Source organism: Shewanella sp. SM73, assembly GCF_025653795.1.
Classification (GTDB): Bacteria; Pseudomonadota; Gammaproteobacteria; order Enterobacterales; family Shewanellaceae; genus Shewanella; species Shewanella oncorhynchi.
On record NZ_JAKKRY010000007.1, the window covers coordinates 1 to 115,343 of the forward strand.

At 46.4% G+C, this 115,343-nt stretch carries 88 protein-coding genes (1 of these 88 running past the window's edge); 36 read left to right on the plus strand and 52 right to left on the minus strand.

All coding sequences use genetic code 11. The annotated features are described in order from the left end of the window. Window positions 1-451: 451 nt before the first annotated feature. The 4 genes from L5M51_RS11445 to L5M51_RS11460 all read right to left on the minus strand — a co-directional run bounded on the left by L5M51_RS11445 (window position 452) and on the right by L5M51_RS11460 (window position 5,406). Window positions 452-1,282 carry a hypothetical protein gene (locus L5M51_RS11445; protein ID WP_263172790.1) on the minus strand — a complete coding sequence of 277 codons (831 nt, stop codon included), beginning with the start codon at window positions 1,280-1,282 and terminating at the stop codon, window positions 452-454. 97 nt (window positions 1,283-1,379) lie between these two features. Next, window positions 1,380-2,093 carry a LysE family translocator gene (locus L5M51_RS11450; protein WP_263172793.1) on the minus strand — a complete coding sequence of 238 codons (714 nt, stop codon included), beginning with the start codon at window positions 2,091-2,093 and terminating at the stop codon, window positions 1,380-1,382. Between the two features lie 136 nt (window positions 2,094-2,229). After that, window positions 2,230-3,072 (minus strand): AraC family transcriptional regulator, encoded by an 843-nt coding sequence (locus L5M51_RS11455; RefSeq protein ID WP_263172794.1) that lies wholly within the window; start codon window positions 3,070-3,072, stop codon window positions 2,230-2,232. A 276-nt stretch (window positions 3,073-3,348) separates the two neighbouring features. Continuing rightward, window positions 3,349-5,406, minus strand: a complete 2,058-nt coding sequence (locus L5M51_RS11460; RefSeq protein ID WP_411569250.1) for a TonB-dependent receptor — start codon at window positions 5,404-5,406, stop codon at window positions 3,349-3,351. Window positions 5,407-5,733: 327 nt separating this feature from the next. Here L5M51_RS11460 and L5M51_RS11465 point away from each other — a divergent pair, with 327 nt between their 5' ends. Beyond that, the gene (locus L5M51_RS11465; protein WP_263172798.1) at window positions 5,734-6,549 is read left to right on the plus strand and encodes a substrate-binding periplasmic protein; all 816 of its coding nucleotides are present in this window, start codon (window positions 5,734-5,736) and stop codon (window positions 6,547-6,549) included. 147 nt (window positions 6,550-6,696) lie between these two features. Here the strand turns inward: L5M51_RS11465 and L5M51_RS11470 are convergent, their stop codons facing one another. Next, window positions 6,697-7,659 (minus strand): hypothetical protein, encoded by a 963-nt coding sequence (locus tag L5M51_RS11470; RefSeq protein ID WP_168825534.1) that lies wholly within the window; start codon window positions 7,657-7,659, stop codon window positions 6,697-6,699. Between the two features lies 1 nt (window position 7,660). Further along, complete coding sequence (locus L5M51_RS11475; protein WP_263164640.1) at window positions 7,661-8,047, minus strand: PadR family transcriptional regulator; 387 nt, start codon at window positions 8,045-8,047, stop codon at window positions 7,661-7,663. Window positions 8,048-8,458: 411 nt separating this feature from the next. Here L5M51_RS11475 and L5M51_RS11480 point away from each other — a divergent pair, with 411 nt between their 5' ends. Then, entirely contained in the window at window positions 8,459-9,091 is a 633-nt protein-coding gene (locus L5M51_RS11480) for an excalibur calcium-binding domain-containing protein (protein WP_263172804.1), read from the plus strand. Window positions 9,092-9,393: 302 nt separating this feature from the next. Beyond that, window positions 9,394-9,741 (plus strand): thioredoxin family protein, encoded by a 348-nt coding sequence (locus L5M51_RS11485; RefSeq protein ID WP_263146657.1) that lies wholly within the window; start codon window positions 9,394-9,396, stop codon window positions 9,739-9,741. Window positions 9,742-9,760: 19 nt separating this feature from the next. Here the strand turns inward: L5M51_RS11485 and L5M51_RS11490 are convergent, their stop codons facing one another. The 3 genes from L5M51_RS11490 to L5M51_RS11500 all read right to left on the minus strand — a co-directional run bounded on the left by L5M51_RS11490 (window position 9,761) and on the right by L5M51_RS11500 (window position 12,538). After that, a complete protein-coding gene (locus L5M51_RS11490) occupies window positions 9,761-10,276 on the minus strand; it encodes a NifB/NifX family molybdenum-iron cluster-binding protein (RefSeq protein ID WP_263172806.1) in 516 nt (171 codons plus the stop codon). Continuing rightward, on the minus strand, window positions 10,273-10,569 hold the full coding sequence (locus L5M51_RS11495) for a DUF134 domain-containing protein (RefSeq protein ID WP_263146652.1): 297 nt from the start codon (window positions 10,567-10,569) through the stop codon (window positions 10,273-10,275). The genes L5M51_RS11490 and L5M51_RS11495 overlap by 4 nt, the downstream gene beginning before the upstream one ends. A 472-nt stretch (window positions 10,570-11,041) precedes the next feature. Next, the gene (locus tag L5M51_RS11500; RefSeq protein WP_263146807.1) at window positions 11,042-12,538 is read right to left on the minus strand and encodes an ATP-binding cassette domain-containing protein; all 1,497 of its coding nucleotides are present in this window, start codon (window positions 12,536-12,538) and stop codon (window positions 11,042-11,044) included. A 356-nt stretch (window positions 12,539-12,894) separates the two neighbouring features. Here L5M51_RS11500 and L5M51_RS11505 point away from each other — a divergent pair, with 356 nt between their 5' ends. Beyond that, window positions 12,895-13,146: a DUF2999 domain-containing protein gene (locus L5M51_RS11505; protein ID WP_263146649.1), complete on the plus strand. Its 252-nt coding sequence runs from the start codon at window positions 12,895-12,897 to the stop codon at window positions 13,144-13,146. 159 nt (window positions 13,147-13,305) lie between these two features. Here L5M51_RS11505 and L5M51_RS11510 read toward each other — a convergent pair whose 3' ends face one another. From L5M51_RS11510 to L5M51_RS11540, 7 genes are all read right to left on the minus strand, one after another. Then, window positions 13,306-13,692 carry a carboxymuconolactone decarboxylase family protein gene (locus tag L5M51_RS11510; protein ID WP_263172810.1) on the minus strand — a complete coding sequence of 129 codons (387 nt, stop codon included), beginning with the start codon at window positions 13,690-13,692 and terminating at the stop codon, window positions 13,306-13,308. 117 nt (window positions 13,693-13,809) lie between these two features. After that, window positions 13,810-14,385 (minus strand): hypothetical protein, encoded by a 576-nt coding sequence (locus L5M51_RS11515; RefSeq protein WP_263172813.1) that lies wholly within the window; start codon window positions 14,383-14,385, stop codon window positions 13,810-13,812. Window positions 14,386-15,055: 670 nt separating this feature from the next. Then, on the minus strand, window positions 15,056-15,529 hold the full coding sequence (locus tag L5M51_RS11520) for a hypothetical protein (RefSeq protein ID WP_263172816.1): 474 nt from the start codon (window positions 15,527-15,529) through the stop codon (window positions 15,056-15,058). A gap of 488 nt (window positions 15,530-16,017) precedes the next feature. After that, on the minus strand, window positions 16,018-17,319 hold the full coding sequence (locus L5M51_RS11525) for a HipA domain-containing protein (protein ID WP_263146637.1): 1,302 nt from the start codon (window positions 17,317-17,319) through the stop codon (window positions 16,018-16,020). A 3-nt stretch (window positions 17,320-17,322) separates the two neighbouring features. Further along, complete coding sequence (gene hipB, locus L5M51_RS11530) at window positions 17,323-17,559, minus strand: type II toxin-antitoxin system antitoxin HipB (protein ID WP_105253052.1); 237 nt, start codon at window positions 17,557-17,559, stop codon at window positions 17,323-17,325. Window positions 17,560-18,164: 605 nt separating this feature from the next. Beyond that, window positions 18,165-19,802 (minus strand): chaperonin GroEL, encoded by a 1,638-nt coding sequence (groL, locus tag L5M51_RS11535; protein ID WP_263146635.1) that lies wholly within the window; start codon window positions 19,800-19,802, stop codon window positions 18,165-18,167. Window positions 19,803-19,859: 57 nt separating this feature from the next. Then, entirely contained in the window at window positions 19,860-20,150 is a 291-nt protein-coding gene (locus L5M51_RS11540) for a co-chaperone GroES (RefSeq protein WP_006086113.1), read from the minus strand. Between the two features lie 224 nt (window positions 20,151-20,374). Between L5M51_RS11540 and L5M51_RS11545 the strand changes: the two genes are divergently transcribed. Continuing rightward, window positions 20,375-21,742, plus strand: a complete 1,368-nt coding sequence (locus tag L5M51_RS11545) for an MATE family efflux transporter (protein ID WP_263146631.1) — start codon at window positions 20,375-20,377, stop codon at window positions 21,740-21,742. Between the two features lies 1 nt (window position 21,743). Here the strand turns inward: L5M51_RS11545 and L5M51_RS11550 are convergent, their stop codons facing one another. Then, a complete protein-coding gene (locus tag L5M51_RS11550; RefSeq protein ID WP_113940006.1) occupies window positions 21,744-22,733 on the minus strand; it encodes a LysR family transcriptional regulator in 990 nt (329 codons plus the stop codon). A 128-nt stretch (window positions 22,734-22,861) separates the two neighbouring features. Here L5M51_RS11550 and L5M51_RS11555 point away from each other — a divergent pair, with 128 nt between their 5' ends. From L5M51_RS11555 to L5M51_RS11565, 3 genes are all read left to right on the plus strand, one after another. Further along, window positions 22,862-23,944 (plus strand): efflux RND transporter periplasmic adaptor subunit, encoded by a 1,083-nt coding sequence (locus tag L5M51_RS11555; RefSeq protein ID WP_263146628.1) that lies wholly within the window; start codon window positions 22,862-22,864, stop codon window positions 23,942-23,944. Between the two features lie 3 nt (window positions 23,945-23,947). Beyond that, window positions 23,948-27,034 (plus strand): efflux RND transporter permease subunit, encoded by a 3,087-nt coding sequence (locus L5M51_RS11560; RefSeq protein ID WP_263172817.1) that lies wholly within the window; start codon window positions 23,948-23,950, stop codon window positions 27,032-27,034. 695 nt (window positions 27,035-27,729) lie between these two features. After that, the gene (locus L5M51_RS11565; protein WP_263146623.1) at window positions 27,730-28,716 is read left to right on the plus strand and encodes a DUF3187 family protein; all 987 of its coding nucleotides are present in this window, start codon (window positions 27,730-27,732) and stop codon (window positions 28,714-28,716) included. Window positions 28,717-28,998: 282 nt separating this feature from the next. Here L5M51_RS11565 and L5M51_RS11570 read toward each other — a convergent pair whose 3' ends face one another. Then, window positions 28,999-29,583: an FxsA family protein gene (locus L5M51_RS11570; protein ID WP_113940009.1), complete on the minus strand. Its 585-nt coding sequence runs from the start codon at window positions 29,581-29,583 to the stop codon at window positions 28,999-29,001. 225 nt (window positions 29,584-29,808) lie between these two features. On the opposite strand from L5M51_RS11570, the gene cutA reads away from it, so the two are divergent. The 5 genes from cutA (at window position 29,809) to L5M51_RS11595 (ending at window position 36,467) form a co-directional block, all read left to right on the plus strand. Continuing rightward, window positions 29,809-30,132 carry a divalent-cation tolerance protein CutA gene (gene cutA, locus L5M51_RS11575; RefSeq protein WP_113940010.1) on the plus strand — a complete coding sequence of 108 codons (324 nt, stop codon included), beginning with the start codon at window positions 29,809-29,811 and terminating at the stop codon, window positions 30,130-30,132. After that, on the plus strand, window positions 30,129-31,964 hold the full coding sequence (locus L5M51_RS11580) for a protein-disulfide reductase DsbD (protein ID WP_263172819.1): 1,836 nt from the start codon (window positions 30,129-30,131) through the stop codon (window positions 31,962-31,964). The genes cutA and L5M51_RS11580 overlap by 4 nt, the downstream gene beginning before the upstream one ends. A gap of 181 nt (window positions 31,965-32,145) precedes the next feature. Next, a complete protein-coding gene (locus tag L5M51_RS11585; RefSeq protein ID WP_263172820.1) occupies window positions 32,146-33,801 on the plus strand; it encodes a cation:proton antiporter family protein in 1,656 nt (551 codons plus the stop codon). Window positions 33,802-34,096: 295 nt separating this feature from the next. Beyond that, window positions 34,097-35,242: a galactokinase gene (gene galK / locus L5M51_RS11590; RefSeq protein WP_028761840.1), complete on the plus strand. Its 1,146-nt coding sequence runs from the start codon at window positions 34,097-34,099 to the stop codon at window positions 35,240-35,242. A 190-nt stretch (window positions 35,243-35,432) separates the two neighbouring features. After that, window positions 35,433-36,467: an aldose epimerase family protein gene (locus L5M51_RS11595; protein WP_131524396.1), complete on the plus strand. Its 1,035-nt coding sequence runs from the start codon at window positions 35,433-35,435 to the stop codon at window positions 36,465-36,467. Window positions 36,468-36,601: 134 nt separating this feature from the next. Here L5M51_RS11595 and L5M51_RS11600 read toward each other — a convergent pair whose 3' ends face one another. After that, complete coding sequence (locus tag L5M51_RS11600; protein ID WP_105251357.1) at window positions 36,602-37,006, minus strand: hypothetical protein; 405 nt, start codon at window positions 37,004-37,006, stop codon at window positions 36,602-36,604. A 490-nt stretch (window positions 37,007-37,496) separates the two neighbouring features. Continuing rightward, window positions 37,497-38,498 carry an NAD(P)H-quinone oxidoreductase gene (locus L5M51_RS11605; RefSeq protein WP_263146616.1) on the minus strand — a complete coding sequence of 334 codons (1,002 nt, stop codon included), beginning with the start codon at window positions 38,496-38,498 and terminating at the stop codon, window positions 37,497-37,499. Window positions 38,499-38,907: 409 nt separating this feature from the next. Here L5M51_RS11605 and L5M51_RS11610 point away from each other — a divergent pair, with 409 nt between their 5' ends. Beyond that, the gene (locus tag L5M51_RS11610; RefSeq protein ID WP_263172823.1) at window positions 38,908-42,024 is read left to right on the plus strand and encodes a M9 family metallopeptidase; all 3,117 of its coding nucleotides are present in this window, start codon (window positions 38,908-38,910) and stop codon (window positions 42,022-42,024) included. Window positions 42,025-42,182: 158 nt separating this feature from the next. Here the strand turns inward: L5M51_RS11610 and L5M51_RS11615 are convergent, their stop codons facing one another. The 4 genes from L5M51_RS11615 to L5M51_RS11630 form a co-directional block, all read right to left on the minus strand. After that, the gene (locus L5M51_RS11615) at window positions 42,183-44,000 is read right to left on the minus strand and encodes a sel1 repeat family protein (RefSeq protein ID WP_263172826.1); all 1,818 of its coding nucleotides are present in this window, start codon (window positions 43,998-44,000) and stop codon (window positions 42,183-42,185) included. A 199-nt stretch (window positions 44,001-44,199) separates the two neighbouring features. After that, on the minus strand, window positions 44,200-47,271 hold the full coding sequence (locus L5M51_RS11620) for an efflux RND transporter permease subunit (RefSeq protein WP_263172828.1): 3,072 nt from the start codon (window positions 47,269-47,271) through the stop codon (window positions 44,200-44,202). Then, window positions 47,271-48,485 (minus strand): efflux RND transporter periplasmic adaptor subunit, encoded by a 1,215-nt coding sequence (locus tag L5M51_RS11625; protein ID WP_263172830.1) that lies wholly within the window; start codon window positions 48,483-48,485, stop codon window positions 47,271-47,273. Before L5M51_RS11625 ends, L5M51_RS11620 begins: the two co-directional genes overlap by 1 nt. Before the next feature lie 295 nt (window positions 48,486-48,780). Continuing rightward, window positions 48,781-50,145 (minus strand): leucine-rich repeat-containing protein kinase family protein, encoded by a 1,365-nt coding sequence (locus L5M51_RS11630; RefSeq protein ID WP_263172834.1) that lies wholly within the window; start codon window positions 50,143-50,145, stop codon window positions 48,781-48,783. A gap of 210 nt (window positions 50,146-50,355) precedes the next feature. Between L5M51_RS11630 and L5M51_RS11635 the strand changes: the two genes are divergently transcribed. Continuing rightward, on the plus strand, window positions 50,356-51,789 hold the full coding sequence (locus tag L5M51_RS11635; protein ID WP_263172836.1) for a LysM peptidoglycan-binding domain-containing protein: 1,434 nt from the start codon (window positions 50,356-50,358) through the stop codon (window positions 51,787-51,789). Between the two features lie 175 nt (window positions 51,790-51,964). On the opposite strand, the gene L5M51_RS11640 is transcribed toward L5M51_RS11635, so the two are convergent. Both L5M51_RS11640 and L5M51_RS11645 read right to left on the minus strand, forming a co-directional pair. Next, window positions 51,965-53,086 carry a sterol desaturase family protein gene (locus tag L5M51_RS11640; protein WP_006083140.1) on the minus strand — a complete coding sequence of 374 codons (1,122 nt, stop codon included), beginning with the start codon at window positions 53,084-53,086 and terminating at the stop codon, window positions 51,965-51,967. 231 nt (window positions 53,087-53,317) lie between these two features. Then, window positions 53,318-54,688, minus strand: coding sequence for a DUF4397 domain-containing protein (locus L5M51_RS11645; RefSeq protein ID WP_173497148.1), 1,371 nt, complete (start codon window positions 54,686-54,688; stop codon window positions 53,318-53,320). 375 nt (window positions 54,689-55,063) lie between these two features. Here L5M51_RS11645 and L5M51_RS11650 point away from each other — a divergent pair, with 375 nt between their 5' ends. After that, a complete protein-coding gene (locus L5M51_RS11650; RefSeq protein WP_263172839.1) occupies window positions 55,064-57,781 on the plus strand; it encodes a DEAD/DEAH box helicase in 2,718 nt (905 codons plus the stop codon). Here L5M51_RS11650 and yidZ read toward each other — a convergent pair. The 4 genes from yidZ to ansB form a co-directional block, all read right to left on the minus strand. After that, complete coding sequence (yidZ, locus tag L5M51_RS11655; RefSeq protein WP_219234529.1) at window positions 57,778-58,758, minus strand: HTH-type transcriptional regulator YidZ; 981 nt, start codon at window positions 58,756-58,758, stop codon at window positions 57,778-57,780. The two genes, L5M51_RS11650 and yidZ, sit on opposite strands and share 4 nt — an antisense overlap. Further along, window positions 58,733-59,923, minus strand: a complete 1,191-nt coding sequence (locus L5M51_RS11660) for an MFS transporter (protein ID WP_263172843.1) — start codon at window positions 59,921-59,923, stop codon at window positions 58,733-58,735. Before L5M51_RS11660 ends, yidZ begins: the two co-directional genes overlap by 26 nt. A gap of 254 nt (window positions 59,924-60,177) precedes the next feature. After that, a complete protein-coding gene (locus tag L5M51_RS11665) occupies window positions 60,178-63,012 on the minus strand; it encodes a M16 family metallopeptidase (protein ID WP_263172846.1) in 2,835 nt (944 codons plus the stop codon). A gap of 483 nt (window positions 63,013-63,495) precedes the next feature. Beyond that, window positions 63,496-64,554, minus strand: coding sequence for an L-asparaginase 2 (ansB, locus tag L5M51_RS11670; RefSeq protein WP_263172847.1), 1,059 nt, complete (start codon window positions 64,552-64,554; stop codon window positions 63,496-63,498). Window positions 64,555-65,110: 556 nt separating this feature from the next. Here ansB and aspA point away from each other — a divergent pair. From aspA to L5M51_RS11700, 6 genes are all read left to right on the plus strand, one after another. Beyond that, window positions 65,111-66,553: an aspartate ammonia-lyase gene (aspA, locus tag L5M51_RS11675; RefSeq protein ID WP_131524382.1), complete on the plus strand. Its 1,443-nt coding sequence runs from the start codon at window positions 65,111-65,113 to the stop codon at window positions 66,551-66,553. 114 nt (window positions 66,554-66,667) lie between these two features. Continuing rightward, the gene (locus tag L5M51_RS11680) at window positions 66,668-67,969 is read left to right on the plus strand and encodes an anaerobic C4-dicarboxylate transporter (protein WP_113940028.1); all 1,302 of its coding nucleotides are present in this window, start codon (window positions 66,668-66,670) and stop codon (window positions 67,967-67,969) included. 139 nt (window positions 67,970-68,108) lie between these two features. After that, complete coding sequence (locus tag L5M51_RS11685) at window positions 68,109-68,834, plus strand: fumarate reductase cytochrome b subunit (RefSeq protein WP_113940029.1); 726 nt, start codon at window positions 68,109-68,111, stop codon at window positions 68,832-68,834. Window positions 68,835-68,985: 151 nt separating this feature from the next. Beyond that, window positions 68,986-70,995, plus strand: a complete 2,010-nt coding sequence (locus tag L5M51_RS11690) for a fumarate reductase flavoprotein subunit (protein WP_219250630.1) — start codon at window positions 68,986-68,988, stop codon at window positions 70,993-70,995. Beyond that, complete coding sequence (locus tag L5M51_RS11695) at window positions 70,992-71,717, plus strand: fumarate reductase iron-sulfur subunit (RefSeq protein ID WP_105251338.1); 726 nt, start codon at window positions 70,992-70,994, stop codon at window positions 71,715-71,717. Before L5M51_RS11690 ends, L5M51_RS11695 begins: the two co-directional genes overlap by 4 nt. 227 nt (window positions 71,718-71,944) lie before the next feature. Further along, complete coding sequence (locus L5M51_RS11700) at window positions 71,945-73,012, plus strand: porin (RefSeq protein ID WP_105251337.1); 1,068 nt, start codon at window positions 71,945-71,947, stop codon at window positions 73,010-73,012. A gap of 168 nt (window positions 73,013-73,180) precedes the next feature. Here L5M51_RS11700 and ssb read toward each other — a convergent pair whose 3' ends face one another. Further along, window positions 73,181-73,891 (minus strand): single-stranded DNA-binding protein, encoded by a 711-nt coding sequence (ssb, locus tag L5M51_RS11705; RefSeq protein WP_011790777.1) that lies wholly within the window; start codon window positions 73,889-73,891, stop codon window positions 73,181-73,183. 109 nt (window positions 73,892-74,000) lie between these two features. Further along, window positions 74,001-75,368 (minus strand): MFS transporter, encoded by a 1,368-nt coding sequence (locus tag L5M51_RS11710; protein WP_113940034.1) that lies wholly within the window; start codon window positions 75,366-75,368, stop codon window positions 74,001-74,003. 403 nt (window positions 75,369-75,771) lie between these two features. On the opposite strand from L5M51_RS11710, the gene uvrA reads away from it, so the two are divergent. The 6 genes from uvrA (at window position 75,772) to L5M51_RS11740 (ending at window position 83,377) form a co-directional block, all read left to right on the plus strand. Continuing rightward, window positions 75,772-78,654, plus strand: a complete 2,883-nt coding sequence (uvrA, locus tag L5M51_RS11715) for an excinuclease ABC subunit UvrA (protein ID WP_263172853.1) — start codon at window positions 75,772-75,774, stop codon at window positions 78,652-78,654. A gap of 188 nt (window positions 78,655-78,842) precedes the next feature. Then, window positions 78,843-79,997, plus strand: coding sequence for a M28 family peptidase (locus L5M51_RS11720; RefSeq protein WP_263172855.1), 1,155 nt, complete (start codon window positions 78,843-78,845; stop codon window positions 79,995-79,997). 194 nt (window positions 79,998-80,191) lie between these two features. Next, a complete protein-coding gene (locus L5M51_RS11725; RefSeq protein ID WP_011847889.1) occupies window positions 80,192-82,114 on the plus strand; it encodes a DEAD/DEAH box helicase in 1,923 nt (640 codons plus the stop codon). Window positions 82,115-82,255: 141 nt separating this feature from the next. Next, on the plus strand, window positions 82,256-82,411 hold the full coding sequence (locus tag L5M51_RS11730; RefSeq protein ID WP_168825603.1) for a hypothetical protein: 156 nt from the start codon (window positions 82,256-82,258) through the stop codon (window positions 82,409-82,411). Between the two features lie 67 nt (window positions 82,412-82,478). After that, a complete protein-coding gene (locus L5M51_RS11735; protein WP_198573411.1) occupies window positions 82,479-82,838 on the plus strand; it encodes a hypothetical protein in 360 nt (119 codons plus the stop codon). Between the two features lie 242 nt (window positions 82,839-83,080). After that, the gene (locus L5M51_RS11740; RefSeq protein WP_263172857.1) at window positions 83,081-83,377 is read left to right on the plus strand and encodes a hypothetical protein; all 297 of its coding nucleotides are present in this window, start codon (window positions 83,081-83,083) and stop codon (window positions 83,375-83,377) included. Window positions 83,378-83,550: 173 nt separating this feature from the next. On the opposite strand, the gene L5M51_RS11745 is transcribed toward L5M51_RS11740, so the two are convergent. Together L5M51_RS11745 and L5M51_RS11750 are read right to left on the minus strand one after the other, a co-directional pair. Next, window positions 83,551-84,159, minus strand: coding sequence for an HAD family hydrolase (locus L5M51_RS11745; RefSeq protein ID WP_263172858.1), 609 nt, complete (start codon window positions 84,157-84,159; stop codon window positions 83,551-83,553). Between the two features lie 29 nt (window positions 84,160-84,188). Further along, the gene (locus tag L5M51_RS11750; RefSeq protein WP_113940039.1) at window positions 84,189-85,163 is read right to left on the minus strand and encodes a DMT family transporter; all 975 of its coding nucleotides are present in this window, start codon (window positions 85,161-85,163) and stop codon (window positions 84,189-84,191) included. Window positions 85,164-85,481: 318 nt separating this feature from the next. On the opposite strand from L5M51_RS11750, the gene L5M51_RS11755 reads away from it, so the two are divergent. Both L5M51_RS11755 and L5M51_RS11760 read left to right on the plus strand, forming a co-directional pair. Continuing rightward, the gene (locus L5M51_RS11755; RefSeq protein ID WP_263172859.1) at window positions 85,482-86,303 is read left to right on the plus strand and encodes a hydratase; all 822 of its coding nucleotides are present in this window, start codon (window positions 85,482-85,484) and stop codon (window positions 86,301-86,303) included. A 236-nt stretch (window positions 86,304-86,539) separates the two neighbouring features. After that, window positions 86,540-87,652: an energy transducer TonB gene (locus tag L5M51_RS11760; RefSeq protein ID WP_263172860.1), complete on the plus strand. Its 1,113-nt coding sequence runs from the start codon at window positions 86,540-86,542 to the stop codon at window positions 87,650-87,652. A gap of 17 nt (window positions 87,653-87,669) precedes the next feature. On the opposite strand, the gene L5M51_RS11765 is transcribed toward L5M51_RS11760, so the two are convergent. From L5M51_RS11765 to slyA, 7 genes are all read right to left on the minus strand, one after another. Beyond that, complete coding sequence (locus L5M51_RS11765; protein WP_012586705.1) at window positions 87,670-87,999, minus strand: cysteine-rich CWC family protein; 330 nt, start codon at window positions 87,997-87,999, stop codon at window positions 87,670-87,672. A gap of 596 nt (window positions 88,000-88,595) precedes the next feature. Beyond that, on the minus strand, window positions 88,596-89,459 hold the full coding sequence (locus tag L5M51_RS11770; protein WP_263172863.1) for a hypothetical protein: 864 nt from the start codon (window positions 89,457-89,459) through the stop codon (window positions 88,596-88,598). A gap of 781 nt (window positions 89,460-90,240) precedes the next feature. Further along, the gene (locus L5M51_RS11775) at window positions 90,241-91,308 is read right to left on the minus strand and encodes a c-type cytochrome (RefSeq protein WP_263172867.1); all 1,068 of its coding nucleotides are present in this window, start codon (window positions 91,306-91,308) and stop codon (window positions 90,241-90,243) included. 10 nt (window positions 91,309-91,318) lie between these two features. Next, window positions 91,319-91,942: a c-type cytochrome gene (locus L5M51_RS11780; RefSeq protein WP_263172869.1), complete on the minus strand. Its 624-nt coding sequence runs from the start codon at window positions 91,940-91,942 to the stop codon at window positions 91,319-91,321. A gap of 225 nt (window positions 91,943-92,167) precedes the next feature. Further along, complete coding sequence (locus tag L5M51_RS11785) at window positions 92,168-93,196, minus strand: DUF2955 domain-containing protein (RefSeq protein ID WP_113940046.1); 1,029 nt, start codon at window positions 93,194-93,196, stop codon at window positions 92,168-92,170. Between the two features lie 225 nt (window positions 93,197-93,421). Then, the gene (locus L5M51_RS11790; protein ID WP_263172872.1) at window positions 93,422-94,480 is read right to left on the minus strand and encodes an HlyD family secretion protein; all 1,059 of its coding nucleotides are present in this window, start codon (window positions 94,478-94,480) and stop codon (window positions 93,422-93,424) included. Between the two features lie 8 nt (window positions 94,481-94,488). After that, a complete protein-coding gene (slyA, locus tag L5M51_RS11795; RefSeq protein WP_105251323.1) occupies window positions 94,489-94,962 on the minus strand; it encodes a transcriptional regulator SlyA in 474 nt (157 codons plus the stop codon). A gap of 223 nt (window positions 94,963-95,185) precedes the next feature. Between slyA and L5M51_RS11800 the strand changes: the two genes are divergently transcribed. After that, window positions 95,186-97,087, plus strand: coding sequence for a methyl-accepting chemotaxis protein (locus L5M51_RS11800; protein WP_263173026.1), 1,902 nt, complete (start codon window positions 95,186-95,188; stop codon window positions 97,085-97,087). A 56-nt stretch (window positions 97,088-97,143) separates the two neighbouring features. Here L5M51_RS11800 and metF read toward each other — a convergent pair whose 3' ends face one another. The 3 genes from metF to metB form a co-directional block, all read right to left on the minus strand. Further along, a complete protein-coding gene (gene metF, locus L5M51_RS11805) occupies window positions 97,144-98,031 on the minus strand; it encodes a methylenetetrahydrofolate reductase (protein WP_263172873.1) in 888 nt (295 codons plus the stop codon). Window positions 98,032-98,248: 217 nt separating this feature from the next. After that, entirely contained in the window at window positions 98,249-100,642 is a 2,394-nt protein-coding gene (locus L5M51_RS11810; protein WP_105251321.1) for a bifunctional aspartate kinase/homoserine dehydrogenase II, read from the minus strand. Between the two features lie 11 nt (window positions 100,643-100,653). Beyond that, window positions 100,654-101,817: a cystathionine gamma-synthase gene (metB, locus tag L5M51_RS11815; RefSeq protein WP_263172876.1), complete on the minus strand. Its 1,164-nt coding sequence runs from the start codon at window positions 101,815-101,817 to the stop codon at window positions 100,654-100,656. Window positions 101,818-102,029: 212 nt separating this feature from the next. Here metB and metJ point away from each other — a divergent pair, with 212 nt between their 5' ends. Together metJ and L5M51_RS11825 are read left to right on the plus strand one after the other, a co-directional pair. Continuing rightward, window positions 102,030-102,344, plus strand: a complete 315-nt coding sequence (gene metJ, locus L5M51_RS11820; RefSeq protein ID WP_259582805.1) for a met regulon transcriptional regulator MetJ — start codon at window positions 102,030-102,032, stop codon at window positions 102,342-102,344. 134 nt (window positions 102,345-102,478) lie between these two features. Further along, window positions 102,479-103,222, plus strand: a complete 744-nt coding sequence (locus L5M51_RS11825) for a sulfite exporter TauE/SafE family protein (protein ID WP_113940051.1) — start codon at window positions 102,479-102,481, stop codon at window positions 103,220-103,222. Window positions 103,223-103,328: 106 nt separating this feature from the next. Here the strand turns inward: L5M51_RS11825 and nrfD are convergent, their stop codons facing one another. The 5 genes from nrfD to L5M51_RS11850 form a co-directional block, all read right to left on the minus strand. Then, window positions 103,329-104,276: an NrfD/PsrC family molybdoenzyme membrane anchor subunit gene (nrfD, locus tag L5M51_RS11830; protein WP_263172878.1), complete on the minus strand. Its 948-nt coding sequence runs from the start codon at window positions 104,274-104,276 to the stop codon at window positions 103,329-103,331. Between the two features lie 2 nt (window positions 104,277-104,278). Further along, complete coding sequence (locus L5M51_RS11835; protein WP_219234513.1) at window positions 104,279-104,845, minus strand: 4Fe-4S dicluster domain-containing protein; 567 nt, start codon at window positions 104,843-104,845, stop codon at window positions 104,279-104,281. Window positions 104,846-104,857: 12 nt separating this feature from the next. Further along, window positions 104,858-107,140 carry a thiosulfate reductase PhsA gene (phsA, locus tag L5M51_RS11840; protein ID WP_263172881.1) on the minus strand — a complete coding sequence of 761 codons (2,283 nt, stop codon included), beginning with the start codon at window positions 107,138-107,140 and terminating at the stop codon, window positions 104,858-104,860. Window positions 107,141-107,570: 430 nt separating this feature from the next. Then, the gene (locus L5M51_RS11845; protein ID WP_107402699.1) at window positions 107,571-108,233 is read right to left on the minus strand and encodes a pentapeptide repeat-containing protein; all 663 of its coding nucleotides are present in this window, start codon (window positions 108,231-108,233) and stop codon (window positions 107,571-107,573) included. 104 nt (window positions 108,234-108,337) lie between these two features. Further along, on the minus strand, window positions 108,338-108,820 hold the full coding sequence (locus L5M51_RS11850; RefSeq protein ID WP_168825637.1) for an SRPBCC family protein: 483 nt from the start codon (window positions 108,818-108,820) through the stop codon (window positions 108,338-108,340). A 247-nt stretch (window positions 108,821-109,067) separates the two neighbouring features. Between L5M51_RS11850 and L5M51_RS11855 the strand changes: the two genes are divergently transcribed. The 3 genes from L5M51_RS11855 to L5M51_RS11865 all read left to right on the plus strand — a co-directional run bounded on the left by L5M51_RS11855 (window position 109,068) and on the right by L5M51_RS11865 (window position 112,340). Continuing rightward, window positions 109,068-109,496: a hypothetical protein gene (locus tag L5M51_RS11855; RefSeq protein WP_317629939.1), complete on the plus strand. Its 429-nt coding sequence runs from the start codon at window positions 109,068-109,070 to the stop codon at window positions 109,494-109,496. Further along, complete coding sequence (locus L5M51_RS11860; RefSeq protein WP_263172884.1) at window positions 109,483-110,586, plus strand: phosphoribosylaminoimidazolesuccinocarboxamide synthase; 1,104 nt, start codon at window positions 109,483-109,485, stop codon at window positions 110,584-110,586. The genes L5M51_RS11855 and L5M51_RS11860 overlap by 14 nt, the downstream gene beginning before the upstream one ends. Before the next feature lie 611 nt (window positions 110,587-111,197). Beyond that, window positions 111,198-112,340, plus strand: a complete 1,143-nt coding sequence (locus tag L5M51_RS11865) for a RelA/SpoT domain-containing protein (protein WP_263172886.1) — start codon at window positions 111,198-111,200, stop codon at window positions 112,338-112,340. 468 nt (window positions 112,341-112,808) lie between these two features. Here the strand turns inward: L5M51_RS11865 and L5M51_RS11870 are convergent, their stop codons facing one another. The 3 genes from L5M51_RS11870 to L5M51_RS11880 all read right to left on the minus strand — a co-directional run. Beyond that, window positions 112,809-113,387, minus strand: a complete 579-nt coding sequence (locus tag L5M51_RS11870) for a porin family protein (protein ID WP_105251308.1) — start codon at window positions 113,385-113,387, stop codon at window positions 112,809-112,811. 616 nt (window positions 113,388-114,003) lie between these two features. After that, the gene (locus L5M51_RS11875) at window positions 114,004-114,855 is read right to left on the minus strand and encodes a class I SAM-dependent DNA methyltransferase (RefSeq protein WP_263172888.1); all 852 of its coding nucleotides are present in this window, start codon (window positions 114,853-114,855) and stop codon (window positions 114,004-114,006) included. A 140-nt stretch (window positions 114,856-114,995) separates the two neighbouring features. Then, window positions 114,996-115,343, minus strand: the final stretch of a protein-coding gene (locus tag L5M51_RS11880; RefSeq protein WP_113940061.1) for an EAL domain-containing protein. The gene runs 429 nt beyond the window's last position; only the last 348 of its 777 coding nucleotides appear in the window; its start codon lies off the right edge, out of view — the gene reads right to left on this strand; it ends in the stop codon at window positions 114,996-114,998.

Genomic DNA, 115,343 nt, shown 5'->3' on the forward strand with positions numbered 1-115,343 from the left:
TATGTTAACGATTAACCAACCAGCAAGTTGCTAAGACACTTGATTTGATGATGAGACAGTCAGACTGATCTACTAAAAACCTTACGAAAACATAGGCTCTGATGAAGCCGCAGGGATGATAAGGACAGTAGAAGCAAATATCCATCAGGGCCAGAGGAATCCCTCAATAACAGGCCGAATATATGGGTGCAATGAACTCTTCTCAAAATTGATATCGAATGTCTTGCAAACCGGATGGGTCCATATATGTTTTTGATAGGACGAGCAGTCCTCCTTGGTCGGGTGTGGGGTGAAGCCCCACGACTTTGATTTTGATTAAAGCATTCAAACTACGAAACACACTTTGGGGCAATAGCTTCTAGCTAAAGGAAATCGTTAGGATTATTAAAGCAGCGACCATCACCATAGGGTCGCGGCTTTAAATCTCACTCATAGGGATATGGAAACGAGACTAGTCTGCTTTAATAACGGCTTGTGTCAGTATTTCTTGGTCATTCTTAAACACCACTAGCTCGCCTAGAGGACTATCGCTGCCGCCTAAGACGGTGACATAACAATAATACTGGTATGGGCCGCTGCGAAATTGGTATGAATGATTCCCTCCACTGCCATCAAAAACGAGTTTGCCTTTATTCAGCACTAAATCTGGCTTTTCACTCAATGCCTTACCCTTTGCCCATGCGGCATAGCGGTATTGGCTGTTCCCCATATCATCGACACGAATGGTAAACTTGGCGGTCTCCCAAGATAACGCTGGGCTGACAAACTCACTCACACTCGGATGTAATGCCGTTTGTTGCTTAGCAATAAGCTCTGCTTTCAGTTTTGCCTCTACCGGTGTTTGATAGTTAATGGCGATGATCTTGCCATCAAAATCCAGCCACACAACACCGCTACCGAGCATAATGCCGCGCCAGCCCATCGTCTGCCAATCGGCTTCAATCTTAGAATGGGCGATCTGCTCAAGCAGCTTAGGATCAAAAACCTGATCGAAACGTGCGATCATTTCCTGCGTATTTTGAATCGCTGGGATCGGATATTCACGTTTAAGCGGGTAAGCCACACGCTTAGCAATCGCTTCAGGATCATTGGCCTTGGCGGCGTCGATAAGCCCCTGCACCAGAGGAATATATTCCTGTGGCATGGCTTCATCAGCGGCGTTTGCATTGATGCTTAAACCCATAACGCTGAATATTAACGCCGCTGAAAACGCGATATTCATCAGTTTAACTTGGCTGAAAACAGCTAATTTGCTTCCCTTAAGTCGTGAGGCGAATGGCATCTTTATCCCTTACTCCAAATGTCTCTGCTGAGACTAAAGGCCAAGAATACCATAAGTGCCTCAGACTAAAACCTAAGGTGATTTACACTGCGCCTGACTAAGCGGTTAATAATAGGTTTGAGTAAATCGCCAAGGCTACTGACATAAAGATGACACCAATAACCGCATCGATAACCGGTGTTAGTCGCTGCAATTTAAGTTGCACCTGCGCCTTTGACAACATTACCGCTAAAAAGCCAAACCATGCCAATGACAAAGACAACAACAAAATAGCGGAAGCGATTTTAGTGCTTGTGGTAACACTTGGGGTAATCAAGGCTGAAAACAGGGTTAAGAAAAACACTAATGCTTTCGGATTCAATAGATTGGTATAAAGCCCAGTCAAAAAACCTTGCCTGCGCGACATAGCGCCACCTAAGCCACCAGCAACAGACGCCACGCCTTCAACGTCACCAGCACTAATAACAGCATCATCATTTGTCCCTGCATGGACTCTGGCACTCATTTTACGTTTAGCGAGTATCGTAAGACCGGCTCGCAGGGCACCAAACCCCATCCAAGCGAGGTAAGAAGCGCCCACAATTTGCACTAAGAGATACAGAGTGTGCGAACTCTTAATGAGTAGACTCACACCGGTCAGACTCAAAATCGTATGAGCTAAAATGGCTATTGAAATCCCCACAGCGGCGGTAACCGCAGTGCTTCTGGACTGCTGAGTCGCAATCTTCACCATAATGGCAAAATCGGGTCCGGGACTGATTAAAGCAACGACATGGATTACAGCCAAGGTGAGTAATAAAGATAAATCCATAGATATGCGGCTCCGCAAAAAAGGTTAATAACGATAACTGAGGCAGCCAGTATGGCAATTTGTCGCAGCGCTGAATTGTAATAAATTGCACTATTCAGTGTTTTTTAAAAACCAGCGGCGTCGAAAGACGGGGAAATTAGAGCATACGCCGCTGAAATTGCACTGGCGATAATAGGAATGCCTGCTTAAAAGCTTTGTTTAAATGACTTTGATCGAAAAATCCGAACTGCTGCGCCACATCCGCCACTAAAGCGCCATGACTTAAGGACTTTTTCGCCAACTCTAAACGCACCCGCTTGAGATAAGCATGGGGAGTCATCCCTGTTGCCTGTTTAAATTGCCGTAAAAACTGAAACTTACTTAAATTCACTTCATTGGCTAAGGTTTCAAGTTGAGTATTATGCCAAGGCTCATCGTGAATTCGCTGTTTCACTAAGCTCACCTGCAACTTAGATAACCCGGGTTGTTGGCTCGGCTTAGATAGGCAAGATGAAATACCGCTTGGGTAACGCTCCAGCAGCAGATGAATAAAATTCAGTAAGTGGGACTCACCCGCAAGCGCACTGCATTGGCCTTGAATTAATAGCTCGTGTAGCTGAATAAAATATTGATAAAGCGTCGGGTCATCCACCATAGGTGCGCTGAAAAAGTGCTCCTTCAAGCCCAGTTCTTGGCTCACTTCATTCATGTATTCCACGGGGATCGACATGACTTTCACCCGATAACCGTCGGCATCGCGGCTCTGGCCATCGTGGGTTTCGTCTGGATTTAAGGTCGATAGACTGTGCTGACCGAGTTGATAACTGCTGCCCTTATTCACAAACTGCTGCGCACCTTGGGTGACTACACCTAAGTGGTAATCCAGATGCACATGTTTATCAAAGCTGAAATGAGTGAATTCCGCCTGACTCAGTTCTATGCCTGATAAGCTGGGATGGCGCCAATAGTTAATGTTTTCAATGGGTGTTGCAGTACTCATAACTCGCGGCGATTACCTATAGCATCAGCTGTAAAACAGGGGGAAACTCAGATCGACTCGTCATCATTCTAGCCTCCATTGTCAACGCGGGAATAGTAAATTATTGCAGCCACATAGTTTGAAGCGATTTGGGCTTAGATTAGTGCTTAAATTAGCGCTTAAATGAGTGCCGCTGAAAAACAAAAGCGCCCAACTATCTGGACGCTTAATTGAGATACATTTTTGCTCGGCGACATACGTAATAACCTTAGATATCGCCTTAACAGATGAATATCACTAAAAATGATAACTCACGCTGACTCTCACCATTCGTGGCTCAACAGGATGATAATGCTGATCTTCAACGCCTTCGGCTGCTTCGCCGGGCAAACGAGAGGCATAAAAGTAATCTATGTCGTGATCTTTACTATCAAACACATTGAGCAGCTCAAGCTTAGTATCGAAGCGGCGGAACTCGTATCCTAATGCGAGGTTAACTAATGTGGTCGCATCAGCCTTGTGGTCATTAAAGCTGTCGAGCACCCGCTCGCCAAGGTGCCGCACGCGTACACTCGAATACAGGCCATCGCCATCGGGTCGATAGGTGATGCCCGCACTGGCAACAAAGGGAACCGCGCCATCGATATACTTGCCCTCTTCAAATTCATTTTCAGTAAATCTGGCGTTAGTCCACGCTAATTCCATATCGATACTGATTGCCTCATTCAGCCAATAATAAGCCGTTAATTCAGCACCATAACGTTCAGATGCACGACTCGGCTCAGTGTTACCCGCATCGCCCACAAATACTAATTCTGAATCTAGTTGCAGATACCAGATCGCAGCAGAGAAATTAATAAAGTCCCTGTCATAGTATTTCACCCCAAATTCGCCGCCATTTGAGCGCACGAGGAGATCGACTTTTTCGACCTCATCGCCACTCACTGGGTCAACCTTAATCGTCGCACCGCGGGCATCGTTCGAATGTAGCCCTTGGCCTGCATTAACATATAACTCAAGATTATCGCTCCACAAATAAGAAGCACCGGCTTTGAGGCTGAACATACCATCGGACGCATCGCCACTGTTAAGCGGATTATCACTGTCGACCTGCACATCAAAATAATCGTAACGCAGCCCAAGATTAAAACGCCATTGATCAGCTGGCAGCCACTCAACTTTGCCAAAGATGCCACTCGACAACTCTTGCACTTCATCAAGCCTTACCGTATTCAGCCATTGTCGCGCCTGAGTGTTATACAAACCCACTGCGCCAATATCGTCATAACGCACATCGCCGCCCACACTGTAATTCAGTTGAGTGCCACCAAGTGAAGTCTGCCAATCACGCTTGAGATCGCCGCCCCAAATCGTGCGTTCATCAACTTGTTCAAACTCATCACCATTGATGGGATCGTTTAAAAAATAGGTAAAATTAGAGAATAAATTCATAGTCGAGCGAATAGCGTAGACATTTCCCTGCCAATCACCCGCATCGTAATTAGCTGAAACGCTATAACGGTTAGATTCACCGCCGACGTCTTTATCTAAAGATCCATAAAAATCAATTAATCCAGAATCCACCGCACGGGCGGGGATCTGATCCGCCGAATTCCAGCTGTTGTCGTAGGCCATCATAGTGACGCTCAAGTCACCCTCGCCGAGCCGAGTTAAATAACGCCCGACGACACTGATCTTACTCACATCCTCATCAATATCCGTCCACGGGCCATCATAGGTTTGTGCCTCACCACCCCAAATAAAACGACCCATGTCAGTATTTAGCTCCTGAGTCGCCACGAGTCGCTGGTAGCCATATTCACCCAACGTCACCCCAACTTGGTTATGGGGGAGTTGATCAGCCAGCAGTAATTGCGCAGCACCCGCGCCAGAAAAATCGGCCACCTCAGGATAATAAGCGCCTTTGGCATAACGGATCTCGCCTATAAGTTCAGGGATCAAAAAGTTAAGATCCGTATAACCCTGACCATGCCCATGGGTTCGCATATTCACAGGCATACCATCGACTCGAGTATTAAAGTCTGTGCCATGATCCAAATTAAAGCCGCGTAAGAAATACTGATTCGCCTTACCCGAACCACTGTGCTGAGTGACTATCATCCCAGGAACAAATTCGAGGATTTCGCCGGTTCGTAATAGGGGGCGACTCTCGATTTCTGCCGCGCCGACTATTCCCTCAGATGCCGAAGTGCTATGGCCTAAGGTGTTAATTTGCCTGCCGCGCACCTCTAGGCGTTCAATATTGTCCGTTGCCGCCTCTGCCACTACGGCACTCGATAAACAACAAAGAGGTAATAACCACGTCATTGATAACCAAAGCTTTGATAACCGCATTCCTGATAATCCCAGTCCCGATTTCATCCTTTCTTTCCTACTACAGGTGATAGACGGCAGGGATTTAACGCCTTATTTACAAGCAAAAAACCGATCAAGCTCAAACTCTGATGAATAAAAAACCAGCAAAATACAGGCAAATATCATTTCTATGTGCCGTATCGCACATTTTTAAACCCAAAAGGACAAAATGTCCGCCAGCAGATCACATTTCAACCATGTGTTAGTGCGAAATCATGGAAATAAAATAATCTTGCTTGAATAAAAATGAACCCATTTATCAGGCTAGCTATACTCTAAATAACTCAACACTTTGAGAGACACGCTATGCAACGATGGAGCAATATGCACATTTGGAGTGTGTGGGTAGGCCTTTTCTTTTGTGTCTCGGTTCATGCAACCAGCAAATCAACAGCAGAAACCACAGCGATGATTGCTGATAAACCTATCATTACGATGGCGTTTTATGAGGACCCCAAACATAACTTCTACTTTAAATGGGCTGAACTGATTTACGCCCAAGCCTTTGAACGCTTAGGATATGACTTCTCGTATCAAGTGGTTCCTGCAGCCCGCGCCAGTATGATGGCGGACTCAGGTAAAGTGGATGGCGAGCCGGGGCGTGTATCTCATTATGGCGAAAAGTTTACCAACCTCATTCGAATTGAAGAACCGGTTATCGATACCCATTTAATTGCCTTTGCGCACAATCCCGAAATCAAAATACCTGACTGGCAAGCGCTGCAAAAGAGTCGATACAAGATCGAATACTATCGAGGCGTGTTCCTCGCAGAACAAAAGCTAAAGGGACTCATTCCTAAGGAGCGTCTGACTGAATCTTCATCCCCCGCGAGCTCCTTTCGTAAAATGCTCCGCGACCGAATCGATATCTATATTGATACGGAGGCAAGCTCATTGGATTTATTACAAACGCCTGAGTTTCAAGGCAGCAAAATAATCGCGATTGCCACCCTAGAAGAACTCACCAGCTATGGTTACTTAAATAAACGTCACGCGGCACTCGCCGTTAATCTTGCTCGTGAGCTCAAACAGATGAAGCAAGAAGGCATATTTGACACCTACAAACAACAGGCTCAAGAATCGCTTAATAATGAAATGAATCATGGCGATACCCCAGAATAAATCAGCATCGACTGTAAAAGTCGTGGCTTACTTTTCTCCACAGAAGATGGCACTAATGTAAAAAGCCTGTTCAATCATGCTGATCAGGCCATGTCTTTAATGAAAAAGTGAATAAAGCTCACCTATAAAATCTAGGTTAAACCTTACTTATTTGCTTGCGAGTTTACGCCAACGCAACCCATCGCGAATCACCTCATAGCCAGGGAACATAGCGGCAATCACTAGAGTATAACTTAGCCAATGTTCTAACTGTAATAACGTAAATTCCCCATTTAATTCAGCTCCTTGGTTTTGTACTTGGCTTTGTAATAGTGGCGAACTAAAGGCCAGAAAGACTAAGAACGAGGCATAAGCAAGATTGATCCCCATATTCGCCAGTAACAATTCAGTAGTCCACACTCGGCGGCGTAGTTGCCAGAGACTATTGCCCATAGACAGCAAAATAATAGGGCTAAACCATTGCAGTAATTGCTGAGCATTGACGCTGAAAATCACAGTCCGCGCGGCTAATTGCTCGCTACTCATCCACACAGAACACCAGATCACAAGTAAGAGAAAAAGATATGTCGCCAGATCGGTAAACACATCGCTTAAACTAATATGCTGCCAACCGGGCCCAACCTTAGGCAAATTCTGCGGCTGCCATTTTTGGCAATTGCTGCCAGATAGGGGTTTCCCCTGAGCCGAGAAACTCCAAAAGGCCAACAGGATAGCGGTAAAGGCAAGACAGGCATCGCCGATAAAACCTTTGGCAATATGGTGGATAAATCCTAATAGATCCCCCTCTGCAGAGCCCAACCATTGAGTCGTGCCGCCCACTACCTGCAGCACAAACAAGACCCCAAGCACAGTGAAAAGTGTATGTTTAAAAAGCGGAATATCCTCAGAGGCAATAATAGGTACTGCCGGAACAAATTGCTGGGCGACCTTACAGGGATGACCCATTTGCTTTAATACCGCGACAATTTGCGCTTCAGTCAATTCGCCTTGTTCAGATAGGGCATCCAATTGGTCGCAGATATTAGCTTTTAATTCACGGCCTATTTCCTGACGTTTGTTCTCGGGCAATTCTCGCTGCACCGCGGCGATATAGCGATCGACTAATTCCATATCAAATCTCCTCTGCACTCTCGTCTGAGCTTTTCATATCTGAGCCATTAGTGTCAGCGCTTTGCTCCAGTAAAAAAGCCAAGGCGCCATTAAGTTGCAGCCATTCATCGGTCAGTTGACTGAGCAACTCAGCCCCCAATGACGACAATTGGTAATAACGACGCTCACGCCCTTCGGCCTGTCGCCACTCACTATCCAACAATCCTTGATCGGCTAGGCGGCGCACTAAGGGATACAGAGTCCCTTCGTCAATATCAATACCACCTTCCTGCAACTGTTTGCGGAGCGAATAACCGTAGTGGGCTTGTTTTAATAATCCCAGTACCGCCAACACTAATACCCCACGGCGCAACTCGAGTCGCATTTTGACTAGCTGTGAACTTGTCATTGTCGAATTCCTGTCCTTAACACTGTGTCACACACACTGTGTACCACACAGTAAATACTATGTAGCACACAGTAAAATCGCAAGTTTTCATGCACATTTTTTGATCAATTTGTTTATTATTAATGCAATCTATTGTTTGTATTGAATTTACCAAAATGCCAACCGTTTCTGCTAAGTGCTCACATTTCCCCACCGCCATACACTCAATGCGAATGAGTCACACATAAGCAAATTCAAGATAAAAAATTGCAAAACTTCCTTTGCTTGAGTAACTTAGCATCCAACATTGAATAGCCGATTCGTCAACCTAAGTACGGTTTGCTCCTTAAAAAAGATAAATCTGAACGACTCAAGTAAGTATTGATATTCAATAACTAAAAATATTAAGCGGTTAAATTAAGGACATAGAAAATGCTCATGGATAGAGGCGTACTGGTACGCTGGAACGATGAAAAGGGATTTGGCTTTATTCAGCCTGAAAAAAATGCAGCCCAAGATGTGTTTATTCACATTTCAGTGCTGAAAAAGATGGCGAGAAAACCCATAGTGGGCGACAGCATTCTGTATCAAACGGAAGTGCAAAATGACGGCAAGAGAAAAGCGGTTATCGCCTCAATTGAAGGCGTCGCTGTCGTTGCAGCGAGTGCAACACCGCGCTCCCACTCTCATGTCCAATCACGCAATGAAACCTTCAACTTCAATAACAAAGACAAAGCGCATCACCATAACTCACGAAAATCCTCTTTTAATACGATAATCCCGCTGCTGATAATCGTGGCCATAGTTATCTTTGGCTTTAAACAATACCAAGAATTCAACGAAGCTCCTGCAATCGATGAAGTACCAGTCCTCACGAATGAAGACATTAAGAGAATGCCCATATATGAAACTGCAACACCAAGATTCCAATGTGAAGCGGGTAAAACCCATTGCAGCCACATGAGTTCCTGTGCTGAGGCGACTTTCTACATCCAACATTGCCCCAATACTCAAATGGATGGTGACGATGATGGCATTCCCTGCGAGCGCCAGTGGTGCAGTTAGCGATGCGACATATGTAAAGTCACGCGTATAACCTTAAGCCTGAGCAGGTAGCAGGTAGCAGGTAGCAGGTAGCAGGTCACTAGTAGTGAAATGATAAATAATCTAAAACAATGGCGAGATAGCCTGACAGGCATACAGCAAATCGGAGTGATTGCTGCCAGTATCGGGCTTCTCATGCTTGGCTTATTCTACCTTGGTCAATTTATCGGTAGTAGCGTGGTAACAATGGGCTGGCTTTAACCCTAGAAATACGCAAACTAGCCCATGAATTCATACCCATAACAACTTCCAAATGGCAACGCATGTACACTGATATCATCACGCAAATTGACTCACCTGAGATGCTTGAGTCCATGTTAACTGAGCATGCTGCGGTGCTGTTGTTATTTGGCGCGCCGGACTGCGGTGTGTGTCAAACGCTCAAACCGAGAATTGCAGAGATGTTGGCGCAAGAGTTCCCGCAAATGCGGATGGCCTATATTGATTGCCAAGCCCAAGGTGAGATAGCGGCGAGCCGCAATGTATTTGCCTTGCCTGTGGTGGAATGTGTGTTTTATGGCAAAACCTTTGGACGTTTTTCCAAGGTGTTTTCGTTAGCGGATATTCGAGGGGCGCTTGCCCGCCCCTATGGTTTAATCGTGACGGAATAATTCAAATTAAACACTGAGATTATTTGTTTACCAAGGGTCTAAACCCAGCGTAATGCACTGACTTATCAAGCTTAACCTGTGTTGCTAGTGTATTTATTAGACGTGTTGAGCCTGTGGCTGCGTTAGCCTTGCCGCTGCAACCGCAGCCGTCACCTGTAGAATGACAGCATCCGCCCTTGGCTGCATGTTTGAGTGAAGCGCGACCTTGAGATGCATCCGTCGACCTAAGATTAAGATCCGCCGTTTGTGCCAGCAAAGTCACCACTGTTTGGCTCGCACTGCCTTTACTCACGCTAATCCCCGCATCGAGCAACTTTCCTAACATGCGCTCACCGATATTCTGCACAAGTACAATGTCGGTACCTTGTTGAATAATCAGCTCTAATAAGGCTTTTTTAGCACTACAGTCACCCTCAATTGCCGGGTTATCGACCAGCTTAATCAGCTGAAACTGTTCATTATAAAAGCCAATTTGTAGGGCTTTAGTAAAGTGACTGGCGAGGCGTTCGCGGCTCATCAGCATGGCAATAATCATGATAACTCCTTGTCTGTTTGGGTTGGCAGCCTCAAGGCTTGACCTTGAGTGATAGCCGTCGCCACCTTTTTACGGGCATTGGCGAGAAGGTATCCAAAGGTTTGCCGAGAGATCCCCATCAAGGCCGCGGCTTCGATCTGGCTTAATCTTTTGACGTCACCCAGTTCGAGGGCCTCAAACTCATCGGCCTCTAATTGAATATGAGTTAATTTAACCGCAGGGATCCCATTAGGCTTAAATAGGCTACAGGGCACACAGCTCGATAATTGACGGCATTTTTTGGGTCTTGGCATAAATGTTTTTATCTTTAAGTCGTCTTAAATATCTTGAAATCGTGTTTTAGGTCTTAGTGCACATCTTGTTTACAGCGCACGACACTCAGGCTCATCTAGGGCTCAACTAAAGCTCATCTAAGGCTCATCTAGCTAAGGGAGTCCATCGTTCTGGATTCTCAAGCGTGATAACTGACTTGATGAATAAGTTCGGTGGAGGAACCATAAAACTGTCACGAGTTTCTGGCCTAGGCCAGAAACTATTATTCGCGCCAACGACATTCAAAACTGTAAGACGGCTCACAGTTACCTATATCAAGCATGACTAATTAACAGAACTGCTGTCTGGCGTGACTAACACACTCAATGGCTAGCGCCCATTAAGGTCAGTTTTAATCTGCGTTGGAGTGCTGAGGGATAATGACAAACTCTCAAAACAAATAAGCAGCCGTTAAGCTGCTGTGATAGGTGGCATTTACTGATTTAAAAGGGTTTAATCCTCAGACTCACAGTAGTTCACCTGTACCGAATAGCCGTCATCTTGCTTAATAAAATCGACAAAGTTTTTAATCGCAGGTAAGGCATCTTCCCTATGGTGCGACACGTAAAGCAATTGGCTCAGATGATGCTCGGCTATCATCTCCAGCGCCCGCATCACTAAGGTGCGATTGATAAAATCTAAGCCCTGATACGGCTCATCTAAAATCAGTAACAGTGGCTGTTTAATCAAGGCACGACCTATCAGCAATAACCGCTGCTGACCATAATCGAGCTTCTTAAAGCTCGTGCTCGCCAGCCCTGTCATGTGCAAAATAGCCAACCATTCCTTCGCCAAATCCAGCTGAGGTTTAGTGGGTTTATGGTACAGGCCAATAGAGTCAAAAAAGCCCGAAAGCAGCACATCTAATGCCGAGCAACTGACGCGATATTGCAAGTGTAGCGCCGACGATACTATGCCAATCCGTTGTTTAATCTGCCATATACTCTCGCCGCTTCCGCGAGGTCGGCCAAAGAGCGTGATGTCATTGCTATAGCATTGGGGATGGTCGCCTAAAATCAGCCCCAGCAAAGTGCTTTTACCACAGCCATTTGGGCCGCGAACTTGCCAATGTTGCCCCGCCTCGATGCGCCAATTCACGCCGCTGAAAATCAGCCCACTGACATATTCCACTTTGCCATTTTTAATCTCGACCAGAGGATCAAACGCCTCGGCGTTGTGCCTTTGCCGCTCCATCAAGGCCAAGAGTTCATCACTACGCTGCGCCGATAACGCATTCAACTGCGCCATCACAGGATGATTGTGCCATTGCTCAATCGACATCGACGGGCTGAGTTTGTGCACACTCTGCCCCGATTTGAGCATCTCACCATTAAACAGCGCCACATGGCTGATGCACGGCGGCAATTCTTCTTGGCGAGAGGTAATGATCAGCAACTGGCTATGCTCGGCCACTTCACTCAGCAGCTCAGATAAACTCGCCTGATGTTCAGCATCGAGCCCAGCATAAGGGTCATCTAAAATCAGCAATTGCGGTAACATTGCCAGTGCACGTGCCAGCATGACTCTGCGCGTTTCGCCCGTGGATAACTGCCGAAAACCACGCAGGCGCAGCGGCTCAAGTCCAACCTTTTGTAATAATGCTGGGAGTTGCTTGGCATCTTGGCAGCATTCCAACACTAAGGATTCGACACTCGAACCGTAATCCAGTTCGTCTTTTTCTAACTCGCGCTCCAGCAATGCTTGTTGCAGTCCAAGTGACACCCAGCCGATACGTTGCGGCAGGCCAGCAATCGTCCCTTCATCGGGCAGAATATCACCCGTTAATATTCGCCCAAGCAAGGAACCACAATAACTGTCGGTCGCGAAAATCGCCCAATGTTCAGCAGGATGCAGTTGCCACTCATCGACGACTAACACCTCATTATCACGCCCGTATCGCAACTGTTTAACCACAATACTTTTGTCTTGGTTCGCGACAACATCAAGCATAACCACAGTTCCTTTCTTTTTTAAGGGATGATAAAAGCCAGCGATTACCCAATCGTATTGCTCCATGATATCTAAGGTAATAATATCTAGAGCCACAATATCTTAGAGTCATGATATCTAGAGCCATAATATCCAATGCAACGGCTCAAGATGCACGACAGTCGCTCAGGTTTTATCGGCAGATTTTGGGGAATACGTCACCAGAGTAAAGCTTATTGGGAATAAAATCTAATGCGCTTAATGGCATAGGCAAAGCGTGGCAACATCCAACAGGTACGCATGTGTGAGGCAACCACTCTGGCAGAACTGTGATAAAATCGGCACCTGTTTAACTTTCATATCAACAAGGTAATGCAATGAATCCCATTATTGCCATCTTAAAAGAACACAACGTCAGTAACGCTAAAATTCAAGAACTGTTTCAAACATTAACCGAAAATCCATTAATGGCGATGGGCACGCTCGGTCAATTAGGCATCCCAGCCGAAAAATTACAACAACTGCTGGGACTAGTGATGCAGAAACCGGCCTTGCTCAAAGAAGCCGTGCTTGAACTCGGTTTGGATTTCTCAAAAGTAGAAGCCGCAAAAGCCCAGTTACAAAAATAAGCGCAGACTGTTCAAGTTTGTAGCCATCATGCGCTAGGGGAATCCGCGTAACTCAGCTCCCCTAGCGAATGTTAAAACCACTAAACCGCAAAGTAACTAAATCTCACAGCAACTAAACCTCAAAGCCATTGACGCTCAAAATGATTAATACCAAGTGAGCTAACTGTGTTGCGCCTGCCACTCCTCAATCGCTTCTTTCGCCGCTCGAAAAGCCTCAATCCCCGCAGGCATACCGCAGTAAACGGTGCAATGCAGTAAGACTTCTTGGATCTCTTCAACCGAGCAGCCATTGTTTAGCGCGCCCCGCACATGGCCCTTTAACTCAGTCGGCGCCTTTAATGCCGCCAGCGTCGCTATGATAATCAAACTGCGCGTTTGCCTTGAAATGGCATCACGCACCCAAACCTCACCCCAGCAATTGGCCGTAACTAAATCTTGCAGCGGCTGGGTAAAATCCGTCGCACTATTGAGCGCCTTATCCACATAGCTATCGCCCATCACAGCACGACGCACCTCAAGCCCCTTTTTGTATTGCCCATCGTTCATCGATGCATCCTTTTTGTTATGTGATTAGCTATGTGATTAAGCTCTGTGATTAGAATTATTGAACCGCCGCCAACCAATCTGCCCTATATCCTTACCACCTATAACTAATAACTAACGTTAGATTGAGCGCACCCAAGAAACGAACTCTTCGGCGAGTCTGGGAGGGTTACAGGCCTCTGTCTGATCTGCGATCTCGTTATAGTACTCGAGCTCGTGAACTATGATGGGTACCGAACGACCAAAAACGCGACTAACGGTTAAGTTGGAATGGAGTGTAGAAGCGACAACGCATACTGCGGCAACAAATTGCTCGGTTATCTCCTGACCGAGCTCAAGGCAGCGATCAAAATCGACATCTTCCTCCGCATCACTGTACCCGAGACCGAGATCGGCCACCCAGCGAGCTAAGATATCCGCAGTCTGAGAGTCAGGATCCCCAAAGACGAGGAGTTCGTTTTGAAGCCAGAAGGCATAGTTCCATTTTGCTTCGTCAGAGCTAGAAGCCTTTGGAATCGAGGCATGCCACTCGTCGACTGTGTTATAGCCGACTGTCAGCGTAGGTAGACGGGGATCGTCATATTCGTTGTTGATATAGAAAGATAATGCATAGATATGCTCCGCCTCAGCGGTTGGTATACTCTCGAGCGCTTCGGTAATAGCACTCTGAAGCGCGGTAATCATTGGGATATTCATACTGGGTTTCCTGCTCGTTTAATGCCGCATTTAGCGAATGAAAATAGTGCATTGTAATTGAGAAAAAGAGCTTAACCCACTATTTTTGTTCAGCTTAAATGTCTGCCAATATACTAGTATTCAACCAATTTATCATCGAGATAGTCTCCAATCTATCACACGTAAGACTGCCATTTTTATATCACCCTACGGCCAAGTGATAGAAGCTTGGAATACTCAAAGATACCTATATTTTTCTTGTAAATAACTCAGAAAGAAATATGTCTGTCCTCGCTTTCGATCTTATCAAAGGTCGGAAGACTATTTTGCTGCTCGTTTGCTGCTTAACAGCGGAAGCTGATGATTAAGCACTGTCATTCCAGTGACACGCCACCCCTTTTATTTCACAAGAAGTATCCATGAGGGCTCGACGACGGCATCTGCTGCATACGGAAGTGCAAATGCCGCGATCACATGGATGTGAAAGAGCGGCCATGCCGTCAACAGTCACTTACATGCCAATGCTTAATTCAACCAACTCTCCAGTTATCTGTATGCCTTTGTATAAGCATACACTCTGCAAATTTCACAATGGATGGCTCGTTAGATTTACCTAAAAAGCGATGCTTATCCCATCTTTGGCTTAAGAGTTAAATGTTCATCTTGAAAGGGTATACAAGTCGCTTCTTTTTTATCGCGTATGCAGGGTTGCGGTGTTATCAAGCTGGCCATTGGCATCAACCCACACCAGTACCGAATGGTCTCTGGATAATTTAACAAACTTTATCTGTTCTGCTTCAGGCTGTTGCCAGTTAAAGATAAAGAGCGAAGCGTTTTCATCCTGCTCAAACCCGCGCTCGGTATTCAGCTCCCCAAGCGTCACATGGCCATCAACGGTCATTCGATATTGGTTGCCTTGACCAATAATTTCCAGCGTGATGGGCTTAGCATTAATGACGCCACGGTATACCACGCCATCGAATTTATCGTAGGCGGTATGATCCGCATTGCGTTCACAGTGGTCAGAGTGTTGTTCGGAACCGCTGACATGCTGACAGTTATCCGCTTCGCTAACCTCAGGCGCTTGCAGGGCATATCCCCATACTGGTAGTAAAACCAGAACACCAATAAGAGATGCTATTTTTCTTTTATTTATCAATGCCATTACCATCAAAGCTATTCCCAGAAGTGTAGTCGCCATGAGCCGATGACAATGATGCTAACCACTTCGCTTGCACTTGTCAGCAATCAAAAGGCTAGCCGCACTAATTTGCACTGAGATTGGGGATCTCTTGCTGACTGTAAAACAGCGCCACATCTTGTAATTGCTCGGCCGTTAACGCACTGATCTGTGATTGCATTAAGGGATCGAGGCGTAAGCCTGTTTTGAAATCGACTAACTGCTTATTAAGGTAAGCCGGTTTTGCCCCCTTCAGTTTGGGAATTGCTTAGCCATGGCGATCATAGCCAGCCCATGACATCGACAAAGATGGGACAGGCATCGAAAACATTAATAAATTTTTAAAAGATGTTGCGGCCAAACGACAAAGATGGGGCAGACATAACTCTTTTGGGTTTAACTGCCGATGCCAAGGCCACAGTATTTCACTCCCCCCTGCGAAATTACCGCTGGGTGATAAGATGTAGCTAGAGCTACACTTTGACATCCCTGACCTCGGCGGCAAAACTAAGGTAACGATCACATCTCGCCAGCAACTGCGCTTTGTAAAGAGCCACAAATGATGTTTCACTCTCATCGAGGGCTGGAAGCATTGAAACCACCTCAGCTATTGCCTGCGGTATTCTTCGCGCTATTGTCGTTAAGTTACTGATTAATAAATTTCTTGGTAAACCTAAGCCATCAATAAATGCGGCCAATTGATAAGCGTAAATGCTGTTTGGATCAAATTCGTCATCGATTGCCATCGCAAGCTGTTGTTCAAAATCCTCATACATAGCCACGCTGACCAAATCGTACCAAGGAGTTGGCTCCATTCCGCTTGGCGTCATAAAAAACGAGTAGTTTTTACCGTGTGCATCGGCATTACCGGTCAGTAAATTGAATAGCGCCCATTGCAACATATCCTGTTTAGCAGCCACTGGATTACAGCATTTTGCTGCGAGACTAAAGAGCCTGTTAAAACTTACCCCTTCACGAATATCTTTAACATCACGCCCTGAACCAAAATTACGTTCATATTTTTTGCTAACACTAAAACCAAGAGCTTGGCAGCTATCGACAATATGCCTTCTTAATACCCTTTGCGCATTTGGTATATAACGTCGGTCAAAGCGTTCGACACAGAGTACTTTGTAATCTCCAAAATGAACGATATCAACATTAGCAACATTCATTCCAATCGCCTTAGCTAAGCGCATCGTTATAAATTCATTGAGCACTAAATGGCGATATTTTTCGAATTTAACAATATGGGTTGATGAAAGCGCGCCTTCGGCAAATGCAAATTCTTCACCGTTATAAAACAGGTTTAATTTAGGTTGTACACCCGCTACCGACAGTCGAGGTTTGCCGTCCCAAATTTCCATAGGCCACATTGTGGGATCTTCAATTCGCTGAATAACTTCTTCAGCCTTAATTGGCCGTAATTGTGTTTCAGGCAGCAAAGCCCCTTTAGGAACAAAAGCAACAGCACCTGCGGTATCCAGACCAATTGCACGGATCAAGGCAAACGTATTTCCCTTGGAGACGCCAAGAGATTCAATTAGATAATCTAATCCTTTGTTTTCCGGTAATAAGTTAACCAAAAACATCGATATCTGACTGCTACTTCCTGTGCCATCTAAGGGAATTGTTGGGGATAGTGGGAATCCACTTTGTTGCCAGTCTTTGGTGTAATCCACCGCAAAGGTGTCGGTCGTCGCATCAAAGGATAACTCCCCGATAATTAAATCACCGAGGTGCATCTCTAACGTGAGCTTTTTGGAAGTACTCATAGGTTAATACCAGCCGTTAGTTTCGGTGTCGCTGGTTTGAACCGAAACGATATCAATCCCCAGACCATCAAGAATTTTGAATACGGTTGAGATATAAACATCCTCACCTTTTTCAACTCGGATCAGCGTTTTTTTGGTTACGCCGCACAGCATGGCCGCCACGTCTTGAGTAAGAGCAGCACTTTTCCTTCGTTCTTTAATTAACAAGCCGAGGGATTGTTGATTTAGCGGTGATGCCATCATCATCTCCAAAAGTGTAACTTCATACACCTTAGCCCTAAAACCAGCCCCATTCAATATAAAAGTGTACAGAACTACACTTTTGGATTGTTGAAAATGACAAGCCACCTAAAAGTGTACAATGTTACACTTTTATGGTCATTTCAGTGCTTAAATCTCAAAAAGTGTAGGTAAGTACACCCAATACTTCCCCAAGTTGCCAGAGCAAAAACAAAACCCCGACACTGTTACCAGCATCGGGGTTTTCTTTTACAAGAACTTTGGTTTGAGGCTTTTAGGCTCCAGACCTGCAAAGTATCTTACGTTGGATAAATCGAGTTAGAACAAGGCGCTTTACCACGACGTTCAGCTTTCTGCTCCCAATACAATCTAGAGTGGTTAAGCAACACTTCCTTAGCCCCTCAGATACAAAAAATCCCTGACACAGTTAAGCATCAGGGATTTCTTTTTAGGTGTCACTCTTAGCAGACTAAGAACTTAGGCCTAGGGGTCTGACGTTTTTGCGCAGGATAAAACGTTCAGTACAAGGCGCTGTGAGCGTAGCATACGTTGTGTGTATGTGAGCGAGCAGCAACGCCGTAATCAACGTTTTAGACCAGCAAAAATTACATCATGCCGCCCATTCCGCCCATCCCACCCATACCGCCCATATCTTGGCTAGCATTTTGTGGAATTTCAGCAACCATAGCTTCTGTAGTGATCATCAGACCTGCGATTGACGCAGCGAATTGCAATGCACAACGGGTCACTTTAGTTGGGTCAAGGATACCCATTTCTAACATGTCACCGTAAGTGTCATTACCGGCGTTGTAACCGAAGTTACCGCTGCCGTTCTTCACTGTGTTAGCAACAACTGACGCTTCTTCACCCGCGTTCGTGGCGATTTGACGCAGTGGCGCTTCCATTGCACGCAGTGCGATAACCACACCGTGTTTTTGGTCTTCGTTTAATACTTCAACGTCAGCAATCTTAGAAGCTACGCGAACCAGAGCAACACCGCCGCCAGGAACCACGCCTTCTTCTACCGCAGCGCGAGTTGCATGCAGTGCATCTTCAACGCGCGCTTTTTTCTCTTTCATTTCAACTTCAGTCGCTGCGCCAACTTTGATGACTGCTACGCCGCCAGCTAGTTTAGCCATACGTTCTTGCAGTTTTTCTTTGTCGTAGTCTGACGTTGATTCTTCAACTTGTTGTTTGATTTGGCTTACACGAGCAGCAATTTGTGTTTGCTCGCCGTTACCATCGATGATGGTGGTGTTGTCTTTAGTGATCACAACACGCTTAGCTGTACCTAAATCTTCCAGCGTTGCTTTTTCAAGCTCTAGGCCGATTTCTTCAGCAATAACAGTACCGCCAGTCAGGATTGCTACGTCTTGCAGCATTGCCTTACGACGATCGCCAAAGCCAGGTGCTTTAACCGCAGCCACTTTCACGATACCGCGCATGTTGTTCACAACTAAAGTTGCTAATGCTTCGCCTTCAACGTCTTCAGCAACGATAAGCAATGGCTTACCGGTTTTTGCCAGACCTTCAAGGATAGGTAACAGTTCGCGAATGTTAGAGATTTTCTTGTCTACTAACAGTACGAATGGGTGATCTAATTCAACGCTGCCCGTTTCTGGCTTGTTGATGAAGTATGGAGATAGGTAGCCACGGTCAAACTGCATACCTTCTACTACGTCCAATTCGTTTTCTAACGCTTGGCCTTCTTCAACTGTGATCACGCCTTCTTTACCGACTTTTTCCATCGCAGTTGCGATGATTTCGCCGATAGATTCGTCAGAGTTTGCAGAGATAGTCGCAACTTGGGCAATCGCTTTTGAATCTGCACAAGGTTGTGATAAGGCTTTTAATTCAGCAACAGCAGCGATAACGGCTTTGTCGATACCGCGCTTCAGATCCATTGGGTTCATACCGGCTGCAACGGCTTTTAAGCCTTCAACGACAATGGCTTGAGCCAGTACAGTTGCAGTAGTAGTACCATCACCGGCGGCATCGTTGGCTTTAGAAGCAACTTCTTTCACCATTTGCGCGCCCATGTTTTCGAATTTGTCTTCTAACTCGATTTCTTTGGCAACAGAAACACCGTCTTTAGTGATCAGTGGTGAGCCGAAGCTCTTGTCTAATACCACGTTACGGCCTTTAGGGCCTAAGGTCACTTTAACTGCGTTTGCGAGAATGTTTACGCCAGCCAGCATTCTTACGCGAGCGTCATTACCAAATACAACTTCTTTAGCTGCCATCTTGATTATCCTTTAAATTTTTAATGATTAATTGGAATGTCGAATTGATGCTGAGGATTAACCCACTACTGCCATCAGGTCAGCTTCCGACAGGATCAAGACTTCTTGACCGTCGATTTTTTCTTTCTTAACGCCGTAACCTTCGTTGAAGATCACCACGTCACCCACTTTGACATCCAGTGGCTTAACTGTGCCATTTTCTAAAATACGGCCATTGCCCACAGCAAGGATTTCACCGCGAGTTGATTTTTCAGCGGCGCTACCGGTCAGTACTATGCCACCCGCTGATGTAGATTCAACTTCTAGACGCTTAACGATTACGCGGTCATGTAATGGACGAATATTCATCTATGAACTCTCCTAATGATTTGATGCCCTACAATCGAGCCTATTTGTGATTAAAAAAACAGACACCTTAGTCTGCTCTTTTGCTGTCTGAGATATGGGGCTGACAGTGTCGAGATCCAAGGGCATTTACAAAAAAAACTTCAATTTTTTGATGTCGGTTTTTTCAAGTCCGCACAATCCTGCTAGAATCTCGCCTCCGCTCGCTAACAAGGCACTATTTTTCCATGAAAGACAGACACGGGCTGCTCACCGCGCCAATTGGTCGTGTACTGCTCAACATGAGCCTCCCCAACTTAATTGGCATTATGACCATTCTAGGTTTCAGCCTCGCTGACACTTTTTTTATTAGCCAATTGGGCACTGAAGCCTTAGCCGCCATCAGTTTTACCTTTCCGGTGACCTTAGTGATCTCGAGCATCGCCATTGGTATTGGCGCTGGAGTCTCGACCAATTTAGGTCGACTTATCGGTTCGGGTAATGCCCACAAGGCCAAAGTGTTCTTGCATGATGCCTTATTGCTCACCTTTGTCTTGATCGCCAGTTTAGCCGCACTGGGTAGCATTTTTATCGAGCCACTGTTTCGCTTACTCGGGGCAAACGATGACAGCTTGCCACTGATCCACGACTATATGATTTACTGGTATGTCAGCGCACCGCTGCTGGTATTGTTGATGGTAGGCAATCAAGGCTTACGTTCCACTGGCGATACTCGCTCGCCGGCGATGATCATGGCACTGGCGGCAATCATCAATCTTATCCTCGATCCGTTACTGATTTTTGGTATTGGGCCATTTCCACGTTTAGAAATCCAAGGCGCCGCAATTGCAACCCTGTTCGCTTGGTTGATTGCCTTATCTTTGTCGGGATATTTGTTGATTGTCAGGCGCAAAATGCTCGAATGGGCCGCCTTTGACATAGACAGAATGCGCGCGAACTGGAGCAAACTAGCCCATATAGCACAACCCGCCGCCTTGATGAATTTAATCAATCCACTAGCCAATGCCATTATTATGGCCATGTTGGCGCATATCGATCACAGCGCCGTAGCAGCCTTTGGTGCCGGTACTCGGTTAGAGTCAGTGCTATTAATAGTGGTGATGGCACTGTCGTCGAGTTTAATGCCCTTTATTGCGCAAAACTTAGGGGCAGGACAGCCACACAGAGCGAAAGAAGCCCTGCTGTTATCGATAAAATTTATCTTTATTTTCCAAACCTTACTCTATATCCCCCTGATCTTTTTAGCCGAGCCTATCGCGCATTTATTCAGTACCGATCCGCAGGTTATCGAATGGCTGAGTTTTTATATCTTAGTGCTGCCCTGTGCCTACGGGCCTTTGGGTATAGTGATTATTGTCGCGACCTCGCTCAATGCCTACCACAGGCCTATGAGTTCATTAGTCATCAATCTGTGCCGCTTAGTGCTGCTCATGCTGCCGCTAGCAGCCTTGGGATCGTATATAGGTGACGTTAAAGGCCTGCTGCTCGCGTTACCTGTGACCAATATTTTGATGGGAATTGCCTGTTATTGGCTGGCGCAGCGGATCTGTGAGCCCACAAAGATCACGACCGCAAACGCCATTAGCGAGGGGTAAACTAGCTTGATTTTTTAACGGGAAAGCGCAACACATCGTCTGAAAACGCTCCCGTAGAGGCTTTGCAGGATCGACGTGGGCCTTGCTCACTCATGTTGATCGGCACGCCATTTGGCACTAACTCTTGCATGATATAGTCGATAAAGCGTCGACAGGCTAAACTCACGTAACGTCTTGATGGATAAGCTAAGAAACACTCGCCTTGGTGAGGCTGGATTTCAGGTAGCAAAGTCACTAACTCACCGCTTTGTACATATTCATCCACGACTTCAGCAGGCGCATACACTATGCCGCGTCCTTGCAATCCAAACTCAACCGCCACTTCAATACTGTTCGAGCAGAAATTACCTCTGACTCTCACCTCTTGTTCTGAACCGATAAATAACTCATTAAAGATTTTGCCGTTGGATAAACGGAACATAGACACATTATGTGCTTCAATCTCTTTCGGTGTTTTAGGTGTGCCATGTGCCGCTAAATATTGAGGACTCGCGTAAAAACGTAAGTCAGTGGTAAAAATTGGCCGCACCACTAAATCTAAGGTATCCAACGCAGGCTCGACCACAAAAGCCACATCAAGATTATGTTTCACCATATCAACGGATTCTGAACTGCTGATGACTTCTAAGGTGAGTTTAGGGTGCATATCCATAAAGCGGAAAATGGCTTGCATCAAGATTTTCATGCTGTGGATAGGGAACATTTGAATACGCAAATGCCCGCTGATCTCAGCATCGTCATTGGTCATTTCAAAAAGGGTTTCGTCGAGCTGAGCCAAAATATTCTGCGAGCGCTGGTAAAAATGGCTGCCCGCAGAAGTGAGCGTCATAGAGCGGCTCTGACGGTGGAACAATTTAATGTTCAGCTCATCTTCCAAGGCTTGCAAACGTCGACTCACAGTCGATTTAGGTAAGTTAAGTAAATCCGCCGCTTCAATCAAACTACCGGTTTCAGCAATTCGGTGGAATAACGCTAAGTCCTCTGTCTTCATTTTGACCTTAAGTTCAATCTCATTATGTGGGACTGATAATCCCAAAGTATCCCGTTTATTGCAACTAATTTAGCTGGTATCTTCGCGCCCAGAAATGCTGACAATTTGTTAACTAGGAAATCTCCACCATGAAATCATATCGACTCTTGCCGCTGACAATGCTGCTTCCAGCCCTGATCAGTGGTTGTTCGCCTGCGGAAAGTTCAGTGCAAGTGGCAACAATTCGTCCGGTTAAACTGTTTGAAGTACTCAATGTAGAAGACGGAGATTTCAGAACATTTCCAGCCCGCGTTGCCGCCAATAGTCGCGCAGAATTGTCGTTCCGCATTTCAGGACAATTAACAGAATTAGCATTAGTTGAAGGGCAAAGAGTCACTCAAGGTAGCTTACTCGCAAAACTTGATGACAGGGACGCCCACAATAATTTAATGACCCGCGAGGCGGAGCATGAACTGTTAGCCGCTGACTTTAAACGTAAAGTCGAGCTACTCAATCGCAAGCTGATTTCACAATCTGAGTTTGATAGCACTCAAGCGCAACTCAAATCGGCCACCGCCGCCTTAGCCGCTGCACGCGATCAACTGAGTTACACCCATTTAACGGCACCTTTTAGCGGTACAGTCGCCAAACGTTTAGTGGATAACCACCAAATAGTGCAAGCAAACCAAGGGGTATTAACATTACAAAACAATAATTTGCTCGATATTAGCATTCAAGTTCCCGAGTCGATGGCGGCGGGTTTGAAGCAATATACCGATCAAGCTCATTTTACAGCTAAGGTGCGTTTTAGTGCCTTCCCCGAGCAAAGTTTCGATGCCAAATTTAAAGAATACTCGACTCAAGTCACGCCGGGCACCCAAGCCTATGAAGTGGTGTTTTCGTTACCTCAACCTCAAGATATTCAGTTACTTCCAGGAATGAGTGCCGAGTTGACCTTAGCCTTAGTCAAAGATCCTAGTGCCCTTTCGTCAACGGTAGTGCCAGTGACCGCTATCGATAAGCGCGACCAAGATGGCCAAGTGCAAGTGTGGATTTATCAAGCGCAATCGGGTGAAGTAAAACCGACGATGGTGACGCTAGGACGCGTGAGTAATCAAGGTGTTGAGATTTTAACGGGCGTCAACAAGGGCGATCTCATCGTCAGCGCTGGAGTGTCTCAATTATCCGATGGCATGAAAGTCAAACCACTACGCTGGCAGCGTGGGGTGTAATTGATGAACATTGCAGAGTATTCGATACGCCACAAAGTCATCAGTTGGATGTTTGTGTTGCTACTACTCGTGGGTGGTGGCGTCAGTTTTACCGGTTTGGGGCAACTAGAATTCCCCGAATTTACCATTAAAGAAGCTTTAGTGATCACGGCTTATCCCGGTGCCTCGCCTGAGCAAGTTGAAGAAGAAGTGACATTACCGCTCGAAGATGCCCTGCAGCAACTCGACGCCATTAAGCATGTGACTTCAATTAATAGTGCGGGTTTATCACAAATCCAAATCGAGATTAAAGAAAGCTACGATAAAACCAGCCTGCCGCAGGTGTGGGATGAAGTGCGTCGTAAAGTCAATGATGCTGCGGGAAACTTGCCGCCAGGCACAGCAACGCCACAGGTGATGGACGACTTTGGCGATGTGTATGGCATTTTATTTAACCTTTCGGGACCTGATTACAGCAACCGCGAGTTGAGCAATTACGCCGACTATCTGCGCCGCGAGCTAGTGCTAGTACCTGGAGTGAAAAAGGTTTCTGTTGCTGGCAACGTCACCGAGCAAGTCGTGATTGAAATCTCCCAGCAAAAGCTATCGGCACTGGGGTTAGATCAGAGCTATATCTATGGCTTAGTGAACAATCAAAACGTCGTCTCTAACGCGGGCAGCTTAGTGATTGGCGATAACCGTATCCGCATTCATCCCACGGGCGAATTTAGCAATGTGCAGGATCTAGCGCGTTTAATCGTCAGCCCTCCGGGTAGCTCTGAGCTGATTTACCTTGGCGACATTGCCAATATTGAAAGGGATTATGACGAAACCCCTAACGTGCTTTATCACAATAAAGGCGAAGCAGCGTTATCGCTGGGGATTTCTTTCTCTAGTGGTGTGAATGTAGTCGAAATCGGGCAAAAGGTCAGTGACCGTTTAGCCGAGCTTGAATCGCAACGCCCAATCGGCATGAATTTAGCGACGGTTTATAATCAAAGCCAGGCGGTAGATGAGACAGTTAACGGCTTCTTAATCAACCTAATGGAATCCATTGCCATAGTGATCGCCGTGCTTCTGCTGTTTATGGGATTGCGCTCAGGCCTGTTGATGGGCCTGATCTTACTGCTGACGATTCTAGGTACTTTTATCGTGATGAAAGTGCTCGGGATTGAGCTACAGCTCATCTCCCTCGGCGCACTCATTATTGCCCTTGGTATGTTGGTCGATAACGCCATTGTCGTTACTGAAGGCATTTTAATTGGTATCCGTCGCGGTAAGACCCGTTTGGAAGCGGCCAAACAGATAGTGTCCCAAACCCAGTGGCCGTTATTGGGCGCGACTGTGATTGCCATTATTGCCTTTGCCCCCATTGGCTTATCGCAAAATGCCGCCGGTGAGTTCTGCCGTTCTTTATTCCAAGTGTTGATGATTTCACTGTTTATCAGCTGGATCACCGCCATCACACTCACGCCGTTTTTCTGTCATCTGTTATTTAAAGATGCGCCGAGCGATGAAGAAGCCCAAGACCCCTACAAGGGCTGGTTCTTCAGCTTATATCGCACAAGCTTAATTGTAGCGCTGCGCTTTAGACTGGTGAGCATACTGCTGGTTATCACTATGCTTTTCAGCGCTGTGGTGGGCTTTGGTCATATCAAGAATGTGTTCTTTCCTGCTTCTAACACGCCGATTTTCTTTGTGGATATCTGGATGCCAGAGGGGACTGACATCAAGGCGACCGAGCGTTTTACCGCTGATATCGAGAAGTTAATGCTTACGCTGAACGAGCAAAAAGACGTTGGGCTAAAACACTTAACAACCGTTATTGGCCAAGGTTCGCAGCGCTTCGTACTGCCCTATCAGCCAGAAAAAGGCTATCCCGCCTTTGCCCAGTTGATTGTAGAAATGCAGGATTTAGACGCAGTTAAAGCCTATATGCCAGAATTAGAAACCTTGTTAAATCAACGTTTCCCACAGGCACAATATCGTTTAAAAAACATGGAGAACGGCCCTTCGCCCGCCGCCAAAATTGAGGCACGCTTTTACGGTGATAACCCAGAAGTGCTGCGCGCTTTAGGTGCTCAAGCCGAGGCGATTTTCAACGCCGAACCAAGCATGGATGGCATACGTCACAACTGGCGTAATCAGGTGCCCCTGATCCGTCCGCAACTGGAAAATGCCCAAGCGCGCGAAACAGGGATCAGTAAGCAAGATCTCGACAATGCCCTATTGGTTAACTTTAGCGGTAAGCAAATTGGTTTATACCGAGAAACCAGCCACTTGCTGCCCATCGTCGCCAGAGCGCCCGCCGAAGAACGTTTGCAGGCCGACAGCCTATGGAAGCTGCAAATTTGGAGCAGCGAACACAATACCTTTGTGCCCGCCACCCAAGTAGTCAGTAGCTTCAACACTGAGTGGGAAAATCCGCTGGTGATGCGCCGCGATCGCATGCGCATGCTCGCAGTAATGGCCGATCCTAAGCTTGGTAGCAATGAAACTGCCGATTCTGTACTGCGCAAAATCAAAGACCATGTCGAAGCGATCAGCTTGCCCGCGGGTTACCGCTTGGAATGGGGCGGTGAATTTGAAACCGCAGGTGAAGCACAAGCGTCGGTATTTAGCTCAATTCCCTTAGGTTATCTGGCGATGTTTTTGATTACCGTATTCTTGTTCAACTCAGTGCGTCAGCCCTTAGTGATCTGGTTTACTGTGCCACTGGCATTGATTGGGGTTTCAGCGGGACTCTTGTTGTTCGATGCGCCCTTCAGCTTTATGGCACTACTCGGATTACTGAGTTTGTCGGGCATGGTGATTAAAAACGGTATTGTCTTGGTCGATCAGATCAACCTCGAGCTCAGTGAAGGTAAACCAGCCTATTTTGCCTTAATCGACTCCTGTGTCAGCCGTGTTCGTCCAGTGATGATGGCCGCGATAACCACTATGCTCGGGATGATACCGCTGATCCCCGACGCGTTTTTCGGTTCTATGGCGATTACAATTATTTTCGGTCTAGGCTTCGCTTCTCTGCTGACGCTCATCGTACTGCCAGTGATGTACAGCCTAGTATTCAATATCAAAGCGACGGCAACAGGAGGTCAATCACCCAGCTAACCTGCTCCGCATTTTATCCAAAAACGCTTCCCGGCGCGGCCGGTCAGTCATTCGTGGCTGGCTGGCCATTTCATTTTTGATCTATTACGGTTTGAGGGACAATTTAAACAAGCACATCCATTAGATAAACAAGTTTGGCAAACTGAGATTGGTCTTTAATTACGATAACTAATATGACTGATAAATAAATATATTAATTAAAAAACATGAACTATCAGTTCCATATTTTCACCGCTAATACGGGACAATTACCTGTTACACACATTTACACGAGTAAATAGCAGCGGTATATTTAGTGCTGATTATTCATTTACAATGCCATCTGAAATACCACTACCTATAACTAACAACATAAACAATGTTATTACTTTGTTAGCATAATAATTTATGTTTGAGAAACATCATGAAATTACGCTTTGATAGCGTCCAGACAATGAGTAAACAGACAATATTACTGGCAGTTATTAGCACTTTACTAATACTCACTACAATCCCGTTTATCTGTAGGTCATTCTGGCTCGCACTTGTACTATTATGGTATGTTTTTTGTAGTTTTTAATTCTAAAATTAATTAGAAATCTGTCTAATCAAAAACTTTATTGCTTCAAACAGAAAATTTTCAGTCATTTATACATAACATCAGCCTCACTACAAAACATTGCTTTTAATAGAGATTAGATAAAAAAGAGTTTTCGATGAAATATGCAAAGAAAATTTTATTTGTGACTATTAGAGCACATCTAATTTATACGGTAATATTTTTACCGAGTACTTTCGCAGAAAATATCAATTATAGTCATTATGGGCCACTTCGTGTGCATGCCCAATCACCTACACATGCGGGTAGCTTAACGCCTCTACTTCGTTCAGGATTTGCACTGCCTGAAGGGAAAAAAGAGATATACGGATCTGCAACAGTAGCAAGTGTATGGGCTGAAACTGACGATTACTATGCTGACTATTATCATAATTCTCTTAATGGCGGAATAAAGTGGCAACTCACTGAAAAATGGATGTTTGATACTAATTATAAGTGGAGTTTTAGTGGGGATAACCATCTTGACTCGGTCACTATCTGGTTTCATGATGCATTTGGTGTGGGTCAAAATGGCCGCGACAATACAATCAAAGACAAAAACCAAATATTTTCAAAGAATGGTATCAATCAACCTGATCTTTCTGGCGATACGCTAACGAATGCCCTAAATTTCTATTTAGAATATCAATTACTTAGTGAGGATAATTATGGTCTATCACTAGGTGGCAGCTTATATTACAACCATGTTAACTCTGGCCCATTTGTAGATAACCGTTTTGAACAAGCATTACAGCTGAATTATAGCTATACATCTGGAATGCATCATTTTTACTCCACAACAGGTATAAGCTTTAGACAAAATGATGAAAGTCTATCTGGAATAGACTATAAAGATCATGCAGTAATGTTATCTTTAGGTTATGAGTATTTAATAGGACGCCATGGTTGGCTTATTGAATTACATCATTATGAAGGTTTACTCAAAACAGATAATGACTTTTCAAAACCTTCTCACGAAGTATTTCTAGGCTATAGGTATTATCTGAATAACAGTGCAATTGAATTCACTATCGTCGAAAACCTACTCAACATGGACAACAGCACTGATATTGCTTTTTCTCTTGGATACAGAGTCATGATTTAAAAATACCTTACTTTATCACATGAATGCGATCCAAAAGCTTTTATCTAATATCATGTTAACTCTTATACCTGAGTGGGCGGGTTATTAGGATTGGAGTTTTTTAAGAGTGAAATGGCTATTACGGGGGAGGTGAACCAGCGGCACAGGTCAGATTGATTCAGTCGGCCACTGGTATCTAAGGGATATTAGGGAGAAAACTCAAGCGAATAAACGCGATAATCAACTGAGTTAATCCAATAACAAACTAACGCAACAAGCGACTAAGACAATACGAGACTCATACTAAGACTTAGGGTCTTTGTCCTGCGCTTTATCAGAGAGTTGATGGCTAGCGGGTTTGATATCACTTGGATCGACTTTATGTTCAAAGTCTCCCTCAAACACATTACCGTCCTTTTTCACACTATCATCAAATGGCGCTTGACCAAATGGGTCCTGTGGCTTAGGCCCAAAGGGACCTTGGCCCGCTTGAAAGCCACCGTGCATTGTGCCCTGTAAACCGGCAACAACCCGTAACTGCATGCGTTTGAACAACAAGGCTGCAATGGGGCGACGGGTTAATGGCGTCAAGAATAATAGGCCAATGGCATCGGTTACAAAACCGGGGATCACGAGCAAGATGCCCGCCATAGCTAACATCATGCCCTCGACAATTTCTTGCCCCGGTGCTTCACCACGGGCGAGTTTTTGTTGTACTTGCATTAAGGTGTTTAAGCCTTGGCTGCGAACCAGAGAGACCCCGAGCACGGCGGTAAACAGCACTAAACCTATGGTAGTCCAAGTGCCAAGCACTTCACCCACACGGATCAGCACCGACAGCTCTATTACTGGGATCAGCACAAAGAGTAAAAATATAATGAAAAACATACCGACCTCAGGTTTATCTGACTATCTCTGTAAACTAAATGGGGGTTATCCGGTCTTAATTCAAGTCAGGATAACCATTAGGACCAAGTAAGGGAGCAAAACACTGATATTTAGCTCACCCTTTTGTTAACCCGCTAATGTATGAGACCATTAAAACACGTAAAGTAGCCTAACGAAGTTGGCTTAAGCGAACTTTAAGATTCTTAAGAGACGATACCTAACACTATGCAGCATCAGTATTTAGTGGTTAGCACTACCTGCCCCGATGAAGTACAAGCCAATACTTTGGCCCGAGCTTTAATTGAGTCGCGTATTGCCGCTTGTGTTCAGATTTCCGCCCCGATACGTTCAATTTATGCTTGGGAAGGAAAAATCTGTGAAGAGCAAGAATTTAGCTTACAGATTAAATGTTTACAAAGTCGATATACAGAGTTAGAACAACTTGTGCTTAGGCTTCACCCTTATCAAGTACCCGAAATTATTGCCGTGCCTGTGACCCACGGGCTACCAGCCTACTTAGATTGGATAAAAGACAACACTCAGCCATGAAAAAACTACTCAGCCTTATTTTCACTTCTTTATTGCTTCTTGCGCCCTTAGCTCATAGTGAAGGGGTTTTCGGTAACAAATTCGACTTCATGAAGGGTGAGCCTGAATTGATGCCTGTCGATCAAGCATTTGTCTTCGATTCCAAGCAAGAAGGTAATCAGGTCAAACTCAATTGGGTGATTGCCGACGGTTACTATATGTACCGCGACAAGCTTAAATTTAGCGTCAATGGTGCCGAGTTAGGCACGGTCGCTCTACCAAAGGGAAAGCCCCATGAAGATGAGTATTTTGGTAAGCAAGAAGTCTATTATACCTATGTCGATATTCCCGTTGGTTTAAAACAGGCCGATGAAAATGCTACGCTCACAGTGACCTTTATGGGTTGTGCCGAAGGTAAATTGTGTTATCCACCGACCAAGCATGAAGTCGTTTTAAAGGCGATTGCAGCCAACGATGGCTTAATTGCAGGCGCCGAATCAACCACGACGACTGAGCAAACCAGCACTAAGCCAAGCACTGCCAATAAAACCAATACGCAACCCATTACTCAGCAAGATACCCTGAGCCAAATGCTGTCGAACGACAGCTTAATTTGGACTTTAGTGATTTTCTTTGGTCTAGGTGTCGGTCTGGCATTAACGCCCTGCGTATTCCCTATGTATCCGATTTTGTCGGGTATTATTGTCGGCCAAGGGCAAAAGCTCTCAACCGCAAAAGCCTTTACCTTGTCCATGGCTTACGTCCAAGGCATGGCAATCACTTACTCTATCTTAGGGTTAGTAGTTGCATCGGCGGGACTAAAATACCAAGCGGCATTACAACATCCTGCCGTATTAGTCGTACTCGCGATTTTGTTCTTTGTGCTCAGCTTATCTATGTTTGGCCTATACGATTTGAAACTGCCATCGAGCTGGCAGGAGAAGATGAACTCAGTTTCGAATAATCAAAAAGGCGGCAACTTAGTTGGCGTGTTCTTAATGGGCGTGATTTCTGGCCTTGTCGCATCACCTTGTACTACCGCGCCGCTGTCGGGTGCACTCGTTTATGTGGCGCAAACCGGCGACCTACTCCAAGGTTTCTTAGCCCTGTATGTACTCAGTATGGGTATGGGATTACCTCTACTGATTATCGGCACCTCAGGCGGTAAATTATTACCGAGAGCCGGCGCTTGGATGGATATCATCAAGACTATCTTCGGATTCCTGCTGATCGCTGTATCTATCGTGATGCTTAGCCGCATTTGGACAGGCGTAGTATCCGATGTGCTTTGGTCACTGTGGGGCGTAAGCTTCACCGGCTACTTGATGCATCAGAACAAACTCAGTGAATTTAACTGGAAACAAACTGTACGTTCAGTCCTATTAACGCTGGCGCTACTGGCGAGCTTCTCCTACGGATTCCAAGCTGTGATGGGACACTTTGGTTTTAATAACAATTCCGTAGGCACTGCGGCGACGACCGAAGAAGTCCATGGCTTTAAACGCATTAAATCGATTGAAGATCTTGAGCAAGAAATTGCAGCCGCTACCGCCCAAGGTAAGCCAGTGATGCTCGATCTGTACGCCGATTGGTGTGTTGCCTGTAAAGAGTTCGAAGCCATCACCTTTAAAGATGCCAACGTGTTAGCCCGCATGAATAAAATCGTACTGCTACAAGCGGATGTGACTAAGAGTGACAAGGTCGATGTGGCCTTACTCGAAAAATACAATGTGCTTGGTTTGCCTACGCTGTTGATGTTTAACGAACAAGGTGAGCAAAGGGAAGATTTACGCGTGACTGGTTTTATGGGCCCCAAAGATTTTGCAACCCATTTAGATCATCTCGTGAAATAGTGACGATTTAGGCTTAGACCACCAGAGTGATTTAGTTCACTCGAGTTTTAACAGCCAAGTGTATTTACCGCAACACCAATAAAAAGCGGACTTTTTTCATTAAAAGTCCGCTTTTTTATCCAAGTGTCATAGATTTCTTATACAATCACTTACAATTTTAGACTTTTTAGATTGGAGCATCATGGAACCAGGCATCCTCATTATTACACTCATCTGCGGCATGCTCGTCAGCCGTATAGGACTCCCTCCGCTCATCGGCTACTTAGTGGCAGGCTTTGTACTGTTCATCTTAGGAATAGATAAAGAAAGCCTGCCATTACTGCAAGAACTCGCCAGCCTAGGCGTCACTTTACTGTTATTCGCCATAGGGTTAAAACTCGATATTCGTAGCCTGTTCAAGGCCGAAGTATGGGCGGGTTCGAGTGTGCACTTAGTGCTCTCGATAGTGATTTTTGTGCCGATTCTAAAACTCTTCGGCTTACTGGGCTTAAGCCAACTCACGAGTCTGAACCTAGAACAACTGACGTTAATTGCCTTCGCGTTAAGCTTCTCCAGCACCGTATTTGCGGTCAAAGTGTTAGAAGATAAAGGAGACGTGCAATCCCTCTACGGCCGGGTCGCTATTGGTATCTTGATTATGCAGGATATCTTCGCCGTACTGTTTTTAACTATTTCTAAAGGCGATGTACCTTCGGTATGGGCCTTTGCATTACTCTTACTGCCACTGGCTAAACCGCTCATCTATAAAGCTTTCGACCGTGTCGGCCACGGTGAACTCTTAGTGCTCTTCGGCCTAGTTATGGCACTCGTGGTTGGCGCTTGGTTATTTGAATCTGTTGGCTTAAAACCCGATCTCGGCGCACTGATTATCGGCATCTTGTTGGCGGGCCACAAAAAATCCTCCGAGCTGGCAAAATCCCTGTTCTATTTTAAAGAACTCTTCCTCGTTGCCTTCTTCTTAACCATAGGGCTCAACGGCTTACCTACGGTATCGGATATCGTCCTCGCGGCGCTATTAGTGCTGTTAGTGCCACTTAAAATCCTGCTGTTTGTTTACATTCTTACCCGCTTTAAGCTGCGTTCGCGTACTTCTATGTTGGGCTCATTTAACCTAGGTAACTTCAGTGAATTCGGTTTGATCGTCGCCGCAGTAGCCACCTATAAAGGTTGGTTACCTCCCGAGTGGCTAGTGATCATCGCAGTGGCATTAAGCTTTAGTTTTTTACTCGCCGCGCCACTTAACGCCACCGTCGGTAATATCTACCAGCGATTCCAGCAGCGTTTAATCAAACTTGAAAAACGCCCGTTACACCCAGAAGACAGACCGATAGCCATTGGCAATCCACGCTTTTTAATCTTAGGCATGGGCCGTATTGGTAGCGGTGCCTATGATGAACTCAGGGAGCAATTTGATGGGGAAATTCTCGGTATTGAACACAAGCAAGACTTAGTCGACTTACATAAAACAAAGGGTCGCAATGTAGTGCAAGGTGACGCCTCAGATACCGACTTTTGGGAAAAACTCGACAGAGCACCTAATCTTGAACTGGTACTGCTAGCCATGCCGCACCACGCGGGAAATATGTTTGCAGTTGAGCAACTCAAAAAACTGAATTATCAAGGCAAAATCAGTGCAATTGTGCAGTACAGTGACGATGCTGCGGCGCTTCGCGAATCGGGGGTGCACAGTGTGTACAACCTGTACGAAGCCGCTGGTGCCGGTTTTGTGGATCATGTGATTTACGAGCTATTGCAAAACTCGGAGAAAAACACAGTTCCAGCGGAAGATACAGTACAAGTGCCTGATCCTAAACTTAATGCGGAGCCACGTAGTTAAGTGCCTGCTAATGCTGCATTAAATTAAAATCACACCATAACAGGTCGCACAAACGAGCAGTCACATCCTCTGCTAGTTTGTGCGGCATCCAACTAAATGCTGACTAATCTTTACAAATCAATTAACTAGATAAAACACTCAATACGCTATTTTGCCTCCTCATCCCAGTATCGATTTACTCATTGCAGCCTATCGCCATTTCAGCAAAAAATCTCAGTTACATCACTGACTCAGTCGTGATATAAATCGATGACGGTAACGAAATTAGCTCAGCTTTTTTGGAATTTTTTACAGCATGTCAAACCCTGCGCAGCGCGCCACTAAGTTATTTGTCCAAACCTTTGGCACTAAAGCCGATGATTTATATCAAGCCCCTGGGCGCGTCAATCTGATCGGTGAATACACGGATTACAACGACGGTTTTGTACTCCCGGCAGCCATTAATTTTCATACAGTGATTGCGGTAAAACGCCGTGACGATACTAAGTTTCGAGCCGTCGCCGATGCGTTTCCCGGACAAATTAAAGAGTGGGTTTTCGGCCAAGAAAACGACATGGACCCGCAAGATGGCTGGGTGAATTACCTCAAAGGTTTTACTGCGGCTATGGCGCAAACTGGCTTATTAGCCAAGGGCTTAGACTTAGCCATTGTGGGCGATGTGCCACTTGCCGCAGGTCTTTCATCTTCGGGCGCACTCGTTGTCGCCTTCGGTACAGCCATTAGTGATACCAGCCAACTGCATTTATCCCCAATGGCGGTGGCGCAACTCGCACAGCGCGGTGAGCACAGGTATGTTGAGTCGGCCTGTGGCATCATGGATCAAATGTGCAGCGCCATGGGTGAGCAAGACCATGCACTACTGATTGACTGCTTAGATCTCGATAGCGAAGCCATTCCCATTCCAGAAAACCTAAGCCTTATCATCATAGATGCCCATATCGAGAAACAACGCTTAGCCGCGACCAACGAACAACGTCGCACTGAGTGTGCACAAGCGGCAGAGTACTTTGGCTTAGATGCACTGCGTCACCTAGATTTACGCCAACTAGAAAGTGCAAAGGCCGATTTAGATGAAGTGCTATACCGCCGGGCGAAACACGTCGTCACTGAGAACCAAAGAACTCAAAATGCTGCTCGCGCCTTAGAGCAAAATAACATCCAAAAATTCAGTCGTTTAATGGCTGAATCCCATGCTTCACTGCGTGATGATTTTGAAGTCACACTGCCCGAATTTGATACTTTAGTTGAAATTGTCAGCCAAGTGATCGGCGAGCGTGGTGGCATCCGCATGACCGACGGCTGCGTGGTCGCCTTGGTCGACCATGAACTGACTGACGCTGTTGTTGCCGCCGTTGAACATGAATTCTTCGAAAAAACCGCCATCGATGCCACAGTGTATTTATGTTCCGCCAGCGCTGGCGCGGGGCGCATAGATAACTAGCCAGAACAGGCAATTTGCTAGAACAAGCACTTAGCCGCACTTAAACCAAAGACAACCGAATAGAGTGACTACGCCGTCGATAACATACGAATTCATCACTGAACTTTATGCTGTTGATGGCAAATAATAGGGTTAACATACTCATTTAACACAATAAGCAGTGAGCATATTCAACACAGAGGGAAGCTAAATGGTACGTTTCAGTGTTTTGGATCCTTGGACCGATCCCCGCGGCGGTGAAATCGAACGGGTTCGGATCGACAATGGCATACTCGCATTAGAAGTCATCAGCTTAGGCGGTATTATCCGCGCTCTGTGGACCCCTGATAAACACGGCGAACGTGCCAATATCGTTTTAGGTTGTGATAGCGCCGAAGATTACTTGACCCAATCGGCTCATTTAGGTGCCATTGCAGGCCGCTTTGCAAATCGCATCGCTAACGGCAAAATGCACTATCAAGGTCATGATTATCAATTAGATGTAAACCAAGCGACTAACTGTTTACACGGCGGCCGTGAAGGGTTTAATCGTAAAAACTGGCAACTAGGTCAACTCCCCGATGGTGTGCGTTTGACCTTAATGAGCCCAGATGGCGACATGGGTTTCCCCGGTAATTGCACAGTTCAGCTGGATTACCGCCTCGCAGGCAATAATTTGTACGTAGAAATCTTAGCCTCCGTCGATAAAGCCTGTCCCGTAAGCCTCACCCAACACAGTTATTTCAACCTCGATGGCACAGAGACCAATCATGAGCATCTGATGCAAATCGATGCCAAGCGCTATCTCACCATGAATGATGTCAGTGTTCCCACTGGGATTGCCGATACAACTGGGTCGATTTTCGATTTAAGTCAACCAATACGCTTAGGTGACAAGCTGCATGCCGCTGAACTCGCAAGCACTCGCGGTTATGATCACTGTTATATGATGAATAATCCCGATGGCTCACTCGCCCGTTTTGGCTGTTTAAGCAGCCCCATTAGCGGTCGTGCTATGACGGTTTATACTAATCAACCGAGTGTGCAGCTGTACTGTGCTAATTTTTTAAATGGCACAGTAGGTCGCAATCAACAGGTATTAAATCAACATCATGCTGTGTGTTTAGAGCCGCAGATGCTGCCAGACTCCCCGAACCAAGGCGAGCGCTTTGGTGATGATGTTTGGTTAGTGCCAGGCAAGGTTTATCACCACATTAGCCGTTATCAGTTCGATGCCGATGCGTAGCCATTCGCAATAAAAATTGAGGAAACGAGGAAAAATGCGGTTTAGCAGAAGGGAATAAATAAAGCGATAAGGAATAAAATAAACACTACTTTATTCCTTACACTCACAGTGTTAGCCCTTAGGCCGACACTGTGTTAATCATCAAAATCATCGCCCCAATCATCGTCAAAATCCACGCCAACGGCATCAGATTCGACTTCTGGTTCAACTTCAGGCTTCGCCTTACGTACAGGCGCAGTTTCCTTCACGTTGTTCAAGTCAATGCGAGCTTGATGTTTACTCATAAATTGAGATCTTGCCGCCTTCCATGCACCACCAAACTTAGCCTCAGCAGCTTTTAACGCAGCCTCATCTAAGTCGTATAGGTTCACTTTGACTATATCTTCCACATACTCAATGATCGCATCGCGATCGGTATTGTATAGGTAGATACGTCCTGGGGAGGCATCGGGCAGCTGGTTGTCATGGACGACAATCGCGTTGCCTTTCGATGTTCTCAGCTCACCATACCAAACCTGTTTCTTTGCTGTGTTATACATATATGCTAATACCCTTAAATCAACACATACACCATGAGTTTTTTAGCCTGAATAAGCGAAGCATCGCTTGCTTTGATCCACGAATAGCGCCTGAAAGTCTCTGACGTTTTCAACTGGGTATTTTTACAGAATATTTCCGATAATCAATGCCTCATACCATGAAATTTTCACTAATTACGTATTAATTTCTGCCAAAGTACCCAAAAAGTTTAATCATTAACGACTTTAGTCTAAAAAATCGACGCGGCAAGTTTTATTCCCAAGAAAAAGCAATCATATCTATGGTGTTTGATGAGTCATCAACGTTAACAATTCTAGGTTGCTGTAAAGTTAACCATCAAGGTTATCCATGAGGATTTAATTACAGCGCTACAAACTCATATTTACCGAACAATGACTAAGCCACTATGATGTCAGAATGTCTTCTAGATTGACTCGAATGGCAGCGACTTAAAGCAAATATGTCGCTGCAAAACCAAGTATGCCTAGCTCAAATGACAGTCAGTATTACTTTGCCTCTGTGCTCACCCGACTCCATCAAAGCATGGGCTTTAGCAGCCTGTGCTAATGGAAAGGTTGCAAAAATATTGGGGACAATTTTATGGGCGTTTAACAACGGCCAAACTTTCTCCAATAATTCAGCAGCAATGGCGGCTTTGGCCTCCACGCTCTGCGGTCTTAGGGTCGACCCTGTCCACATGATACGTTTTGCCATCAGGCGGAAAATCTCAACCTCGGCCTTAGGCCCCCGTTGCATAGCTACCGACACCATACGCCCGTCCATCGCTAAGGCTTGTAAGTCAAGATTGATAAAATCACCACCCGCGATATCAAATACCACGTTTACGCCCTTATCTTGAGTGAGTGCCATCACAGGTTCAACAAAGTTTTGAGTACGATAGTTGATGACTTCAGCGGCGCCAAGGCTCAAGCAATAATCGCGTTTCTCATCCTGTCCCGTCGTAGCTATTACTTTTGAACCCAGCGCACTAGCCAACTGAATAGCCGTACTACCAATGCCACCTGAGCCACCGTGGATCAGTACCGTCTCGCCCGCTTTGAGTCCCGCACGCATAAACAGGTTACCCCATACGGTGAAGAAGGTTTCTGGCAGCGCTGCTGCCTGCACATAACTAAAACCCGTCGGGATCGGCAAACAATGGGCCGCATAGGTGAGCACATACTCGCCATAACCACCGCCCGGCACTAAGGCGCATACCTTATCGCCAACTTGCCATTGGCTCACGCCGTCACCGAGGACACAAATATCCCCAGCAACCTCAAGACCAATAATCGGTGATGCACCCGGTGGCGGTGGATACGCGCCCACCCTTTGTTTAACATCGGGGCCATTCACTCCTGCTGCATGCACGCGGATCAACACTTGCCCCGCCGCAGGGACAGGCAAAGGTGAGCGCGATAGCCGCATCACCTCGGGCGCCCCAGGTTGCTCAACATGAATATGGGTGTACTCGCTTGGTAAAGCTGACATAAAAGCTCCTGTGAGAATGGCACCAACCTAATAGCAGATTGCTATGCTTAAACGGTTCGTTTGCTAAACCTTAATGCGGCTAAGCTAGCGCAATTTCAAGCCAAATAGCCACAGTTATTCCATTCTATATTCCATCGCACTCAATCAAGCGGCTGACGTTAACCATTTGAACTGAAAGCTGAACCTAAGCTGAACAGAAAAGATGTATCAAAAAAATATTATGACAAATACTAGATATATTAAAAACTTACAGCCATTATTCTGAGGCATTATTTGCTGGCTGCGATGTTTGTCGCGCTATTGTTATCACGCAAATAATCCAATGAGGTTTGATGCAAGTCTGTGTTAAATGCATCAAATAACGCCCAAGGAAGATCTGCTTTGCAGACTAGATAACTACGGATACACAATGAAAAACACACTACTCTTCGCAGCAATTAGCTTAGCGATTGCAACTCCCGTTCTTGCCCATAACACTCATGCAAGCCCCCCATTAGGCAACAACACACCAAACAGTTCACCAGCTCAACCCGTCCCGCCACCGCCCTCTGCACCAATTAGCTTAATTGAATCACATAGACCGCTACTGCGGGAGACGCCATTGATGGCATCCCCCAATGATCCGACGATGACAGAGCAGCCTAAGATTCATTCACGCCAGAAACGTCAGATAGAGGTCTCGGAGCAACCCCCACTTAAGTTGCAGAATCGTAGCGCCGCGATGCAAGTCAGCGACTGCAGTGACTTTGTTGGGAAATCAGGTCAGGCACTAGTCAATGAACTGAGCCAATCGACACCCGAATGCGTCGGTAAGCTCTATAGCCTCAAAGGCAGTGCTGCGACCGCGCTATTTAGCGAGGCCAATGTGATCAGTGTGGCTAATGCCATTGCCGCTAAAGCCAAGGACTACACTGGGGTCGATGTTCAGCATCTTGAGTCCCATATTTACTTTGTCCGCGCCGCCCTCTATGTGCAGTTTTACAGCCCAAATGATGTGCCCGCTTACAGCAGCGCCGCTAAGGCCAGCTTAAAATCAGCCCTCAACGCTTTATTTGCGAACGCTGCGATTTGGACAGTCTCCGATGCTAATGCTGGCGTGTTGAAAGAAGCCTTAATCCTGATTGACTCAGCCGAGCTCGGAGCCGATTTCAATCATGTCACTATCAAAGTGCTTACGGACTATGATGCTAATTGGCAAGCCAGCTTCGCCATGAACGCCGCAGCCAACTCAGTGTTTACCACCTTATTCCGCGCTCAATGGAATGATGACATGCAGGCGCTGTTCGCGCGTGACCAAAGCATTTTAGATGCGCTGAATAACTTCCAACTCGAACATCGCGACTTGTTAGGCACCAATGCAGAGTACCTTTTGGTCAATTCAGTTAAAGAGTTGTCTAGGCTGTATTACATTGATGCCATGCGCCCGCGAGTGACCCAGCTGGTCAAAAACATCCTCAGTAGCACCAGCAAAACCGAACCGAGCAAAGTGCTTTGGTACGCGGCGGCAGAAATGGCCGACTATTACGATCGCAGCCATTGTAACGATTACAATATCTGTGGTTTTAAGGCGCAGTTAGAAGCCGATGCTTTACCTTTTAATTGGAAATGCTCCGACAGCCTCAAGATCCGCGCCCAAGATCTCTATCAAGATCAAGCCAAATGGGCCTGTGATGTGCTGACCAGCCAAGAAAGTTATTTCCACAGTAAACTCGAAACGGGCATGCAACCCGTGGCGCAGGATAACAACGATGACTTAGAGCTAGTGATCTTCGGCAGTTCGTCTGAGTATAAATCCTTAGCCAACAGTATCTTTGGTATCAGTACCGACAATGGCGGCATGTATTTAGAAGGTTCGCCCGCCGGACTCAAAAATCAGGCACGTTTCATCGCCTATGAAGCCGAATGGCGCACGCCGGATTTCCACGTCTGGAACCTGCAACACGAATACGTACACTACCTCGATGGACGCTATAACCTGTTTGGTGACTTTAGTCGTGGCACTTCAGCCAATACCATTTGGTGGATTGAAGGCCTCGCAGAATACATCTCTTACCGTGACGCAAACCCTGCGGCAATTGCCATGGGCGAAACCGGTGAGTATATGTTGTCGACCATATTCAAAAACAACTATGAATCTGGTCAAGACCGCATCTATCGCTGGGGTTATCTAGCGGTGCGTTTCATGTTTGAACACCACAGGGACGATGTGAGACAGATTCTGGCCTACCTACGCAACGATCAATATGCAGAATATCAAGCCTTTATGGATAATATCGGCACACGTTACGATAACGAATGGCAGGGTTGGCTCGCCAGTGGTTTAAGCACGGCTGACGATGGTATAGTCGATAAGGGCCCGAGTGATGTCGACGCTGAGCCCAGTGGCCGCGAAGGCAACTGGACAGGACCCGCGGGCACTATCAGTAAGGATTACTCACCTTGCCAAGTGACTAATGAAGCCTACCGTTACACTGAATCGGCCAGCCTGAAAATTAATGTGCCGATGGAATGTATTGATTCAAAACTCGGCCGCGCCAGTTTCAGCTTTACCAATACCGATCGCACAGCCCAAGAGCTTTGGATCAAAATTGGCGGCGGTTGGGGGGATGCCGACATTTATTTCGATTCTAGAGGCTGGGCAAGCCCTGAGCAAAACCAAGGGGCTGGTATCGGTAATGGTAATTATCAAGTGATTAAGGTGCAGTTAAACCCTAACGAGTATTGGCACTACATTACCTTATCGGGGGACTTTGGCGGTGTCGATATGCAAGTCAGCACCACTGAGCTATTTGCTGATATCGACCCCGATCTGGGTGATGGCGGCGTGGATCCTGAGCCACCAGCCAATTGCGGCGCAGTGACCTTAGATTACGGTAAGCTCACCCTAGGCAAAAATGAGTGCATCAGTGGCGGGCGTAACAGCTTCTACTTCTGGGTTGAGGAAGATAATACCCAGTTCACTGTCACCACTAAGGGCGGCTCTGGGGATGCCAATATTTACTTCAATGCCAGTCAGTGGGCCGACGCAGATAATGCCGATGCAAAGAGTGCTAAAGCAGGAAATCAAGAATCGCTTAGCTTCAGCGCCAATCGTGGCTGGCGTTATATCACGATTGATACTGCCACTGAGTTTAGCGGCGTAACACTGACCTTAAGCACAGGCACGGGTAACACACCCGATCCGGTGCTCATTGCCAACGCCTGCGCGACGCAATCACCCTTAAGTTATGGTGAGCTCAGTGCTGGCAAAGCCATTTGCACCGCCGATGGGCGCAACGATTATTACCTTTGGGTACCAGAGGGAACGAATCAGCTAAGCATCAACTCTGCCCACGGCAGTGGTGATGTTAGCCTATTTTCGGGGACGACTTGGGCGAATGCTCAACACTTCGATGCAGCCTCTGTGACACCCGCCAACACGCGGGAAAGCATCACAGTCAATGCGCCAAACGTGGGGTGGTATTACATCACAGTGCAAAGTGAACCCCAGAGTTCAGGAGTCGCACTGCTGGTTGATTTACGCTAGTTTGATGACTCGCATTACTTAAATAAGCAGTTTTAGCCATTACGCATAAATCAAGCATTTGAATAAATAACAAAATCCCTGCTTCGGCAGGGATTTTTATTGAAGATAAGCTGAATAAGCAGCACTGACGTCACAGAGTCTTTAGCGACAATACGTTATTAGCGCATCCCTTCGAGCACTTGCACTCTCTCCTTGGCCCTTACTGCATAGTCGTTTGAAAACCGCTCTGCCATTTCAATGCTCTGCTGATAAAGCGTTAACGCTGCTTTAGCATCGACCGGTCCACCCTCGCCTTTATCTAATAAGGTTGCGAACTGAAAGTAAGCATTGCCTAGAATATCCGCCTGCAAACCTTGTTTAGCACCCAAGGTTGTCACTTTTTCTAACCAGTATCGCGCGTTAACCGTATCTCGATAGGGTTCCAATAACAGGATATTGGCAAGTTCAGCGGCGGCGTAAAGATCTCGCTCGGCGGCAATTATCCAAAACTCCTCGCTCTGCTCAAAATCCTCTTTAAAGTAATAATAGGTTTCGGCGGCATCTCGCGCTAAATCAGGTTGAGCTTTAACGCTTTGGCGATAATTTTCCAATGCCGTTGTAGCATTAAAATAGGGCGAACAAGATAACACTTGATAAAACGCCATCAGACTTCTTGCCTTCGGCAACCCTTGGTCAACTAGCTGATTTAACTGCTGCCATGCTTGCGTTTCACGGACCTTATCCGCACCTGTATTAACCAAGCCACGCTCGATAACCGATAAAGGTAAACGGATTAACTCAAGCTTTGCCGCGTTATCGCCAAAGCTCGCGGCGCGCTCCAGCCAATAGATCTTTTCATCGGCACGCCCCGCATAACCCGCTTGATCTCGCAGCCAACGCAACGCCTCAATATCGCCAGCTTCAGCGGCTTCACGGTAATATTTCTGTGCCTTAATTTTATCCTTGGGTAAGGCGTGCCCAAGCTCATAGATACGTGCCAAGAAGCGCTTATCTTCGGCCTTGGCACTCTGAGCTAACGTCTTGATTTGAGATTCAGGTTTACCATAGGCATACAATTTCACATCACCGTTAGCATAAGTATATTGAGTACCATCGGGATAATTCACCTCAACCGTATCAGGCTGATACCAAACATTGACCTCATACTGTTCGGCAATCTGTGGATTAAAATTCACCCGCATCACAGCCTCATCACCGCGACGAACCGCTTGAGTATAAGGACTAGCCCATAGGCTAGAAATTTGCTGCAAACTACTTTTCAGCCTAGCCTCGAAGGGTTTGTCTTCCTTAGGAGAATGAATAAATACTGGATAGTAAACTGGCGCTAAAGATAAAGGCGTAGTCGCAAGCAACGAATTATCCGCCTCGCTACCCGCATGAATAGGATCGATATTAAGTTCATGACTTAAATAAAAATCATCGTGGGGTGACACTTGAGTCGGCAACGTCGTTTGGCTAGCAACTTGTGCCGCATCCACAACAGAAGTGCGCTGCAACTTAGCAAGGTATTGTTGTTTAAGTGCTTTAGCCCTTTGCCACAACGGATGGTTCGGCAGTATTGTCACATCGAGCATTAAATCCTCAAGCCGCCACTGACAATCGCCGCCACCGTTCAAAGCTAAGGGCAGCGAAAACTCACTCGCTTTGCTACCACTGCTAATCACTTGCCGCAGCACTGAGGTTTCTTCGAATGTCGCGCGGTAGGGATTAGCAATATCACCACTGGGAAAACGGATTTCCTTTCGGGTACAAACAGATGAAACGTAATAACCGACAAGTTCTAATTGCGTATTAGCAGGTAATACACCAACAAACTCGAAACGCGGACTATCTACAGGTGCAGTCACTTGATCGACGGGCAACTCACTACGAAATAAGGAATCCCAAAAAGAGGCCATGGCGGGAGAGGCAAACATCAATCCAGCCGAGCAAGCCAAATATAAAAAAGCCCTATGAAGGCAATGTAACAAACTCATAATGCCAGCTCTCCGTCGCTGATGAGGCAAATCCACTCGCACTTAAACACTCGCTTAAATACAACAAAGATCATTAAGTTATCGACAAAAAATTAAGCCAACGCGTTTAGCCGTTGGCTTAAATCATAACGTATTTACAGGCAAGTTGAACCCATGCCTCTTAGCCTAGGGGCGATAAACCCAGCGCATAAAACTCAACTTAAGCACTTCGCAGTCTAGCAAGCACATCCTTGGCCTTCAATTCAGCCATAGCGACATAGGCCACAGGCACTACAAATAACGAGAAGAAAGTGCCCGCTAACAGACCTCCGACTAAGACTAAACCTATGTTAGCTAACCCTAACGAGCCCGGTCCCGATGCCAAGGCTAAAGGAATCGCACTTAAAATCATGGTTAAAGACGTCATTAGAATCGGTCTTAAACGAGATTTGGCACTGCTTCGCGCCGCCTCAATCGCACTCAAACCTTGGTCTTGTTGCTTATTGGCAAACTCCACCAGCAAGATACCGTGTTTAGTCACTAGCCCCACTAAGGTTAATAAACCAATCTGCGAATAGATATTCACACTCTGGCCAAACAAGGCTAAGGTCAATAACGCACCGACAATACACAAGGGCACAGTCAGTAAGATAATTAAGGGATCGACAAAACTTTCGAACTGCGCAGCCAAAATCAAATAGATAAACACCAATGCCAGCAAGAATAGCGACTGAGTGCCCGCCTGCGAATCCATAAGATCCTTTACCACGCCATTGTATTTAAAGCCTTGGGCATCATTAAGCAATGTCGGTAATTGTTCATCTAAGTAGGTTTTGATTTCATCAGTTGAATAACCGGGCATAATATCTGCCGTCAATTCAGCGCTATCAAGACCCATAAACGTCTTAATGTTAGATTCTGCCGTAGTCTGTTTAATCGACACAAATTGCGATAATGGCAGTGCTTGCCCAGATTCAGAAGTGACATACAGCTTATTCAACACTTTAAAATCACTCAGTTTGTCTAAGCTTACTTGCACTTGAATAGGATAAGTAAAACCATCGGTAGCATGTAAGTCCGCCGCCTTCACTGAGCCAAGAAAGGTAGAAAGCGCATTAGTGACATCACCATAACTCACACCAGAGAGGATAATCGCGTTGCGATCGATAGACAGATCGTAGCGTAGTTGATCCCTCAGCACTGAGTTGCCCACGTTATTCAGGCCAGGATAATCCTCGAGTAACTTTTGCACTTTGGCGGCGGTTTCGCTGAGTTCGTCCTTATTCCGATCTAAGGTCGTCAGCTCTAAACGCAAGTTATTGGCAATATTGAGATTATTCGCTGAGCGAATGCTAAACGACATGTTATAGGCAGAAACGTTTTCCTTTGATGTTGTAATCAAGTCGCTGATCACATCATCTATACCCTCACTGCGCTCACCCCAAGGTTTGAGTAGTACATGGTTCACAGGCTCTCCCTCGATATAAGACAAGTTAGCCCCAACCGCGGGATGATCGTCCATCACGCTATTAAGCTCAGCATTGTGATTGAGATGATACTGCCGACCGACACCGGTAGGGCCATTAGACGCCACATCGATAAAGCCGGAGTCCTCCGCAGGCAAGAGTATTTTGGGTAATTGCCAGTAAGCAATACCCGCAAGACCCACCAAAACCACAGCCGCGCCAAACATCAAACGCTTGCGAACAAACCACTTATTCAGCTCATTGATATACAAATGATTTAACTGCTGCAGCGCATTCTCGACTCGGCTAAACCATTTAGGGTGTTGCTCAGTGGTATTGATAAGATAGGCGCTCATCATAGGCGACAAAGTTAACGCCACCACGCCAGAGATCATCACGGCCGCTGCTAAGGTAAAGGAGAATTGCCGAAACAGATCGGCGGTTAAACCCGACATTAATCCGATCGGCAGATACACGGCGGCGAGCGTTAATGTCATGGCAATGATAGGGAAAATGATCTCCTGACAGCCTTTAATCGCCGCATTGAAAGGCGTTTCACCGTTTTCAATATGGCGATAGCAGTTCTCGACCACCACAATGGCATCGTCCACCACCAGGCCAATGGCCAAAATAATCGCCAGAATAGTCAACACATTGATACTAAATCCGAGCGCCGACATCACAGCAAACACCCCAATCACGCACACGGGAATGGTAATAATGGGGATCGATGCCGCCCGCAGGCTACCCAAAAATAACACCACAATCAGCGAAACTAAGATCACTGCTTCAATCAACGCAGAAAAACCTTCGTCGATGGAGGCTTCAATAAAATCAGCTTGGTTGTAGGCCAAGTTCATTTCTAAGCCTTGGGGTAAATGTTTTTGCATGCGTGCAATTTCGGCTTTAATGTTCGAAGCCACTGTCACTGGGTTAGCGTTGCTCAGCGGTAAAATCTGCAATGACATTGCACTATGTCCACCGATAGACAACATACTCGGCGACAGACTTTCCTCGCCCATCACCACATCGGCAACATCGGACACACGGATGATCTTACCCTCGCTGACCTTAATCACCAGATCCTTCACGTCTTCAAGCGTTTCAACTTGATTCAAAGGGTTAATCGAGAAATCCCGCGACTTACCTTTGATCGCACCCGAGGTAAAACTGGCATTGTAGGAGCCTAACGTGCCCACCACATCGGCAGCTTTAATATTCAGCGCTTTCATTTGTTCAGGATTGAGCCAGACTCTGACCGCCTTTTGTGAGCCGCCATAGGGCCCCCAAACAGCACCAACGCCTTGAACTTGTTTGAGTTGCGGTACTAACTGCTGGCTAATGTAGTCGTACATAGCCTGCTTTTCCATGCCTCCCGCGTTCACAAAGGTGATGATATTACTGGCAGAATCTGTGGCCGAGGTATCGTCGGTGACTGTGGGCTTATCTATCATGCTCTGGGGGAAATCGTTAATCCCTTCGACGCTGCTACGCAACTTGTTCATTAAGTTGGTGTATTCAATATCGCTAGTGTCATCATTGAATTTAATCGTTAATGAGCAACGCCCCTCGCTACAGTCGGTCGACATAGTATCGACCTTATCTATGCCCGAAGCCGCAGCAATCAACTTATCGGCCACGTTGCTCGACATAAAATCGGCGCTCGCCCCTGCAATCGACGCATTCACAGATGCCGAGTGGGTGGTATGCTCAGGGAAGTATTGGATATCGAGTTTTTGAAAGGCAATCAAACCCAGTAACACAGCCATAATACTGAGTACGGAGGCGAAGATAGGATGACGAATACAGACTTCGGGTAAACGCATTATTCAGCCACCTCAATATTTGGAGTTGAGCCTGAATCAGCACCTTTGTCAGCGCTTGATGTTGCCGCTTTATCTGCAGTGTTTCTATCCTGCACGACTTTGATCTTGCTATCGGACTTGAGGTTTTGCATACCCGTTTTAACGACTAAATCGCCTTCGGCTAAACCTTCAGTCACGACGGCATAACCGTCATTCGTATTTTGAGCGAGTTTAACCACTTGCTTTACTACGCTATCGCCCTGCACTAGCCAGACAAAACGTTCATCGTTATTGGCAATAATCGAATTTTGCGGCACTAATAGACGTTTAATCCCTAGACTATAGAACTGCTTGATGTTGGCGAACATGCCAGGAGCAAGCTTAAACTCAGGGTTTTCAAGGGCGGCATGCACTTCAACCCGTCCTGAGCTTTCATCTACCGCTGGGGCAACATAGTTAACTAACCCTTTGAATACCTTATTACCATAGGCCTCAACAGTCACATTCACCTTTTGGCCCTTTTGCGCCTTGCCTAAATCCTTCTGACTGATGGCATAACGCACTTCGACCGGATTTAAACTATAGAGGGTGACTAAGGCCGTACCAGCACCAATTTGACTGCCGATAGACTGACTAAAGCTGGTCAACTGACCATCGAAGGGCGCCTTGATCAGGTAATCGTTCATGGTTGCTTGTTTCTGGCGAAAATCCGCATCGGCCAAATTCACATTTTCCCGTAGCTCATCCACATCTTGCTTAGCAAGCGCAAAGGGTTCTTTAATCAGTAAGTCTTCGATACGCTCCAGCTTAGTTTTAGCCAGTGCTAAGGTGCTCTTGGCTTTGTCTAAATCAGCCTTGGCTTTAATGTTGTCCTGCTCGGCAATCACTTGACCTTTAGTCACTTTGTCGCCGTTACTAAAATGAATCGCGCTAATTTTTTCGCTAGCATTAAAGTTCAGCGTGGCTGAATCGATAGCGTTGATTTTACCGACTTCATTCACTACATCGGCAAAGGACGTTTCTTTAACGGCCTCGACCGTCACAGGGATGATGTCGACCTTGTCCGCCGACATCACGGCCATAGGGGCTAAAGCGAAAACACTCGCCAGTAGAAACGGCAAAGGCGCGAATAAGGGCGCCTTTGAGAGATGATGGGAATGGCTTTTTAATGAAATATCGCATGCACTGCGTGCTCGTTCAGTTACTCTTTGTGTAAACATCGTTTGTGTAAACATAGTATGCAAACCTATCGTTCTTACTATTCAACGGACATCCTATCCGACAACAGCAAACCGGATTGAACCCAAAACTAATACCAAGTCCCCCAAAGTGCCTGTTTAAGCAATTTGAGGTTATTTGGGTATACAGCCTATAGGCTTAATCCCAGTCAGTGCCAGTAAAAACTCGGTTACACAACCAAACAAAACAATAACCTAACGATAAACTCAATAGTGAGCACTTAAATCACACAAACAACCATAAAATACAGCAAACTTGAAACAAGTGTAGAGCCAGCCTATTAGCAAGCCACTATTTACCTTTTAACAGGGCTCCGATAGCCTTTTTCACATCTGCAAAACAGGGGCGCTGAGCCACATCTAACTGCATGCACTCGTCTTTAATCGCACTCAACTGTGTGTAGTACAGAGGGCCAATCGAGGCACTCACATAGGCAGATGCATCCACATAGGCCAACAGATCTTCAATCAAGCAACCAAGCGCCCGCACTTCAATAGCTTCTATCGCTAAGCGTTCTGCTGTCGATAGATTGCGTAAGTTTGATGCCGCACCAAAATCCCCAAACAATAAGCTCATCTGTTGATTAACCATAATATTATGGGCGTAGACATCACCATGACTTACTTGTTTGGCATGTATGTGCGCCATTGCATCGGCCAACTGGTGTGTGATTTTGGCGACTTCATCAAGGCGAAATTCGCTACCGTCTTTAAAGGTATCGCGAGTGCAGGTGACAAGACTTGGTGGTAGCCCTAAGTTACTAAACCCTGGCGGAATAAGTTCCATCACTAAACCCAATTGATCTTTCTGGCTAATGTGCGCCACGACCTTAATAAGGCAGGGATGATCACCCGTTGTGAGACAGCAATCTAACTCGTCAGCGGGATAACCATCACTCGTCACTTCACCCTTAAAGAGTTTTACCGCAATCTGCGCCGACCCCGTCGCGGCTATCATGGCTTGATTCAACCAATCGCCTCGATAAATGACCCCAGAAGCCCCTTCGCCAAGCTTCTCAGCCAACTTGATATCACCCAGAGTCACATTCACCACTGTGGCCACTGTGGCCACATCGGCGTGGGGATCGACTAAGGTATGGCTGAATGGATTTCCCGCAAAGGCGAGCCAAGTCAGTTTGGGCAAACTGAGTAACCAAGCTGGCAGTGCGTGGAGTTGATTGGCCGATAAACGCACTAACTCTAAGTTGCGGCAATTAGCCATGGACTCGGGCAAGGCTGTTAAACGGTTACCCGCTAAGGCTAATTTTTGCAGACGATGTAAATCGCCCATGGCCGCAGGCAATGTCTCAATGAGGTTATCGGTTAGGATGAGCCAGCGGGTTTGCAGCGGTAATGCCGCCGCAGTCACTGTTTTAATTTGATTGGCCTTAAAGCCAATCATCTCTAAATTTGTGCATAGCCCTAATGCCTCAGGCAAATGTTCAAAGCGATTATTCGAGGCGAAAATTATCTTTAAATGCGATAAGCGGTGTAAATCCTCGGGCAAAGTGCTCAGTTGATTATTCGATAAATCGAGGATTTCGAGGGTATCAGCTAAATCAAAAATCTCCCGCGGGAACTCGGTTAAATCCTCAACCAATTGTAAACGTGTGATCCCTTGTAACTGCCCTGCCCTTAACTGCGCTAACGTCTGCACTTTGCTACCCAAGTTAATGAAAAATCGCGGCTATGGTAGCGTATAAATCGATAAAGCTAAACGCAGGATCTGCAATCAAAGGGCGGCACAATCGGCCTTAAGACAACTTTGATACAATAGGTAAAACTTGGGGGAGCTATCCAGAAACTCGAAAACAGATTAGCATGTGCACCAATATGGAATGCCCAGTCAACTCATCACAGGACAATCATGCGGACACATTTTCGCCAAACGCACTCTTTTACAGTGCTTATGCTTGCCATGCTAATGGCCCTACTGAGCGGTTGCGCTACAACATCAGCAAGCCCATCAACCACTGAATTCAATGCCACAGCAAGTGATGTCAGTAATGATAACGACCACTCGCCACAACAGCATCAAACACCACCCGAAGTGGTTGAGCAGTACAGCGATGTATGGGAAAAGATCCAACACGCCAATACCATTGACGTCCATGATGATGCCGAAGTACGTAAACAGCGTAACTTTTTCGATGATAAACAAAAATTTATGAATCAGGTTGGCGATCGCGCCGAGCCATTCTTATATTACATAGTCAGCCAGCTAGAAGCGCGTAACATGCCATTAGAATTGGCGTTATTGCCCATAGTCGAAAGTGGCTATAACCCTTTAGCACAAGCTAACGGCCCCGCAGGACTGTGGCAAATGATCCCTGCTACTGGACGTAATTTTGGCTTAACGGTGAATTCTGCCTACGATGGCCGTAAAGATGCGCTGGCCTCAACCGATGCAGTGCTCGACTATCTACAGCACCTATACGACACCTTAGACAAAGACTGGATTAACGCCGTCGCCGCCTACAATACCGGTGAGCTAGTGATCAAAGCCGCCATTGATAAAAACAAAGCCAAGGGCAAACCTACGGACTTTTGGTCACTGGGCATCCCCGCTAAGCGAGTACAAACAGTCCCTAAGTGGCTGGCATTTATTCAGATTATTCGAAATCCCAACCACTACGGTTTAAAAGTCCCCCCTATTGCTAACCGCCCTTTCTTGGAAAGAGTGCCAGCACCTAATGGCGTAGATATTGGCCAGATTGCTAATGCAGCAGGGCTCAGCAAAGCAGAATTTAAAACCTATAACCCAGGCTTTCGCCAAGGTGTAATCCCCAGCAAAGGCAAATATCAAATCGCCTTACCACTGGAAAACATAGGTCATTATCAGGAAAATCAAGACAAGCTCTACGCTCAAAAACGCTATGACAGCCAAAGCTATATCGTCAAATCTGGTGACACCCTAGGCACAATCGCAGCCAAGTTTGATATGTCAGTGAAAGCATTAAAACAGGCCAACAATCTGACATCGGACCGCCTAAAAATCGGCCAAGAGCTCACACTGTTAACGCCAATGGCGGGCAATGATAATGAGCCTGAACCCACTAAAACCAAGGCGAAGACAGATAAAAAAGTGAGCAATAAGTCGTCGACCAAAGCTAAAGCAACTACCTCAACATCGACCGATAAACCTGCTGTAAAAGCGACTACTTACAAGGTGAAATCTGGTGATTCGCTGGATAAAATCGCCCGTAAGAATAAGGTTAAACTGGCTGACTTAATGAAGTGGAACCAGCTCAATGGCAAAAGTATTATTAAGCCGGGCCAAGAACTGAAAATTTCCGAATAACGATTGTAGTTTGAACGGCAAAAAGCCCAACAAAGCGCGGTTCCAAAGCGCTGTGTTGGGCTTGTTTCTATCCCAATATCAGAGTTAACCGCCACAGCTCAGCGTTACTACTCAGTTGACCTAACCAATACTCCCGGACAATCATTCCAAAACAAACCATTCTAATTGCACGCCATTATTTTGTGTCTTTCTTCGCTAAACCAAGGGGATACAATTGCTGCTTAAACATGCCAACAGGCATGTAATCGCCCACGACACCATATTGCTCTGGCCACTCTTTCTGACCTCGAACTGCAGTCCCAAATAGGTAATCTAAAAAAGAAAAATGGGCAGCATAGTTACGGTCGATTGCCGCCTTATCGGAAGCATGGTGCCAATGGTGGAATTGCGGACTGACAATTAAGTAACGTAGCCAGCCAAAGTTAACCTGCACATTGGCATGATTAAAGACCGCCTGCACGCCAACGATAATCACATAAATACTGATGATGTCTTTGGAGAATCCCAAGATAAAAATCGGCGTGAGCACTAAACAACGGGTAGCAATCAACTCAAACATATGTTGCCTTGAACCAGCCAACCAATCTAAATGTTTCGCGCTATGGTGCACCGAATGGAAGCGCCACAGGAAAGGAATTTCATGGTAGGCACGGTGCGCCGCATATTGCATTAAATCGGCGACCAATAGAATCAACAGTAGTTGCAGCACAAAGGGAAGACCCGCAATAAAGCTTTGCACTGTGCTGGAAATAGCCCAAGAAAAGCTCGACTGTACAAATTGGTTGGCCACCAATAATACAAAGCCAATCGCTAAGTGATTCACCAGAAAATGATTTAAATCCCCTTGCCACTCGGGTCTCAATATTGCCTGTTCTGGTTTATGGGGTAACCATTTCTCGATAAAAATGAAAATTAAGGTTGAGCCTAATAAGTCTAAAATAAACCAATCTAAACCCAGTGAGACCTTATGATTAGCAAAAGGCTCGACCTCAACTTGATGACCACCAAAGGCAATCGCTAAACTCACAAATACCCAAGCCACAAAGCCGAAACGCTTATTTTTATTTCGAATAAAATTCAATAAACCTAAACTGCCCGACACCACTAAGGCGACAAATATTAAGCTGCGAATAACATCGACATTATAGCTTTGGCGTAATTCTGGAGTGGTGAGATATTCGGGAAAATGAAACGCCAATACACCCAGAAACGATAATATCGCTAACATACACGCTATAGTGCCGCTAATACTGCCTTCACCAATTTGGAAATGGCCGTCTTTAAATCCTTTACTCATCACAGTGAACTCCTTTTCCTATATTGCTCGCGTTACTCACATCACAGCAATGCTCGGCTTAATTTTTGCCGATCAGCCTACATTAACCCCGCAGCCACAATCAATAAAAAGTGAATGCTAAGACAATAATGCTCAATCTACTAAGCCCACTAAAACGAGCACAAAAAAACAGCAAAAAAAGCGCTACCTAAGTAGCGCTGTTTTATTAGAGCCGTTCACTCACCTTAGCGGTTAGATCTTAATCAAGTTATAACCAAAGCTAGTAGAAGGATCTTTATTCAGCACCATAGTCACATTGTCTTCATTGCTGAAATCCATTAAATCGGATGCATAGACAACGGTTTTAGTACCGTTTTCCACAGCGATAACCTTAATAGAATATTCGCCAGCTGGCACAGTCAATGACTGAGGGCTCGCAGGATTGACTGCGGTGATCTTATTTACAGCCGTTTCAATCGTGTCATTTGCCTTTAAGAAATACACGGTTAGATTGCTTTTATCGGCAAAACTCACAATGTCGAACTTAAAGCTATAGGGACTTGGCGTCTGAGTTTGCTTCATCTCCATCGCCTTCACTTGGCTGCCCTGCTCGGTCGTTTGCTCATAGATGAAGATGGTTTTAATGTCATCTTGGTTAAGGGTGATAAGCACATTATCGAGCAATTTATTTTGCGTACCGTGGTCGAACACACTCACACCAAAATCATTAAACTCAGCACTTTGATAGCTAGTCACCCCAAAAGATGGCACTTCGCTAAACAGAGTATCTTGCTTACTGCTAGCCACTTTCACATCGATAATGTGCGAACCTAAACCGTTAAAGACGCGATAATCGACACTCGCTTCTAATGCTACATGATTGCGAACATTGGTGGTTGAATCGACACTGTCCAAGGTGATTTTTGAATCCGAAGCACCAAAACCTTCGCGGATAATCAGCTTATAAGGCACCTTAGAACTGAATTTAATGTTCGCAGTTGTATAAGAAACATTGGTTGTTCCCGCTGGTGCGAGGTAAACCTTATATTCACCCGTATCCATCACTTGCGGCTGCGACACTTCACCGTAGGCCACACTGCCTAACATCACAGCATCGGCAAAGGTTTGGGTCGACTTAGAAACATAAGCGTCAAAGGCTTGGGCATGCACTGCAGTATTGGCAATCAAGAGCTGCATTTTACTGTTTTCAGCCACTTCGTTGAGCTTATCGAGTTCAGTGCGAGAATAGTTGATATTAAGTAATTTAGGTTCGGTAAAATCACCATGTAATACAAAGAAATGGTCCGTTGCAACTTTCAAATCGATATTTTCTTTATAAATAGAGATATCTTTATCAGAGGCATCCTTAGCCATCACTTCAATCGCAGTTACGCCAGCCGTCGACGTAAATCGCGGCATAGTGTCCCCATAGATCACACTTTCATAGGTTTTATCGGCAACTTTGAGTGCAGTAACAGTGCTTCCAGCTGAAGCATTATAGAATTGCACATAGGTGGCATTTTGATCTGTGCCCTCTTCATTATTATCATCTGAGCCACATGCCGTTACCGCTAAACAGGCAACAGCCACCGCAGCGAATCCCTTTAGCTTACTTTTTATCATTGTTTCCCTCATTAGCAGACAAAAATTCAGTTCAATCTACGCAGTTATACAATGACAACAATGGCAATTTCCACTAAAAACAAAAACAAATATTTTACAAACTCAAACACTTAACAAACATTTCAATAACACACAAAAAAGTGATACAAACCACACTTTTCAGGCCCTTAATTGATACAAATGCGGCTGCTGATACTTTTGCTCGCTTCTCAAAAACGCTTCTGCTCCAGTAGAAAATGGCTGATCTATCGAACACCTCTCTTTTAGGCTTAAAGCGACTATAGATAAACTATCTTTAGACGGTACAAACCTTGTTCGACTAATGCGATTAGGTTACTCTCGCATCGCCAATTAAGCCTTTGGGATGGATAGGATTTGCAAGGGATTCTCAACTACTACAAACAATGTTTTCAACACGATAGTGCCGAAATCAATCTCTGGTCTAGCCACAAGCTTGCCGAGCAAGATCAGCTATTACTCCAACATGAAGACGAGTTAAGCAGTGGCTTCCTACCCCGCTTGCCTGTGCCATTTGCTCCCGCCAGTGCATTACTAGCACGTAGCGCTTTGTATTTACGTGAAAAGGTATTATTGCACTGCTGTCTGTTTTTCTGCGGCGCAGTCGACCTTAATGGCGAAAAACGTAAAGTCGTGACACCACTCCTTTATCGCGAATGCCAATTACAGGCTGACGGCGATAATCTCTACCTAGAGAGTAATAACACTCTAGCTGGCAGCGGACCATTCACTATCAATGAAGCTCTATTAGAAAAATTAGTCGTTGAAGGACATAGCCTAAGCCAAGATTTACGCGATAATCCAACGGATGTCAGTGGCTGGATATCTTGGCTGCGGGCGGGCCAAGCCGATGTCGATACCAGTCATTTATTGCATTTTCCCAAGCTGATCGATGAGGCTGAATTCACTAGCTTATGCCGTAAACGTGGGCAGTTTCTTGTCAGTCGAAGCCAAATCATTTTGGCAGAACGTTCGATCGCAAGCCGCGGCATTTTGCACGAACTCGACAAACTAATGACAGCGCCTGAACCATCAGCACCGCTTAAAGCGCTATTCGCAGAAACACAACAAACAACATCAATAAGCGCCAGTGTAAACACGCAAGAGGCTTATCTTCCAGGGCTGTTAAGCCGCGCGCAAATTCAGGCCTTAAAGATTGCGGCCAATCATACTTTGGGGCAGATCTCAGGCCCACCGGGAACAGGTAAGAGTTACACCATAGCCACTGTGGCGGCGGAGCAGGTATTAAGGGGTAAATCGGTACTTATCGTCGCCCATACCGATGTTGCTGTTGATGTGATTGCCGACAAGTTACAGCAACAGTTCCAGCTTGGGAGCAGTCTTATTCGAGCAGGCTCGCCGCAGTTTATAAAAGTCCTTAAAAACCAGATTGATGAAATGCTCCATGGTCAGCACCCTGCATCTGATGAAGCCGTCTCGGATAGGTTGCTACTCAATGCAAAACAACAACTTAATACTGTGACTCGTCAGCAAGTCAAGATGGAAGCGGGCTTTATACGTCATTGCCGCCATGCCATACGTCGCGGCCAAAAACTGGCGACCTTACAACAAGGACAATCCCGTTGGCGCTTAGGATTTTACAACTGGGCTTACCATGCAGGTATAAAAAGGTTTGCCCAGCAATGGAATGAACTCGATAAATTAACGGCCCTCATCGCGCAAAAAGAAGACTTAAGCCTCAAATACTTACAATTGGCCACTCACTATCGATTAAACCAATTACTCAAAAATAAGCGCAGTACATTGGTGAGTTTTGCCAGTGCGTTACGCGCTCGGCAGTCCGCTAAGCAACTCGACGGCTTCTACAAGACGGATTTTGATGCCTTAAAACAAACCTTTCCCATTTGGTTATCTAGCCTTGCCAGCTTACATAAAGTGCTCCCTATGGAGCTGCAAATGTTTGATTTAGTCATTATTGATGAAGCCACTCAAGCCAATATTGCCGCATGTTTACCGGCCTTGCAGCGAGCAAAGGCCGCACTGGTGGTGGGAGATAGCAAACAACTGCGACATTTCTCGTTTTTATCCCGCGCAAAACAAACCCAAATCCAGACCCAACTCGGACTCGCCCCGGATTGCCGCGGCCTAATGAGCTACCGTGATGCCAGTATGCTCGACTTAGCGTCACTGTCCCTTGCGAGCCAATCCCAAGTGGTATTTTTAAATGAGCATTTTCGGAGTAAACCTGAGCTGATCCAATTTAGTAATCAGCAGTTTTATCAAGGCATGCTGAAGATTATGCAGCACAGACCCTGCACGAGTTCAGGGCACTTACACAGAGTCCACGTTACTGGCAGCCGTGATAGTAAGGGAATTAACGCCATAGAAGCTGAGGCATTAATTCAAAAGTTAGCTCAACTGATTAATGAACAAGATAATGTATTAGTGCCTTCCAGCATTGGTGTGCTCTCCTGTTTTCGCAATCAGGCAGAGTATTTATCCCAGCAGATCCTCACGCGCTTTAGCACGCAGCAAATAGAACGCCATCAATTACGGATTGCCACGCCCTTTGGTTTTCAAGGGGAAGAGCGCGATATTATGCTGCTGTCGTTTAGCATTACGGCCAACGACAGCCGCGCCGCCGTGTACTTAAATCGCGAAGATATGTTTAATGTCGCCATCACCCGCGCTAAACAGATGCAGTGGCTATTTTTATCGGTACAAGCACATGAGCTCCCCAACAATAATTTACTGGCAACTTACTTAGCATCGGCGGGCCAATTTCAAGCGGCGCACAATTATGTCGATGCCCTCGATAGCTTCGGCCAGTCAGTGGCACAGGCGATTGAAGCAAAAGGCATAACAGTCTGGCGCGCCTACCATATGGCGGGGCTAGAACTGGATATTCTGTGCCGCTATGGTAACCAATATTTAGCAATAGATTTAATCGGTTACCCAGGACCTTGGGCGGACTTTTTCGATATTGAACTGTATAAACTCTTACAGCGCGCGGGCATTAAACTGATCCCCGTCAGCTATGGGCTATGGTGCCAACAGCGAGAACTTTGTATCCAACATATTTGTCAGCAATTGGGTATTACCCAAACAAGTTAATGCAGTAAATAACAGCCTTGATCATGCTGTTGGTAAATCGCTTTTATCTTGCTTCGCAGCCAAGTGATTTTGGGGTTGTGGCTGTTTCTCTTATGCCAAATCAAGGTAAAAGGAATAGCGAGTTTATCAAGATATTCGTCGCTTAACGGGATGGGGCGACTCACTAAGTCAGGGTGTAATTGGCGAGCATATTGTTCGCAATATTGTGGCGCAATTGCCATCATGCTGTGGTGAGGCTCTGCCGCGACAAACAGTGACTGCTCAAAACTGGCCAAGGTCAGCACAATATTACGGCTTAACCCAAGCTCAATAAGCACATCATCTAAGGCCCAGGTTTCGCTCTTTTCCCACAAGATATTGATATGCGAGTATTTTAAGAAAGTGTCTATATTCCACTCTTCCTGCAAGGCGGGATGATCGCGGCGCAAATACACCTGAGGAAGATCGGTAAATAAAACCTCAAAATCGATAAAATAGGGTAATAAATCAAGGGATTCCTTGGAACGTGGATGACTTTCTCGACCGGTAAAACCGATATCCGCTTCACCACGCACAATCGCTTCGAGTGAATCGTAATCCCAATTTCGTACCTTCACCTTTGCATCAGGGTATTGAGTATAAATGGCCTGAGTCAGCTCATTAAGCATGATAAGCAACAAAGGCGACTCAAGCATCAACTCGAAGGTGAGCCCTTTGGTCATCTCGTCACCACGCTTAGCCATCAGTTGCTTACCCATTTGCAACCATTCGGATAACTCCTGCTCCATACCGTGAGCCAATGGCGTTAACTGAAATCCCTGCGGCGTTTTGACAAATAAGGGATCGTCAAACCAATCCCGTAATTTGGCCAGCGACTTACTCACAGTGGATGGCGTGACATTGAGCTTTTTGGCAGTCTTAGAGACACTCCGCTCCTGTAATAAAAGCTGCAAAATAAACAATAAGTTAAGATCAAGCCGACTCAGGGATTTGGTCATTAAGTACAATTTCCGGCAATTTAGGAACCGCTAAGATCAGTGTAATGCTCACCAGCGCACCGACAGCGAGGATCACTAATAATATATTAATCGCACTCACTTCGAGCAGACCCATCACCCAAATATACAAGGCTGAAGTACACACTTGGGCAATTCCCAGTAAAGAGCTGGCAACCCCAGCCCGAGTAACAAATGGACTCAGCGCCTGACTCATGGTGACCCCAAATCCAATCGCAAAGCCCGAACACACAAAAGCAAAACCTAGCAGATTGAATGACTGACTAACCCCGCCCAATTGAGTCAAGATCAATACCAGTGCTGCGGCGGCAAATAATGTCTGAGAGAACAAGATTAAGGATTTTTCTTTAAACAGGTTAAGCAAAACGGGCGTCGAAAATGAGGCCACCATACTCACAAATGCTGTCATAGCCATAGTGTTAGAATATTGTCCACGGTCAAACCCCATCTGCCCCATGATCAACATGGGAGAGACATTTACATAGCTTAAAATCGTGGTCACACCTAAAGTCGTTATCACCACACGACTGAGAAAAAACCGCTGTTTAAAGGATTCTTTATATCCACCCAGCTCAACTGTGGTGTGAAATTGCTGTTTAGGATAGGTTTCGCGTAATACAAAAATACACAGGGTTAAGACCATTAATCCCATCCCCGCCATAGTGTTAAATAGGCTAGGCCATGGGAATTTAAGCATAATTAAATGGCCTATCACAGGCGCTATCACAGGGATAATGCAAGTCACGCCATTGACCATAGAGAGCACTTTTGCTCGGCGCTTATCGTCTAATACATCACGCAAAATCGCAAAAGCCACAACATAGCAAGAACCCGCACCAATGCCTTGTGCAAAGCGTGCCATTAAAAAGAGATCACTGGTTTGCGCACTACCGGCAAAGTAAGAGGCAATAGCAAACAAAAATGCGCCAAACAAGGTAATGGGTTTACGCCCAATCCTATCGGCTAAGCTCCCCGCAAACAGCATAGTGGTCGCCATGCCCGCAAGATACACTGAAAAAGCAATATGCAGCTGCGCCTCACTCGCCCCTAAATCCTGCGCAATTTGCGGCAAACCGACCAAGTACATATCTATCCCTGTCGGGTACAAAAGCACCAGACAAAAACTGCACAATAGATATCGAAACATATACCTCACCCCGTTAGCCATCTCACACATAAGTTGCGCCTAGCCTAGTTTCACTCGCGCAGATCTGTGAGTGGCATTTTCGACAACAGGTATTTCCATTGACGACCTATGGGTGGGCATAACACCACGAACGTGAAATAAAAGTTGGTAAAAGAAGATAGAGGAGGAAAGGGGTAGAAAAATATCCCCTGCGGTTTGCGACCACAGGGGATATGTCGGTGAATGATCAGTCTACTATTCTATGAGCCCAACACTCATTGCTGAGGTTCTGGCGGTGCAGGAAGGACTTGGATCATTAAACTGCTATCATCTTGCAGATATTGCTGCGCCAATTTATTAAGTTCTGCAACTGTCATCTGCTGCGCTAACGCTTGCCTTTGTTTAAAGGCAGCAAAACGACTAGGATGACTCTGGGCAGTTGAGGTGAGATCTAACCAAAAACCATTGGTTTGCGGCGCAGCTTGCATCCACTCAAGCACAGGTTGGCGGGCTCGATTAAGTAAGTCCTCACTGATCCCCGAAGGCGCTTTAACTTGCTTAACTGCGACGGTGAAATACTCGGCAACCGTTGGCAACATAGCTTGAGTCGTCACGCTAAACAAACCTAAGTAACCATAACCGCTGGCATTGAAATCGTTGTAAGAAAAGGCCGATGGTGAATAACTCGCGCCCGCTTTCTCCCTCACGTTTTCCGTTAATAGAATGCTTAGCACTTGCTCCAGCAGACCCAATCCCGCGTGTTGACTCAAGTGAGTCATGTCCGTTGTAGGCCACACCATGGCAAGTGCCGCCATATCCAGTTGACCATAATGCGTTAATGTTTTCTGAACGGGCACTTTCGGAAACACAGGTACTATCGACTGAGCATTAGCAATAGGGCTACGCTTAATGGCGCCAAGCGTTTCAGCCACAGCAGCAATGGCACTCGCCTCATCAAAATCACCCACAATAGCGAGTTCAATCGCCCCTTGCTCGACGGCCGAATGGAAACTCGGCGCTAATTCTCCAAAGTGACGTTTGAGAATTTCTTCAGGCTCACCATAACCATAACGTTTATCACCATTATGGGAGATACGGGCAAACTGATTAGAAAACTCAGATTGTGGGTTGCTATGAATACTTTGTTGCTCGGCAATCACTTGTTCACGAAACAATTGCTCAGCCTGCTTATCCATACCCGGCTCAATTAAATAAGCCGTCATTAAGCCAAGCTGCGTGCGTAGCTCTGCGGCATTAGTGCTAATCTCGCCGCCAAAACTTTGCTCACGCAGGCCTAAGTTGATGGAAATATCTTGTCCCGCAAAAATATCCTGCAGACTGTCATAATCATGGGCCTTGAGCCCACCCTGCACAAACGCACTGTTAAACAGATAAGACAAACCATCCAACTCAGGGAATGGCACTTCACCAAAGCCAATGTTTAGGCTGACCAATGTGGTGCCTTTGTTAAAGTTGGTAGGCTTAAGATTAAGGCGCACGCCATTGGCAAATTGCAGTTGGCGAATCCCCGTTTCCTTATCGCGACTATCGGCCACTAACTTGCCTTGCTCGCCAAACTGAGTATAAGCAAACTCATCAATCGCCTTGATTGATGGTGCGCTCACCGCTTGTTTACGGCTTTTCTCGTAGCTGGCGATAAGCTGTTTTTCAGCATTTTCAATAGACTTATTGCTCGTCAGATACAAATACGGCGTGGTGTTCCATGTTTGATTAAACACTTGGCTTAGCTTTTGCGGTGTCACTGTTGGCATTATTTTTTCAAAAAATGCGAGCTGCCAATCGGGTTCGACAGGGACGCGATTGCCCGCCACCGAATACACTAGACTCTCGGCAATATTCACACTGTGAATGGTACTGCTACCCGCGACACTTAGCTGATATCCCTTATGCATACGTTTGATTTGCTGGTCAATTTCCTGCTGGCTAAAACCAAACTCTTTTGCTTGACGCAGGGTTTTCTCCAAGAGTGCGATTCCCTCTTGCCAGTTATTTTCCTGCGTACCTAGGCTCATTTGTGTGCCATAGGCAATATCAAACTGCGGTCCAACCTGCAGGTTTACACCATATAAACCTTGGCTATGCAGTAATTGCGACTCCATACGGCGATACAAGATGCCGTGGGCAAGCTCGAGCAACATTTCCTGCTCCCGCACAGCAGGGCTATCGGTAATCGCTGAGATGGGTTTTAGCATGCCAAGGGAAACTGACGTTGACAGACTTTGATCAAAAAATGCCGCCGCATCGACACTTTGGCGCTCTGCGACAGTACCAATAGCTTGTTCCTTGGTTTTAGCGGCCAAAGGCGCGGCTTTCCAACTGGCAAACTGTTGTTTTATCTTTTGTTCTACCGCGGCTACCTCGATATCTCCCACCACAATTAAAGTGGTGCGTGAGGGCGTATAAAAACGCTGATATAAAGACAGCAACGCCTCACGATTGGCATTACTGATACTGTTCGCCTCACCCACGGGGAAGCGCTTTGACAGCAATGTGTTTGGCATTAAAAACTGTAATTGGTTACGGTAATTCTCAAGATCCGCACCGCTACGTTCACGCAGCTCAGACAACACCACCGCTTTTTCACGTTCAATTAGCGCTGGGTCGAGTAATAGATTACTGCCAATTTCTCTCATTAAAAACAAAGCAGTATCGATTTTATCTTGGCTATTACTTGGCAAGTTGAATTGATAGACCGTCTGCTGAAACTCAGTCACAGCATTGGTATCGGCGCCAAAACTCAGGCCAAGGCGCTGCAATGTCGGCATCATCTCCCCCGCAGCCAATCCGGTCGATCCATTAAAGGCCATGTGTTCAAGAAAATGCACTAATCCTTGCTCGGCATCAGACTCGACCAAAGAGCCTACATCCACCCGCATCCGCACTATGACCGCCTGCTCCGGCGTCTTATTGCTCACCAATAAATAACGCATACCATTGGCAAGTTCACCGGTATGGACCCGCTCACTCATAGGCAAGCCTGTCGTTCCCATCCACAGCGGATCTTCGCTCGCCTGCAGTGGCAACGCCATACTCAAAAGCGCCAGCAGTAACCACTGACGCACAAAACTAATTACCTTGAAATTGTTCATTAAAATTCGCACTTTTCCCCCAAAATCAAACAAGAAACCTAGGAAGCGCTCACCTATGTTTCAGATAAAATAAGCTTTCACTATAGTACCTAAAGCACTTTAAGTCACAAAATCAATACCTTATGCCGTACTAAAAATAGTTTATCGCCTTGATATATAGTCAGAATATGCCGAAAAATAATGAGCGAGGAAGGAAGCTGAAACAGCTGTGGATTTAATGGTTACTGTGGAATGGTATACATATATTAGCGAAATATTGAGTGTTTAATTAGCCAAGCACTTTCTTAAATCTAATTACAGAGCAATATCTTGATTGAAAATCTGAGTTGAACCCTCACAATTTTGGCTTTAAAAATCACACCAAAGTTTAGATATTTCGACTCATGCCTCGTGAAAAAACCACTTCACAGGTAAGCCATTAATGCAAAATGCAAAAGCCCTACGAATATTCGCAGGGCTTTTGTTTTATCACGCAGTTGAATCTTAAAACTGTTGAAACCAACGTTGGATCTGCTGTGGATCTTTGCTTTGCGTTAACGACAGCATCAGTAAAATGCGGGCTTTTTGCGGGTTAAGATTACCTGCTGCGATAAAGCCATATTTAGCATCGTCTATCTCGGCATCAAGCGTGGTTGCGCCTGTGGGCACTCGGCTAGAGCGAACGACTAAGGTGCCTTTTTGACTCCCCTTAGCTAAGGTATCAAATATTGAGTGGTAAATATTACCATTACCTACACCAGCGCTGACTATGCCATCAAAACCCGCTTCAACCATAGCTTTGACAGGTAAATCGCTGGCATTGGCGTAGTTATACACTATGCCTACCTGCGGTAACTTGTCGAGTTTGCTAACATCAAAAGGCGTTTGCCTTGTATGTTGACGCTCAGTTTTGCCCATGTACTCAATCTTGCTGTTATGGATAACGCCCAGTGGACCAAAGTTAGGCGCGGCAAAAGTGTGTACACCTGTAGTGTTAGTCTTAGTCACATCGCGGGCATTCAATACGGTATCGTTCATCACCACTAACACGCCTCGACCTTTAGATTCGAGGTTAGCGGCGGTCGCGACTGCGTTATACAGATTCATCGGGCCATCGGCACTCATGGCGGTTGATGGACGCATTGCCCCAACCAGTACTACAGGCTTATCGCTCTTGATGGTGAGATTTAAAAAATACGCCGTTTCCTCTAAGGTATCAGTACCATGGGTAATGACGATACCGTCGACATCTTTATCAGCCAATAGCAGATTGATGCGCTTGGCTAAGGCTAGCCAAACTTTATCGTTCATATCCTGCGAACCGATTTTAACCAGTTGCTCACCTTGAATATCGGCAAGTTGTTTCATTTCAGGCACGGCTGCAATTAAGCTACTAATGCCCACTTCACCAGCCTGATAGTTAGACTCAGTAGCCGATTGTCCGACTCCCGCAATAGTGCCACCCGTGGCAATAATACGTACCTGTGGAAGCGCCTGCGCCGCGGAGGAGAGAAATAACCCTAAAGTGACCGAGAGCAAAAGCTTACGCATTGGAAAATTCATGCTTACATCCTTTGATTAATAATAAACGCCCACAGTGTGCACTATTGTCTAAGCCTCACTGTGATAGCTCTCACTAAAATGAAATAACATATTTAGCGTTATCTAATTGATTATTTAAACTTTAAGGAAAACACCATGCATTTATTATTGAGTAGATTTAACTAATCAATGATTATTCGCTATTGACGCAGTGACAATTAAATATCGTATGGTTTATTTAATTTTAAAAACACTTGAATAAATATGTCGCCGATTGGTTAACGAATAACAAATCTATAGCTAATTTGCATCAAAAAGTAATGGCTCACACTAGTGATCCGAGTTGAGAGACTTATCTAAGAAAAAAAAGAAATACACTATTTCATACAGTTAAGTGATCACCATCCTAATCCTGTTATTGCCAAAGCGTTAAGATCTACTTCGATAGTCAAGGAGACGATTCTCCTTCATGTTTTCGATGAGTTATTCTTGATGTGTTACGTATACTTATTGTACACATCCACAACTCAATACTCGGAGATATATCTTACTATTAATTGGATTTAATAGGATCGAAATGAAAGATACTAATAGCGTACGGATCGAAGAAGATTTATTGGGCACGAAAGAAGTTTCCAATGAATTTTATTATGGCATACATACACTGCGTGCCATCGAAAACTTTAAGCTGAGTAATCAAAAAATTTCCGATGTACCTGAATTAGTCCGTGGCATGATGCTAACAAAAAAAGCCGCTGCCATGGCTAACAGTGAATTAGGCGCTGTAAGTCCTGAAATCGCTGACAAAATTATTGAAGCGTGCGATCTGATACTTACAACGGGTCGATTTGTTGATCAATTTCCGGTCGATGTTTATCAAGGAGGCGCAGGCACTTCAGTCAACATGAATACCAATGAGGTATTAGCCAACGTTGCACTGGAAATCATGGGGCTAGAAAAAGGCCGTTACGATGTCATCAACCCTAATGACCATGTTAATAAATGCCAATCGACCAACGATGCCTATCCAACAGGTTTCCGTATTGCGGTCATCAACAGTACCGATATTCTGTTAGATGCATTAACCGACCTTATCAGCGCTTTCGACACTAAAGCCACAGAGTTTAAAACCATCTTAAAAATGGGCCGCACTCAATTGCAAGATGCCGTGCCTATGACCTTAGGCCAAGAGTTTCATGCCTTTGCTGTTACATTGCGAGAAGAAATTAAGTCCATCAAGCGTTGCCAAGAGCTGTTGTTAGAAGTGAACTTAGGCGCAACCGCCATTGGTACAGGGCTCAATACGCCTGTCGGTTATTCCGCATTAGCCATTAAGTATCTGGCAGACATTACTGGCCGCGCCTATGTGCCAGCGGAAGATTTAATCGAAGCGACATCCGATTGTGGTGCCTACGTTATGCTGCACAGTGCAATTAAGCGTATGGCGATCAAAATGTCTAAGATTTGTAACGACCTACGCTTACTTTCATCGGGTCCACGTACAGGTCTGAAGGAGATTAATCTTCCTGAGCTGCAAGCGGGTTCCTCCATCATGCCAGCCAAGGTTAACCCTGTGATCCCTGAGGTCGTCAATCAGGTTGCCTTTAAGATTGTCGGCAACGATATCACTATCACTATGGCTGCCGAAGCTGGCCAATTACAGCTTAACGTAATGGAACCTGTGATTGGACAGGCGATGTTTGAGTCGCTCAGTTTGATGGGCAATGCCTGTATCTCTCTACGTGAAAAATGCGTTGAAGGTATCACAGCAAATCCAGAGATCTGCATGGCCCATGTGATGAACTCTATCGGGATCGTGACCTACCTTAACCCAATCATCGGCCACCATGAAGGTGACATCATAGGCAAAATTTGCGCCCAAACGGGTAAAAATGTCCGTGAAGTGGTACTCGAACGCGGTTTATTAACGGTTGAAGAACTCGATGACATTCTCTCAGTTGAAAACCTGATGAATCCTAAATATCAGGCTAAACGCAACACCAGCAAAGCCAAAGTGTAACTCAGTGGGGCTGGGGAGCCTTCCCCAGCCCACAACTCGATGATTCAAGAATAAGCCTGCGCAGAGTGAATATGCGCAGGCTATTGAAATTAAAAATAAAATAGAGTTAACACTATGATTATATTAGAGATAATTATCGTCCTCGGGGCTATTTACCTTGGTGCAAGGATGGGTAGCATGGGAGTCGGCTTCGCTGGCGGTGTCGGGGTACTGATACTGACCGCGGGGATGGGACTCAAACCGGGCAATATCCCGATTGACGTGATCCTCATCATTATGTCAGTTATCACCGCGATTGCGGCCATGCAAGTGTCTGGAGGGATGGATTATTTAGTCTCACTGGCAGAAAAATTATTACGTAAGCATCCCAAACAAATCACCTTTCTGGCCCCTGTCGTCACCTATTTCATGACACTTTTTGCGGGTACAGGCCACACAGCATTCTCCACCTTACCTGTTATTGCCGAAGTCGCAAAAGAGCAAGGCATTCGCCCCTCTCGTCCCTTATCTATTGCCGTTGTCGCATCTCAAGTCGCCATTACCGCCTCACCGATTTCAGCGGCTGTCGTGTTCTTCTCAGGTATCTTAGAGCCGTTTGGCGTAGATTATTTAGTACTGTTAGCCGTTTGTATTCCCTCAACTTTCCTCGCCTGCATGGTCGGAGCCGTTGTTGCCAACTTAATGGGTAAAGAACTGGCCGATGATCCTGTCTATCAAGAACGCTTAGCCAAAGGTTTAGTTAAAACACGCGGCACAACTCAAATCGAGATTAAAGCCGGCGCGAAACGATCTGTGATGATTTTCTTGCTGGCGATTGCGGCTGTCATGGCCTATGCCACTGCGATATCTGACAAAGTCGGTTTGATTGTTGACCCTGTATTGCCACGCGACGCCGCCATTATGGTGCTGATGCTCACGGCAGCTGCCGCTATTACGATTTTCTGTAAGTTAGACGCGAGCGAAATCTCTAATGCTGCCACCTTCAAGTCAGGCATGTCAGCCTGTGTCTGTGTATTAGGTGTGGCTTGGTTAGGCGATACCTTAGTGTCGAATCATATCGAGGAAATCAAAGATCTTGCCGGCACCTTACTGCAAAGTCAGCCTTGGTTATTATCGGTAACCTTATTCTTTGCCTCCATGCTGCTCTACTCCCAAGGCGCGACAACAAAGGCGCTGATGCCCGCAGCCTTAGCGATTGGCGTAAGTCCATTGACAGCCGTAGCCTCTTTCGCCGCCGTCAGCGCGCTGTTTGTATTACCGACTTACCCCACGCTACTGGCTGCGGTCGAGATGGATGATACCGGCTCGACTCGGATTGGTAAGGCGGTATTTAACCATCCGTTCCTGGTCCCTGGCGTTGTGACGATTGCCACCAGTGTGGCATTAGCCTTCCTGTTTGGCGGCATGATGCTGTAGCTCAATTTTACCCTAAGTGCTCTCAGGGCTAATGCCTACAAATGGATTAACCCTCTTCTTTTAATCTGTATCTATAGACTTTGTTTTGGCGTGATGCAGGTACATTCACGCCATAGCAAATCGAGTAAGAGGTGAATTAATGTCAGCAAAAACGCGTGTTCCTACCGCCATTAACGGCGGACCATTTGGCCAAGCTTGGTCGGCTAAAGCAGACTGCTTACAAAGTGCGACAGGGCTTATATTAGGTATTTTCCTCTTATTTCATATGCATTTCGAGGCGAGCATTTTATTTGGTAAAGAAACCTTCTTTCACATGGTGCAATTCTTAGAAGGCAGTATGTTTAGCTCGACGGGTCATGGCTTCCCCATCGTGACCCAGATAATTTCAGTCATTATGCTCGTGATTGTTGCAGTACATGCCGCCACTGCACTACGTCGTTTTCCAGTGCAATTAGGTCAATGGCGAGCGATGCGTGGCTTTATGTCGACTATCAAGCATAGAGATACCCAAGCATGGTTCTGGCAGATGATCACAGGTTTCTTACTGTTTTTCTTAGTGTCAGCCCATCTTGCCACTATGATTTTAAACCCTGATATTGGCCCTCACCTTTCGGCCGAACGGGTTTACCACGATAACGCTTGGCTCTTATACGTGGTGTTTTTACCTATCGTGTTATTCCACGGCATCGTTGGTTTATACCGAGTGATATTAAAGTGGGGTGTGAGTAGTAACCGTCCACTTATCCGCACTATAGCGCAAGTATTGATCGTCTATTTATTGTGTTTAGGCACATTAAGCCTAGTGACCTATATCAATATTGGTATCGAATTAGTTTTGCCAGTACAACCGTTTATTCCTCAGTAATGGGCATGACGCTATCGGCGCACCTAGCCTGTATAGCAAGACAAACAACATACGGATCCTCCTCTGATACATAGTTGCAGCGCATCTATGCCCGAGGAGCGCAATGATAAATCCATGAAATGTTATCTAAATTATTAGATAAGGATCTGATTTGAAAATCATTTATACAGACTCATTAGTCATTGGCGCAGGATTGGCAGGCCTTAGAGTCGCAATTGCCACCAAAGAGCGAGGCCTAGATACCTTAGTGCTATCGTTAATTCCCGCAAAACGTTCACATTCGGCCGCCGCACAGGGCGGAATGCAAGCCAGCCTAGGCAATACTGTTAAAGGCATGGGCGATAACGAAGACATTCACTTTCAAGACACGGTAAAAGGTTCTGACTGGGGCTGCGATCAAGACGTCGCACGCATGTTTGCCCACGTTGCACCGAAAGCGATCCGCGAACTCACCAACTGGGGCGTACCTTGGTCGAGAATATCTGCCGGCCCGCGTGAAGTCATCATGAACGCACAAAGGGTAACGCTCAATGAGGCTGAAGAAGCTCACGGCCTGATCAATGCCCGCGATTTTGGTGGCACTAAAAAATGGCGTACCTGTTACACCGCCGATGGCACTGGCCACTCTTTGCTGTACGCGGTCGATAACCAAGCTATCTCCATGGGCATTCCAGTACACGAACGAATTGAAGCACTGTCGCTGATCCATGACGGTAAGCGTTGCCATGGAGTCATTGCCCGCTGTTTAGTCACAGGTGAATTGCGCGCTTATGTCGCCAAATCCACCACCATCGCCACCGGCGGTTATGGCAAGATTTATGAAATATCGACCAATGCCACCATCTGCGAAGGCATAGGCCAAGCGTTAGCACTCGACACAGGTGTCGCCACCTTAGGCAATATGGAAGCGGTGCAATTTCACCCTACCGCCATAGTGCCCGCGGGGATCCTTACCACTGAAGGGTGTCGTGGTGATGGCGGTATCCTGCGCGATAAAGACGGCCACCGCTTTATGCCAGATTACGAACCAGAGAAAAAAGAACTCGCTTCCCGCGATGTGGTTTCCCGCCGCATGACAGAGCACATGCGTAAAGGTAATGGCGTCGAAAGCCCTTATGGCCCGCATCTGTGGCTGGATATTACGCAGCTGGGCCGTGAACATATCGAAACCAACCTGCGCGAAGTGAAAGAGATTTGTGATTACTTCCTCGGTATCGATCCTTGTAAAGACTGGATCCCCGTCAGGCCTACCCAGCATTATTCCATGGGCGGCGTGCGCACCAATGCCACAGGTGAGAGTCCACAACTCAAAGGGCTGTTCAGTGTCGGAGAAGCGGCCTGTTGGGACATGCATGGTTTTAACCGTTTAGGCGGTAATTCGGTGGCAGAAACTGTGGTCGGCGGCATGATCATCGGCAAATATGTGGCTGATTTTTGTGATAATAACGACTTGGAAATTGATACCGCACTGACCCAAAAATTCATTAATAAATTGCAGCAAGAAATCGATGGACTGATCGAAGGCAACGGCACAGAAAACCCCTTCCAAATAAAGAAAGAAATGCAACGCATCATGATGAACTACGTCGGGATCTTCCGTAATGGACCCGAGTTAGATAAAGCCATTAAAGGCTTGAAAGACTTACTGCTGCGGGCAAAAAATCTTGGCCTAAAATGTAAAAAACGTCACGCTAATCCTGAGTTAGTCGAAGCGCTGCGCGTCACCCGTATGTTGAAAGTGGCCCTAACCGTCGCCTGTGGCGCAGAGGCTCGCACTGAAAGCCGCGGCGCCCATTCACGGGAAGATTACCCACAACGCAATGATAAAGATTGGCTCAACCGCACACTGGCGACTTGGCCAGATGCCGAATCACTTGAACCAGTACTGCGTTATGAAGCGCTAGATGTGATGAAAATGGAGCTACCACCGGGATACCGTGGCTACGGTAACGACAATACTATCGCCCATCCAGATACCGAAAAACGCGTACAAGAAATCAATCAAGTGCTCGCGAGCTTAGGTGATGATCCCGATAGAAACACACTGCAGCGAGCCCTGATGCCATACGAGCTGCCAAGCCACCTGCAGGCTCCTAATGAACGCCTCAGCGATACCTTAGCGATCACTCCAGCCCAACCGGTAGGAAACAAACCACTATGAGCCGTCAAATCAGCTTTAATATCTTTCGCTACGATCCGCAAGATGGCCAAGACAAGCCAAAGATGGAACGTTATCAGTTGACTGAAACACCGGGCATGACAGTATTTATCGCCTTAAATCAACTACGTGAGCTACAAGACCCGTCACTGCAGTTCGACTTTGTCTGCCGCGCGGGCATCTGTGGCAGTTGCGCCATGGTGATCAATGGTTTCCCCACGCTTGCCTGTCGCACGTTAACGGCAAATTATCCTAATGGCGAAATCACCCTAATGCCGCTGCCCGGCTTCGAGCTGATTGGCGACTTATCGGTGAACACGGGTAAATTTATGCGTGAATTAGCCGAACGCTTAAAACTGTGGCTGCACCCTAGACCCGATGATCAGGACATTCATCGTCTCGAAAATCCAATGGCACCCGAAGAAGCCGCACGGATCTATGAACTAGAACGCTGTGTCGAATGTGGCGTTTGCGTGTCGGCCTGCGCCACCAAACAAATGCGTGACACCTTTGTCGGCGCGGTTGGCATGATGAAAATCGCCCGCTTTGAAATGGATAGCAGAGACAGCCGCAGCGCGGATGATTTCTACCATGTGATTGGCAATCAAGATGGCGTATTTGGCTGTATGACGCTACTCGGCTGCCAAGATAACTGTCCCAAAGATTTGCCACACATGCAGCAAATCGCTTACCTGCGCCGCAAAATGGCCGCGACCATACTCTAATCCTCCCTCTAACGTCCCGCTGTTTTGGCGGGATTGATAGGATTGCACCTTTCCAAAACCAGCTGACAGCTTTTATCTGTCAGCTGCTGAGATACGAAGCCTAATTTCTTAGCTAGGCGCCTCCCCAGCACTATCACAAGTGCAAATCCTTACTACTAGCGATACAGCTCAATCGGCAACAAAATCCATTAGCGTAACGCGAGTAGTTGTTATGTAAGGAAACATAAATGAAACCGTCTAAACTCACATCAGCCATACTTGTGCTGAGCTTTGCCACACCTATCTTTGCCGTTCAAGCCAATAATACAGCAGAAACCAATGACGAATTACGCACTGAGTTACAACAAATTCAGCAGAGACTCGCCATGCTCGAAGCTCAAGAAAATGAGCCATCAGTGCCATCGGATACCCAGTTTAATTTTTATGGTTCTTTACGCCCAACCTTCGGCCTGACCCACACTAACTCGGACGATGTGTGGGATGTAGGCGATGCGAACTCGCGGATTGGTTTTGCTGCAGAGCACCAACTCGGTAATGGCTTAGTCGGTTTTGCCAAAGGGGAATTTAAGGTCGATATCAAAGATGACGGTGACTTTGGCGATGCGCGTAAAGCCTATGTCGGATTAAAGGGATTTTTTGGTAGCGTTGCCATCGGTAAACAAGCCGTTACTCAGGAAATGATTTCTGATCCGGTCGATATCTTTAACCGCTCAGGAACACCGCTTGCCTATGACAGTGCGAGCCCATTCAGGCTCAATAATCTCGTGACCTATCGTAAAGAGTTTGGCGACCTGTTATTTTCGGCCGATGCGCAATTCGACGGCAATAAAGGCAGTGGCGGCAGTGACTTCGTTAACACGGGTATCCGTTATAAAACCGACTTCATCTACATTGCCGCGGCTTTTTATAATAAAGAGTTAGAGGACAACAAGGATGAAAATACATTCGGTGTAACCCTAGCGAAAAATTTCAATTCTCTGTTCCTCGCCGCAGCCTACCAAAACATTGAAAAAGACAGCGTCGATGGCACCACATTGGATGGTTCAACACTAGATGTGGTTGCAAGCTATCCCATCACTGACAGCTATAAAATCAAGCTAGGCGTGTCCAGATATGACGATGGCGACAATGACATCACCTCCGCGAAATACAATGCCTATAACACTACGCTGGAATGGCATAAAACACCGAAATTCAGCACCTTCATCGAATATCAAAAAACAGATTTTGAATACCGCGAAACCAATGACCAGATCATGCTAGGCATGCGTTATAACTTCGATTATACGTTCTAAGTTTCTATCTCAAACGTATCGTTATGTGAGCAAGCGAGGTGAAGGGTTTAACAACCTCGCCTACGGCCTCACAGCACAAAACATAAAGACAAGAAACAACAAAGCCACGACTCGCGTGGCTTTGCTTATTTAAGACGATACCGTCTTTACACTTCGATACGTTCCAAATTAGAACGGAATATCGTCATCCCAACCATCATCCAAATCTGGGGTGAAGTTTTGCTGTGGTTGTGGCGCTGGACGCTGTGCCGGTGCTGCTGGCGCTTGATAAGCTGGCGCTGGCGCGGCTTGTGGCTTAGGCGCATAACCACCTTGTTGTGGTTGTTGAGCCTGTGGCTGACCATAACCTTGCTGCTGGGCAGGTGCTGGCGGAGCATATTGTTGCTGAGCTGGCGCTTGGTAAGCAGGTGCTGCTTGAGGCGCTGGCGCATATTGATTTTGCGCAGGCGCGGCTTGTTGTGGTGCAGATTGGTAACCTGCGTTTTGTGGCATGCCGCCGCCCATTGGCGCGCCTTGTGCTTGTCCACCTTGACCACGGCTACCTAGCATTTGCATGCTACCGCTTTGGTCGATAACCACTTCAGTGCTGTAACGGTCTTGACCACTTTGGTCTTTCCACTTACGAGTTTGCAGTTTACCTTCAAGGTAAACCTGTGAACCTTTACGCAGGTATTCACCTGTAATTTCAGCTAATTTGCCGAACAGAACCACACGGTGCCATTCAGTACGCTCTTGCTGTTGACCCTGTTGGTCTTTCCACGATTCGCTAGTCGCTACTGTGATATTTGCGACTGCATTACCGTTTGGCATATAACGCACTTCTGGATCTTGTCCCAAATTGCCAACCAAAATTACCTTGTTAACACCACGACTGGCCATTGAAATCTCCTGCGATTCTTTAAATAATCTATTAATTCAGTATGTTGTTTATCTGTGTCGCCATAGAGGAAAATCAGCTTCCCCAAATACCACACGGCAGACCCAGATATTATTGAGCAGAGCCTAACACAGCTCGTGCTTCTCTTAAATCGAAATGCTCATCAACCTTTAAGTAGGCCACTTTCTCGTCCAGCACGACGATCGCTTCGACGACGCCCATTAATTGGGATAACTGAGTCGCCATATCCCGCGCTTGTGCCTTGTCTTTGACTTCGGCTTCTAAGGTGTAACTCTTTAACAACACAGGGTTTTGCATGCCTAATGTCAGGAATAACCAAATAGACATTAAGATCACGGCAACAATAAATACCCCGACTGCGCCCACGAGCTGGAAAGCACCACCACCGAGCATACCACCACAAAAAGCCCCTAAAAATTGGCTAGTAGAATACACGCCCATGGCCGAACCTTTTTCGCCGACGGGGCAAAATTTGGCAATCAAACTTGGCAGTGAAGCTTCTAAATAGTTAAACCCAGTAAAGAAGAGCACCACGGCAAAACTCAATACCCAAAGATTGCTCGCAAATGCGGCCATCGCCAGCAATGCCACTATCATTATCACGAGGGCAATTTGGAACATCGCCTTAGTATTTTTGCGCTTAACCCCTATGATGATTAACGGCACCATCAAAATAAATGCGCCCACAAAAGCGGGGAAATACAGCATCCAATGTTTTTCTTTCACTAGACCCGCATCCACCAGATCCAGCGGCAGTGCCACAAATACTGCGGTGAGCACTAAATGCAGGATAAAAATCCCAGCGTTAAGCCTAAATAATTGCGGCTCGAGGAACATACGTTTGAGCTTAGCGGGCGTAGCTAGAGTGTCTCCCTTCGGCGCCTGAGTGATGGGATTAGGCACTAAAAACTGGATCAACAGCATACCGACAATAGCAAATACCGCCGTTAACCAAAACAATCCAGTCAACCCAAGATGTTGCGCGACGATAGGTCCCATTAGCAAAGACAGGGCAAAAGATAACCCGATACACATGCCAATAATCGCCATCACCTTAGTGCGCTGCTCGTCGCGGGTTAAATCTGCGGCAAGCGCCAGCACGGCAGCGGCAATCGCGCCCATACCCTGTACAGCTCGACCAAAGACAACGCCATAAATCGTATCTGCATTAGCAGCGATAACACTGCCAATAGCAAACAACACTAAGCCACCAAGAATAATCGGCTTGCGACCATATTTGTCAGATAAAATCCCCATAGGGATTTGCAGCACGGCTTGAGTCAGGCCATAGGCGCCGATAGCAATACCCACCCACAGAGGCGAAAAGCCTTCAAGATGCTGACCATAAAGTGCAAAGACGGGCATGATCATAAACAAGCCCATCATGCGCAAACCAAATACACTGGCTAAAGAAAACGCGACTTTTTTCTCAGTACCCGAAAGTCCGTTGTTACCCATGATTTTGCCCTGGATTGAAGTCTTTTAAGGGGCGCATGTTACCACACCCAAAAGGATTTGCTCAAAAGGAAATAGTGGCCTAAACCACTGACTATACACTTAGCTTTTATCCCGTTTATCACGGACCTATATTGACTGTGTCTGAGTTAACATCTTTATTTTTAACGCTCAGACACAGGGGAATGAGTCTAACATAGTGTTCACAATTGTCCTGTGAGTCAGTGCGCAACAACAGTATTAATCTTAGTTAATCCATTCCATCCACAACATACCGCAAAGCAGGCCGACTTAAAGCCAGTGCCAGCCCTAGGATTGGTGCAGATCACAGAATCAACTAAACTCAGCGGCGGAACTGTGCGATACTTGTGCTCATTTTTTTAAGCATATGGCATTAGAGCGATAGATGGATAAGATTGAAATACGCGGCGCACGCACCCACAATCTCAAGAATATCAACCTGACTATCCCAAGGGATAAACTGATTGTCATCACGGGCTTATCGGGATCTGGCAAATCCTCCCTCGCTTTCGATACTTTATATGCCGAGGGCCAGCGACGTTATGTCGAGTCCCTATCTGCCTATGCTCGCCAATTTTTGAGTTTAATGGAAAAGCCCGATGTGGACCATATTGAAGGCTTAAGCCCGGCGATATCCATAGAGCAAAAATCCACCTCCCATAACCCACGTTCAACCGTGGGCACGATTACCGAAATTTATGATTACCTGCGCTTGATGTTTGCCCGTGTGGGTGAGCCGCGTTGTCCGACACACAATCAACCCTTGGCGGCACAAACCGTCAGCCAGATGGTCGATAAAGTGTTGGAAATGCCCCAAGACAGCCGCTTGATGCTGCTCGCACCTGTAGTCAACGCCCGTAAGGGTGAACACGTTAAATTGCTCGAAGGTCTATCGGCGCAGGGTTATATCCGCGCGCGTATCGACGGTGAAGTGTGTGACTTAACCGATCCGCCAACCTTAGACTTACACGTTAAACACACGATTGAAGTGGTTGTCGACCGTTTTAAAGTGCGTGACGATATCAAGCAACGCTTAGCGGAATCCTTCGAAACTGCACTAGAACTCTCCGGCGGCATAGCGACCGTTGCCAGCATGGAAGACGACACTGGTACTGGTAAAGCAAAAGGCGAAGAACTGATCTTTTCGGCCAACTTCGCCTGCCCGCATTGCGGTTATTCGATGGCGGAATTAGAACCAAGGATCTTCTCCTTTAACAATCCAGCCGGCGCGTGCCAAACCTGTGATGGTTTAGGGGTACAACAATTTTTCGATCCTGAGCGCGTGATCACCAATACCGAGCTTTCACTGGCGGGCGGTGCGATTCGCGGCTGGGATAGACGCAACTTCTACTATTTCCAAATGCTTAGCTCACTCGCCGAACACTATAAGTTCGATGTCGAAGTGCCCTACGAGCAGCTTAGCGAAAAAGTCCGCAAAATCGTACTTTACGGCTCAGGTAAAGAAAGTATTGCCTTTAAATACATTAATGACCGCGGTGATGTGGTGGTGCGTAATCACCCCTTCGAAGGCATTCTAAACAACATGGACAGGCGCTATCGCGAAACCGAAAGTAACTCGGTACGTGACGAATTAGCCAAGTTTATCAATACCCAAGCTTGTCAAAGCTGTGGTGGTTCGCGTCTGCGCGAAGAAGCCCGTAACGTGTTTTTAGGTGATATCAACCTGCCACAACTCACCACTTGGTCGATTGGCGAAGCCTTGGACTACTTCGAGAAAGTCGAGTTTAGTGGCCAAAAGGCGCAGATTGCCGAGAAGATTTTAAAGGAAATCCGCGATCGCTTAGGCTTCCTCGTCAACGTGGGTCTCAATTATTTGAGCCTATCGCGCTCGGCAGAAACCCTCTCCGGCGGTGAAGCCCAACGTATTCGACTCGCCAGCCAAATTGGCGCCGGACTCGTCGGCGTGATGTATGTGCTCGACGAACCTTCAATCGGCCTGCATCAAAGGGATAACGAGCGTCTGCTGCAGACGCTTATCCACCTGCGGGATTTGGGCAACACTGTGATTGTGGTTGAGCATGACGAAGATGCGATCCGTATGGCGGATCACGTGATCGATATCGGCCCTGGTGCTGGCGTACACGGCGGCGAAGTGATTTGCGACGGCCCAATTGAGAAAATCATCGCCTGTGAAGAGTCAGTTACCGGACAATATATTTCTGGTAAGCGCTGCATTCATATCGATACACCGCGCATTCCGTTCGACAAAACTCAAGTGATTGAGTTGTTTGGCGCACGCGGCAACAACTTGCGTAATGTGGATTTAACCATTCCCATTGGCCTATTCACCTGTGTGACGGGTGTATCAGGTTCGGGTAAATCAACCTTAATCAACGATACCTTCTTCAAGATCGCCCATAGAATGCTCAACGGAGCGACGGTGGATGAGCCATCACCCTATGACCGTATCGAAGGGATGGAACTGTGCGACAAAGTGGTCGATATCGACCAAAGCCCGATTGGCCGCACACCGCGCTCAAATCCGGCCACTTATACCGGCATCTTCACCCCAATTCGCGAGATTTTTGCCGGAACCCAAGAGTCGCGGACTCGCGGTTATCAGGTCGGCCGTTTCTCCTTTAACGTAAAAGGTGGACGCTGCGAGGCCTGCCAAGGCGATGGCTTGATCAAGGTCGAAATGCACTTCCTACCCGATGTATATGTACCCTGTGATTCTTGTAAAGGTAAGCGCTACAACCGCGAAACCTTAGAAGTACGCTATAAAGGCAAGAATATTCACGAAGTACTACAGATGACAGTGGAAGATGCGCGTCAGTTCTTCGATGCCGTACCTGCCATTGCCCGTAAGCTACAAACCTTGATGGATGTGGGTTTGTCCTATGTGCGTCTCGGCCAAAGTGCGACCACACTTTCGGGCGGTGAAGCCCAAAGGGTGAAACTTGCCAAAGAGCTGTCTAAGCGTGACACGGGCCAAACCTTGTATATCTTGGATGAACCGACCACGGGCTTACATTTTGCCGATATTCAATTGCTGCTCGACGTGTTGCATCGTCTCAAATCCCACGGCAACACGATTGTGGTGATTGAGCATAATCTGGATGTGATCAAAACCGCAGACTGGATTATCGACTTAGGCCCAGAAGGTGGCGGTGGTGGCGGTATGATTTTAGCCACAGGCACGCCGGAAGAAGTCGCCGAGCATCCAACCTCCCACACGGCACGCTTCTTAAAGCCACTGCTAAAACGGGATATCGAGCTGGCAAAGGCCAATAAAGCTAAGGCTTAACATTCGGCTCACGCCGCAGTTGGTCTGAATAATAAAAGCGCAGTCGCCCTAAGCACTGCGCTTTTTTTCGCTCAGCAATCCAATATGCTTAAGCTATCGCATACATATAGATCTCATTGAATTAGAATCGGATTTAGGCAAAGATGATATTCATCTTCTGGCGAAGGCTTCAGCGATAAGGAATGTCCATGCGTGATAGCACTCAGTCCCCAGTGACTCACCTTATATTACCGAGGCAGTATCAATCACTTTTAAGTAAAAATCTAAGCGACATAAACCTAAGCGCATCGACTCTATTCAACCACAGTCGTATCGGTCAGCTGCTCGCCAAGTTCAAGATCACGCACCTTATAAGACATCAATCCCAAAGACTTGGCTTATTAGCACTGGCCTGCGTTGTTACAACGACCCTCACTGGCTGCGCTAACTCAGCCGAAACCTGTGCACGCACAGAGCTAAAACTCACTTGGGCCGAGCCCACAGAGTTACAAGCGACAGTCACAGTATTAAGTTCGGATGAATTTGAAGGCCGCAAAACCCAAACCCAAGGTGCGGCAAAAAGTCGTGACTATATAAAGCAGCAATTTCAGGGGCTAGGTTTACAGCCTTGGGGAGCGGACTTTATCGTGCCCTTTGAATATCAAACCTTCTTCACCCAAGAAAACGGCGCCAACGTGGTCGCCACCGCGATGGCGGCAGAACCGACGAATCGATGGCGCATTATCGTCGCCCACTATGATCACTTAGGCATGAGCGGCAGTAAGATTTACCACGGCGCCGATGATAACGCCTCGGGCGTCGCCGCTATGCTCGCCATTGCCAAACATTGGCAACAGCAATTTGCCCTACAACCCAATACCTTGCCTAAGGTGAACCTGATGTTTGTGGCAACCGATGCCGAAGAACCTGGGCTCTATGGCAGTATCGCCTTGGTTGAACAACTCAAAACCCGCCTGCCAGAAGCGACTTTTGAGCTGATGTTGAATTTAGATATGGTGAGTCACCCCGGCAGGCCCTATGCGATTTACCTCGAAGGCAGTCGAAACTTCACTCAGTTCAATCAATTTAAACCCCTACTGAATCAGCAGAACCGACTTTGCATTAAACTCACGCACCCTAAACCCGTTGGTCGAAGCATACAAAGTACCGATTGGCTGCGGGCGTCGGATCATTACCCCTTCCACAAAGCGAATATCCCTTGGCTGTATTTTGGTGTGCCGACCCATCCCCAATATCACACACCAGAGGATACCGTCGCGACAATCGACATCACTTTTCTTGCGGCAGTGACAGAGTCAGCATTCGAGTTACTTCAATTAAATGTTGAATATTTAAAGAATTAATGGGAAGTGGCGCGTTTCTTGCTCAGTTTTAGCGAAAAAAATGCAGAAAACAGGTTAAATAGCGTGACTCTGATTGGTAAAGTGGCCGCCATGCTGCTATAATCCGTCGTTCGCGGGAAATCGACACGGGGTTGATTTTCTGTCTGTGAAACTTTAGCGCCATTTCGCGCGCGCATCCACAAGGCTACAACCCAATGTCATCCGATGAAAGAACTTTCCGTGAACTCGGCCTATCCGAGAATTTGTTGCGTGCTCTTGACGAGCTAGGTTATGAAAAACCAACGCCAATCCAATCAGCCAGTATTGATCCACTTATGGCTGGCAAAGATATTTTAGGTCAAGCGCAAACAGGTACAGGTAAAACTGGCGCCTTCGCGTTACCACTATTAAACAAAGTTACCAGCCAAACGACACCGCAAATTTTAGTATTAGCACCAACACGTGAATTAGCCGTGCAGGTTGCTGAAGCGTTCAGTAGCTATGCCAAATTTATGAAGAATTTCCACGTTCTTCCAATTTACGGCGGCCAAAGCATGCAACAACAGTTGAATGCCCTGAAACGCGGCCCACAAGTTATTGTTGGTACACCTGGTCGTGTTATGGACCATATGCGTCGCGGCACCTTGAAACTCGATTCATTACAAGCCTTAGTGCTCGATGAAGCCGATGAAATGTTAAAAATGGGCTTCATCGATGATATCGAATGGATCCTTGAGCACACGCCAAGCGAACGCCAACTGGCGCTATTCTCTGCCACTATGCCAGAGCAAATTAAGCGTGTTGCTAACCAGCACTTACGTAATCCTGTACATGTTCGTATCGAATCAAGCCAAACGACGGTTGAGTCAATCGAACAGCGTTTCGTACAAGTATCACAACACAACAAACTTGAAGCCTTAGTACGTGTATTAGAAGTTGAAAACACTGAAGGTGTGATCATATTCGTACGTACTCGTAACTCATGTGTTGAGTTAGCTGAGAAGTTAGAAGCCCGCGGTTATGCTTCATCACCACTACACGGTGACATGAACCAGCAAGCCCGTGAGCGTGCAGTTGACCAACTGAAACGTGGCAAGTTAGACATTCTGATCGCGACTGACGTTGCGGCCCGTGGTCTTGACGTTGAGCGTATCGGTCACGTTGTGAACTACGATATTCCGTATGATGCCGAAGCTTATGTACACCGTATTGGCCGTACAGGCCGTGCTGGCCGTACTGGTATGGCGATCCTGTTTGTAACGAGCCGTGAAATGCGCATGCTGCGCACTATCGAACGCTCAACTAACAGCCGCATTTCACCAATGAAAATCCCAAGCCCAGAGACTGTTGCAGAACGTCGTCTGTCTCGCTTAGGTGAGCAATTGGCTGAAACAATCAACGGCGATTTAGATTTCATGAAAGAAGCTGTTGCTCAATTATGCCAACAGTTAGAAGTCGATACAGATCTGCTAGCCGCTGCATTATTACAGCAAGTTCAGCAAGAACGTCCTTTGCAATTGCCAGCCATTCAAGAACGTGTTCGTGATGAACGCAGTGAGCGCACTGAACGTAGCGACCGCGGAAGTGATCGTAATGACCGTGGTGGTGAGCGTGGTGAACGCAGAAGTCGCGAACCGCGTCCAATGCCAGCCAGCTTAGGCTCAGCTGAAGCGTTGAAAGACAACCCAGATTTGAAAATGTGCCGTTACGTGATCGACGTAGGTCGTGAGAATGGTGTAGGTGTGGGTAACATCGTTGGCGCTATCGCGAACGAAGCTAACATCGACAGCCGTTACATTGGCGCAATCCAACTTTATGATGCAGTGACCACTGTTGACCTGCCAGACGGCATGCCAAAAGACGTGTTACAGCACCTACGTAAAGTACGTGTTTGTGGCAAGCCATTGAACATCCGCGAAGCTGGCGATCAAGTATTTGTTGATTCAGGCCGCAGTGCTCGTTCAGACCGCCCTGCGGGTGACCGTAAACCACGTGGCGATCGTCCAACAGGTGACCGCCCAGCGGGTGATCGTAAGCCTCGCGCTGCGTCTACTGGTGATAAGCCATTTGCTGACCGCAAACCACGTGCAGACAAACCTGCCGGTGAGCGTAAGCCACGTAAACCACGTGAAGACTAATCTAGCTTAAGCTAGAGACTAAAAAAGGAGCCTAGGCTCCTTTTTTGTTGGCTTAACATCGCACTAGCTCAAAGCACACTGGCCAGTTGATATTTCAAGCTGATATAGTCAGTACAAGAATGCCTAGCTTAAGGATATAAAATGGATTTTTTAGCACTGATCACTTCCCCATTTACCTCGGCACTGCCTGAACTCGCTAAGTCATGCCACAAAGATAAAACGTTATTAATCATGGTACTTGTCGGTTGCACTCTGTTTGCGGGCTTTATTGGAATGTTAGTCGCAATGGCAAATTAACTTGCAGTTAAGCCAACATGTCTATTAGTGTCGACTTAGTCTTTAGCAACGCATCTAGTGTATTTCGATGAAAAAAGCCTTTAACGCCGGCCTGTTATCCGCCTTTGTCGCCCCCGGCAGCGGCCATTTTTACCTAAAACATAAACGCTCGGCACTGGTATTTTTTAGCTTAGCGGTCGTGAGTCTTGTGCTGTTGCTCATGCAAATCTATCAAGTGGCGCAAGTCATCGCCTTAGATATTCAAAACGGCACCTTACCGCTAGATATCGGCGTGATTTCTGCCGAAATCACCCAACAAACCCAGACCACAATTGCCAATGCCAATGAGCTGCTCTATGGCTTTTTGCTCTGCTGGTTAGTGGCATTACTCGACAGTATTCGGCTTGGGCTTAAACAAGATAAGCTGGATACACAAAGTAACCGCTAAATACCTTCTGACTCTTAGCGAGGCCGTAGCGACAAAAGCGATTTTGATATTGACCTAACATTTTTAATCAATTGAAAAATTGGATATTAACCTTTAGCTACCATGAAAATAACACCATAAACAGTCAAGATGGATGACGATATGTTAACTGAGCAACAACACAATTTTATCCTAAGTGAAGTGTCACAACCCGTGATTACCATTGCCCGTGAGGTTAATTTTGCCGAGCGCTATGTGCCTCTATGTTGGCGCGCTTTCCTAAGCTCCCTGGCGATTTTAATCCTAAGGTGCCGACGGAGCGTCAACAAGCACTGGTTGCCCAGTTCCCCTACCCGATCCGTTTTTACAAAAGTGAGGGGGGATATTACAAGCTAAATGCGAAAAAGTTCGCCTACCCACATATGAGGCTTATGATGGAGATGCGGCAGTGGGTAGTTTTTAACTTTGACTTGTGGCGTGAAGATAAGCGCATCGGTGGCGGCTCCTATCAACAGATTGCCGTTGCAGAGCGGTTAGCGCGAGGTGAAGAGATTGACTAGGATAACGACTGGCGTACACAACGCCAGCCATGGTGCTATAACGAAGATCAATTACAGACGGTGCTAACCGAAAGTTTTGCACTATTTGATGACCTTTGTAAGCAATTACCTAAGTAGTCACAGGAGTTAATTGAGATATATGCGGCTAAACAGGTTAACCGCATAGGAATAAATTATTTAGGCCATGCTTTAATCAGGCTGTGGTAGCAAGAGACCAGTAAATCAGCCGCTTGGGCATAGTCGGGCACGTCTTCAGGGCAATAGAGGGCACAGTGACTACCCGCATTGCGCGCAGTTTGCAGATCAAACAGATAATCGCCCACATACAAGATATCTGCGGGCGCGAGTTGCCACTGCTGGCAAATAAGATGAATACCTTCGGGATGCGGCTTAGGCTGAGCGTCGTAGCGCGTTAATACTAGTGCGATATCTATGCCGAGTTTATCGATAGTGATTTGCGCCGCTTCTGGCATATTGCGAGTCAAAATAGCCAAGGGCAGTGACTTGGCCCGTAGGCATTCGATAAGCTCCCTCGCGCCATCAATCCAACTGGCCTTGAGTGAACTTTGTCTTTCGTACTCATGGACAATGTCTAACGCTTGAGCACAAGCTTCATCAGTACTAAGACTCTCGACATGGGCCAAGATATCCGTACCAGAATGAATCCCCAACTCCCGCCGCAGCCCTGCAAAATCAGGATTAGAATGTGCTAAGGTGCCGTCGAGATCGAAGATGACGCCACGGATATCCTGAAGTTTTAATTCGCTGAGTCTAGTGATCACTGACCTTTCCCATAGATAAAATGTCTGCGTTAGACAGCCTGCAAACGCTTCGCCTGACGATTACGGTACATAGGCAGCAATTGCACCACCATCACAGACACTATAATCACGCCAATCCCCAGCAGAGATAAACCATCTAATTCATCAGCGCGAAATACTTCTGGCCACCAGCCAAGGCTCACCACTAACGCCGTGGCACTAAAGCTAAATACTGGCGTTAGGGCCAACATGGCACTGACCTGCGCCGTCGGCCAGTACTTCATCGACTGCCCAAAACAGCCATAGGCGATCAAGGTATTGGCGGCGCAAAACAGTGCTATCTGCCAATCGAAGCTGTCCATACGGACAAACTGACTAAAGTCGCTAAAGGGAGCCATTACGAAAATACCTAAGCCATAGATCACTAAGAGCACGTTCGCGGGCGACAAACGATTCAGTAAGGATTTTTGCAATAAGGCATAGCTAGTCCACGACAGTGCTGAGAACTGGATGATCATCACCCCAATCCAAACCTGATGATTATTAGCCCCAGAAAAATTTAAATTAGGATGGAAAAACATCAACATACCTAAAGCTAAGGTTGCAAAACAGCTGAGTTGCACCGCATTAAGCCGTTCCTTAAAAAACAACACACCACCAAACGCGAGGAAAAAGGGTGAAGTCTGGAAATTCAGTTGGGCGGCGCCCGGTGCGAGGTAATCGAGTGAATAAACAAAAGACACATAATTGAGCATCAAGAAGATGCCAGCAAGCACTAACCTTAACCAAACTTTGGCATCGAGTGCTGCAAATTGCTTAAGACTACCTGCGCTCCATTGGATCACTATGCTGACTAAAAGCGCGACCAGAAAACGAAACCAAGTAAGAGTCACGGGATCGATAAAGGCCGCCGAGAGCTTTAATGCTATAGGTAACATGCCCCAAAATAAAACCGCAACTGAGATGAACAGGAGCCCGAGTTGAGCATGATTATTTGCCTGAGGGGCGTTATGGCTAAGGTTCACGGAGGAGTCCAGTAGAAACCGCAAAATGGACAGCCATTCTGGCACTGAGCCAACACAATATCTAGCGGATCATCATGGAAACATTCGCGTTAGCTTGGATACTTTAGCTGACACTTATGTGAGGCAAGTTTCAGCATCTTACGATAATTGGAATATTGGCTGCACTCTTGATTCAACTGCAGCAGATTTACCCCGAAAGCCAACATTGGCATTTCCCGCGTTGCCAATAACCGAGTATATTTGGCCCATAAAAATGGCTTCTGCCACACACTCTCTAGGCCACTTCTTTTTAAGCTAACGCTTTAAATAGGAAAGTTAATGTTATCTACCGCCACGATCGAACAAGTTAAAACGCATATTAATACCGCAGCCAAAGAATTAGCCGAGCGCCGCGCAGCAGGCACGAGCGGCGATTTACTGATCCCAGAACTAAGGCCAACCAGCTTCGAACAGGCCTTTGCTATTCAACAAGCCGTAGCAGAAATATTTAAGGCAAGCGATAACAATCCTATCGCGGCGTGGAAATGCCTATTACCCACGGCGGAAAAAACCGTCGTAGCGCCTATTTATCAAGATGATGTGTATCAACAATCGACCACTTGCCCGCTCTATCCATCGACTAAAGGCCTGGCCCGAGTCGAACCCGAACTCGCCTTCGAGATTGCTCGCGATTTACCGCCAAGAAGCACACCTTACACAGAGGCTGAAATCGACGAGGCCTTAGGCCACACACGCTTAGCCTTGGAATTGATCAAAAGCCGCTACCACACACCCAGTGAAGCGACGCATTTTGATGCCCTCGCCGATGGCTTAGTCAATCAAGGACTGTGGTTAGGGCCAGTGCTTAATCCGCAAGAAGGTTTAGAAATGAGCTGTTTTGAACTCAGCGTTGATATTGCCAATGACGAGCACCAGCAAAGCGACACACTGCAAAAATCCGCCATTCATCCTAACGGTTTCCCTAAGGCGGGACTCTACTGGTTAGTTAACTTTTTATCCTCCCAAGGCATTGGCTTAACTCAAGGGCAATATGTGATCACAGGCTCTTACGCTGGCGTCCTTGATCTGCCATTGGCACAGGTCTGCAAATTTGAATACGGCGCGCTTGGACAGTTCGCCGTGACTTTCACAGCTAAGTGATTGTGGCTAATAGAAGTCATTACGGATCATAAAACGACAAGGCACTGATAAATAAGCGAACTCAGTTTCAGCTGGGCTCGCTTATCTTCAATCTCAGTTATCAGTTCTCAGAGCTCAGTTATCAGTGCTCAGTTATCTGCATTCCCCACAAGCATCATTAACAAAAGCCAAACTAACTTGCCTCAAAATGTACACCTATGTATCATCTAAATTCATCAATAATAAGGATATATAGAATGTCACACGGAAAAATGCTGCCAATTGCCTGTCTTCTTGCCCTCACTTTAGGCACTTCTCTTAGCGTGCATGCCTCAGAAAATAGCTTTGCCAAAGCCTATAGTGACTATCAAGCCGCCGTAGAAAAAGGCGATGCTGCAAATATTGAAGCAAGCGCAAAAAACGCTTATCAACTCGGCGAAGCTCAATATACCAAAGACAGCGTCGACTTAGCTAACCTAGCCATGAACTGGGCCAGCGCGATAGAAAAGCAAGTTGCACCTTACCCATTTACAGAAAATAATCTGCCCAAAACGGCTAAGGCGAATGAATTGTATCAACTCGCTCTGGCTAACTATAAAGTTCATTATGGCAAAGAAGCGCTTGAGCTTATCGACCCCTTACTAGGTGCTGCACAAACCGCCGTTGAAGCCAAAGATGCGAAAAATGATTTGCTTACTGCTATCGCAATTGCTGAAAAATCCGATAAAAAGAAACTGCTCGCCGATGTAAAAATGGCCGCCTTCAACCGCTTATCAAATACAGAGCTATACACCAAAAGCGTAAGAAGCTATGCCTTCGATGCCTATGATATTTATAAAGAGATTTTACCAGAGAACGCCATAGACAGAGTCAAGGCAACCTATGTGGTGGGTGCCGTTGAGTATGCAGAAAAGCATGATGACAAGGCGATTCCATTGCTTTTAGAAGTCGTTAAGCAGTTTGAAGCCCTTAACTTTAGCCATCCCTATGCCTTAAGTGCCCACGCTTATTTAGTAGAACTATATGAGCGCCAAGGAAAGCGTGACGAGTCCACCGCCCACTGTATTGCTATCGGCAAAATGCGTCCTTGGGCCGACGCACAGGAACAACAACCTATTTTCCGTACCGCACCAGACTATCCAATGTCCTATGCGCAGCGAGGTAAAAGTGGCTGGGTTCAGCTTAAATTTACTGTCGATGAAAATGGCTTCGTCAAAAATCCTGAAATTTTAGCTTCTAAGGGTGGTGCTCTCTTTGAGAAAGAAACGCTAAAAATGATAGATAAATGGCGTTACGCACCCAAGTTTGAAAATGGTATAGCCGTTGAGGCACAAACCACTGTGCAACTGGATTACACAATCGGTCGATAACTCATTACTTCAGCCCGCTATTTCACCTCATAACCTAGCCCATCGCTCACACTCGATGGGCTTTTTTCATCCTGCTCTGCGATCTGCCCCAGACTTAACCCCTGCTTAAGTTGGATTAAACAAGCTTGGCAAATACACGCATCGGCAGACGGTAAAATATGGTTGATGACCCCTAGCGGCGAATCTGATGCTTGCGCTTGCAAGGCGGCCAAAGGTGGAAATGTTTGCAGAGCGCACCAACAATCCTCAATACCCTTACCTAAAATCACAGCACATTGATTCGCGCCTTGGCACAGAGGGCAAATTTGCGCAGTTTCTAACTTAGGTACTTCCAATGGCTGAGACACGGTAATCCTTATAGCAAGATAAGTTGTTATAGCGCGGAGATCATAATAGATTTTTGCAACTCAGGCTGAGTTGTTTCCCACCAAAGCAAAGCTGCTGAGTTATGCAGCATTAATTGCCATTGTTTTCCCAGTGACACGCCTGCTTATGATTTAAAAAGAAGTGTTAATAATGTCCTAGGCATTATAGTGATATTCTCTATGCCGCTATCGGTCAGATACAATAAAGTATCCTTTCTGATTTGCTAAAAGATTAAGTACTTGTATTCCAGTGACACGCCATAAACTCATCCCTGAGGGCTCGACGGCGGCATCCTTGCCGCCAACGGTCACTTCCATGCAAGTACTTAATCTCGTTAATTCCCGAGTATACCTGTCGCTAAATTAAACTATGGATGTTTCAATAAAGTTCAATTGGTTGTATTCATCAAGTTATCTAACTTAAATAATATTTGGGTGTATTCATTTGGCTCAGTGAACCGCATTCCTGTGTTATAGCAAGTGTGTTCACAGATGCATACTTTGTGAGCACGATTTATTGTTAATCCGAGGGTTGAGTAGATGAAGTATTTATTTAAAGGAATGCTTTAACGCCGCATTCAGCGGCTTGTCCGCTGCAATGCCTTGTTAGGCCGAGCTCTTTCCGCGCGCATTTTCTCTAGCTCCTGAAGAACTTCTTTACGCTCATGCTTGTAATCAAAATGCCGATCGATTTCAGCAATATACTTATTGCCGTTGTAAACCCAGTCATTTTGTGGTGAAAGGGTGTCTACCATGAGATCGCCGACTGTACTTACACCTGATGCGTGGAACGTAAAGACTAAAAGGGTCGAGTACACTTCGCTTAATAGTTCCGCCACTTCTTGCAGTTGTTCAGCTCGCTCCAGCCCTATAGTGATACCCTGCTCATACAGGGAAAACCGCTCTTCAATTTGTCTTGTAGAAGCATGGACATACTCGCAAGCCTTATAATAAGCCTGAGTGTATTCGGAACAAAATGACTTCTTTAAGCCTTGATCGTCGATCATGTGAAGGTCAATATCGTTAATGTATTTTATATTCGACTTATCTATTTTTTTGTCAAAATACACAACCTTTTCATTTAGCTTTCCTCTCCACAGTTGCTGATCTACAAACAAGTATCGCATACTCGAATCAATGAGATAGCGCATTTCTCGTTTTGCGGGATTGATCCCTCCTTCTTTGAGCATCGTCAAGATCATAATCGCTGACATGAAATAATCATCAATATGACTAAGCGAAAGAGAATTGTCTCGGAAATCAGCGCCTCGACTGCAATAGATTGAACATGACTTCATGCCTTTTATGAAGTCGAAAGTAACCACTTCTAGAAGCCTGAGAGCCCCCTGATAGTCATCGGATTCGAGATGCTTCTTATGCTCAATGATTTTAGCCTCACGCTCAGATTGAATCTTGGAGAGCATGCTCTGTATATCATCCATACTTGATCCTTAAGTGGGCCTAACAGTGTATTACCTGCTTTTCTAATAAAACCCAACCCGAATAGAGTTAGATATGAGAATAAACGAGTAAATAATTTAATTATGCCAATAAGTTAGCATCAGTATCAGTGGGCTTTCAACATTTTTCATCCAGAAAAATCGAGACTTTATTTACCGAGAAGCATTTTGGCGCGGTAAATAATATTAGGCAAAGTGAAAGAATAATAATTTCAGTTGATTACATAAAATCCCAAGCAAAAACTGATACCTTTTTAGTCTCGATTTGAAGCCAGTTTATAAATCTCACATTATACCTGTGTGTCTAAACAGTGCTTGAGGTTAGAACGCTCGAGAATTCCCCTTACTAAAGAAATACAGTAAGGTGTAACAAGAGTTTGTTTCCTTTGACCAAAAACCAACGTAAATCAGCTTCTTAGAAAACGTAGAGAGGGTTCGACTCCCTCAATACGTTTTGCACATTCGAGATAGTGAATAAGCCACTTATAGCGAAAATCTCCGTATGCTTTTAAAGCGACAGTTAACACTGATGTCCGAAAGGTGAGTCATGGTGATTTGCGAGACGACCGTCCGCCCCATGGACGGGGCGGTCGAGCATCCACGGATGGACTAGCTGCGTGTCGGTGAGAAAGTGCCATGACAAGCCTAAACTCTTGGGCTAATTAATAAAAAAGCCAGCAAAGCTAAATGCTTGCTGGCTTTTATGTCTAACTTATTCACTCGCTTTATAACATCACACGAGCACTTAATCTCAGCGACTCAACTATGACTTCTTAGGAAAAATCGGATAGGACTCAGTGCCTAACACTTTGCCATCGACCGTGAGACCATAGTAATCGCTGTCATTGTGGTATTTCTCCTGCGCTTGCTTCACATCACCCTTGTTACGCGGATCCTGCGGACGCTCGTGGGAGTTGATGTAAGCGGCAACATCCCAAGCCTGTTGGTTCGTCAGCTGCATGCTCTTACCAAAGGGCATGTTTTCATAAATGAAAAATGCGGCAGTATTGACCCTGTGCATTCCCGCTCCCCAGTTATAACTTTGAGATCCCCACAGCGGCGGCAGTGCATACACACCCGCAATGGCTTGACCTTGCCCATCAACACCATGACAAGTTTGGCAATGGGCGACATACACGGCTTTACCTCGTTCAGATGAATAGGCTTGTTCGGGTTTTGGGATCTCAGGATAAGCTCGACCCGGCAAGTTAGCACGTTGCTCAACTGTCATCGCCTTAGCTAATGCCTCTGGTAGTGGGAAGTCATCCCGCTTGGCACCTTTGACTAACTCAGCATCACTGATCTCAGGAACAGGGCCACTGATATTAGCCTCATCCATCAAGCCGCCCATGCCTAACCAATAGGCGTAGGCAGAAAGCGCCACTAACTCAGGGCTACCTGATGCAGGGGCTTTACCATTCATCGAATAGTTAAAACAACCTTGGATGCGTTCTTCAAAGCTACTGACTTTATTGTCTTTTTTACGATACGCCGGATAAGCAAAATACGCACCCCAGAGGGGTGATGCATTGGCTTTACGGCCTGCATCCATATGGCAATTGGTACAGTTAAGCTCATTACCCACATACTTATCACGCAGCTGTTGGGTATTCACAAACAGTTGATAACCTAAACGCACTTTGTCACCAAAGGCGCCTTCGGGAATCGCACTCAAAGGTCTAGGGGTAAGATAGGTTTGATCTGCTACCTTAGGGAAAGAAGGCAGCGGAGCTTGCTTATCTGGGCGTTCTTGTACTGGCTCAGTTTCAGCTTGCGCCTGAACGGTTAACGACCCCATCGCGGCCAGTAATAACATTGCGGAATATTTCATGGCCGGCTCCTTATTTTAAATTCGCAAAGTAGTTGGCTAACGCATCAATCTCGGCGACAGTGAGCTTATTCGCGACGCTCCCCATCATGCCATCGACGTCACCTTTACGTGTGCCCGACTGCCATGCCAATAATTGCGTTTTGATATAACTCGCCTGTTGACCTGCTAAGCGAGGAAATAAGCCGCCACCTAATGCAGAAGGACCATGGCAGGTCACGCAGGCTGGTAAACCACGGGACCAATCACCTTGATAGGCTAAACGGGCGGTGTCGTCATTAAAAACAACTTGTTCACCGCGGATAACAGGCTTGACGTCATTGGCAGGCTTTGCAGAAAAATAGCTCGACACTTGCTCAATACCGTCACCTTGGAGCGTCATTGCCATCGGCATCATGGTCGCGTTTTGGCGAACGCCCGCTTGGAAATGCTGCAATTGTGTCGAGATATATTCTTTAGATAATCCCGCTAATCGAGGGCCGAGTGGTTCAATGCCCTCACCCGCTGCCCCATGGCAAGACACACATAACTGTGCAGCTTGTGGCATAACGTTCATCGATTGTTTGTCAGAAGGCTCGGCGGCAGCGGCATAGCCGCTACATAGCGTTAAGCTTATGACTAATGTTTTAATCTTCATGTTCTATCCTTGAAGAGAATTAAGCTCTAAAGCATAGGGGTTATTGTTATTTATGTTTGTGCTCACACACTAAACCCATTTTAAAATTAGCCGCTCATTTTTAAAACAGCCAATAAATGAGCCTTAACATTCATTAAGAGTCACTTATTGTTCAATTCAAACGGGATAAATTTACCTTACTCTGTACAAGGTTAAGCTGCAAGCCTTCAAGACTTAATGGCCTGCTCAATAACCAAACCGCGTCGATTCGAAACGATTCAATAACTTATGTATCAAATAGCATAAAAGTAACGTGCCAACGATAGCGATTAAAATACTGCTCACTCGGTATAAGGCACTGAAGATTAAGTCGTTACCTGGGGTCAAATACTGCCCAAACAAAATCCCTAACGTGGTCATAGCACCAAAACCGACACCTGAGCCATTCGCCTCGCGCACATGGGCTTGGCTAAAAATCATCAGTCCAATCCACAACAAGGGCACAACTAACATCAATAGCCCTGACCAATCATAGAGCAGCAACTGCACGAGTATCCCAAACGACACCCCCAACAGGGTGCCTATGGCGCGCTTACGGGCATAGTCGAGTGCACCATTCCAATGCATAGGAAACAATAGCAAAAGAGTGGTCGCTTGAGCCGACATCGAATCCCGCAGATCAAATATTTGGAACACCAGAAACGATGCCGTCGCTATGGTCGCGCCGAGCAAGGCTTCGTGGCGCATTCGATGCGGCGCCTTAGGCCCAGGTTTGTAAGCCGCTCTTGGTTCCACATCGGGCCAGAGTGCCGTCATAGCGTAGGCGATAACTACTGAAAGTGCTGTCGCCCAAAAATTACTGAAAACTAAGTCGTTTAAGTCAACGCCGGGATAGCTTGCAAAGTGCAGCATGATACTGAGACTCAGCACACCGTTGGCACCAAAGAGAAACAAACTGCCGCGGGACATGGCCGCAAAGCGGTATAAAAATAATAGGAAAACGATGGGAGTCATCATGCCGGGATGGCTGCCAAAGAAACCGCCGAGTAACCCAACCTCTAACCCAGCCATGGCAGATGAAGCCAATAATTGGCGCATAGCATGACCATTCATCACTGGCACTAATCCGAGTAGTAGCATAGGTGTCACAGTGAAAAAGACTCCATTGCTCCAACCAAAAATTTTACACAGGGTAAAACCTAAGGTCGCGCCAGTCGCAATCCGTAAACACTGGCGTAAATCGTTGGCCGTCAATGGGCTATGGCGTAGTAACATGCTCGTCGCCTTGTTCTATCGATACATTAAATGAGGATGTTTAGCTGGCTTATGCTGCGTTCACACTTATGTTGCTTTGAAGCGTTCACTCAAGCGACTCGCGGCAAATACAAACCACCGCGAGTCACTCGTGCTCGTCAACACAGATAAGTACTGATGGATATGCCGGTAAAGATGCTGGTAAAGATGCTGGTAAATACGCTAGTAAACATTCTAGTAAATAGGCTAGTAAATATAGTGCAGCAGGCTGATTGCTTTAATCTGCACCTTAGCGAGCAAGCTGAACAGGCTATTCTCGGGCAGCAATTGCACGGTCGCGCGCGCGCCCGCAGGTAAGCTGTTCATTGCCATACCATCTAACACTAGATGTAATCTCAATCTTTGAGCATCACGTACCCAACGGTCCGATTCCTGTGGCGCGGCTAAACGGCCATTAGCATCGAATTGCCCTGCACTCACGCCCGCATCGACACTGCTCACCGTCGCCCGATATAAACGCCCAGGTTCGCCATCGAACGCAATCAAAGCGGTCGAAGAAGCATTGACTCCACGCAGACTCTTCTCGCGAAAATCGGCAATAATATCCACTTTATCCGATACCACGGCCAACAGAGGTTGCCCCACGGTCGCAAAACTACCGACTTCTAACTGCAGGTTAGTCACTATCCCATCTTGATCAGCACGTATTTGGGTATAAGACAGATTAAGCTCGGCTTGGGCTAAATGGTTTTGCGCCTGACGCACTTTAAGATTCTCTTCGCCATAACTGCCACGACTCACTTTGAGTTTTTCTAAACGGGCATTGGCGGCAAGCAAATTGGCTTCAGCAGCTGCGGCATCGCTATCGGCTAGCTCCTTTTGCTGCTGCGATACGCCATGGGTGGCATACAGGGCATCGAGACGTTTAGCCTCACTGCGTTTTTGTTGTGAGGTGGTTTTATTGGCATTGACCTCGGCCTTAGCGGCCAGTAGCGAGGCATCTAACTCAGCATTATCTTGACGGGCTTGCTCTAAGGCCAATTTAGCCTGCGATACCGCTAACTCATAGGGTGCGGGATCGACTTGAAACAACAAATCACCCTTGGCAACGGCTTGGTTATTGGTTACAGCTATGGTCTGGATTTTACCGCTGATCTGCGGTGTCACTTTAGTCACTACACGGGTCGCCATGGCTTGAGGCGTCAATGGCATCATAGTGTCGGCCAGCATGAAATAGCCAAAAACCATCACAAAGCCAAACATGGCAAATTTTACTAAACGGGCAAACTGTTGATCCGGTGTCATCTTCTTTCTCACAAAAGGGTGTCTGTAACCTTGGTTAATTTGGCGCTGGCGTTGTCGCTGATCAGGCTAATAATGCGTTCAAATTCGCTCAACTCTTCGGCACTGATCCCGCCTAATAACTCACGGCGCACTTGAATAATCCGCGCTTCCATTTGCTTTAAAACATCTAATCCCGCTGGCGTCAGGCTCACAATCCTTGCCCGCTTATCTTTGTCACAACAATGACGCTCGACTAGACCTTGCTCTTCTAATTGCCCTAAGGTGCGCATTAGCGAAGCCAATTCAATTTCCAAGGCATCGGCCAATACTTTCTGGCTCACGCTGTCGCCTAAACGCAGCAGTTTCCAAAGGGCAGTCCAACGGGGATGAGTTAATCCTAAAGGTGCCAGCTCAACATCGGCCACGGTACGCCACAGTCGATGCAGACGGCCTAAATGCTCCGCCAGTGATAACTCTTTTAGTCGCTCTAATTCTTTTTGCATCTTGCTCACCCACTTAGTTAGCGTGCTAAGCATTATACTTAGTTAGCAGGCTAAGTAAATATTTAGGCCCAAAATAGATCTGTGTCCAAGGGCACGAAACGAGCGTAAGAGGGAATAAATAACTTAAAAAGGTTCGCGCCCTCTCAAATCTTATCAAGTTGTATCTCTATAATATCAAACGGATAAATTGAGTTGATTTGCACATGAATTGGAGGCTGTTTTGATAAATCTAAAAATTAGTACGAGGATCGTTATTGGGATCTGTCTATTACTGTTAACAGTAATGAGCTTTATCATGCCGCTCGTTCTCTCTGAATTCAGTCGCCAAGTTGCAGAATCCGAGCAAAGAGAACTCCATAAGATCTATGAAACCGCTGTTGCCGAGATAGCCTCATCGGGCAAATTAGCCGAAGCAATGGCAACCATCATCTCACTCACGCCAGAAGTTCAAAGCACCTTTGCAACAGGCGAGCGTGATGAACTCACCACCCGTACCTTACCTATATTCACCCAACTTAAGCGCGATTTTGCGGTTCAGCAATTCCAATTTCATAGGCCACCAGCCACTTCTTTTCTACGCTTGCATCGTCCCGAAAAATTTGGCGATGATCTCACCAGCATACGCAAGACCATAGTGGAAACAAATAGCCAAAAGCGCCCTCTTTATGGCTTGGAATATGGAGTGGAAGGATTAGGTATTCGTGGTTTAGTTCCAATGAGTTACAACGGGCAACACACAGGATCAGTTGAGTTTGGCATGTCCTTCGGTCAACCCTTTTTTGATAATTTTAAACAAGCCTATCAAGCAGAAATTGCCCTCATCTTGCCAGATGATTCTGGATATAAGTTATTTGGCGCGACATTCACGCCTGATACCCAAGCGACAGATGAACTCAATAACGTCATGCAAGGCCATGAAGTCATACGCACTATTTCCTTAAATAACAAAACCTATGCTCTGTATCGCCACGCCATAAAAGATTACTCAGGAAACGTGTTTGGCGTACTCGATATTGCGATGGATAGAACCCATTCAGAACAAGCGATAGCGGATATTCGCCTTAAGTTGATCCTTATCGGTTTAGTGGCTCTGGTCATTGGAACTGCCATTGCTTGGTTTATTGCCAAAGGCATTACTCGCCCTATCGCTGAAACCACCCAAGCCATGAATGATATCGCTGAAGGTGAAGGCGATTTAACCCGCCGAATCGCGGTAAAAGGTAAGGATGAAATTGCTGAATTATCGATGGCATTCAACCGCTTTGTAGAAAAAATCCACAATACAGTTTCCCACGTCGCCGACTCAACAAGCCTGCTCGCCACTTCTGCTGAAGAAATGTCGAGCATTACGCGGGAAACCCAGAAGATGGCGAGTCGTCAGCACCTCGAAACCGAGCAAGTTGCCACCGCAATGAATGAAATGGCCGCAACGGTTCAAGAAGTTGCCCATAACGCGACCGATGCGGCCGATGCCGCCAATCATGCCAATGACTCAACCGAACAAGGCAAATTGGTTGTACAAAAAGTGGTAACCACTATCGCCATATTGGCCGAGGAAATAGCCACAGCAGCGAGTGAAATCAATGAATTAGAGCGTAATACCGCTGAAATCGATTCTGTGCTTGTGGTTATCCGTAATATTGCCGACCAAACTAATTTACTCGCACTCAATGCGGCAATTGAAGCCGCAAGGGCGGGAGAACAAGGTCGAGGGTTTGCGGTCGTTGCCGATGAAGTACGCACTCTGGCGAGTCGTACTCAAGCATCTACAACGGAAATTCAGCAGATGATCGAAGCGCTTCAGCATAAAGCTAAGTCCACAGTCAATGCGATGGAAACCAGCACCCGTACCACCCAAAGCTGTGTATCCCAAGTTCACCAAGCGGGTGAAGCACTCGAAGCCATTACCCATGCGGTTTCCACCATTAGCCAGATGAATATCCAGATCGCCAGCGCTGCAAATGAGCAATGTGCGGTTTCGGCTGAGATTAATAAAAATGTTAATAACATCAATGATATTGCGACCAATGCGACAGATAGTGCGGTACAAACTGCACGCGCTGGCGATGAACTTGCCCAACTCGCAGCCCGTTTAACAACTTTATTAGCTCAATTTAGAATTTAAGCAAAACAAAACGCCGCATTCTCTGCGGCGTTTTTATTAGCTTATTTTATAAGGTTTTATTTAGGACGCACGCCTAAAGTGTGGCAAATCGCGTAGGTCAATTCGGCGCGATTTAAGGTGTAAAAATGGAAATCCTTCACGCCTTCGCGGGACAGCACTTTCACCATGTCGATGGCCACGTTTGCCCCCACCAATTGGCGTGTACCCGCATCGTTTTCTAGGCCGTCGAATTGCTTATGTAACCAATTCGGTAACGACACATTGGTCATGCCAGCAAAACGTTTTAGCTGGGTAAAGTTAGTCACAGGTAAAATACCCGGCACAATTTCAACGTCGATACCGGCGGCAACGCAGCGATCACGAAAACGCAGGTAAGATTCCACATCGAAGAAAAATTGGGTAATAGCACGGCTGGCGCCCGCATCAATCTTGCGCTTAAGGTTGATTAAATCAGCCTGTGCATTACTCGCATCGGGATGCACTTCTGGATAGGCCGCAACTGAAATATCAAAGTCAGCCACAGAGCGCAGCAAACGCACTAAATCCGCCGCAAAACGGGTTGGCTTGGGGCTGCCTGCGGGCAAATCACCACGCAGTGCCACTATGTCACGAATGCCCGATTTCCAATAATGCTTAGCCAGTTCTAACAGCTCTTCATCGCTGGCATCCACTAAGGTTAAGTGCGGCGCGGCAACGAGGTCAGTTTCCTGTTGGATACGTTCAATCACGCCGTGGGTGCGGTCGCGCACGCCTGAGTTAGCACCGTAAGTCACAGACACAAACTTAGGGTTAAGCGGCTCTAAACGACGGATAGAGTTCCATAGGATCTGTTCCATTTCGGGGGTCGATGGCGGGAAAAACTCAAAAGAAACATTAATATCGTCATTAAGCTCAGACAAGCTCTGGTTCAGCGATTGTGAATGTTGTGCGTGATGAAAAGCCATGTGTATTTCCTCAACCGCCCTTGGCGCTACTCTTTGCTAGTATGAATTCGTTCAAATGGACGTTTGGACGTCTATATGTCCATATACTAGAGAAACTGAGATGTAAGTCAAGCCCCAAAATACCCATAAACCGCATTTAATCTCGGTTAATTCGATAGATTTATTCTAGCCAATAAAAAAGGACTCGAATGAGTCCTTTAAGAGGCTTGATATCGCGTTATTCCTGCAGCAGATCGCGACAGATCTGAGTCAGATCCGACTGCACCGCCGCCGCTGTCACTTCGCGTCCAGCGCCCGGTCCACGGATGATCAGCGGATTACCTTGGTAGAAGACACTGCGGATCACAAACACATTATCACCAGGGGTTAAGTTGGCGTAAGGGTGATGAGTATCAATCCACTGCAAACCCACTTCGGCCTTGAGCTCTGGGCCGCTGTTGTCTAAGGATGCCACATATCTGAGCACCTTATTTTGCTCCGCCGCCGCACCATACTGTTGCAGCAGATCGGCATCTAACTCGGCAATGCGGGTGAGAAATTGATCTAAGGGAATATCCGCCAAAGCGGCTGGTACGAGTGAGCGCAGCTCAATATCTTCAAGCTCGATTTCAAGGCCAATCTCACGGGCTAAGATAAGCAGTTTACGCTGCATATCACGGCCGGAGAGATCGTCGCGGGGATCGGGTTCAGTAATACCTAAGCCTCTGGCTTCAATCACTAATTCTGAAAATGGCTTACTAGTATCGTATTTCTCAAACAACCAACACAAGGTGCCGGAGAAAATCCCGCCCACCGCTTCAACGCTATCACCGCTGTTACGCAGATCATTTAGCGCATGTTGGATAGGTAAACCAGCGCCACAGCTGGCGTTATAGCGCCAAAACAAACGACGATTACCCAGTTGCTGCTTTAACTCTCGATAGAAAGGCAGTGGACCCGAGCCCGCAAGTTTATTCGCGCTCACCACATGGATGCCACGCTCGAACAGTTCTGGATATTGCAGCGTCAAACTGGCGCTGGCACTGATATCTAAGGCCACCAGCTCATCGCAATTAACTTGCTCTAATTGCTCGAATAAATGTTCATACTGCCAAGGCGTTGCTTCAGTATTAAACTCTGTTTGCCACGCGGCAAGATTAATCCCAGTTGATTTAATCAAGGCTTTACTCGAACTGACTAAACCGACTAACTCAACACTGGCTTCGAGTTCATGGTCTAGTGAGGGTGAAACCGACTTAAACAGATCGATCCAAGCCTCACCGATATTACCCACACCGAGCAGCAGGACGCCAATGCGTTTACGCGGGCCAGCGCAGCGACGGTGGACTTTTTGGGTTAACAGATTCACCTGTGACTGGGGCACTAACGTCACTAAACTTAAATCGCCACTGAACAAAGGTTTAGCATCACGGCTCAGTAAACGGGCGAAGCTGCGGCGATAATGTTCGGCGTCGGCACTTACTAATGCAACTAAACCAAAATCTGTGTTGATCTGCTGCTCGCTGATCCCTAATGCTTCTGCCTCGGCATCGAGTAATCTTTGAACTTGTTTTTGATTCTCAGCGGTATAGGCAAGTTCAACCCTTTGATGGGCAGAGGTCCAATGGGCCAATGGCGTTAAACCCGCGGCAATCAATAAATCTAATAAACGAGTTAACTCCCCTGTGAGTTTAAAGCCGAACAGGACAACAGCATTGAGGTTAGTCACCACAGGCGCGCTCGCCGACGAACTGTGGGGCGCGATCAAGGTAAAGTCGGTGTGGGATGCATAACTTGAGCGTACCGCTAAACTCACTTCGGTATTAAACAAAGGCTGCAGAGTGCGCGAATGTAATACTGGCGAGCCTAAACGCGCGAGGCGATCGGCTTCGGCAAGTGACATGCTTTTCAGTAACTTGGCATCGTTGATTTTATTAGGATCGGCGTTGAACACCCCTTCCACATCGGTCCAAATAGTCACGCGCTCGATATCGGCGAGACTAGCAATCAGGCTGGCGCTAAAATCTGAACCATTACGGCCAAGTAATAGGGTATCGCCACGCTCGTTAGCGCAGATAAAACCTGTGATCACTAAGCGTTCATTGGGATGCGCGGCTAATAGGGCTTGTACTTTAGCGCGGGATTCTTGTACCCGAATTTGCGGTACAGCGGCTTCATCGGCCACTAAAATTGAACAGGCATCCACATGGCTTGCCGCCACGCCAGATTCGCGCAGTAGCGCCGCCATTAAACGTGCCGACCAACGTTCGCCAAAGCTCACCACATGATTGATTTGGTATTCGTTGCGCTCGTCTAAAGACAACAAGCTGATGAGTTGCGCTTTATCTGTGGCCAAACGCTCACGCAGATCGCGGGCTTGTTCATTCGACAACAACTGCTCAATCAACCCCTGTTGGTAGCTGATCAGCACTTGTAATTCTTCTTGCCATAGCTGACCCGCATCACGCAGCGCTAATAATTTATACAGGAAATTCGTGCTTTTACCCGCCGCAGAGACCACCACGAGATCATCACTATGACCGTGGGTTAACAGGATATGGGCGACTCGGCGATAACAATCGGCATCCGCTAAACTGGAGCCACCAAATTTATGTAAGTGACAACGTGCCATCTATTATTCCTCTACTGACAAGCCGCAACGGCGGCTAATCCTGCTTGAATATCTGCAACTAAATCGGCGGCATCTTCAATACCCACCGATAGACGCAATAGGGTGTCCTTAATACCAGCCTCAAAACGCGCCTGCGGCTCCATGGCTCTGTGGGTCATAGTGGCGGGCACTGCCACTAAACTTTCGACGCCACCTAAACTTTCCGCCACGCTAAATAAGCTGAGTGCACCTAAAAAGGCCACGACTTCGGCCTCGCCGCCCTTGAGCTCAAAACTCAGCATAGCGCCAAAGCCTTTTTGTTGCTTGGCTGCAATCCCATGACCTGGGTGATCCGCAAGACCAGGGTAATAAACTTTGCTCACTACAGGGCTTTGCGTTAATACCTCAACAATGCGCTGGGCATTGGCTTGATGTTCACGAATTCGCACCGCTAAGGTACGTAGGCCGCGCAGGGTCAGATAACTGTCGAAGGCCGATCCCGTTAAGCCTAGAGTGTTCGACCACCAATGTAAGCTTTCGCCGATTTGCGCATTTTTGGCGACCACAGCGCCGCCGACCACATCGCTATGACCATTGATATATTTAGTGGTGGAGTGGATAACGATATCCGCGCCTAACAATAGGGGTTGTTGCAATATCGGCGATAAAAAAGTGTTATCGACCACCACCAGCGCGCCGACCTCATGGCTCGCCTTAGCAATGGCTTCGATATCTACCACACGCAATAACGGGTTCGATGGGGTTTCGAGCCACACCATCTTAGGATTCTGCGCAATGGCGGCGGCTAACGCTTGGCTGTCGGTTTGGTCGACCACAATGAGCTTAAACTGGCCTTTCTTCGCCAAGTTGGTAAATAAACGGTAGGAACCGCCGTAACAATCGTGGGGCACGACCAATAGGTCATCGGGGCCGAGCAAAGTGGTCACTAAGGTGATGGCCGCCATGCCAGTGCACGTCACTATGCCAGTGGCGCCCTTTTCTAATTGCGCTAATGCTTCGCCTAAAATGCAGCGCGTTGGATTGCCTGAACGACTGTAATCGAATTCGCGGGGATTTTTATGACCATCGAAGGCGTAATTAGTCGACAAATAAATCGGTGGCACAACTGCGCCATATTGAGTATCGCTTTCGATACCCTGACGCACTGCCAGTGTGGCTAATTGACGCTCTGCCATGGGTGGACTCCTAAATTCGATAGACTGATAGAGATGTCTGGACGTCTAAATGTACCTAAGCCCAACGCCATCGTCAATAGGCGTGAAGACGTTTAGACGTCTAAACATAAAGAAATCTGTTTGCAATCACAAAGAAATAGTAGCAATAATTTGACTGTTCTTTGTAAGGGTTTAAAATCTGCCCCGAATTTAGCGTTATAACAGGTGAGTCAATGACTGAATGGAATGGGGAATACATCAGCCCCTATGCTGAACATGGCAAGAAGAATGAACAAGTAAAAAAAATTACTGTGTCTATTCCGCTCAAAGTGCTTAAGGTCCTCACGGACGAACGTACTCGTCGTCAGGTCAATAATTTGCGTCACGCCACCAACAGCGAGCTGTTGTGTGAGGCATTTTTGCACGCCTACACTGGCCAGCCATTGCCCAACGATGACGATCTGTCAAAAGATAATCCAGACAGCATTCCCGCAGAAGCCAAGTTGTTGATGGATCAAATGGGAATCGAGTGGGAAGACATGGAATAGCGACTCGTCGCTTTCAAAGTCATATCACAGTGCTCATCAATAGGGATCGTTAACGATCCCTTTTTGTTTATACCCAAGCGACTTCAAACTTTAAATTTCACCATCTTGAGTTGGTTTGGGATATAGGAAATCCTATGTTTTCTATGATAGATCCACAGACACTCGCCTTAGCCTCGCTGGTCGTGTTTCTGGGCGCCTTAACCCAAAGTCTGATTGGGTTTGGGCTTGCGGTTGTCGCCAGTCCTTTGCTGTATATCGTCGATCCACAACTTGTACCTGCGCCTGTTATTGCTATGGGTTTCTCCATCGCCCTGCTGACCTTAGTGCGTGAACGCGGTCACTTAGAATTCAATGGCTTGCAATATGCGCTCCTAGGTCGCGTGCCCGGCGGTTTTATCGGCGCGAGCCTGTTGCTGTTTGCGCCTCAACCCATACTGGGTTTATCCATCGCCGCCATTGTGACTGTCGCAGTGATCCTCAGCCTGTATAAATTCAGCCTGCCAGTGAATAAGAAAACCCTCTTCGGTGCGGGCGTGGTTTCAGGGATCTTCGGCAATATCGCCGCGATTGGTGGCCCGCCGATGGCGATTTTGTTGGCAGGCAAAGATGCCTCGCAGTTTCGCGCAGCGCTGTCGGCCTTCTTCATTTTTAGCTCCATGATTGCACTGATCATTTTAGCAATCACTGGCTTATTAGAATTAAAACATCTGTGGCTGTCGTTGATGCTGCTCCCCTCAGTGATTTTAGGTTACTTAGTCGCAGGACGATTAGTGGGCCGTGTCGATAAAGAGAAGACAAAGATGGCGACGTTAGTCCTGTGCAGTATCAGCGCCTTAGTGCTAACGGTGAAGTCGGTTATCGAGTTATTACCCCAATAAGCCTCCTGCTTATACTGGCAAACCTTCTCACGATTCAAACAATAAAAAAGCACTGACATTGCCAGTGCTTTTTCTTTATCTATCAATATGTAAAGCCAGCTTACACTCAGCTTAAATAGCTTTGCCCTGCGTACACAATAAAGTGTCTTAAGGCGAGTACGCCCGTTAAGCTCGCACAAGCCACCATGATCATCGCGCCCTTAGTGTGGCGAGTCGCGGCGGGTAGCAGCATAAACAGCAATGGAATACCAAAACCTATACCGACAACGCCTATCCAGAACACGCTTGCCCATAACCCAGAAGTTAACGATGCTAAGGCCGCAGCCGCCGCGCCGCCCTTGAAGTACAAGGCGCAGAACAACATGAACAGGAACAGGATTTCAATCGCCATCACAGGCAATTCTAAACCGTGCATCTTCACTAAGGTTTTGTCGTGGCTGTCCGTCTTAAACATCAGCAACGCCAGTACCGCATTTGCCGCAGCGCCCGCCGATAGACCTGACACTAAAAACAGCGCAGGCAGTACCGCAGTGTTGAGCATAGGGTAAGCATTCATCGCCGAAATTAAGAAGCCAGTGTAAGCCCCCACGCCAATGGCGAGGACAAACAACAATACTTCAATCAGCTTTCGAAATGGCATAAGTAACTTAGCGATAGGCGTTAGGAAACCCAAACCCCATTTTGGTAAGTCATCCCGCAGCACAATAATGGCGTACGCAAAAGCTAAGGGAGAATACGCCAGCAGCGCCAGCACCCCGATTGCCATCACAGACTGGAAGTTATAGTGAATTAAGATCAACCAGAAGTGGAATGGTTTGGTTAAGTCAAACACTAAGCAAGCTAGACCTAAGCTAATTGCTACAGGCCCAATAATGGCTGCCGCCTTAAGAATGCTGCTTTCGGCTCCCACGCTGAGTTCCTTATTCGCCCAGCGCAAACCAATGCCAATCAGTAAACTGCCCGCGGATAACCCCGCCATAAACAGGTAAACGGCGATGACCCAGTGCCAAGTGACAGGATCATATTGCGCCATGTCGCCCCAAGTATTGTTCATAATCAAATCCCCCCTCTTTTGGTAGGAACGCGATATACCCTAGGTTTAGTGCCCAAATGGGTTTTATCTTGGTAAGTGATTTTAGTGTTGAGCATGATGGCCACTTCACTCTGCGGATCATTAGCATCACCAAACACTAAGGCATCGGTTGGACACACAGTCACACACGCCGGCTCTTCGCCCCGTGCTAAACGCGTATCCTTACAGAAGTTACACTTATCCGCCGCCTTGGTTTCTGGGTTCATAAAGCGCACTTTATAAGGGCACGCTGCCACACAGTACATACAGCCGACACACTTCTCGGTATGGATAGAGATAATGCCGTCTTCACCCACATAGGCCGCACCCGTTGGGCACACCTTAACGCAAGGTGCATCTTCACATTGCTGGCAAGATACCCTGTGATATTTGAAATGCAGATTGGGCATCTCACCAAAGGGGCCTTCCACACGCACTTGCAGACGAGTTACGCCTTCGGGTACGCCATTTTCACTGCGACACGCCACGTTACAAGCTTGGCAGCCGATGCACTTATTCTCGTCGTGCACCATTACATATCGTTTATTCATTTAAGCCTCCGATTAGCGCTTTGCCAGCGTGACGCCCGTGGTGTGCACTGTCATGCCACACACAGGAGCAGTAACGTGCGGTAGTAAGTTACCGCAATGGATACCTTTGCCCGTTGCTCTGACCAACTCTTTGTTTTTAGAACCAAAGCCCATGTAAGCAAACACAGTATCTTGGCGAATACCCGGCGTGACTAAGGCATGGCCTTCTTCTGTGCCAACACTGCTGGTGAGGCGGATTGGGTCGCCATTGCTGATCCCTAACTTACCCGCAGTAACAGGGTGAACCCACACAGCGTTATCCGACATCAGGTTAGCGAGCATAGGCACATTGTGGGTTGCGCCATTGGTGTGCACCGCCACTTTGCCTTGGATAAAGTACAGCTCATCTGCTTTTTTAAGATTCACTTCGCGGAACTTGATCACCCCACGGCCTGGTGCCATGGCTTCCACTTTCGCGGAAGTGAGTTCAATTTTGCCACTCGGGGTTTTAAAGGTCAGTGCGCTGGCGTAAGTGCCGTCTTCATCGGCAGGTCGAGCATTGGGGTATGCCTTAATAAACTCGGCAACCATCTTAGGCTCGCACAACATAATTGGCTTACCGAAGCTCACAAAACCTTCGTCTTTGATCCGGCGCAGCAGGTCAGTGTCGCGGTTCACCTGCAGCATTTGCAGGGTTTCCATGTTTTCCCATGGATAGAACTCGCCAAGGCCCATAGCCACACCCACATCCTTAAAGATCTGCCAAGAAGGCTTAGTATCACCTAAGGTTTCAACGACCCGTTGGCGCACATAATAGGCCGGATTTTTACCTGACTTATCAGCAATTTCTTCATCACGTTCAAGATAAGTCGATTCAGGTAAAATCACGTCCGCATAGGCGGCGGTTTCGCTGATATACACATCACACACGGCGATAAAGTCGAGCTTTTTCATCGCTTCAACAACGCGCGCTCTGTCTGTCATGGTTTGCATTGGGTTAGTGCGTGACATCACCCAGCCGTGTAACTGGTAAGGAACAGCGCTTAACGTGGCATCGAGAATGGTTTGGTAAACGCCGCCCGATGTCCACATCATGGCGTACTGCTCTTCCACCTGATCGATACGTTTCGCTGCTGGTTTTGGCATGTCTTTCACGCCAGGTTTTGCCAATACTGGCGCAACCGCTTCACCGGCAAGCTTGTTGTAATCACCGGGTTTCTGGCCGATATAAATCCCGCCCTTACGCTCAATATTACCAATCAAGACGTTGGCGGCGTACAGGGCGCGGCGCATCTCAAACTCTTCGGTGGTAAAGGTGGCTCTGTGACCAAAATCGACCACGGCATGGGGCGCTTTAGCGGCATATTCGTGGGCGATGCGGCGAATGTCTTTGGCAGGCACATCAGAAATGGTTTCGGCCCATTCAGGGGTATAGGCTTTCACTTCGGCGGCAAAGGCTTCGAAGCCTTCCACATAGCGCGCGACGAATGCCTTGTCGTAAAGATTATCTTCAATTAATACATGGCATAACGCCAAGGCGACGGCTATGTCGGTGCCGGGGCGAATGGCGTACCATTCATCGGCTTTATCGGCCACGACGGAGAATCTTGGCTCGAACACTACTAGCTTGGCACCTTTATCCATCTGCGCCGCCATCATGCCGCGGGTTTCGGACATATTGATGCCTTCGTACAGGTTATGGCCGAAGTTAATGATGTATTTAGAGTTACTTAAATCACGTTTGACCTTAGTGCCAAAAATAGCCTTAGCGGCAATTTCATAACCGCCGGGGCAAGTCGACGCGTGGGTAAAGGTATTGGGACTGCCGAAGGCGGTCGCAAGGTGAAACAAATGCTTTTCTTGTGAGCCAGATTTTGACGAGAATGCCACGGCCTCTGGACCATGTTCTTTTTTGATTTTATTGAGGTTTTCAGCGATTAATTTATAAGCTTCATCCCAACTGATCTCAGCCCATTTGCCTTCGCCGCGCTCACCGACCCGCTTTAACGGTTTAACGATGCGCTGTGGATCGTACAATAAACTATGGCCTGCGCCGCCACGGGCACACACTTTACCGCCAAAGGATTTAGCGGCCTTGTTGCCACTAATGAAGACGTTTTTGCCTTCAATCACCCGCGCCGAAATCGGGCAGCGAGTCGAACACATTTCACAAATACTGGCAATGTCTTTGCCCATGCCCTTTAGCTGCTTATTCTCTAATGCCGCTAAGCTGCCCGGCAGCAGACTGGCTAAGGCGCAGGTTGCCCCGCTCGCCCCTGCTCCCTTTAAAAAGGTTCGCCTATTAAGCTCAATCATGGTTACCTCCATCACGCTCATCCCACCCGCAGCGGCCACTTTTGGCGCCATCGAGCAGAGGTTTGCTCACTGATTTGATTACTTTTTTAGTTATAAAAGCATTAAAACAGCGTCGCCATATCTTCAAAATACAGGCATCCGCTGGATCCGCTGCTTATCGACTAAGATTGTTATCCCGAAAGAGGTAGGTGGGTATTGTGGTAAACCACATGGGGAAGCTCGGTGTGATCTACAGCAACTAAAACCTAAGACTGACCTTGAAATACGTGAATAAGATCAATAGGTCCTAAAACACGAGCAGAAAAAAGCCGCCAGATGGGGTAAATGGCGGCTTCAAAAATAAACAGATATTTCAGTAAATTGCGATAATACTCGTGGGATGAGCATCACTATGCTGAGTGAAAAGCTGAGTAAAAACCTACCACAATCCTTAATCCATTAATTCTATATCGAGGCAGTTGAGCAGCCGAATCGCTTCGTCACGGCTAAACTTAGCGCCTTTGATTTTATTATTAAAAATGTCGATATCGTAATTGGATGCCTCGCTGAAATCCGCCTCCAATAATTGAGTTCGGCCAAACAGACTATGACTAAAATCCGTGTAGGTGAAATTGGCTTGATTAAAACTGCCCTCGCGAAAATCGACATCGTGGGCCTTACACTCTTCGATGATAATTTCATCGAGGGACAAACCTAAAAATGAGCAATCATTTAAGATGGATTGCTTAAAGGAAAAGGGCGCGGCAAAGGATAAACGCGACCACGCGGCGCGGGTCCAATCGATACCGACTAACTTACATTCTTCAAACTCCACCCCGCTGAACTGACACTGGGGCACTTTCACTAAACTTAAGTTGCAACGCACAAAGCGGCAATCGATAAACTTGCATTTACGGAAAGTGCTCTCACTAAAATGGCAATCTTGAAAGCAGCAATCCTCAAACTCGATGCCCTGTAGATCTTGTGCTAATTCCGACAAGCCATTGAACTGTTTTGATAAAAAACTATTGCCCTGCAAAGCCGCGCTTTGCGCGAGTTGGGATGGCGCAAGCACTGATTGTTTAAGTACAGGCACTTCTTTCTGTGACGACATAACACCTCTAATCCTGCCCAATCCCCAGCAATAAAATATGCAGGGCAATTGGGCTAGGTACTGCTTATTATTGACTCTCTGATACGAGGCTTGAGACTCACCGGCTAAATGCTCGCGACGAGTTCCTCAAGCTGATCGGTCGCCTTAGACCACCCCTGATAAAACCCCATATCCTCATGATTCTGCCTATCTTCACTATTCCAATGCAGCACCCGCGCAGTGTACTTGGTCTTGCCATCTATAGGTTCAAACGTAATAGTAGCCGTCATAAAGGCTTTATCGGACGGCACCCAAGCCTCAGTAAAGGCATCAGTAAATACGATGCGCTCATTCTCAACCACCTCAAGATACACGCCACGATTCGGGAAATCCTGTCCCTCAGGGCTGCGCATCACGATAACATTTGAACCACCGGCACGCACATCTAAGCTCGCGCTAGCCACAGTCCACGGCCTTGGCGTAAACCAAATTTTGAGGAGTTCTGGCTCGGTCCACGCGCGGAACAGCTTTTCTGGCGGCGCATCGATAATCCGCTCTAATACTAGCTCTCGTTGATTATCATTATGTACATGCTGACTTGTGCTCATATTCCCTCCATTGGATATTTGGCTTGATGGTCTTGTCGGCTGCAGCTACGTCATAAGCTCGCACATCAGCGCGCTAAAATACAGCCCTTCAACATTAGCTCGTCCGCAGAACACCAGCCCTCCATGATACTCAGCACTGAGTGTTAGCGCGTGATTCCCTTGCAAATCCTTATGCCCGCTAGATTCAAGCCACAGAACTATATAAAGAGCAGTGTAAAGAGCTATGTAAAGATCTGTGCAAAGAGCGATGCAAATAGCCGTGGCAAATTTTGTCAAAAAAGGTAGAATGTCGCCACTTTTTCGCGGCAGTCTAGAACAAGGTTCTCTCGGATTAATGGTTAGCATTTTCGAGCAAAATGGCACGGGCCCAGCCCGCTTTCACAGACCACTTTCACTGTGGTGCCAACCTTGCCCTGCGTTTGTTCCCTCCCTTGCATTATCTCCACCCAACACAATTCAAACACCGCCCGAAAATACGACTTTTGCTGTTCAAGATTTAACATCAAATCCCGCAAACTGGCTGAGCGATTTACGCCCTAAGCCAAGCGCGAATAATAAAGCGGTTGCAATGAATCTGGCTGTTGCTAACGCCATAGTCCATCTGCAAACCGACACTTATAAAAACCTTATCCCTACACTCTCTATCCTAAGGAATACTCGTCATGAGTCTTGCTGATTCCGTATTAGCCGTGAATAACGATTTGCCAATCCGCACCGACAGCCCAGTCCACAGCGGCAAGGTTCGCAGCGTTTACTGGCTAACCGATGCCGACAGCCGCCGTTTAATCAAAACCAAGGGTTATAACGTCCCCGAAGATACCCCGCTCGCCATCATGGTGATCAGCGACCGTATCTCGGCCTTCGACTGTATCTTCCACGGTGAAGGTGGCCTCAAAGGCATTCCCGGTAAAGGCGCGGCATTAAACGCGATTTCTAACCACTGGTTTAAACTGTTCGCCGAAAACGGCCTAGCCGACAGCCATATTTTGGATATCCCGCACCCGTTCGTATGGATAGTCCAAAAAGCCCGCCCCATTAAAGTCGAAGCCATTTGCCGCCAGTACATCACAGGCTCAATGTGGCGCGCTTACTCTAAGGGCGAGCGCGTATTCTGTGGCATCACACTGCCAGAAGGCTTAGAGAAAGATCAAAAGTTACCTGAGCTGCTAATCACCCCATCGACTAAGGGCATTTTAACCGGCATCCCAGGCGTGCCAGCCCAAGATGACGTGAACATCAGCCGCTGCGATATCGAAGCCAACTACCAAGCCTTTGGCTTTGAAAAGTTAGAAGATATCGACCTGTACGAGAAGCTGTTAAAAGATGGCTTTAAAGTGATTTCAAAAGCACTGGCCGACATTGACCAAGTGTTTGTCGATACCAAGTTCGAGTTTGGCTATGTGACCGATAAAGATGGCAATTCAAAACTGATTTACATGGATGAAGTCGGCACTCCAGACTCATCACGTATTTGGGACGGCGCAGCCTACCGCGATGGCAAGATTTTGGAAAACTCCAAAGAGGGTTTCCGCCAATTCCTGCTCAATCATTTTCCCGATCCTGATGTGCTGCTCAACAAAGACAGAATGCCAGAGCGTGAAGCCCTCGCCCGCGACAATGACCTCCCACTTGAGGCCATGATGCAAGTGTCACGCACTTACACCGGCGTTGCCGAGAAGGTGACTGGCGCTCCAATCCCGCTGCCAGCGAATCCAAAGGCAGATATCATCAAGATACTCAAAGATGAGTATGATCTGATTGTGTAATCAAATCATTGTGGGATGAGGAGTTTTCCCTTTCCCCAAGAGTAGAAAGGCGCTTAGGCGCCTTTTTGTTTTTTAAACTTGGGTTTGGATTTATTTGTATGAGTCAATTTAACTCAATTCTGAAATGCAAATCTGAGAAAAATCAAAGTCAAAGTCGTGGGGCTTCACCCCACACCCGACCAAGGAGGACTGCTCGTCCTATCCTCCTTGGATTCTCCAAGACGCCCCTAACGGAGTTGAAAGCCCCTTGGGCATTTAGCGTCCTTATGCTATCGCGTCAGACGCTCGTCCCTGATTCGACTGACGCTATCTCGGCATCCATGCCTCGCTCACGCAACGAACGCAAATACCCTACGGCAACTCCGAGGGGATGGTGCATTCCTTAGGATTTGGTGTTATCCCGAACTTTCGGTAAAGTCTCACTTTTACTGCATGGAAAATTGTTGAAAACTCATCATAATGGACACTAAAATACTGATATGTAATAATTATTTAATTGTTTCGTTCAAGTTCCCAGCCAATTACGGTTTAGGTTTCATAAGAAGTTCGGGTAATGTACTTTTAGTTGCTTTTCAGTAAATTTAAGCATTAAAAATATAGATGGAGTAAATTTGAATACACTTAAAAGAAGTATGGCTTACCTTGAGAAAGAGGCTGACCAAATGGAACATTGTAAGTTGATTTATTCAAAGAAAGCGGTTCAAAGAGCAGGTGAAAAGCTAATTATTGATAACATCATTAATGATGATCCTAATGGATACAAGGAAAGCATGGAGATCCTTTCAAACTGGAGATCCAGTCATGTAAATGCGCTCAAGCACATGTCAAATGTTATTCAATTAGCTTGTGATAAAATTGATAAAAAGCATATTGTTGTATCCAGATTAAAACGAACACCATCAATTATAAATAAGCTAAAACGTTTCGATGGAATGAAACTGAGAAATATGCAGGATATTGCAGGTTGCCGAGCAATATTAGCAACTACAAAAAATGTCTATAAATTACGTAGGGAGTTAAATAAAAATAGAATGTTTAAGGTTACTGATTATATTGAAAACCCCAAAGAGGATGGCTATAGAGGTATTCATCTAATCGGAAAATATAAAGACGAAGAGAATGGTGTTGACTATCCAGTCGAAATCCAGTTAAGAAGTACTATTCAACATTCATGGGCAACAGCGATTGAAATTGTAGACCTTTTCACTAACCAAAGCTTAAAAAGTAATAAAGGTGAAAAAGAATGGTTAGAATTCTTTAAGCTTGCAAGCAATGAGTTCAGCAAAATAGAAGAAAGAACTCAAGAAGATGTTTTTGAGTCATTGATGTTGACTGTTTCTTATATAAAAAAATTGGATATTTATAAAAAATTCCATGCTTTTGCTAACTCATTAAAAACAATAGAAGAGCAAATGGAAATCGTTGATGATAGTTATAACTTGATAAGAGTTGACTTTTCAAAGAGTACAGTAAATGTATGGAACTACCCTGATGACTTATTCTCTGAGGCAGCGAAAAATTATTTAATTCTTGAAAAAGAAGCAGCAAAAAACCCAAGCTTTGTTGTCGCTTTAGTATCATCGTCTTCCATAAATAATCTAAAAGAAGCCTTTCCTAACTATTTTGCAGACTCTGGTATTTTTATTAAGAATCTTAAGGAAATTGAACAAAAATATATACGTTATCAAGAAATGCAACCAAACTGGTTTTCACGTTGGCTGGCATTAGCTGGGTTTACGGGGAAAAAGGAATAAAACAAGTAACATGAAAAATTGAAAAGATCGGACATATGGTCATCTCAAGAAAAGATGAGACAGGCATAACTCTTATGGGATTAACAGCCGACACTGCCCCTACAGAAGTCCCCCCCCCTCGGAGTTGCCGCAGGGCGAATAGACAAAATGCGTGAGTCTCGCCATGGATGGCGAGCTAGCTTTCGCAGGTGCAGGGACGCATCCTTCGGAAGCGATAGCAAATTTGGCTATGAGCACAAGGGGTTTTCAACTCCGTTAGGGGCGTCTTGGAGAATCCAAGGAGGATAGGACGAGCAGTCCTCCTTGGTCGGGTGTGGGGTGAAGCCCCACGCCTTTAATCTTTATTTAAAATAAGTGAAAACAAATAAATTTTACAATAAAAATAAAATCAACGTAAAAAAGGTGTGACACTTGGCGTGTCACACCTAAATAATTAATATTTAAATTATAAATATCAACAACGAATAATTAGAAGCGATATTCAACACCGATACTGGCTTGATTAAAGTCTGTATCTGTTTTTCCGCCATTGGCGACGCTATCGACATTAATATCTGCATCATACCAAGTGTACTCAGCATTAATTAAAAATCGATCTGTGACTTTAAATGCCACACCGGCGCCGGCGAATACACCTTCACCATCGTCATTGCCAGAAAAACCGACGACGTCATAATCTGTCGAATACCATAACTGACCACCTTTAGCATATAGCTCAACTCGGTCTGCAATGGGAAGCATGACTTTAAGGGCTGCCGTATAACCATCGGTTTCGGCATTGGCTAAACCATTACCATAATCACCAAAGTTAATGTAACTACCTTCAAGAGCAAGGTATTTATTGAACTTATAACCAACAAGACCCTGCATTACATCACTATTATCATCAAAATCATCATCGCCATCGACTTTTAAATAACCGTAGTTAGCGCCGACATAGATTCCGTTTTCTGCGGCATCACTGTTGCTCATGTTATCAGCATGAGAATATGCACTAAAAGAGGCTAAAGAAATAATGGCAGCTAAAGTAAGAATGGGATTTTTCATAAAGTACTCCTAGTTAATTATTTAAATACACTAAGGACATTACAAAAATAATGCCAACCTCGCAAAACCACACTCAGATCAATACACAATTAAAACAATAACCTTACTTATCAATACCATAGATTTATTTTAATATTTTAAATTCGAGTTAACTATTTTTATAAAACACATGAAACTTTTTTCATACTTACACTAAAGCCGTGCTAATTCTGTCTTAATGTATTTATTGCCTGTGAAATTGTAACTATTTCATAGGTAACAAAATAAACATACAAAATTATTACATTTAATTAATTCTATTATCATTTATATTGTGCGACTTACTTATTAAAACAAGTTTATTAAAGCAAGCTTTAACGGGAATACTGTGCGGCAGCGTTATGAACAAGAGTCATGGATGACGAACTGATTATTAAGCATTGACGTTATTTGGCAAGGAATATCCAAAAGGGGAATTGGTACTTTCCCCTTTTGGTCGACTCTTGATGGAAAATTAAGAGTGAAGCCTACAACTTTAATTTGGCTTTAAATAAAAACAGACTGAAAGAGAAGCGAGATTTAACAAGTAACAGTGACATTATGAGCAAGCCTTCTGTTACCAACCTTCAACAGAAGGTCAAATCTTCACGCAAACAAACAGCGCATTACCTGATGCTAAATCCCACGGGACAATTCTTTCATAATCGTGTTCGAAAACATGCACTTCAAAATAGGGCGCTAACAATTCCTGCAGCTCAGTGAAGCTGGTAGCGACCATAGCATGTTGGTCTTGCCATTGCTCAATACTGTGAACTTCTTGTAAGCCCACTTCTTGCAAACCTGCAGCATGTAACCCGGCTTCCAGCGAGCCTAAGCCTTTCATATCAGAGACAGGTAAAGGCGAGAGCTCAGCAAACGGCTGACTGCTTTTGGCAATACTCAACTTTAATGACTGTTTCTCACCTTGCCCACTGTAATGCCAGCCGGATTCGAAGGCGAAATGACTACCATCAAACTCGGCAAAATGCTTAACCGAACTTGTGTTATCGATTCTGTGCTTATCGACAGTATTAAAACAAAACAGCCCACCGTCATTAAGTGCGCTATGCACACTGGCGATACAGCTTTTAAGGCGTTCGATACAAGCACTGTAATGGATGGAATATAAAAAACAGGTAATCAAATCGACGCGCTCTTCTAAATAAAAAGCCGTCATATCTTGGAGGTTAAACTGAGCTTCAGGGCAACGACGCATGGCCATGTCTAGCATAGGCTGATTAATATCAAGGCCACTGCACTGATAACCAAGGTCGATAAAATGCCGCACATGTGGACCAGTGCCACAGGCTAAATCAAGATGTTGCTTACCATTATTGCCGAGGAACTGATGCAGACGATGGATACTCGCGCTCTGTTGCTGGTAGTTAATATCGGAACACATTAAATCGTAATAACCGGATAAATCGGTATAGAGCGCGTTGGAAGACATAGTAGCGAGTAGGTAACAAGGGCAATTTTAGGTGGCGCATGATATATCAGTTAGCCGATATCAGAAACAAAGAATTATCCATCGAGTCTCAGCACGTGTTATCTCTCTAATCGTACAACAATATCAATCCACCTAACCATTTACTTTGGGGCGTGAAAGCTCAGCTCTTCATAGGAACTTAAATATTCGAGTTGTGGTTTGGCAAAATAATACCCCTGAAAATACTCAATCCCTATTCCAGCGAGATAATTAAGTTCGGCTTCAGTCTCAATGCCTTCGGCCAAAACTCTTGTATTAAGCTCTAAACAAATACGCAGTATTTCATCCACAGCTAACTGCTTTTCTCTATCGAGATCGATATCACGGATCAAGGTCATATCAAGTTTTAATACTTGAGGGCGCAGGGCTTCGAGCCAGCTTAAATCAGCAAAACCACTGCCAAAATCATCGATTGCAGTGATAAAACCACGCTTAGCATAGCTCTCGAA

Excerpts from the sequence above, each read along its gene's own strand:
- cutA (WP_113940010.1), top strand. The coding sequence starts at position 29,809 with ATGCAGCATCAGTATTTAGTGGTTAGCACTACCTGCCCCGATGAAGTA.
- L5M51_RS11485 (WP_263146657.1), top strand. The coding sequence starts at position 9,394 with ATGTACACTGATATCATCACGCAAATTGACTCACCTGAGATGCTTGAG.
- hipB (WP_105253052.1), bottom strand. The coding sequence starts at position 17,559 with ATGGCATCACCGCTAAATCAACAATCCCTCGGCTTGTTAATTAAAGAA.
- L5M51_RS11775 (WP_263172867.1), bottom strand. The coding sequence starts at position 91,308 with ATGAAATATTCCGCAATGTTATTACTGGCCGCGATGGGGTCGTTAACC.
- phsA (WP_263172881.1), bottom strand. The coding sequence starts at position 107,140 with ATGATTGAGCTTAATAGGCGAACCTTTTTAAAGGGAGCAGGGGCGAGC.
- L5M51_RS11740 (WP_263172857.1), top strand. The coding sequence starts at position 83,081 with ATGTTGGCGCGCTTTCCTAAGCTCCCTGGCGATTTTAATCCTAAGGTG.
- galK (WP_028761840.1), top strand. The coding sequence starts at position 34,097 with ATGTCAAACCCTGCGCAGCGCGCCACTAAGTTATTTGTCCAAACCTTT.
- ansB (WP_263172847.1), bottom strand. The coding sequence starts at position 64,554 with ATGAATTTTCCAATGCGTAAGCTTTTGCTCTCGGTCACTTTAGGGTTA.
- L5M51_RS11730 (WP_168825603.1), top strand. The coding sequence starts at position 82,256 with ATGGATTTTTTAGCACTGATCACTTCCCCATTTACCTCGGCACTGCCT.
- L5M51_RS11810 (WP_105251321.1), bottom strand. The coding sequence starts at position 100,642 with ATGGCACGTTGTCACTTACATAAATTTGGTGGCTCCAGTTTAGCGGAT.
- L5M51_RS11635 (WP_263172836.1), top strand. The coding sequence starts at position 50,356 with ATGCGGACACATTTTCGCCAAACGCACTCTTTTACAGTGCTTATGCTT.
- uvrA (WP_263172853.1), top strand. The coding sequence starts at position 75,772 with ATGGATAAGATTGAAATACGCGGCGCACGCACCCACAATCTCAAGAAT.
- ssb (WP_011790777.1), bottom strand. The coding sequence starts at position 73,891 with ATGGCCAGTCGTGGTGTTAACAAGGTAATTTTGGTTGGCAATTTGGGA.
- metJ (WP_259582805.1), top strand. The coding sequence starts at position 102,030 with ATGACTGAATGGAATGGGGAATACATCAGCCCCTATGCTGAACATGGC.
- slyA (WP_105251323.1), bottom strand. The coding sequence starts at position 94,962 with ATGCAAAAAGAATTAGAGCGACTAAAAGAGTTATCACTGGCGGAGCAT.
- L5M51_RS11660 (WP_263172843.1), bottom strand. The coding sequence starts at position 59,923 with ATGTTTCGATATCTATTGTGCAGTTTTTGTCTGGTGCTTTTGTACCCG.
- L5M51_RS11615 (WP_263172826.1), bottom strand. The coding sequence starts at position 44,000 with ATGAGTTTGTTACATTGCCTTCATAGGGCTTTTTTATATTTGGCTTGC.
- yidZ (WP_219234529.1), bottom strand. The coding sequence starts at position 58,758 with ATGACCAAATCCCTGAGTCGGCTTGATCTTAACTTATTGTTTATTTTG.
- L5M51_RS11505 (WP_263146649.1), top strand. The coding sequence starts at position 12,895 with ATGAATCCCATTATTGCCATCTTAAAAGAACACAACGTCAGTAACGCT.
- L5M51_RS11555 (WP_263146628.1), top strand. The coding sequence starts at position 22,862 with ATGAAATCATATCGACTCTTGCCGCTGACAATGCTGCTTCCAGCCCTG.
- aspA (WP_131524382.1), top strand. The coding sequence starts at position 65,111 with ATGAAAGATACTAATAGCGTACGGATCGAAGAAGATTTATTGGGCACG.
- L5M51_RS11510 (WP_263172810.1), bottom strand. The coding sequence starts at position 13,692 with ATGAACGATGGGCAATACAAAAAGGGGCTTGAGGTGCGTCGTGCTGTG.
- L5M51_RS11645 (WP_173497148.1), bottom strand. The coding sequence starts at position 54,688 with ATGATAAAAAGTAAGCTAAAGGGATTCGCTGCGGTGGCTGTTGCCTGT.
- L5M51_RS11870 (WP_105251308.1), bottom strand. The coding sequence starts at position 113,387 with ATGAAAAATCCCATTCTTACTTTAGCTGCCATTATTTCTTTAGCCTCT.
- L5M51_RS11785 (WP_113940046.1), bottom strand. The coding sequence starts at position 93,196 with ATGTTACTACGCCATAGCCCATTGACGGCCAACGATTTACGCCAGTGT.
- L5M51_RS11835 (WP_219234513.1), bottom strand. The coding sequence starts at position 104,845 with ATGAATAAACGATATGTAATGGTGCACGACGAGAATAAGTGCATCGGC.
- L5M51_RS11825 (WP_113940051.1), top strand. The coding sequence starts at position 102,479 with ATGTTTTCTATGATAGATCCACAGACACTCGCCTTAGCCTCGCTGGTC.
- L5M51_RS11610 (WP_263172823.1), top strand. The coding sequence starts at position 38,908 with ATGAAAAACACACTACTCTTCGCAGCAATTAGCTTAGCGATTGCAACT.
- metB (WP_263172876.1), bottom strand. The coding sequence starts at position 101,817 with ATGGCAGAGCGTCAATTAGCCACACTGGCAGTGCGTCAGGGTATCGAA.
- L5M51_RS11860 (WP_263172884.1), top strand. The coding sequence starts at position 109,483 with ATGAGTCTTGCTGATTCCGTATTAGCCGTGAATAACGATTTGCCAATC.
- L5M51_RS11600 (WP_105251357.1), bottom strand. The coding sequence starts at position 37,006 with ATGTATAACACAGCAAAGAAACAGGTTTGGTATGGTGAGCTGAGAACA.
- L5M51_RS11850 (WP_168825637.1), bottom strand. The coding sequence starts at position 108,820 with ATGAGCACAAGTCAGCATGTACATAATGATAATCAACGAGAGCTAGTA.
- L5M51_RS11640 (WP_006083140.1), bottom strand. The coding sequence starts at position 53,086 with ATGAGTAAAGGATTTAAAGACGGCCATTTCCAAATTGGTGAAGGCAGT.
- L5M51_RS11545 (WP_263146631.1), top strand. The coding sequence starts at position 20,375 with ATGAAAGACAGACACGGGCTGCTCACCGCGCCAATTGGTCGTGTACTG.
- L5M51_RS11595 (WP_131524396.1), top strand. The coding sequence starts at position 35,433 with ATGGTACGTTTCAGTGTTTTGGATCCTTGGACCGATCCCCGCGGCGGT.
- nrfD (WP_263172878.1), bottom strand. The coding sequence starts at position 104,276 with ATGAACAATACTTGGGGCGACATGGCGCAATATGATCCTGTCACTTGG.
- L5M51_RS11710 (WP_113940034.1), bottom strand. The coding sequence starts at position 75,368 with ATGGGTAACAACGGACTTTCGGGTACTGAGAAAAAAGTCGCGTTTTCT.
- L5M51_RS11460 (WP_411569250.1), bottom strand. The coding sequence starts at position 5,406 with ATGCGGTTATCAAAGCTTTGGTTATCAATGACGTGGTTATTACCTCTT.
- L5M51_RS11725 (WP_011847889.1), top strand. The coding sequence starts at position 80,192 with ATGTCATCCGATGAAAGAACTTTCCGTGAACTCGGCCTATCCGAGAAT.
- L5M51_RS11500 (WP_263146807.1), bottom strand. The coding sequence starts at position 12,538 with ATGCTTGATGTTGTCGCGAACCAAGACAAAAGTATTGTGGTTAAACAG.
- L5M51_RS11780 (WP_263172869.1), bottom strand. The coding sequence starts at position 91,942 with ATGAAGATTAAAACATTAGTCATAAGCTTAACGCTATGTAGCGGCTAT.
- groL (WP_263146635.1), bottom strand. The coding sequence starts at position 19,802 with ATGGCAGCTAAAGAAGTTGTATTTGGTAATGACGCTCGCGTAAGAATG.
- L5M51_RS11455 (WP_263172794.1), bottom strand. The coding sequence starts at position 3,072 with ATGAGTACTGCAACACCCATTGAAAACATTAACTATTGGCGCCATCCC.
- L5M51_RS11450 (WP_263172793.1), bottom strand. The coding sequence starts at position 2,093 with ATGGATTTATCTTTATTACTCACCTTGGCTGTAATCCATGTCGTTGCT.
- L5M51_RS11470 (WP_168825534.1), bottom strand. The coding sequence starts at position 7,659 with ATGGAATTAGTCGATCGCTATATCGCCGCGGTGCAGCGAGAATTGCCC.
- L5M51_RS11665 (WP_263172846.1), bottom strand. The coding sequence starts at position 63,012 with ATGAACAATTTCAAGGTAATTAGTTTTGTGCGTCAGTGGTTACTGCTG.
- L5M51_RS11445 (WP_263172790.1), bottom strand. The coding sequence starts at position 1,282 with ATGCCATTCGCCTCACGACTTAAGGGAAGCAAATTAGCTGTTTTCAGC.
- L5M51_RS11560 (WP_263172817.1), top strand. The coding sequence starts at position 23,948 with ATGAACATTGCAGAGTATTCGATACGCCACAAAGTCATCAGTTGGATG.
- L5M51_RS11475 (WP_263164640.1), bottom strand. The coding sequence starts at position 8,047 with ATGACAAGTTCACAGCTAGTCAAAATGCGACTCGAGTTGCGCCGTGGG.
- L5M51_RS11755 (WP_263172859.1), top strand. The coding sequence starts at position 85,482 with ATGTTATCTACCGCCACGATCGAACAAGTTAAAACGCATATTAATACC.
- L5M51_RS11680 (WP_113940028.1), top strand. The coding sequence starts at position 66,668 with ATGATTATATTAGAGATAATTATCGTCCTCGGGGCTATTTACCTTGGT.
- L5M51_RS11685 (WP_113940029.1), top strand. The coding sequence starts at position 68,109 with ATGTCAGCAAAAACGCGTGTTCCTACCGCCATTAACGGCGGACCATTT.
- L5M51_RS11735 (WP_198573411.1), top strand. The coding sequence starts at position 82,479 with ATGAAAAAAGCCTTTAACGCCGGCCTGTTATCCGCCTTTGTCGCCCCC.
- L5M51_RS11605 (WP_263146616.1), bottom strand. The coding sequence starts at position 38,498 with ATGTCAGCTTTACCAAGCGAGTACACCCATATTCATGTTGAGCAACCT.
- L5M51_RS11845 (WP_107402699.1), bottom strand. The coding sequence starts at position 108,233 with ATGTCGTCACAGAAAGAAGTGCCTGTACTTAAACAATCAGTGCTTGCG.
- L5M51_RS11580 (WP_263172819.1), top strand. The coding sequence starts at position 30,129 with ATGAAAAAACTACTCAGCCTTATTTTCACTTCTTTATTGCTTCTTGCG.
- L5M51_RS11540 (WP_006086113.1), bottom strand. The coding sequence starts at position 20,150 with ATGAATATTCGTCCATTACATGACCGCGTAATCGTTAAGCGTCTAGAA.
- L5M51_RS11770 (WP_263172863.1), bottom strand. The coding sequence starts at position 89,459 with ATGGATGATATACAGAGCATGCTCTCCAAGATTCAATCTGAGCGTGAG.
- L5M51_RS11695 (WP_105251338.1), top strand. The coding sequence starts at position 70,992 with ATGAGCCGTCAAATCAGCTTTAATATCTTTCGCTACGATCCGCAAGAT.
- L5M51_RS11790 (WP_263172872.1), bottom strand. The coding sequence starts at position 94,480 with ATGACACCGGATCAACAGTTTGCCCGTTTAGTAAAATTTGCCATGTTT.
- L5M51_RS11490 (WP_263172806.1), bottom strand. The coding sequence starts at position 10,276 with ATGATTATTGCCATGCTGATGAGCCGCGAACGCCTCGCCAGTCACTTT.
- L5M51_RS11495 (WP_263146652.1), bottom strand. The coding sequence starts at position 10,569 with ATGCCAAGACCCAAAAAATGCCGTCAATTATCGAGCTGTGTGCCCTGT.
- L5M51_RS11720 (WP_263172855.1), top strand. The coding sequence starts at position 78,843 with ATGCGTGATAGCACTCAGTCCCCAGTGACTCACCTTATATTACCGAGG.
- L5M51_RS11855 (WP_317629939.1), top strand. The coding sequence starts at position 109,068 with ATGCAAATAGCCGTGGCAAATTTTGTCAAAAAAGGTAGAATGTCGCCA.
- L5M51_RS11620 (WP_263172828.1), bottom strand. The coding sequence starts at position 47,271 with ATGCGTTTACCCGAAGTCTGTATTCGTCATCCTATCTTCGCCTCCGTA.
- L5M51_RS11525 (WP_263146637.1), bottom strand. The coding sequence starts at position 17,319 with ATGAGTACTTCCAAAAAGCTCACGTTAGAGATGCACCTCGGTGATTTA.
- L5M51_RS11465 (WP_263172798.1), top strand. The coding sequence starts at position 5,734 with ATGCAACGATGGAGCAATATGCACATTTGGAGTGTGTGGGTAGGCCTT.
- L5M51_RS11480 (WP_263172804.1), top strand. The coding sequence starts at position 8,459 with ATGCTCATGGATAGAGGCGTACTGGTACGCTGGAACGATGAAAAGGGA.
- L5M51_RS11565 (WP_263146623.1), top strand. The coding sequence starts at position 27,730 with ATGAAATATGCAAAGAAAATTTTATTTGTGACTATTAGAGCACATCTA.
- L5M51_RS11875 (WP_263172888.1), bottom strand. The coding sequence starts at position 114,855 with ATGTCTTCCAACGCGCTCTATACCGATTTATCCGGTTATTACGATTTA.
- L5M51_RS11570 (WP_113940009.1), bottom strand. The coding sequence starts at position 29,583 with ATGTTTTTCATTATATTTTTACTCTTTGTGCTGATCCCAGTAATAGAG.
- L5M51_RS11550 (WP_113940006.1), bottom strand. The coding sequence starts at position 22,733 with ATGAAGACAGAGGACTTAGCGTTATTCCACCGAATTGCTGAAACCGGT.
- L5M51_RS11585 (WP_263172820.1), top strand. The coding sequence starts at position 32,146 with ATGGAACCAGGCATCCTCATTATTACACTCATCTGCGGCATGCTCGTC.
- L5M51_RS11760 (WP_263172860.1), top strand. The coding sequence starts at position 86,540 with ATGTCACACGGAAAAATGCTGCCAATTGCCTGTCTTCTTGCCCTCACT.
- L5M51_RS11625 (WP_263172830.1), bottom strand. The coding sequence starts at position 48,485 with ATGTTTACACAAACGATGTTTACACAAAGAGTAACTGAACGAGCACGC.
- L5M51_RS11515 (WP_263172813.1), bottom strand. The coding sequence starts at position 14,385 with ATGAATATCCCAATGATTACCGCGCTTCAGAGTGCTATTACCGAAGCG.
- L5M51_RS11700 (WP_105251337.1), top strand. The coding sequence starts at position 71,945 with ATGAAACCGTCTAAACTCACATCAGCCATACTTGTGCTGAGCTTTGCC.
- metF (WP_263172873.1), bottom strand. The coding sequence starts at position 98,031 with ATGGCTTTTCATCACGCACAACATTCACAATCGCTGAACCAGAGCTTG.
- L5M51_RS11520 (WP_263172816.1), bottom strand. The coding sequence starts at position 15,529 with ATGGCATTGATAAATAAAAGAAAAATAGCATCTCTTATTGGTGTTCTG.